Below are 113,532 nucleotides of genomic sequence, written 5' to 3'. Positions count from 1 at the left end.
GGCCTCACCTCACTTGGTTCACCAAGGACGCGCCTTGGACCACCACCCGCTCGCCGGCTTTGATGCCGTCGGTCACCGACACGCTCGCGCCGTCCAAGGGAGAAGCCCGCACGGGCCGAGGCTGGAAGACCTCGGCGCCCGCGTGGACCCACACCATGTCCTGGTTGCTCGCGCTCTTGACCAGGGCCGCCGCGGGCACCGCGACTCCCTTGACCATGGTCCTCGTGTGCACGAGCACCTTCACCTGCTGGTTGACCGCCAAGGGGACCGCCGCGGCTCCCGCCGTCCTGAACTGCAACGGGATGGCGCCCTCGCGCTGCGCGCGCCCCGCGCCCATCAGGCGCAGCGGCACGCTGACTCCCGGCGCGGGGCTCGCGCTGGCCGCGCCGACGTTGGACAGCAGCCCCATGTCGAACACCATCGCCTCGACGACGAGCTTGGAGGGATCGACAATCTCGAAGAGCACCTCGCGCGCGTCGACCACCTGGCCGGCCACGGCGTTCGACGCCGAGATCACGCCCGAGATCGGAGCGACCAAGGTTTCCGACGCCGAGACGGACCCGCCCACAGCGGCAAGCCGCTGCTGCAGGCTCGACACGTCGGAGCGCGCGGCCTCGATGTCCTTCGCGGGCACCGTGCCTTCGAGCTCCGAGAGACGCGCCACGCGCCTGCGGGCCAGGTCAAGCTGCGCGCGCAGCTCCGCGGCCTGCGCCTGCTGGTTGGCCTTCTCGATGGCCGAGGCCGACGAGCGCACCACCGCGAGCGCCTCGCCCTTGCGGACGAACTGGCCCAGGGACGGCAGTCCGCGCGGGCCCGCCTCCACGCGTCCCGCTTGCGTGGGCTGCACGCGCCCGCCCGCGTTCGGGTCCATCGTCACGCGCCCCGTGAGCTCGATGGTTTGCGGCGCCGAGCGCTCCTCGGAGAGGACCGTCCGCACGGCGAGCTGGCGCTGCGAGTTCTTGGGCAGGAAAACGCTGCCGTCGGGAAGGCGCTTTGGCGCGTTGCTCGCGGCGGCGGCGGTGGGCTCCGCGTGGTTGTGGTCAGGGCTCGCCTGCGCGGTAGCGCCAACAGCGAACGCGATGAGAAAGGCCGCGAGGAGAAAGTTGTTGTTCACGTTGGTGTCCTCAGGCCGGCGCGGCGGCCGAACTTGCGACGGGCGAAGAGCAGGGCCGCCGCGGCGGCCAGAGCCGCGGCGGCGAAGCCCGCCCAGCGCAGCCAGGGTCGCGGCGCGTCCTGGTGGGCCTGGGCGGCGTCGATGTGGAGCTCGCCGGCGAGCAGGTCGGTGTCGGAGCCCGCGGTGACGGTGAAGGAGAAGGGGAACTCTCCTGGCTTGTCCACGCCCGCGAACTTGATGGCGTAGGTGCCGTCGGGCTGCGGCGTGGCCACGCCCTTGTTGGCTCCGGACTCGAACTCGATCTTTGCTCCCACGATCGGCTCGTTGGTCGCGTAGCGATCGAGGTAGACCGTGATCTGCCCCTTCTCCAACACCCCGACCAGCTCGAACAGATCGGAGTGGGCGTCGAAGCGCGGGCTGGCGGCGGCGTCTGTCGCCGCCGGGCCGTGGTCGTGCCCGTGCTCGTCGGCGGCCAGAGCGGGCGCGCAAGCACTGGCGATGGCGAAGGCCGCGAACGCGGCGCGAAGTCTCTTGTTCATGGCATGGCCCCGTTGGCCTGGTTCAACTTGGACAGGGCGCGACGCGCCTCGATGGACGCGCGGGCTCGCGCGAGCTCGGCTTCGAACCTCTCAGCGTCGGCCCGCAGCCTGGTGGGGAGGTCCGTCTCGCCCAGCCGGTGGGACTTGGCGATCAGCTCCTGGGCCTCGCGGGCGAATCGCTCGCGGTCGGCGGCCAGTCGTTCGGAGCGCCGCGCCGCGTCGAGCTCCGCCACTGCCGCCTCGCGCTCCGCGCCGGCCAAGCGCCGAGCCGCGTCGAGCTCGGCCTCGGCGGTGTCCAGCTCCGCGCGCGCCGCGGCGATCCTGGCGCCGTTGCGGATGTCGCCTCCAAGCGGCACGCGTAACGACAGCCTGACGGCGTTCTCCGTTGCGGCTCCTCCGCCCGGCCTCTCCCGGACAACTCCCAAGCCGATCTCCATCGGGTCGCGCCGGTCGGCCTCGGTGACTTCCAGCTTCGAGCGCGCCGCGCGCGCCTGCGCCTCGGCGGCCTGCACGATGGGATGGGCGCCTTCCGGACCTGGAGCTTCGTCCAAAGACGCGAGCTGAGGCATGCCGGTGAGCGCGCGCCAGTTGGCAAGAGCCCGGGCCAGCGCCCCTTCGGCGGCCGCGCGCGCGGACTGCGCCTCGCTCAGAGCCGACTGGGCGCGCAGGCTGTCGACGCGCGCGCTCTCTCCGGCTTTGACGCGCCGCTCGGTGTCGGCGGCGACAGCGTTCGCTTCGGAGACCTTGCGCGAGGCGAGCTCGAGCTGAGCTTCGGCCACAGCGGCCGCGGTGGCCAGCTCCCGCGCCTCTGCGGCGAGCTTCAACTTGGCGGCGGCGATCTGCGCGCTGAGAGCCGCCCGGTCGGCTTCCACCTGGCTGGCCGTGGCCGAGCGAAGCCTGGGCTGCCAGAGCGGAGCCGAGATCTCGGCTTCGGTCTCCTGGGCGCCGCTGGCATTGCCTCTGCCCGCCTTGTGGGCGAGCGACACGGTGGGCGCGGCGGCCAGGAAGGAGCCGACCGCGCGCGCTCTGGCGTCGAGCTCAGCCTGACGGCTGACCAGCGCGCGGGCCTGGGGGCTGAGGCTCCAAGCGGCGTCGACCGCTTCCCGCAAGGTCGGCCGTGCGGATTGAGCGTGCGCCGCGCAGGCCAGCGCCAAGCTCGCGAAGAGCGCGGCCAACCGCGGCCGCGGGAATGGGAAAGGCATCGAGTTCTCCGAAGGTCGAAACGAACGACTGCTTCGGCGAACCGCGAGAGGTGGAAAGGGGTGAGTTGTCGCGGCCCGCCGTCAGGCGGCGAGCCAGTTGGGGCGTTCGATCCGCGAGTGGATCCCGCCCAGCGGCGGCGCGGCGCCGGACGGCGCGGGCATCTGGGCGGCGACGCTTGGCAGGAAAGCCAGGTCGGCTTGCCCCATGAGGTGATGCAAGCCGTGGCAACCGTGGGCAGCTCCGCAGCACGCGTCCGCGATCTTCTCCGCCTTGGCGTCTGACTGTTCGTCGGCCTGGGCGCCGTGGTCGTGCCCCGCGTGCTCAGCTGCGGCGACGGCGTGCGCCACCAGCTTCTCGTCGTCGCAGAAGTGCGCGGCGGCCCAGCTCATTTGCAGGGGCAGCACGAACGCGAGCAACAGAAGCAGGAAGCGTCTCATCGGATCAGCAGATTCTATCGGCCTTGACATTCTCACAACGAAAGGGTGGGATGCAAGGGCTCAGCGGCTCGGCGCCTCCCACGCGGCATCGGCCTTGCGAACCGCGGCCTCGCGGCCGCTCCATCCGCGGATCCTGGCGACGTTCCGGTTCATCCAATGCCGGACCACGCCCTGGAACAGCCACTTCTTGACGCCGCTGAGGTTCGCGCCGTGCTTGGCGTAGAAGGAGTCCGGATCGTCGAAGACGCCGAAGTCCCGGTTGATGCCGTCCTTCTGGATGTAGGTGTTCGCGCCCGTCCACTCCACGCCCGGGTTTTGCAAGTCCGGGGTCGCTGCCCCATAGCCGCAGAACGCCCCCTCTCGGTCGGCGAAGCGCTCTTGGAGCTTCGAGAGGTAGTCCTTGTCCAGGATGAAGCCCTCGAGCTCGACCCAGCGACCTTCGAACCACACCTCCACCCAGCTGTGGATGATGTCGCGCGGAGCCAGCGCGTAGGCCACGCCGGTGATCGCGCCCTTCTGCAAGGCCTTGTCGATAGTGAAGCCATGGAAGCGGCAGGGGATGCCGGCAGCGCGCAGCAGGGCCATGAACAGCGTGCCCTTGGTGTTGCACTGGCCGATCCCGTCGGCGAGCACCTGGGAGGCTGGCAGATCGTCGGCCAGGTTGTAGCCGAAGGCTATCTCGTCGCGCACGAAGTTGTAGATCGCCCCGATGCGCTCCCTAGCAGACATCTGCGCCCAGCGGCGCGCGCGAATCAGGCCTTGGATGCTGGGATGCTCGAAGTCGAGCAGGGTCGTCTCTCGAAGTAGGTTGTGGTGGTTCATGTTGGGCTTCTTCTGGCTGGCCGCACGACGCAGCGCCGTGGATGATTGGAAACCTTGTAGCCAATAGAAGGTCAAGTCCCTCGTGAGCTGTCGGCTCTTAGCGCGGTGCAGCCGGGGCGGAGTTCGCACTACCACGGGGCCCCGTCTACAGAAGGCTGGGAATCCTACGGCGTTGCACGGGCCTGATGTACTTGGCCAACGTTACATCTGAGCGATGGCCTGTCACATCGCGGATTTGATACGGTTGGAGGCCGGCTTCTGCCGCACTCGTTACGAACCCAGCGCGAAGGGAGTGGGCGGAAAAGTCATCTGCTGCTCTCTGTCCTTTGGCACGGCGAACGGCTTCCTTGAGGAGCAGTGCCACGGACTGCGGTGATAGCGACGCGCGAACAACCTTGTCATGGCGGTTGATGGACGGAAAAAGCGGTCCTGCCTCCGCGCCGTACAGCTCAAGCCATTGAAGCAGTGCCTTCACTGGACACCGCTCACCCCTCGCCTTCGGCACGAATACGGTCCGACTAGCCCCTTCCTGATCGGTTTTCGACCGTCGCAGCAGAAGCTCCATTCCATTCTCGAAGTACGTCACCTCTTCGATGCGGAGCGATACAAGTTCTGAGCGGCGGAAGGCACCAGCGAACCCAACCAGCAACAATGCGCGGTCGCGAGCGGCCTTCATCGGATTTTGCTTGTCCACGAGCGCCAGGACTTCAAGCAGGTCGTCCTTCACAAGCGCCTTGACCCGGCGTTGTGCGACGCCATAGGTGCGACGTATCCCCTGCATCGTACGCTTGACAAGCGGGTCCATGGCAGGCGATTTAAGTCCAGCGTCGAGGTGCGCTCGATGGACTGCAATGAGGCGATGCTGGAGTGTGGAGACAGCCAACCGTCCGGCGTGATCTGCCAGGTACGTCGCGACTTCCTTCGCTGAAGCCGGGATGTCATGGCCTGCCTTCCTGAAGTGCTCGACCGCCTGCCCGTAGCTCCGATGTGTGGCCGCCGAACGAGCGGCGTGCTGAAGGGCCTTGAGCTTCTCAGAGTTCGCCTTTTCAGCGGTGCGCGACTTGCCTGATTTCATGGTTGCTCGCCTCCGGGAATACTGCGGGCCTGCCGGCATTCCGCGGCCAAAACGGTGCATGCAGCTGCCACTTCGCCGAGCTCCGAGAGCAACCATCCAACAGCCTCCACCGTGCCCATGGGGACGGTCCCATCCTCGATTTCCGGTGCCGCGTAGGGTATGAGCGTCCCAACGGCCGCGATTCCTAGGCTCAGAGCCTGAGCGCACGCCTCCGCTTGCTCAGCGATCTGCAGAACGACGGTCTGGGACGAGCCGAGCATGTTCAACCCGCCGCTGGCTGAGGTCTGCAGATAAGGCAGATTGACCAGCAAGTCGCGCAGAGGCTTCTCGTGCTCACGGCGCGAGTAGTGGACGGGAGCAAAGCGTGTCCGAGGAGAACGGGTGCTGCGCACTTAGTACTCCTCCGCGAACAGAAGTACGGTCGAGGTGCGCGCCCCGTTGTCGTTCGCGGCATCGGTAATCACCCAGATCCGCCGACCTTCGACAAGGTACGCCGACAGAATGCGCGAGCCATCCTGGATGGAACGATCATTGGCGGCCGCCTCGGCGGGCGGCACGTGCCCCCAGTCGCCGCCAGCGTGGTACCCAATAAGCTCCGAGGGCCTTCGCCCATGCTGCTTAAGGTGCTGGAGCACGGCTGGCGTAGCGTACACGCTGCCCAGTCCAAAGAGCGGCGCTGAGGGTCGGTGTGGATCGATGGGGACGCCGTTTCGGGTGCCATGCCTGTCTTTCATGAGTTTCTCCTTCAGAAACGAAACGAGCCGGGTGACATCGCCACCCGGCTCGGGAAACAGATCTGTCGGTGCGTCCTGGCGAACGCCACCGCTCAGGGCTCAGCTTCAGAACTGACTGCTATGGAATCTTCGCCCATTCGCCATAGAGCTTTGCCACTTCGTCCATGTAGTTCTCGACATTCGAGAACACGATCAGAATGCGACCGTTGCTTGGGTTCCAAGCGATCCGCTGCCCGCCGTACCCAACCGCCCAAAAGGAGTTGGGTGTGGGGAGAGTCCCGATCCAGGTGAGGTAGCCGTAACCGAGGAACCCGATGCGGCCGGTCTTCGCTCGGTCGGTTACCTGCACCTTCGACAGTTCGCGGACATAGTCGCCGAAGCAACCTGGAGCAGTGTGGCTCTCCTTCACCCAGACTGCGAACCGCACCCAGTCGTCAAACGTCATTCGGACGGTCCCGTCGGCCTGGCCGTACTCCTTCCTGTCTTGGCCAACGATCGCCGGGGACGATGTTCCCATCGCATGCAGCACCTCGTCTTCGACCCAACGCGCGTAGGTCGCCCCAGTCGCCGCCTGCAGCATCAAGCCCAGCGTAAGGGGGGCAGTGCTGTGATAGTGGAAGTCAGAGCCGGGTTTGCGCTTTCCGAACACCGCCTTCTCCGCAGTGCCCGCCTTCGAGGTGGCGAGGAACTGAAGCCAGTTCGACCGGCCGGAGTCCACCGCCTCACGCTCCTCCCTGCTCCAAACAGTGCTGTCGCGATTGCCCTCCCACGTGCCCGAGGTCATTCGCAGCAGATCACGCACGCTGGCTGCGCCCAGATCTGTTGCGTTCAGCTCGGGCAAGAGATCGCCCGCAAGCGAGTCCAGTTTCAGCTTTCCTGCGCAGATGGCCTTGCCCACGGCAAGTGCGGTCACGGTCTTGCCCATGCTGAAGCCCATGAACAATCGGGAACGCGATGCCGGTGGCTTGAACCCGGCCCAGACCACCTCGTTGCCCGAAATGAGCGCCATCGCTTTTCCGGAGCTGCCGGCGAGCAAGGCTTCTGCCTTGCGCACTACCTCCGCCTCCTCTGACGTCGGCTTTCGAAAGCCGACCTCCCGCGGGACAGGTGACGGGCTCGCCCGGTAGTACCAGCTTGGGCCGGTTCCGAACAGCCATTCGTCAGGAGCGCTGGGCGTTGTTCCCTGGGAAGGCAGTATTTGCCCGAAAGCAGCGACTGTGCTGATGCCGCTGACGAGCGCCGTGAAGCATGCCCGCAACGCAGGATATCCGCGGGTCAAGGTGCAACCTGAGTCGCGCGCGGCGGAAAAGCTGAAGAACATCTTGCCTCCTCGGTAATTTCTGGGACTACGAAACTCGTAGTATCCAAATCATACGAAAACTACGAATCTCGTAGCCATGAGTGGCCGCGAGATCGCGTATAGCTGGGGACGACGCTTAAAGCAGGCGCGCTTGGCTGCTGGCCTCTCGCAGCGGCAGCTTGGAATCCAAGCCGGGATCGATGAAGCTGTAGCTAGCACGCGGATCAACCGGTACGAGCTGGACATCCATCAGCCGGATGTCAGGATTGCCCATGCCCTGGCCCGCGTTTTGGGAGTGTCGGCCGCGTTCTTTTACGCGGCCGAAGAGGAGCTTGCCGAGTACATCTTTCGCCTCGCGCAACTCCGTGCTGCTGAGCGGCGTGATACATACCGGAGTCTGGCCCATATTCCAGGGCCACCGGCCGCCTGATCGAAGCTACTTGCCTTTCCCGTTTCCGCGTGGCTTGACCTCTATGTACCAGGCGGGGTCCACCTTCATGTGAGACCAGTTCGTGGAGACCTGCGCGGTTTCCGGCACCCAGTTCGCGACGTCGATGAAGTACGAGAAGGACGAGTGCTTGTCGTTTCCGCGAACGTGGTGCCACACGACGTGGCGCCCCAGGTCATCCTCTTCGCGGTAGTCCACCATGACGATTGCCACGTCAGGCAGCGCGTCCAGCGAAGGAAGCTCCTGATACTCGCCGCCGGTGAGGCCGAGGTTGTAGAGGATCTTGGTGAGCAGCGTGTTGTCGACGAAAGCGGGGCCGTGCTTCGGGTAACCAAGCTGGATTGCAAGCCTGGTCACTTCCTCCAACGTGCGACCGGAGAGAGTCGCGACGCACGCCAGAGCGTCGTCGTTACGCTCCGTCATCTGGACTCGCTTAAAGGGTGACACGAACCCTTCCGGGAAGGTACCGCCGTTGGATTTCTTGCTTGTTGCCATCGTTTGCTCCTGTTTGAGGGTTTGGATTGCAAACGCGCATGCAGCGGCCTAACTCGATGCCCTGGGGACACCTAGTCGGGATAGCTGGAGATCGGATCGCCGCGGGTTAGACCCCGCTTTGCGTCAGAGCTGCACTGCTGTGCGTCTGATCGAATGCGCTGCTCGGCGCGCGAGCACCGCGATTCGACACCGTATTGTCAACCCCTTCCCAGGGCGGATCAATCGCGGCGTGACTTTGCCAGGCGCGAAATTTGGCCGCTGTTATTCAGCAAGCGCCTGCCGAATCTGAGTCAGCTTCTCATGATTCGACTTGTGGTTCTTGTAGAGGTGCATAACCAGCTCTTGCAATTCCTCGGCTAGTTCTTCTCGCTCCGCCTTTTTCGCACTTGCCAGTGCTGCGAGCCGAGTGGTGATCATCCGTTTGACACCCATGGCACTTCGGCCGCCTGAGCCGTAGACAGTGACATATACGTCGAAGTAGGACAGCTTGGGAAAGTAGTCCTTCCGGATGACGGATATTCGCTTGCCCTCTTTTGCAAGAGCCTTCATCTTCGACGCGTCGACCTTCGTGATCCCCTCTGCCATGCTCACCTCCATTTGGCTTGGATAGTAGCGCGAGCCATGCGTTGAATCCGCACGTGGCGCTCAGCAGCCCCTTCTGCAGGCAAAAGAAAACGGCGCCATGATTGCTCATGGCGCCGTTGATAGTTGCTTTGATAGCTGTCGTGGGCTAAACTAAAAAGCTTTTACCAATCAACAACTTATCAGCATACTTGGCGGAGTGGACGGGACTCGAACCCGCGACCCCCGGCGTGACAGGCCGGTATTCTAACCAACTGAACTACCACTCCTGGTAGCCGCGTTCGCCCTCACGGGCCAAGTGCAAGCCGACTTGTGCCTAGCCTCATCTCGCGATGAATCTTGGCGACCCTACGGGGATTCGAACCCCGGTACTCACCGTGAAAGGGTGATGTCCTAGGCCTCTAGACGATAGGGTCGTAACCTTGGACTGTTCCATTCGACACTGATGGTGGAGGTAAGCGGGATCGAACCGCTGACCTCTTGCATGCCATGCAAGCGCTCTCCCAGCTGAGCTATACCCCCCTCTGGTGTCGAGCCTCGAATTATAGCCAGAAAATCAGGCGGCCTTCAGCCGCTCCAGGACGGTCTCGCGATGGCACAGGGCCAGCACCGCGTCCAGCGAGGGCGTCTGGGCTGTTCCCATCACCAGCACGCGCACCGGCATGGCCAGTTGCGGCATCTTCAGGCCGGTGGCGCGCAGCGTCTCCTTGATGGCCTCGGTGATGGCCTCCCGCGTCCATGGGCAGCCTTCCAGCATCTTGGCCAGCATGCTGATCGCCGGGCGCACGCCGTCGGTGATGTGCTTCGCCGCTTCGTCGGCATTGCGTTCGACCGGCGCGTAGAAGCGCTGCACCCAGTCGGCCAGCTGCACGGTGGTGTCGCAGCGGTCCTTGAGCAATCCGCACAGGGCGGCGAGCCGCTCGTCCGTGGTGACGCCACGCTTTTGCAACTGCGCGTCCACGAGCGGCGCCAGCGCGGCGTCGGGCGTCATCTTCATGTGGTGCGCGTTCACCGAGCGCAGCTTGGCCTCGTCGAACTGCGCGGCGCTCTTGCCCAGGTGGTCCAGGTTGAACCACTGCAGGAACTGCTCGCGGCTGAAGATCTCGTCGTCCCCGTGGCTCCAGCCCAGGCGCGCCAGGTAGTTCACCACGCCGTCGGCCAGGAAGCCTTCGTCGCGGAACTGCGTCACCGGCTTGGCGCCGTTGCGCTTGCTCATCTTCTCGCCCTGCTCGTTCAGCACGGTGGGCAAATGGGCGTACACCGGGGGCTCGACGCCGAGCGCGCGGAAGATGTTGATCTGGCGCGGCGTGTTGTTCACGTGGTCGTCGCCGCGGATCACATGGGTGATCTGCATGTCGATGTCGTCCACCACCACGCAGAAATTGTACGTGGGCGTGCCGTCCGGCCTGGCGATCACCAGGTCATCGAGTTCGTCGTTGCTGATCTCGATGCGGCCTTTGACCTTGTCGTCCCAAGCCACCACGCCACCGATCGGGTTCTTGAAGCGCAGCACCGGTTGCACGCCTTCGGGAACCGGAGGCAGCGTCTTGCCGGGCTCGGGGCGCCAGGTGCCGTCGTAGCGCGGCTTCTCCTTGTTGGTCATCTGCCGCTCGCGCAATGCGTCGAGTTCGGCGACGCTCATGTAGCAGGGGTAGACCAGCCCCTTCTCCTTCATCTGCGCCACGACCTCGCGGTAACGGTCCATGCGCTGCATCTGGTAGAACGGGCCTTCGTCGTGGTCCAGGCCCAGCCAGGCCATGCCTTCCAGGATGACATCCACCGCCGCCTGCGAGGAACGCTCGACGTCGGTGTCCTCGATGCGCAGGATGAAGGTGCCGCCCTGCGAGCGGGCGAAGGCCCACGGGTACAGCGCCGAGCGGATGTTGCCGAGGTGGATGAAACCGGTGGGCGACGGGGCGAAACGGGTACGGACTTTCACTGGCGATTACGCTTCCTGGGGGTTCGGGATGGCGAGACGGGACGTGTTCTCTTCCAGCGGATCTTCCTGCCCGATGCGCGCCTCGTTGATGCGGGCGATGTCCTCGGCGTTGATATCGCCGGTGACATACACGCCGTCGAAGCACGAGGCATCGAAGCCTTCGATCTTCGGGTTCAGCGAGCCGATGGCGCGCTTCATGCCGTCGACGTCCTGGTAGATCAGCGCATCGCAGCCGATGATTTCGCGGATTTCCTCGATGCTGCGGCCATGCGCGACCAGCTCCTCCGGCGTCGGCATGTCGATGCCGTAGACGTTGGGGAAGCGCACCGGCGGCGCCGCGCTGGCGAGATAGACCTTGCGGGCACCAGCATCGCGCGCCATCTGCACGATCTCGCGGCTGGTGGTGCCGCGCACGATGGAGTCGTCCACCAGCAGCACGTTGCGGCCCTTGAACTCGCTGACGATCGTGTTGAGCTTCTGGCGCACGCTCTTCTTGCGCACGGCCTGGCCGGGCATGATGAAGGTGCGGCCGACGTAGCGGTTCTTGACGAAACCTTCGCGGTAAGGGATGCCCAGCAGCTGCGCGAGCTGCATGGCACTGGGACGGCTCGATTCGGGGATCGGGATGACGACGTCGATCTCGTTGGGCGGCACCGTGGAGATCACGCGCTTGGCCAGCGTTTCCCCCAGGTTCAGGCGCGCCTGGTAGACCGAGATCCCGTCGAGCTCCGAATCCGGCCGGGCCAGGTAGACGAACTCGAAGATGCAGGGGTGCAACTGCGGGTTCTCCGCGCACTGGCGGGCATGCACTTTGCCTTGCATGTCGATGAAGATGGCCTCGCCGGGTTGCACGTTGCGCTCGAACTTGTGGCCGGTCCCCTCCAGCGTCACCGATTCGCTGGCGATCATCACGGTGCCATCGGCGCTGCGGCCGATGCACAGCGGCCGGATGCCGTACGGGTCGCGGAAGGCCAGCATGCCGTGGCCGGCGATCAGCGTCACGACCGCATAGGAGCCGCGCACGCGCTTGTGCACGTTGGTCACGGCGCCGAACACGTCCTCGGGCTTCAGCGTGAGACCGCGGGTGGTCTTCTCGAGCTCGTGCGCGAACACGTTCACCAGCACCTCGGTGTCGCTCTCGGTGTTGATGTGGCGGTGGTCGGTGGAGAACAGCTCTGCCTTCAGAGCCTGCGCGTTGGTCAGGTTGCCGTTGTGCGAGAGCGTGATGCCGAAGGGCGCGTTCACGTAGAAGGGCTGCGCCTCTTCCTCGCTGTAGGCGTTGCCGGCCGTCGGGTAACGGACCTGGCCGAGACCCACGGTGCCGGGCAACGCGCGCATGTTGCGGGTGCGGAAGATGTCCCGCACCATGCCCTTGGCCTTGTGCATGTAGACCTTGCTGCCCTGCTGCGTGACGATGCCCGCCGCGTCCTGGCCGCGGTGCTGCAGCAGCAGCAGCGCGTCGTAGATCAGCTGGTTGACCGGGCCCGGGCTGACGACCCCAACGATTCCGCACATGATTCGATCCTTATTCCGGCAGGTGCTTGCCGAAGGCTTCGGGCAAGACCGGCTTCCATCCACGCAAGGCCGCCGTCGCGACGCCGGCCGAAAACGATTCTCTCCACCATGGAGCGTCCCTGAAGCCCGTGAGGTGCACCAGGACGCCCAGCACCAGCACCAGCAAACCCGCCCGCACCGCCCCGAACAGCATGCCGAGCACGCGGTCCAGCGGCCTCAGGCCCACCGCCTCCAGCAGCTTCTTGCTGAGCCAGATCAGCAAGGCGCCGGCCATCAGCACGGCGATGAACACCGCCAGGAACCCGGCCGCGTAGCGCAAAGGCTGCGCGTAGCCGTCCATCGGCAGCAACTCGCCCACCTGCGCCGCGAACCATTGCGCCAGCACGAAGGCGGCCACCCAGCTCAGCACCGACAGCACCTCGGCCACCAGGCCGCGCCAGAGGCCGATGGCCATGGACGCCAGGAACAGCCCCGCCACGACCCAATCGAGCGTGGACACCTACAAACTGAGGATGGCGGCCGGCAAATCCAGCCCCTTGATCTTCTCGGCGGCCTTGTCCGCCTCGGCCCGCGACGCGAATGGGCCCGCCCGCACGCGGATGCGCTTGCCCTCCTTGGTCTCGGCCACGTTGGTGTAAGTCTTCAGGCCGGCGCGTTCCACCTTCTGGCGCGCCTCGCGCGCCTTGTCCGGGTCGGAAAAGGCACCCACCTGCACCACGAACCGGCCGGCGGCGGCATCGGCACCGTCGACGGTCTTGCCTTCGAGCAAAGCGCGGGCCTTTTCGCCGTCGTTCGCGGCCGCCGCCGATGCGCGGGGCTGCGGTCTGGCGGGCTCGGCTTTCGCGACCTTGGGTTCGGGCTTGGGTTCCGGCCTGGTCTCAGGCTTTTCGATCCTCTCGGCCACCTTCGGCGCGGAAGCAGGGGAACCCGCCGGTGCGGCCACAACCGGCGCAGGCTTTTCCTCCGCCTTGGTCACCGGCGCCGACGCGGCCGGCGCGACCTTCCCGACGGCGGCCGATGGCGCGGGAGGCGGCGTCAGCGGCTTCACCTTGTTGCGGTCCGGAATGTCGATGGGGATGTCCACCGCCACCGGACGCGGCTGCGTGTCGAACAGCAGCGGGAAGCCGACGACGCCCGCCAGGACCAGGACGACGGCGCCGATCAGGCGATGGCGGGCCCGGCGCCGGATCGCTTCGACGCTTTCCGTGGGTACGGGCGGAGCCACCGGCTCGTCGCCACCTCTGCGGGATTTGAACAATGCCATGGGTGACGTTAGGGGCGGTCAGGCGAGGTGTTTGGCCTGCAGGCGGGGCACGCCCTGCTGCAAGACGCCGCCCACCGTGAAGAAGGATCCGAAGACGAGAATTCTATCAGCGGGGTCGGCCGCGGCCACCGCGGCGCGCAGGGCCTCCTCGGGGCCCGCGTGGGTGCTGGTGGGCACGGCACGTTGGGCCGGCAGGCTTTGCCAGCGCTGGAGCAGGTCCTGCGCGGTCGCGGCGCGGGGGGTGGGCAGGTCGGTGAAATACCAGTGGTCGACCAGCGGGCCCAGCTTCGCGAGCATTTGCCCAACATCCTTGTCCGCCATCGCCCCGCACACCGCGTGCGTGCGCGGGAAGAAGCCCATCGCATCCAGGTTCGCCGCCAGCGTGGCGACGGCATGGGGGTTGTGCGCCACATCCAGCACCAGCGTGGGCTGGCCCGGGACGATCTGGAAGCGGCCGGGCAGTTCGACCATCGCCAGGCCATTGCGGATCGCCTGTGCAGGCACCGGCAGCCGCTGGCGCAGCGCGTCGAGCGCCGCCAGCACACCCGCGGCATTGAGTAACTGGTTGGCACCGCGCAACGCCGGGTAGGCCAGGCCGGCGTAGCGGCGGCCCCGGCCGGCCCAGCTCCATTGCTGCTTGTCGCCGGAGAAGTTGAAATCGCGGCCGAGCAGCCACAAGTCCGCGCCGATGGCTTCGGCGTGCGCGACCAGGGACGCCGGCGGCACCGGGTCGCTGACGATCGCTGGCTTGCCGGCGCGCACGATCCCAGCCTTCTCGCGGCCGATGCTCTCGCGGTCCGGCCCCAGGTAGTCCATGTGGTCCAGGTCGATGCTGGTGATGACCGCACAGTCGGTGTCGATGGCGTTCACGGCATCGAGGCGCCCGCCCAGGCCGACCTCCAGGATCGCCACGTCCAGGGACGAAGCCGCCATCAGGCTCAGGATCGCCAGGGTCGTGAACTCGAAGTAGGTGAGCGTCGCGCCTTGCCGCGCCTCTTCCACGCGTGCGAAGTGCGGCAGCAGGTCGGCGGCCGCCACGATGTCGCCGCCGATGCGGCAACGCTCCTCGAAATGCACCAGGTGCGGCGAGGTATAGACGCCCGTGCGGTAGCCCGCCTGCAGGGCGATCGCCTCCAGCATGGCGCAGGTGGAACCCTTGCCGTTGGTGCCGGCCACGGTGATCACCGGGCAGGTGAAGGCCAGCCCGAGGCGGTCGCGCACCTCCAGCACGCGGACCAGGCCCATGTCGATGGTCTTCGGGTGCAGCCGTTCGCAGTGCGCCAGCCAGTCTTGCAGGGAATCCATGGGCCGCATTGTCACAGGCCTATCATTTCGGCCATGGCGATCACTCTCTACGGCATCCCCAACTGCGACACGGTGAAGAAAGCGCGGACCTGGCTCGCGGCGCAGGGCGTGGACTACACCTTCCACGATTTCAAGAAGCAGGGCGTGCCGCCCGACCACCTGGACCGCTGGGCGGCGTCGCCGGAGGGCCGCAAGCTGCTCAACCGGCAGGGCACGACGTGGCGCAAGCTCGATGCGGCCGTCCAGGAAGGCGCCGCGGATGCAGCGGGCGCGCGCGCCCTGATGCTGGCCCAACCCAGCGTCATCAAGCGCCCGGTGGTCGAATGGGGCCCCGGATTCGTGACGGTTGGCTTCGATCCCGAGGTTTTTACCGGAGCTTTACGGGATTTCCCTGGCTAGCCACGCCGTGCTGGCTAGACTTTGGCTCATCACTCAGTCAACGAGACGCCAAGCCATGAAAAAGTCCGCTCTCTCCCTCGCGTTGGGGCTGGTCGCCCTGGGCGCCGGTGCGCAGGAAGTCGGCACCGTCCTTTCCAGCACCCCCGTCGTGCAACAGGTGCAGGTCCCGCGCCAGGTGTGCAGCCAGCCGGTGGTCATTGAACAGCAGACCTCCGGTGGCGGCGGCCTGCTGGGCGCACTCATCGGCGGTGGCATCGGCAGCCAGATCGGCGGCGGCAGCGGCCGGACGGCCGGCGCGATCATCGGCACGGTGGGGGGCGCGATCCTGGGCAACCAGATCGAGGCCAACAACAACCGCCAGGCCTACGCGCAGCCGCAGTGCACCACCCAGGTGACGTACGAGAACCGCACCGTCGGCTACAACGTCACCTACGAATACGGCGGCCGCCAGCACACCGTGCAGATGCCCTATGACCCGGGCCCGACGATCCGCCTGCGGGTGTCGCCCATGGTGCAGAACGACGAGCCGCAGGAACTGATGCCGCAGGCCGGCGCTCCCCACGGCCCGGTGGTCGTGGCGCCCGGTATCCAGCATGGCGTCCAGGTGGTTCCGCAGGTCCAGGCCGCTCCGGTGATCGTGCAGCAGCCGCAGGTCGTCGTTCCGGCGGGTTACCCGGTCTATCCGGCGGCCTATCCGGTGCCCGTGTACCGCCCGTACTACCCGCCGGTCGGCATCTCGCTGAATCTCGGCTATTCGCGCGGGTGGGGCGGGCACCGCCACCACCGGCACTGAGCCTCGCTCCTGGCGGCTACAGGGGCGTCTGCAACACGGCGCCCTTGAAGATCACCGGGCCGGTGGGCCCGCCCTCGCCGGGCACCCCACCCTTGGGCTCCAGGCTCACCGCCAGCAGCGGCGACTGCCCCACGACCTGTTCCGCCGCCGCGAGCTTGGCCACGGCGTCCGCGCCCATGACCCCGAGCGAGCGCGGCGCGCCGGCGGCCGGAATGGCCCACAGCTGCAGCGACTTGTCGCCGGCTTCCTGGTAGCTGCCCACCCGCTTGAGGGTCAGGGTGTTGTGCTTCGGGTCATAGGTGACCAGCATCGTCGGGGTCGCCTTGTCGTCATGCAGCACCGACACGTAGCGGATGTCGGGCTGCGCGGCGAGCTGCGCCGTCAGCGTGGCGTTCTGCTGCGCGAGCATGCGGCCCTGCTGCTGCAGCTGGGCCAGTTCCGTCTGGGTCCCCTGCAGGTCGCCGCGCAGGTTGAGCGCGACGGCGACGGCTGCGACCGTGGCGACGGCGCCCACCACCGCGCCCAGGCGCCACAGGCCGAGGGCCCGCAGCAGGGTTTCGGCCGGCGACGCGGGAGCGGCGGCCGGGGCCGCGGCGGGCCGGCCCTCGGCGGCGATCACGTTCTCGATGCGCTTCCACACGTTGGCATCCGGCGCCTGGGCATGCTGCAATTCGGTGATCGACATGAAGCGCTCCTGCCACACCTGGACCTGCACGCGGACGGCAGGACTGCGGCGGGCCAGTTCCTCGAAGCGGCGCCGGGCGCCGCCGCGCAGGGTGCCAAGGGCATAGGCCGCGGCAAGGCGGTCGATCAGGTCGGGGCGGCTGAGGAGATTCATCGCCGGGCCCTCACGCGTAATGCCCGAGGCAGCCGCGCAGCTGCTCCAGGCCCCGGCGGATCCAGGTTTTCACGGTGCCCAGCGGCAGCTTGAGCTGCTCCGCCAGCTCGCTGTGGCTCAGGTCGCGCAGGTAGGCCAGGCTCACCACTTCGCGCTGGCGGGCCTCCAGCTTGCGCAGGCATTCGTGCAGCGCCCAGGCCTGTTCGCTCGCCTGGGCGGTGTCCATCGGGTTGGGCGAATCGCCCGCCACCGTCTCCGTGATGGCGTCGTCGAGCTCCAGCCCGGCGTCCGCGCGCTCGCTGGTGCGTCGCCGCAGGAAATCGAGCCCGCGGCTGCGCACGACCATGCCCATCCAGGCCATGGGCGGGCTGAGGGGGGCGCGGTAGTCGGCGGCGGAGCGCCAGAGCGTCAGGAAGGCCTCTTGCAGCACGTCCTCGGCCCATTCGCGGTTGCCGACCACCCGCACCGCCAGGCCGTACAGCTTGGTGGAGGTGAGGTCGTACAGCTCGCGCAGCGCCGCTTCGCTTTCGCGCTGGCGGGCCGGGTCGTGGATGCGCGCGCCGATGCGATCCAGCAGGGCGATGAGGCGAAGGTCGTTGGAATCGGAGGACATGTGTGCTTGGGACTCTACTCTTCCTGATACGCGCGAAGCGCCCTGGCGGATTCACCCCCCGGAGGCCCGGTGAGGCAGTCCCCTAAAATCGGCGGTTTCCCCCGCAGATCGACCGCTTCCCCCATGACCACCGAAAAGATCGACGGCGTCGCCGTCACCACGCAGGCCAATGTGTACTTCGACGGCAAGTGCGTCAGCCACAGCATCACGCTCGCCGACGGCACGAAGAAGTCGGTGGGCGTGATCCTGCCCGCCACGCTCACCTTCAACACCGGGGCGGCCGAGATCATGGAATGCGTGGCCGGCGCCTGCGAGTACAAGCTGGCCGGCAGCAGCGAATGGGTGAAGTCTGGCGCGGGGCAGAAATTCAACGTGCCCGCCAACTCCAGCTTCGAGATCCGCGTGGCTGAGGCCTACCACTACGTCTGCCACTTCGGCTGATCGGCACTTTCATGAGCACCATCCTCGAGAACCTGCCCCTGGGGCAGAAGGTCGGCATCGCCTTTTCGGGCGGGCTGGACACCAGCGCCGCCCTGCACTGGATGCGCAAGAAGGGTGCAACGCCCTACGCGTACACCGCCAACCTGGGCCAGCCGGACGAACCCGACTACGAAGCCATCCCGAAGAAGGCGATGGAGTACGGCGCCGAGAAGGCCCGCCTCATCGACTGCCGCAAGCAGCTGGCGCACGAGGGCATCGCCGCCATGCAGTGCGGCGCCTTCCACATCGCCACCGGCGGGCTGATGTACTTCAACACCACACCACTCGGCCGCGCCGTGACCGGCACCATGCTGGTGGCGGCGATGAAGGAAGACGACGTCCACATCTGGGGCGACGGCAGCACCTTCAAGGGCAATGACATCGAGCGCTTCTACCGCTACGGCCTGCTCACGAACCCGGCGTTGAAAATCTACAAGCCCTGGCTCGACCAGGCCTTCATCGACGAACTGGGCGGACGCGCCGAGATGTCGGCCTTCATGACCGCCGCCGGCTTCGGCTACAAGATGTCGGCCGAGAAGGCGTATTCCACCGACAGCAACATGCTGGGCGCGACGCACGAAGCCAAGGACCTCGAGTTCCTGAACTCCGGCATCAGGATCGTCAACCCGATCATGGGCGTGGCCTTCTGGAAGGACGACGTGGTGGTGAAGGCCGAGGAAGTGCGCGTGCGCTTCGAGGAAGGCCGGCCCGTCGCCCTGAACGGCAAGACCTTCGACGACCCGGTGGAGCTGATCCTGGAAGCCAACCGCATCGGGGGCCGCCACGGCCTGGGCATGAGCGACCAGATCGAGAACCGCATCATCGAAGCCAAGAGCCGCGGCATCTACGAGGCCCCCGGCCTGGCCCTGCTGTTCATCGCCTACGAGCGGCTGGTGACCGGCATCCACAACGAGGACACCATCGAGCAGTACCGCGACAACGGCCGGCGCCTGGGGCGCCTGCTGTACCAGGGCCGCTGGTTCGACCCGCAGGCCATCATGCTGCGTGAGACCGCGCAGCGCTGGGTGGCACGCGCGGTCACGGGCGAGGTGACGCTGGAACTGCGCCGCGGCAACGACTATTCGCTGCTGAACACCGAGTCGCCCAACCTGACCTACGCGCCCGAGCGCCTCTCGATGGAGAAGGTCGAGAACGCGCCGTTCTCGCCGAAGGACCGCATCGGGCAGCTGACCATGCGCAACCTGGACATCATCGACACGCGCGCGAAGCTCGGGATCTACAGCGCGGCCGGGCTGCTGACCAAGAACGGCGACGACGCCTTGCCGAGCCTCGAATAGCGGTCAGGCTCGAGCGCGGAGCCGGCCCCCACCTGCCCCGGCAGCACGATCCGCCAAGCCTGCTCCCCCAATCTGGGGACGACAAAGCTCGTGCCTCCGGTAGATTGGCCTTTTCCGGGGCCGGGGGAGAACCGCTTGGATCCATCCTACGACGCATTCATCAGCTACAGCCACACGGACTCGGGGACGGTGGCCCGGATCCAGCATCATCTGGAGGAGTTCAAGTTTCCCGCCGATGGGCCCCACAGCGGCCGGCGCCTGAAGGTCTTCCGGGACCACACCGACATCCGGGCGAGCGCTTTGACGCAGGCATTGCGGGACGCGCTGGCCCGCTCCCGGTACTTGATCGTTTGCTGCTCCCCGGCAGCGGCGGCTTCCACCTGGGTTCGTGAAGAGATCCAGGCTTTCGGCGAGCGGCCCGGCGGACGCGTCATCCTGCTGCTGGTGGATGGCTCGCCTGCGGACGCCATCACACCCTTGCACGGTCAGACCCACCGGTATGCGGACCTGCGGCATGGCTGGCGGCTCGGGCTGCTGCGGGCGGATGCGCGGCTGGAACTCGCGCGGGTCGTCGCGCAGCTGGTGGAGGAAGACCTGCGGGCCTTCGTCCCGTTCGAAAAGGAAAGGCTGCGCAGGCGCCGCTATGCCGCTTCGGCGTTGGGCGCAGCGGTGGTCGCGGCCTTTGCCCTGCTTGCCCTGGGCTTGCAAGCCGAACGGACCGAGCGCCGGCTGGCCGACGCGCAGGCCGGTCTGGAAGCGCAGAACCGCAAGCGCGCCGAGGAAACGCGCCGAGCCATCTCGTTGCAGGCGCAAGGGCAAGCCGCCGTCACCATGCTCCGGTCGGGCGACCGCGCCAGTGCGCTGGCGGCCCTGGACCGGGTGGTTCGCGAATCGCGGCCGGACGAACACCAGGGCTACCGCGCCTTGCATGCGGAACTGCTGCGCGAGTTCATGCCTCTCGGCGAGGTCCTGGACAAGGTCACCGACCAGCAAATCCTCCGCTGGCGCGGCCGGAACTACCTGAAGCTGCCCGGGGCCCAGGTCAGGCCGCTGGACTCCCCTGTCGTCTCGCTCCACGGCCGCACGTCGGATGGAGGCACCCTGCTGGTCATGGACGTGCGGCGAAAAGTGACGCTGTACCGGTTGCCGGCACTGGAGCAGTTCTACTCGTTCACGCTGGAGAATGCCGCGCCGCTGGGGCTGCATCAGGGGCCGAAAGGCTCACTGCTGCTTTCGTACGCCGAACTGGGCCTGCACAGCGACGAGGACAGCGATGACGCCCAGGAGGTCGGTGACACCCGGGTCGTCCGGATCCGCCCAGGCGCGAAGCCCGGGCACGAAGTCCTGCCGGAAAAGGCAGCAGTGGCATCCCTTCCTCCCCGCGTGGACGGCGCCGGGCCGGTGACACTGCAATTTCCGGCCGCCCGGACGGAGGCCGAGCTCTGGAAGAGCGCCAAGCCGATCGTCCAGGTCAACCGGCGCGACGCCGAGTTCATGAACCCGGAAGCGGTGGCACGCGCCGGGAAACTTGTCTACGCGGGATCCGCGGGCAAGGGACGGGACGCGTTCGACAAGCTTTCATCGAGCGACTTCCCGCCCGTGTTCTTCGAATCCGAGGGCCAGCGCTTCGTCCGGACATTGACCATCGAAGGCAACCAGCACGGGGCGCAGAACATCTGCCGGCTGCAGGGGGACCAGGCGGTGGCTTGCGAAGTGATCTACCTGACCGCGAGAACCTCATCCAAGTGGTCACCAGGGAACAGGTATTTCGCGCTCATGGGCCACGAAGTCCAGCAGGGGGCGTTCCGGCTCATCGACCTCTCGGGGGGCCTCCAACCCTGCACCGGCTACCCGGACCCGGCCGAGCAGGTGGCGGACGCGGCGTTCTCGGCCGATTCCCGCCGCCTGGCGGTCTTGACGCAGGAGGACGAACTCTGGCTCTACGAACTGAACGGCCCCTGTGGGATCAAGCTCGCGCGGCGCATCAGCCATCCGCTGTTCTCCGCCTGGCGAAAGGCGGATCAGGCGGCCAGGACGCGGTCCTCGGGCGTCAGCGTGGCTTTCGCCGGCGACCGCGCCGTCGTGGCGGCACACCGGGACGGCCGCGCCATTGCTTTCAGCCTGGAAGACGGCGGGGTGAAGTGGACATTTGGCAGTACCGGAGCCGGCGCCTCAAGATTCGTCCGCATCCGATCGAGTGCGGACGGCTCCCTCGTGGCGCTGCACAACGACGGCGAACTGAGGGCCATCGACGGCGAGTACGGGACGCTGGTCACCACATTCAAGCGCAAGCTGCCGGACCAGAAGGCGGGCGACGGTATCGAAGACGTCGAGTTGCCGGCCGGCAGGGACATCGTGCTGCATTGGCGCGCGGGCCCCACAGTGCAGCGGTTCGTCTTCGGCGGCCCCGACCGCTCAACGTCAGCCGCGGACACGGCCATCGAACTGCGCACGGGCATCGACGCCAGGGCCGGCGGCCAACCCATCGAAGACCTCGAAGCGTTGGCCCGACGGCGCTAGAGCGCCTACTGGATCGCCCCCACCATCATCTGGTTGGTGCTCACCATGCCCTGCAGGGCATGCTTCGCGAGCGCGGCGCCATCGACTTCCAGCGCCATGTCGACCTTCTTGCTGTTGTTGCCGGCCAGGCCCATCGTCAAACGGCCCAGCATCTGGATGCCCTGGACCACGGCGTCCTTCTGCGTGTCGTAGCCGCCCACCTCCCGCAGGTCGGCGAACTGGCCGGGCACGGCCAGCGGCGCCGTCAGCTGCACGGCCTGCGAGGTCGCGTGCGTCTGCAGCACCCCGAACTGCTTCGGCGGCACACCCACTTCCATGGCGGCCGAGGCATTGGCGCTGGAGCCGCGCTTGAACATCGAACTGCCGCCCCCGGACGACTCCTGGGCGGCCAGGTTCACCACCATGCCGACCGAGACGCCTTCCATGTTGCCTTTGCTGAAATCGATGCGCTTGCCGATGTTGCCCGCGCCGAGGCCGATGAAGCCGCGCTCCACCGTGCGCGTGCCCGTCGGAGCGAACACCATGTACTTGCGCTTGCCGTAGCCGAGATCGACTTCCTCGTACACCTCTGCGCCCGGCTTGGTCGGCTCGACCTTGGTCTCGTAGACCGCGCCGTTCGCCTGCACGAAGGCGTCGATGGGCTCCGGCTTCAAGCCGGCCGCATCCATGCGCGCCAGGAAGTCCGCGTAGGCCTTGTCGGTGATGGCCTGCATCAGCTGCAAATCCGGCTGCTTCCATTCGTAGTTGACCGAGACGCGCGTCGCGCCGTAGTCACGGCCGCCGAAGTAGGCGGCACGGGTGTTCGCCGTGACCCGGCCGCTCACCTCGAACAGCACGCGGTATTCGGCGATGTAGAAGCGCTTGCCCTTCAGGACGGCGTTGCCCTTGGCGATGCCGGCGGCGTCCAGCAGCACCGGCGTGGCCTTCAAGGCCTGTTCGATGGCCGCGGGATCGGCCGGGGCGGCCGGCGCGGTCGCAGCGGGAGCGGCCGTTGCAGGTGCCGCCGCCGGGGCGGCAGGCGTCGCGGGATCGGTTTGCGCCAGCACCGCAGGTGCGACACAGGCTGCCGCGGCGGCCAGGGCGAGACGGGAAAGCACGGTGGAACGGGCAAGCATGGGGACCTCCAAGATGTAACCGATGGTATTCGTCTCGCCCCAAGTCACACCACCCCTGGAACGTGGGGGTCCGTGACAAAAAACAGCTCTAGGCCGTATGCTGGCGCGGCCGCACAACAACGAAGGAGACAACATGCCCATCCCCCTGCCGGCCCCGGTCGCCCGCCTGGCGCGCGCCTGCTCCACCCTGCTCCTGGCCGCGGCCGCCGGGATGCTCCTGCCGGCCTGCGCGCAGACGCCGCTCAAACCCAAGATGACCGATGCCGGTATCGACAGCCCGGCCTCGGCCATCTACATCGGCAACAGCTTCTTCTATTACAACAACAGCCTGCATGGCCACGTCGGCCAGCTCATCGCGCAGGGCATGCCGGGCTTCCGGCATCGGGCGACCTCGGTCACCATCAGCGGCTCGGGCTTCGACTGGCACGACGTCGACAGCTACTTCCGGCCCAACGCCATCGGCGGCTACAGCTTCGGCGCCAACAACGTCGTCACGTTCAACAAGCTCGACAAGCTGTTCGACGTGGCGATCATGATGGACTGCAGCCAGTGCCCGCTGCATCCGCAACTGGCGCCGGTGTTCAAGGATTTCGCGAAGAAGAACGCCGACACCGTGCGCAAGCATGGGGCCCGGCCGGTCTACTTCATGTCCTGGGCCTACCAGGACGCGCCGGAGATGACGGCCCAGCTGGCCGAGGCCTACACCCGCGAGGCGAACGCGAACGATGCCTTCGTGATCCCGGCGGGCCTGGCCTTCGCGCGGTCGATCGCCCAGAAGCCCGACCTCAACCTGTACGTGGCCGACAAGCGCCACCCCAGCCTGGCCGGCACTTACCTGGCGGCGTGCACGACCTATGCGGCGCTGTTCAAGAAGTCGCCGGTGGGGCTGGCTTACAACGCGGGGCTCGATGCCGCCACGGCTCGCCACCTGCAGCAGGTGGCATGGGACACAGTGCAGGAGTACTACAAGCGCTGACCGCCAGCTTCCGCGGTCTAGACCACCACCGGTTCCGGCTCCAGCCGGATGCCGAATCGCTCATAGACGCTGGTCTGGATGGCGCGCGCCAGCGTGACCACCTCGCCTCCGGTGGCGCCCCCACGGTTCACCAGCACCAGCGCCTGTTTCTCGTAAACGCCCGCCTTGCCCACCGATTTGCCTTTCCATCCGCAGGCATCGATGAGCCACCCGGCCGCCAGCTTCACGCTGCCGTCGGGCATGGGGTAATGCACGATGCCGGGCTCGCGGCCGATGATGTCCTGGCACTGCTCAGGCGTCACGGTCGGGTTCTTGAAGAAGCTCCCGGCGTTGCCGATGACGCGCGGGTCGGGCAGCTTGGCGCCCCGAATGGCGCAAACCCAGTCGAAAATCTGCCGCGCGGTGGGCTCCGCCACCCCGGTTTCGGCCATCTTGCGCTGCAAGTCGAGATAGCCGAGCACCGGCCGCCAGGGTTTGGGCAGCAGCATGCGCACCCGCAGGATCAGCGCCCGCCCGGCCAGGCCCAGATCGCTGTCGCGCGCCGGGGAGTGCTTGAAGACGGAATCCCGGTAGCCGAAGGCGCATTGCGCGGCATCCAGCGTGAAAAGGCGTCCGGTGACGAGATCGATGGCGTCCAGCGACTCGAAGCGGTCCTGCAGCTCGATGCCATAAGCGCCGATGTTCTGGACCGGGGACGCCCCGACCGTCCCAGGGATCAGGGCCAGGTTTTCCAGGCCCGGCAGGCCTTGATCCATCGTCCAGGCGACAAAGTCGTGCCAGTTCTCACCGGCGCCCGCCTCGACCACGATGGCATTGGGACGTTCTTCGACTACCCGCCGGCCCGCCACCTCGACCTTGAGCACGGTCGCCTTGACGTCACCCGTCAGGACGATGTTACTGCCGCCACCCAGGATGAACTTCGGCGCCGGCCCGAGTTCGGGGTGCGCCAGCAGGGCCTGCACATCGGCTTCGCCGTGCACCCGCACCAGCGTCCGCGCCCTGGCGACGATGCCGAAGGTGTTGTGCGGCTGCAAGGACGCGTTTTGCTCGACGATCATGGGAGAATTGTCGCCCAAGCCGAACGCGACAGGGAGTCAGCGAGGATGCCTTCATTCGATACCGTCTGTGATCCGAACATGGTGGACGTGAAGAACGCCGTCGAAAACGCGGCCAAGGAGATCGGCACGCGCTTTGATTTCAAGGGCACTTCGGCGGCCCTGGAACTGCGCGAGAAGGAGATCACCCTGACCGGCGACGCCGACTTCCAGCTGCAGCAGGTGCTGGACATCCTGATGGCCAAACTGGTCAAGCGCAACGTCGACGTCCGCTTCCTGGACAAGGGGGATGTGCAGAAGGCCGGCGGCGACAAGGTGCGCCAGATCATCAAGGTGCGCAGCGGCATCGAGAGCGAGCATGCCAAGAAGCTGCAGAAGCTCATCAAGGACAGCAAGCTCAAGGTGCAGGCCGCCATCCAGGGTGACGCCGTGCGCGTCACAGGCGCCAAGCGCGACGACCTGCAGGCCGCGATGGCACTGGTGCGCAAGGAGATGGCCGACCTCCCGCTCTCCTTCAACAACTTCCGGGACTGACGATGCGACTCCTTTGCGCCGCCCTCCTTGCCCTGACCACCAGCGTCGCCGGCGCGCAGACGGTGGCCCTGCAAGGCACTTTGGGCAGCAAGGCGCTGCTGATCGTCGATGGCTCCGCGCCAAAATCGCTGGGGGCGGGCGAAACCCACCAGGGGGTGAAGGTGCTTTCGGTGACCGGCGACCAGGCGGTTGTCGAGATCGCCGGCAAGCGCGTGGCATTGCGCGTGGGGGACGCTCCGGCCAGCGTCGGTGGCGCCCCTGTCCAGGGTGGCAAGCGGATCGTGCTGGCGGCCGGCACCGGCGGACATTTCGTCACCGCGGGCCAGATCAACGGCAAGTCCGTGCAGTTCATGGTCGACACCGGGGCCACCGCCGTGGCGATGACCGTCTCGGAGGCCCAGCGCCTGGGCATCGACTACCGCAAGGGCACGATCGGTCAAGCCGGCACGGCCAATGGGGTCGTGCAGATCTGGACGGTGAAACTCGCCTCCGTGCGCATCGGCGACGTCGAAATCTACGACGTCGACGCGGCCGTCGTCCCGGCCAGCATGCCGTACGTCCTGCTCGGCAACAGCTTCCTCGGCCGTTTCCAGATGCGGCGCGACAACGACACCATGGTGCTGGAGCGGCGTTACTGATGCGTGGCCGGGTGAACAGGTCCTAGCTTGCCGGACATCTCCCCCGAAGCCGGAGCACGGCCGGCCCCCGTCCGCGAATCGGCATTCGGGCCCCTGAAGGCCCCGGTCTTCCGCATGCTGTGGTTCACGTGGCTGGCGGCCAATACCACGATGTGGATGAACGACGTGGCCGCGGCCTGGCTGATGACGTCGATCGCGCCGTCGCCGCTTTGGGTGGCGCTGGTGCAGTCGGCCTCGACGCTGCCGGTCTTCCTGCTGGGCCTGCCCAGCGGTGCGCTGGCCGACACGGTCGACCGCCGGCTCTATTTCATGGCCACGCAATTCTGGGTGGCCATCATCGCCACCGTGTTGTGCGTGGTGATCCTGCTCGGCGGCATGACGGCCCCGCTGCTGCTCGCCCTCACCTTCGCCAACGGCATCGGCCTGGCGATGCGCTGGCCGGTGTTCGCCGCCATCATCCCCGAGGTGGTTCCGCCGCCGCAACTGCCGCAGGCGCTGGCGCTGAACGGCATCGCGATGAACGCTTCGCGCATCATCGGCCCGCTGGTCGCCGGCGCTCTGATCGCCAGCGTGGGCAGCGAATGGGTGTTCGTGCTCAATGCCGTGCTGTCCGTCCTGGCCGGCTTTGTCATCATGCGCTGGCGCCGCGTGCACAAGGAAAGCCCGCTGGGCCGCGAGCCGCTGGCGAGCGCCATGCGCGTCGGCCTGCAGTACGTGCGGCAGTCTTCGCGGCTGCGGCCCATCCTGCTGCGCATCTCGCTCTTCTTCCTGCATTCCACCGCCCTGCTCGCCTTGTTGCCCCTGCTGGCGCGCGCGCTGCCCGGCGGGCAGGCCGGCACCTTCACGCTGCTGCTGGCCTCCATGGGTGTCGGCGCCATCATCGCGGCCCTGCTGATGCCGCGCATCCGCGCCTGGCTGCCCTTGCAGCGGCGGGTGCTGGTGGGCACGGTCGTGCAGGCCGTGGGGGCGATCGGCGTGGGCTTCGCCACCACCGTGTGGGTCGCCGTGCCGGCGATGGTCTTTGCCGGCGCCGCCTGGATCACCGTGGCCAATTCGCTGACGGTGGCGGCGCAGATGGCGCTGCCCGACTGGGTGCGGGCGCGCGGCATGTCGATCTACCAGATGGCGTTGATGGGCGCGACGGCCGCCGGCGCCGCGCTGTGGGGCCAGGTGGCGACCTGGAGCAGCATCCACGACGCCATCGCGATTTCGTCCGTGACCAGCGTGCTGCTCATGGCGCTCGCGCAGCGGCGCACCATCGACCGCGGCACCGAGGAGGACATCACGCCGTCGCGCGGCGTGATCAAGGTGCCGCAGATGGAAGCGCCGCAGCGCCCCGGGCGCATCCAGGTGTGCATCGAGTACACCATCGACCCGGCACGCGCGGAGGATTTCCTGGCCCTGATGCAGGAAAGCCGGCGCAGCCGCCTGCGCCAGGGCGCGCTCGACTGGCAGTTGCTGCACGACCTGAACGAGCCGGGCCGCTACGTCGAGCAGATCACCGACTCTTCATGGACGGAACACCTGCGGCGCTTCGACCGGGTGAGCGCGGCCGACGTGCAATTGCGCGACCGGCGGCTGGCGTTCCACGTGGCGGAGGAGCCGCCGAAGGTCTCGCGGTACCTGCTGCAGGAATAGCGGCGCTCCGGCCTACCCCTTCTTCGCGCCCAGCTTCGACTCGTTGCCCCGCATCAGCCGCTGGATGTTCTCGCGATGCCGCCAGGCCAGCAGCCCCGCCATCGCGAACAGCGCGGCCACGACCGGCTTCTCGGCATACCACTGGATGCGGTCGCCCATCAGGAAGTACACCGGCGCGAACAAGGCCGCGACCAGCGAGGCCAGCGACGAATAGCGGAAGAAGAACGCGATGATCAGCCAGGTGAGGCCGGTCGCGATGCCCAGCAGCCAGTGGATGCCGAACACCGCGCCGATGAACGTGGCCACGCCCTTGCCGCCCTGGAAGCGGAAGAACACCGGGTACAGGTGGCCGAGGAAGGCCGCCAGCGCCACCATCGCCACCGTGCCGTCTTCCAGCCCGTAGTCCTTGCCGTACTGGCGCACCAGCAGCACCGGCACGAACCCCTTCATGGCGTCGAGCAGCAGCGTGATCACCGCCGCCGGCTTGCTGCCCGAACGCAGCACGTTGGTGGCGCCGGGGTTCTTGCTGCCGAAGGTGCGCGGGTCGTTCAGGCCCATCACGCGGCTGACGATGACGGCGAAGGCGAGCGAGCCCACGAGGTAGGCGGCGAGCGTGGCGAGGAAAGGGGCGAGGGAGAGCACGGCCGCTATTCTGTCACTCCGCCAGCGCGCACTGCACCGGCTTGGCCCCCAGCAGCCGCACGCAGACCTCCGGATCGATTCCCACCAGGTAGCCGCGCCGCCCCCCATTGATGCAGATGCGCGGCAGCGCCAGGATGGTCTCCTCGATGTACACCGGCATCGCCTTGCGCGTCCCGAAGGGGGAGGTGCCGCCCACCAGGTAGCCACTGTGGCGGTTCGCCACCTCCGGCTTGCACGGCGCCACCGACTTCACGCCGAGCTGGCGCGCCAGGTTCTTGGTGGAGACCGTGCGGTTGCCGTGCATCAGCACCAGCAACGGCCGCGCCTTCTCATCCTCCATCACCAGCGTCTTGACCACGGTGAAAGGGTCGAAGCCCAGCACCTCGGCGCTGTGCTGCGCCCCGCCGTGTTCCAGGTATTCGTACGGGTGCTCGGTGAAAGCGACGCCGGCCGCCTTGAGCATCGCCGTGGCGGGGGTCTCGCTGACGTGGTCCTTCTTCGCCACGCGATCCACCCTCAGGCGGCAGGGTCGCGCAGCTCCCAGCGGACCTTGTCGATCTCCGCCAGCAGTTCCGCCGGCAGCGTCGTGCCCCAGGCGTCCACATCCTCATCGAGCTGCGCGACCGAGGTCACGCCGATGATGGTGCTGGCGACCTGCCAGCGTGTGTAGCACCACGCCAGGGCCATCTTCGTCGGCGTCAGGCCGTACTTCTTCGCCAGGGCGTTGTAGCGGCGCGCCGCCACCAGCGCCTCGGGCCGCCCCCAGCGCTGCTTGCGGACGGACTCGAACTTCGCGATGCGGGCGTCCTGCGGCGCGCCCGGGTCGCCGGGTGCGTGCTCGTCGTACTTGCCGGTCAAGAGGCCGAAGCCCAGCGGCGAATAAGGGATCAGCGACACACCCAGCCGGTGCATCGTTTCGTCGAGCCCGTTCTCCAGCCCGCGGCTGATCAGGCAGAAGACGTTCTGCACGGTCGCGATGCGCGGCAGGCCATGCTGCTCGGCGAGCCGGACGAATTCATGCACGCCGTACGGCGTCTCGTTCGACAGCCCGATGTGGCGCACCAAGCCCCGCCGCACCAGCGCCTGCATCGCCTGCAGCTGCTCGTGGATGGTGGTCTTGCTGCGCTCGTTCGCCGGGTTGTAGTAGATCTGGCCGAACGCCGGGACCGAGCGCTCGGGCCAGTGGATCTGGTAGAGGTCGATGACGTCCGTCTTCAGGCGCTTCAGCGATTTCTCGCACGAAGCGATGATGTCCTCGGCCCGCATGCCGGGGTCTTCGCGCACCCAGTCCATGCCGCGCGACGGACCCGCCACCTTGGTGGCCAGCACGACCTTCTGCCGCATGCCGGGGCGGGCCGCGAACCAGTTGCCCATGATGGTTTCGGTCGCGCCGTAGGTCTCCGCACGGGCCGGCACCGAATACATCTCGGCCGTGTCCATGAAGTTGACACCGCGCTCGACGGCACGGTCCATGATGGCGAAGGCGTCCGCTTCGCTGACCTGTTCACCGAATGTCATGGTGCCCAGGCAGATGGGGGTGACGCGCAGGTCGCTCTGGCCGAGGGAAACGAGTTGCATGGTCCTACAGCGGTGGGAAGGGAATGGAGTGCAGCATCTTACCCATGCCCGAGGGACCCTCCATCGTCATCCTCAAGGAACAGGCGAGCGGCTTCGCCGGCCGCACGATCGCGCGCGTCGACGGCAACACCACCATCGAGAAGGAGCGCCTGGCCGGCCAGCGCATCGAGGCGCTGCGCAGCTGGGGCAAGCACTTCCTCGTCGAACTGCCGGACTTCACCTTGCGGGTGCACTTCATGCTGTTCGGCAGCTACCGCATCAACGAGAACAAGTCCTGGGCGGTGCCACGGCTGGCGCTGCATTTCGAACCCGGCGAGCTGAACTTCTACGCCTGCTCGGTGCGCTTCATCGAGGAGCCGCTGGACCTGGTGTACGACTGGTGGGCCGACGTGATGTCCCCGCACTGGGACCCGGCGCTGGCGCGCAAGCGGCTGCGCTCGGTCCCGGACATGCTGGCCTGCGACGCCCTGCTGGACCAGGACATCTTCGCGGGCGTCGGCAACATCATCAAGAACGAGGTGCTGTTCCGCATCCGGGTGCATCCGCTTTCCACCGTCGGCGCGTTGCCGGCGCCGAAGCTGCGCGAACTGGTGGCCGAGGCACGCCATTACAGCTTCGACTTCTACGAGTGGAAGAAGGCCTTCGTGCTGAAGAAGCACTGGCTCGCGCACACGAAGCGGACCTGCCCCCGCTGCAACATCCCATTCGTCAAGGCGCACCTCGGGCGCACCAACCGGCGCAGCTTCTTCTGCGAGAACTGCCAGGTGCGCTACTGACGCCTGCCGCGCACGACGCGCCACAGGTACCACACCACGATCCCGCTCAGGATGCCCTTGCTGATCCAGTCGATGAGGCCGGCCGCGGCTTCGTACCGGTTGCCGAGCTGGAAACCCACGTAGGTCAGCGCCCCGCTCCACACGAGTGAACCGGCGGCGGACCACAGCAGGAAGCGGCCCATGCTCATGCCGCCGATGCCGGCGGGCACGGAGATCAGCGTCCGCACCGCCGGCAGCAGGCGGCCGAAGAACACGGCGGCATGGCCGTGCGCGTCGAACCACTTCTGCGCCTTCGTCACGTCGGCGACCGAGAGCGTGAGCCAGCGGCCATGGCGTTCGACGAAGCCCGTGAAGCGCTCCTGGCCCACCCAGCGGCCGATCGCGTACCAGAACAGTGCGCCAGCCACTGAACCCGCGGTGCCCGCGATGGCGACCAGCCAGGGATTCAGCTCACCGCCCGAGGCGGCAAAACCCGCGAACGGCATGATGAGCTCGGAAGGAACGGGCGGGAACACGTTCTCCGCCAGCATCAGCAGGGCGACGGCCGCGTATCCGTATTCTTCAATGAAGCCGACGATCCATTCAGTCATGCGGCGAGTCTAGGGGACTCGCCGCGGCGGCGTCAGGTCCCCAGCCAGGGCTGCACGAACGCGAACCAGCCGCCGACCAGGTAGAGCGCGACGCTGCCGAGGTAGACCCGGCGCGAGGCCGTCCGCGTTCGAAGGCAGGCACTGCGCAATGCAGGATCGACAGGACACGGCGCATTGCGGGCGCGCCATTGCAGCCAGCCGGCCACCGCCATCATCAAGCCCGCAACAAGGAAGAGCTCTTCCTTGTGTTCGCTCAGCCAGACGACCTGCGGAAATACCGAGACCAGGGACGACAGCGCGGCCCCCGCCCCCAGCGCGACCAATAGCGCCGGAATGGCGCAGCAGACCAGCGTGCCCGAGCTGGCGAACAGGCTGGCCACCGCGCTCCACAGGCTGCCGCGCGATTCGGCGAGGCCATCACCACTCATTTCTTCGCCTTCAGCTGTGCCTTGATCTCGGCGACTGACTGCGTCGTCGGCTCCATCTTCACGACGTCATAGCCCGCGTCCGCGATTTCCGCGGCGATCGCCTTCTGGTCGAGCGCCTTGCCCTCCTTGGCTTCGATGGCGACGGTCTTGTTCTTCAGGTCGACGAAGACCGCCTTGGTCGCGTCCATTTTGGCAATGCGCTTCTCGATGCCCTGGGCGCAGAAGGCGCAGACCATGCCGTTCACGGTGGCGCGCAGCGTCGTGGCGGAGAAGGCGGGCAGCGTGGCGAGGCCGAAAGCCAGGGCGATGAGGGTCTTGTTCATGGTCGTGTTCCTTAAAAGATGTACATGAAATTGGCGCGGACCTGGGACATGTTGTTGACCCCGAGTTCCACGAAATAGCGGTTCTGGATCAGGCGCAGCATGGGCGTGATCTCGGTACGTTCCGAAAGTCCCTTCATGCGGCGCGCCTCGACGATCAGCCAGGGCTGCACCTCGTCGTAGTCGGCCTCGTAGAACGAGAAGCCGGCCCGGACGGAGCCGTAGTCATGCTTCAGCCCTTCCGCGCGGTAGAGCCTGGCGGCCGCCGAAACGTAGATGCGCGTGGTCTCGTAGTCGACCTGCAGGCCCGGCGTGGCGATGGTGCGCGTCCCCGCGAAATCATTGCCGCGCACCGCGCCCAGTCCACCCAGGAACCAGACGTTCGCCTGGGCCTCCGGCAGGTTCCAGCGCTTCAGGAGGCGCGTGTACGACAGCTCCGCGATCTCGCGCGTGCGCAGCTTGTCGTCGCTGCGCATGTAAGTCGCCGACGGCCCGACCGCATCGCGCGCGGTGATTGCGTAGTTGGCGAAGAACTCGCGCCAGTTCGGGCCGAAGTCCCCCATCGCCATCCAGCTGTCCTTGAAGCCCATCGGGCCGGCGGCGGCGGGCAGCGAACACAGGGCCGCGGCGCAGGCGATGGCGGCCGACGTCCAGAGCCGCCTCATTTCGCCGGCTCCAGGACGTCGACCATCAGGTGATCGTCTCGCTGGACGAAGGTGAAACGCACCTTGTCGCCCGGCTTGAAGCGCGCCAGTTCGACGCCCTTCGCCACCTTGAACGGCATCGTCATCGCTTCCATGCCGATGCTCTTGATCCGTTCGTGCTTGAGCACGACGCGCGCACGCTCCGGCTCCGCCTTCACGACTTCGGCGCGCACCCATTCCGGCGCTTTCGCCCCCGCGGCGGTCGCGCAGCAAAGCGCGGCGGCCCACAACCATTTCTTCATGGGAATCTCCATTTGCGAGCCCGAGGGCTCGGCCAATCCAATGCCGCGCGCACGCGCGGCGTCAAGCGAGGGAAAGGCTCAGGAGATCGGAGGTTTGTGGTCGAGCAGCGGATGCGCGCTGACAAAGTGTCGCGCCGGCGCCGGCGCGGGCCGCAAGTGTTCGCACGCAGCATCCAGCGCGAAGGCGGGCGCCGTGGCCATGGCGGCGCACAGCTGGCACGAGAGGCAGGTGACGATGACGTCGCCGGCCTTGTCGCCCGGCTGGGGCGCCTGGTGGCCTGCCGCTGCGAGCATCGGGCAGTCGGCCGGCATGGACGCGGCCTGGGCCTCCGGCGAGGCCAGCCCGGCCAGCGCCATGCCGTTCAGCATGCCCTCGGCCGCCCACATGCGCAGGGGCAACAGGGCGAGCATGAGGACGATGACGAGGCGGCGCACCCAGGGATGATACCGGGGGCGCCCGGAAGTTCAACGCGCGGCGCTCCGCGCCCTTTCCTCTTCCTGCAGCCGCAGCACCCGCCGCTGCACCTTGCCCGTGGTCGTCATCGGCAAGGCCTCGATGAACTCGATCTCTTTCGGGTATTCGTAGGGCGCCAGCTTGCCCTTCACGTGCAGCTGCAATTCGGCGATGAGTTCCGCGTCGTACTGCGCGCCGCCCGGGGCGGCACCGGCCCGGGCCTCGGCCGCCTGCGGCGCCAGCACCACGTACGCCTTCACCAGGGCGCCCCGCTCCGCGTCGGGCTTGGGGACCACGGCGGCGTTGATCACGGCCGGATGCTTCACCAGGCAGTTCTCGATCTCGCTGGGGCCGATGCGGTAGCCGGCAGCCTTGAAGACGTCGTCGGCGCGGCCCTGGTACCAGAGGTAGCCGTCGGCATCGCGCGTCGCCAGGTCGCCGGTGCGGCACCAGTCGCCGGTGAACTTGCGCTCGGTCGCTCCTGGGTTCTTCCAATAGCCCAGGAAGAAGATCGGGTCGGGGTTGCCATGGACGTCGTAGCGGTTCACGGCGACGTCGCCCGGCACGCCGTCGGCGCATTCCTTGCCCTCGTCGTCGATCACCGCGACCCGGTGCCCGGGGTACGGCCGGCCCATGCTGCCCGGCCGCGCCGGCCAGTGGCGCGCGCAGTTCCCCACCACGTAGTTGATTTCCGTCTGGCCGAACATCTCGTTGACGGTCACGCCGAGCTGGCGCCGGCAATAGGCGAACACGGCGTCGCCGACGGCCTCGCCCGCGCTCATCATTCCCTGCAGCTTCAGCGAGAACTGGCGGCGCGGCTCTGGGTAGGCCTTCATCATGGCCTTCAGCGCGGTGGGGAACAGGAAGGTGTGCGTCACCCCCTGGTCCTGCATCAGGTTGAAGGCCAGCTCGGGGCTGAAGCGCCCGTTGTACGCCACGATGGGCCGGCCGAAATACAGCGACGGCAGCAAGGCGTCCATCAGGCCGCCCGTCCAGGCCCAGTCGGCCGGCGACCAGAACACGGCATCCGACTTGTCGTTCCTGCGGCCGTCGAAACCGAACCAGTTCTGGCTGCAGACGAAGCCCGGCAGGTTGCCGATCATCGCGCGATGCGGGATCAGCGCGCCCTTGGGCGGGCCGGTCGTGCCGCTGGTGTAGATGAGGATCGCGCCCTCGTCCGCCCGCGTGGCCACCGCGGCGAATTCGGTCGCCAGGCTGGCGCGCTCGGCTTCCCAGCCGACGTCCGCCGAGGCCGCGGCGCCGGCCACACCCACCACCGTGCGCAGCAGCGGGCATTGCGCGCGCGCCTGCAGCAGGTTGGCGATGGAGCTCTCGTCGCTGATCGCCACCACCGCTTCGCTGTCCTGCAGGCGGTACTCCAGCGCCTCCGGCCCGAACAGCATCGACAGCGGCATGGCCACCGCGCCCATCTGCAGCACCGCCATGTACGCGATGGCCGTCTCGAAGCGCTGCGGCATGACGATGGCGACGCGGTCGCCCCGCTGCACGCCCAGCCGCAGGAGCAGATGGCTCATGACGTTGGCTTCGCGCTGCAGCTGGGCGAACGTCAGCGTGGCCTCCGCGCCGGTGGCCCCGTGCGCGCGGATGGCGACGCGGGTCTTGGCGTCCGCCTGGCGCGCCCACCGGGCGCTGCACACCTCGGCGATGTTGAATTGGGCCGGCACCTGCCAGCGGAAGCCGGCGTGCAAGGACGCATAGGCGTCGGTTCTGGGGTGCTTTTCCATCCGGCTTTTCTTGTGGGGACTCAGCCCCCAGTTTACGGGTGCGCCGTTAGGGCGCATCCACATGCACCACTTTGCCCGGATTGAGGATGTTGCGCGGGTCCAGCGCCAGCTTGATCCGGCGCATCACTTCCACGGCGCCGGCCCCCAGTTCTTCCTCGAGGTAGCCCATCTTGTGCAGGCCCACGCCGTGCTCGCCGGAGCAGGTGCCGTCGTGCCCGGCGGCGCGCCGCGCCAGCCGCTGGCTGACCCCTTCGGCGGCGGCCGCTTCCTCGCGGCTGGCCGGGTCCAGCAGCAGCAGGCAGTGAAAGTGGCCGTCACCCACGTGGCCGAAGACGGGGGCCATCAGTCCCGAGGCGCGGATGTCGGCCAGCGTCTCGTCCAGGCACTGTGCCAGCCGCGAGATCGGCACGCAGGCGTCCGTGGTGAGCGAGCGGCTGCCCGGGCGCAGTTGCAATGCGGCGAAGTAGGCGTGATGGCGCGGCGTCCACAGGCGCGTGCGCTCCTCGGGCCGCGTCGCCCACTGGAAATCACCGCCGCCATGTTCCAAGGCGATGTCCTGCAGCACCTGGCCCTGCTCCATCACCTGGTTCCGCGAGCCGCAGAATTCGAGGAACAGCGTTGGCGCTTCCGGCAGCGTGGTGTGGCTGTGGGCGTTGAGCGCGCGGATGGTCAGCGCGTCCAGCAATTCGGCGCGCGCCAATGGCACGCCCATTTGCCGCGCGGCGATCACCACCTGCACGGCGCTCGCCACGTCCGGGAAGTGGGCGACGGCCGCCGCCACGGCCTCGGGCTGCGGATGCAGCCGCACCGTGACTTCCGTGATGATGCCCAGCGTGCCCTCGGAGCCCGCGAACAGCTGCGTCAGGCAGTAGCCCGCCGAGGTCTTGCGGGCGCGCCGCGCGGTGCGGATCACTTCGCCGCCGGCCGTGACCACCGTGAGCGCCACGAGGTTGTCGCGCATCGTGCCGTACCGCACGGTGTTGGTGCCGGAGGCGGCCGTGGCCGCCATGCCGCCCAACGTGGCATCGGCCCCCGGATCCACCGAAAAGAAGAAGCCGCTGTGGGCGAGCGCCGCGTTCAATCCGTTGCGCGTCACGCCCGCCTGCACGGTGGCTGTGAGGTCGTCGGCGTCGATGGCAAGCACCTGATTCATGCGCGACAGGTCGAGGCAGACGCCGCCCTGCACGGCCAGCAGATGGCCTTCGATCGATGAGCCCGCGCCGAAGGCGATGACCGGCGTGTCGAACGAGGCGCAGCAGGCCACGATGCGCGCGACTTCCTCGGTGCTCGATGCGAAGGCGACAGCGTCCGGTGGCTGCGGCACCAGCGACGATTCGTCGGTGCCGTGCTGCAGGCAGACGGCCGCGTTGGTGGTCAAGCGGTCGCCCAGGAATTCGCCCAGGGCGGCCAGCAATCCCGGCGGCGGCGCCCGCCGCTTCGCCTTCGTGTTCGCGTCCATGCAGTCTGCCTCCTCGTTGAAACGGAACGCAGTCTAGGCAGCGGTGGCGGCGGGGGGAAATACGGATTTCGTCTGGCGCCATCGCCAGGCGCTATGGCAAGGTCGAGCCTGGCCACGCACCGGCAGCAATCCGTTCACGCACAACGTCGCCGAGCACCTGGGCGACCGCCTCCATGGCCGCGGAGCCCTCCGCATCGCGCGCGACGGCCAGCCAGGCGCGCCGCTTCAGGCGCGGCGACAGGGGCTGCGCCACCAGGGTGCCCGCCTGCAGGTCGTCCGCGACCGCGCCCCAGGGCATGACGCTGTGCGCGATGCCGTCGCGCATCGCCTGCCGCATGATGCTCATCGAGTTCGCGACCACTCGCGGACGCGGCAGCTCCTGGCCCTGCGCCCGCACCACCTGCTCCACCAGGCCGCGCACCCCTTGGCCGGCGCCCGGCAGCGTGAGCGGCAGGCGCGCGAGCGCCGCGACGCGCACCGAGCGTCCGCGCGGCGCGGCGCCCGCGCGGGAGATCAGGTAGAGCTCTTCCTCCAGCAACGGCACCGCCTGCGCCAGCGCGGCATCCTCGTCCCCCACCAGCACCGCCAAGTCGAGGCGGCCGCTGTCCAGGCCGGCCAGCAGGTTGCCGCTGATCTCGTCGAACAGTTCGAGCCGGATGCGCGGATGGCGCCCGGCCAGCGCGGCCAGCAGCGGCATGGCGTACTGCGCAGCCGTGCTCTGGGGCAAGCCGATGGCGACGTCGCCCGCCGGCTCGCCGGCACTGGCGTCCAGGGCGGCAGGCACCTGGGCCAACTGCTTCAGGATCCGTTGCGCGTGGCGGTAGAACTCGCGCCCATGGTCCGTCAGCACGACGCCGCTGGACCGCCGCAGAAGCAGTGCGTGCCCCAGTTCGGCCTCCAGCTGCGCCAGCTGCTGGCTCAGCGCGGGTTGCGCGATGTGGAGGGCCCGCGAAGCACGCGACACGCTGCCGAGGTCGGCGATGCTGACGAAGTAGCGCAGTTGCCGGAATTCCATTGCCGCTCGCAGTCTTCCGCTCATCCGTATGATTCGGACGAATGTACCAAGAGCGTCGAGCCTCCCGCAGCGAATTCGTCCCCATTCGCACCCTCCGCTATCACGTGCGCGTCTGGGGCGATCCCGCACCCGGCAAGGTGCCGCTGGTGATGGTGCACGGCTGGATGGACGTCGCGGCCTCCTACCAGTTCGTGGTGGATGCGTTCGAGAAGGACCACTACGTGATCGCGCCGGACTGGCGCGGCTACGGGCTCACCGAGGAACCGGCGACGGACAACTACTGGTTCCCGGACTACCTGGCCGACCTCGACTTCGTGCTCGACCACTATTCGCCGACTGCACCGGTCGACCTGGTGGGCCACAGCATGGGCGGCAACATCGCGATGCTCTACGCGGGCGCGCGGCCGGCACGCATCCGCCGGCTGGTGAACCTGGAAGGCTTCGGCATGGCCGCGACCCGTCCGGAACAGGCGCCGCGCCGCTACGCCAAATGGATGGACGAACTCAAGTCCTACCACCGGGGCGAGCTGGACCTGAAAGGCTATGCCGATGCTGCAGGCGTCGCTCAACGCCTCATGAAGACCAACCGCCGGCTCAGCCAGGACAAGGCGGACTGGCTGGCCCGCCATTGGGCGAAGCCCGATGCCGGCGGCACCTGGCGCATCCTCGGCCACGCCGCGCACAAGATCATCAACGCCAACCTGTACCAGGTGCCGGAAACGCTGGAACTCTACAAGTCGATCACCGCTCCCACGCTGGCCGTGGAGGCCAGCGACGACAGCCTGTCGCAGTGGTGGCAAGGGAAATACACCCTGGCCGAGTACCACGAACGTTTGAAGGCCGTGTCCGACGTCCGTGTAGGACGGATTGAAGACGCCGGGCACATGCTGCATCACGACCAACCTCAGCAGTTGGCCGGGCTCATTGAAGCCTTCCTCAATGAGAGCGCGGCAACCGGGCGTTAGAACTGTTTCTGAAGCCCCGAAATCCGTGAATTTTTCTTGCTGACCCGGCGTCCCTGCCTTGTAGGACGTAACAGCACTTGCCGTAGGAGGCGTCCTACCGCAAGATGCGTCCCATCTGACGAGGGGCGTACTCATGTGGAAGTCGGGTTTGTTGGCGGTGTTGGCGGCGTTTTCGTTCAGCCCGGCGATGGCTGGACCGGCCGGCCCGGACGAGTTCGAGCAGGGCGTGGGCACCATGTGGGAAGTGCTCTGGCACCAGAGCGGCACGCCGACGCGCCTGGTCCGCTGGGAGCAGGAAATCCGCGTCCGCATCCACGGCGTCCACCTCCAGCAGCACAAGGCGCACACGCTGCAGGCCGTGCTGGACGTGGCTGCTGAAGCCGGCGTCAAGGTGACGGACGTGAGCGACCGGCCCGACGCGGCCCAGACCGCCAACCTCAGCATCGAGATCACGCCCGACAACATGCTGGAAGCCAACCAGCCCTGCGTGACCTTCCTGAACTTCATGACGGAGACCCGGATCGAGTCGGCCGCCGTGCAGATGCGCAGCAAGGACGCCTGGCGCTGCGCCTATCACGAAGCCATGCACGTGATGGGCGTGCGCGGCCACCCGGCCGGGAAGACCGTGCTGAGCTACTTCCCCTCCAGGGTCGATGGCCTGATGCCGCTCGACAAGGTGATGCTCCGCGGCTGGTACTCGCCCCGCATGCGCGGCGGCATGACGCCTTTCGAAGTGCTCCCGATCCTGGCCGACGAACTGGTGGCTTCGCTGCCGGACAAGGTGCAGGCCGCGCAATCCAAGGACCGCTTCTTCGCCCGCACCATCGGCGAGATGCAGGCCTTCGCCGACGGCAAGGGCGACGTGCCCTTCATCCTCAAGCGTTCCGGCAAGACCACCGAAGACGGCATCCGTTTCGGCCGGATGGAGATGAGCTACTTCCTGGGCGTGGCCTACATGGAAGGCACGACCGTCGCACAGGATCCGTCCCAGGCTGTGCGCTGGCTGCAGCGTGCCGCCACCATGGGCAGCCGCACGGCCGCCCAGCGTCTCTCCGGCGCTTCGCGCTGACCGTCTTTGCGACGGCAGGCCGCCCGCGCGGCGGCATGACAAAATGGCGGATTTCCCGCGAAGGGCGAAGGAATCTCCATGGAAGCAGAACGCATCAACCTGATCGGCAGCCAGCTCTCGGACCTGCAGGCCCGCACCGCAGATCTCCGGGGGTATCTTTGACTTCGATGCCAAAGCGGAACGCCTGAGGACGGTCAACGCCTCGCTGGAAGACCCGAAGGTCTGGAACGACCCGAAGAAGGCCCAGGAACTGGGCAAGGAACAGAAGCAGCTCGGTGCCGTAGTGACGCTGCTCGAGACGTTGACGCGCGACCTCGCCGACAACCTCGAGCTGTATGCGATGAGCAAGGAGGAAGGCGACGAAGCCGGCCTGCTCACCATCGAAGCCGAAAGCGCGAAGCTGGCGAAGCACGTGGAGGAACTGGAGTTCCGCCGCATGTTCGACAACCCGGCCGATCCGCTGAACGCCTTCCTGGACATCCAGGCCGGCGCCGGCGGCACGGAAGCGTGTGACTGGGCCAGCATGCTGCTGCGCCAGTACCTCAAGTACGCGGAGCGCAAGGGCTTCAAGACCACGGTGGAAGACGAGACGCCCGGCGACACGGCGGGCATCAAGAGCGCCACCATCAAGCTGGAAGGTGAGTACGCCTACGGGCTGCTGCGCACCGAAACGGGCGTGCACCGGCTGGTGCGCAAGTCGCCGTTCGACTCCTCGGGCGGGCGCCACACCAGCTTCGCCAGCGTGTTCGTCTATCCCGAGATCGACGACTCGATCGAGATCGACATCAACCCGGCCGACGTGCGGGTGGACACCTACCGCGCTTCCGGCGCCGGCGGCCAGCACATCAACAAGACCGATTCGGCCGTGCGCCTCACGCACATCCCGACCAACATCGTGGTGCAGTGCCAGGACAGCCGCAGCCAGCACAGCAACCGCGACGTGGCGTGGAAGCGCCTGCGCTCGCGCCTGTACGACCACGAGATGCGCAAGCGCATGGAAGAACAGCAGAAGCTGGAAGACACCAAGACGGACGTCGGCTGGGGCCACCAGATCCGCAGCTATGTGCTGGACAACAGCCGCATCAAGGACCTGCGCACCGGCGTGGAGATCTCGGCCACGCAGAAGGTGCTGGACGGCGACCTCGATGCGTTCATCGAGGCTTCGCTGAAGCAGGGCGTATGAGGACCCCACTTGTCATTGCGGGCTTGACCCGCAATCCATCGGTGCGCTGCACCATGCCGGCATGGATCCCGGGTCAAGCCCGGGATGACAGCCTGTGACCACCACCCTCATCTTCGACATGGACGGCACCATGGTGGACTCCATGCCGTACCACGCGCGCAGCTGGGCGGAATTCACCCGGCGGCACGGCATCGCCATGGAAGTCGACGAGATCCTGCGTCGCACCACCGGCCGCAACGGTGTGGAATGCATCCGCGAGCTGTTCGGCGCACAGACCGAAGAGGCTCGAGCTTTGGAACTCATCGCGGAGAAGGAAGCCGTTTACCGCGAACTCTTCGAGCCGGCGTTCCGCGAGGTCGCCGGCTTCGGCGAATTCGAGGGCCAGGCGCGCAGCCGCGGCCTCAAGATCGCCGTGGCCACCGCCGGCGACCAGCACAACATCGCCTTCGTGCTGCGCCATCTGCGCCTGGCGGTGACGCCGCAGGCCATCGTGGGCGGCGACGAAGGCCTGCCGGGCAAGCCCGAGCCCGACCTCTTCCTGGAAGCCGCGCGCCGCGTCGGCGCCGCTCCGGCCGACTGCATCGTGTTCGAGGATGCGCCTTTCGGCATCGAGGCGGCACGCCGCGCCGGCATGCGCGCGGTGGCGATCTGCAGCAGCCACCCGGCGGAAGAGCTCGCCGGCCCGCACGTGCTGGCCCAGGTGCGCGATTTCCGTGAACTGACCACATCGAATTTTCTGGAGAACCTGGATGCGTGAAGGACAGTCCAAAGTGATTCTGCGCGCCGATTACCAGCCGCCCGCGTACTGGATCGACACGGTCGAACTCGCGTTCGACCTCGACCCGGGCAAGACGCGCGTGCTCAACCGCATGAAGGTGCGGCGCAATCCTGACGTGACGGCGCAGCCGCTGCGGCTGGACGGCGAAGAGCTGAACCTGGCCCGCGTGCTGGTCAACGGCCAGGGCACGTCGTTCAAGCTGGAGGACAGCCAGCTGGTGCTGGAGAACCTGCCGGAGGGCCACGAGCCCTTCGACCTGGAAATCTTCACCACCTGCGCCCCGGCCAAGAACACCAAGCTGATGGGCCTGTACGTGAGCAACGATTCGTTCTTCACGCAGTGCGAAGCCGAAGGTTTCCGGCGCATCACCTACTTCCTGGACCGGCCCGACGTGATGGCCAGCTACACCGTGACCCTGCGCGCCGACAAGGCACGCTATCCGGTGCTGCTGTCCAACGGCAACCTGGTCGAACAGGGCGCGCTGGAAGACGGCCGCCATTTCGCGAAATGGGTGGATCCCTTCCGCAAGCCCAGCTACCTGTTCGCGCTGGTCGCCGGGCAACTGGTCTGCCGCGAGCAGCGCATCGCCGCGCGCAACGGCAAGGAGCACCTGCTGCAGGTCTACGTGCGCCCCGGCGACCTCGACAAGACCGAGCACGCGATGAACTCGCTGATGGCGTCCGTGGCCTGGGACGAGGCGCGCTTCAAGCTGCCGCTGGACCTGGAACGCTTCATGATCGTCGCCACCAGCGACTTCAACATGGGCGCCATGGAGAACAAGGGCCTGAACATCTTCAACACGAAGTACGTCCTGGCGAATCAGGCGACCGCGACCGACACCGACTACTCCAACATCGAGAGCGTCGTCGGCCACGAATACTTCCACAACTGGACGGGCAACCGCGTCACCTGCCGCGACTGGTTCCAGCTCTCGCTGAAGGAAGGCCTCACGGTCTTCCGCGACCAGGAGTTCAGCCAGGACCTGGCCGGCGCCGACTCGGCGCGCGCCGTCAAGCGCATCGAGGACGTGCGCGTGCTGCGCACCGCGCAGTTCCCCGAGGACGCGGGCCCGATGGCCCACCCGGTGCGGCCCGACCAGTACCTGGAGATCAACAACTTCTACACCGTCACGGTGTACGAGAAGGGCGCCGAAGTCGTCCGCATGATGCAGACCCTCGTCGGACGCGAGGGTTTCGCCAAGGGCATGTCGCTGTATTTCGAGCGGCACGACGGCCACGCCGTCACCTGCGACGACTTCGTCCAGGCCATCGCGGATGCCAACCCCGAGTCGCCGCTCGCCCAGAAGCTCGACCAGTTCAAGCGCTGGTACAGCCAGGCCGGCACGCCGCGGCTGAAGGCGGCCGGGCACTTCGACCCGGTGAGCGGCATCTACAGCCTGGCGCTGTCGCAAAGCTGCGCGCCCACGCCCGGCCAGGCGGAGAAGCTGCCCTTCGTCATCCCCATCGCGCTGGGCCTGCTCGACGCGAATGGCAACGAACTGACCACCGGCATGCACGTGCTGACGGACGCCACCGAAACGCTGACGTTCCCGGGCCTCACGGCCGCGCCCGTGCCCTCGCTGCTGCGCGGCTTCAGCGCGCCCGTGGTGCTGGACTACCTGTACACCGACACCGAGCTGCTGACGCTGCTGGCGCACGACGCCGACCCGTTCAACCGCTGGGAGGCCGGGCAGCGCCTGGCGACGCAGCGCGCGCTGGGCCACATCCGCAACGAATCGGTGGCCCCTGCCGACATCCGGCTGGACCACGCCTTCATCGAAGCCATGCGCGTCATCCTGCGCAGCGACAAGCTGGATGCCGCCTTCAAGGAGCTGGTGCTCACGCTGCCCGCCGAAACCTACATCGCCGAGCAGCTCGACGTGGTCGACCCGCAGCGCATCCACGCCGTGCGCGAAGCGATGCGCGAACAGCTGGCGCAGGCCCTGTTCAGCGACTGGGCATGGGCCTTCGAGGCGCACAGCGAGAACGGCGCGTACAGCCCGGACGCGGTGTCCAGCGGCCGGCGCGCGCTGGCTGGCCTGGCGCTCACGCACCTGTGCCTGGCGGCTCGCAGCTCCGGCGACAGCGTGTGGCCGGGCAAGGCGCTGCAACGCTTCAAGGACGCGTCGAACATGACGGACCGCTTCAACGCCCTGGCCGCGCTGGTCACCAGCGGCCACGCGCTGGCGGCGCAGGCCCTGCAGCGCTTCCACGCCATGTTCAAGGACGAGGCGCTGGTGCTCGACAAATGGTTCGCGCTGCAGGCCGGCGCGCCGGACCGTGGCGGCAACATCCTGCCGGTGGTCAAGCAGCTGATGAACCACGCGGACTTCACGCTGCGCAACCCGAACCGCGCGCGCAGCGTCATCTTCAGCTACTGCAGCGGCAACCCGGGCGCGTTCCACCGCGCCGACGCCGCGGGCTACGTGTACTGGAGCGACCGCGTGATCGAACTCGACACGGTGAACCCGCAAGTGGCGGCGCGGCTCGCCCGGGCCCTGGACCGCTGGAAGAAGCTGGCCGAGCCACTGCGTGGCGCTGCGCGCGAAGCCATCGCCCGCGTGGCCGCCAAGCCGGACCTGAGCAACGACGTGCGCGAGGTCGTGAGCCGCGCGCTGGCCGACTGAGCACGCCATGGCCGCCGCGTCCAGGACGAAAAGGAACGCCTTCTACGCGCAGTCGGGCGGCGTCACCGCCGTCATCAATGCCAGCGCCTGCGGTGTCATCGAAACGGCCCGCGCCAACAAGGACCGCATCGGCAAGGTCTACGCCGGGCGCAACGGCATCATCGGCGCGCTGACCGAAGACCTCATCGACACGGGCAAGGAAAGCGCCGCGGCCATCGCGCTGCTGCGCTCCACGCCGTCGGGTGCCTTCGGCTCCTGCCGCTACAAGCTCAAGTCGGTGGAGGCCAACCGGCGCGAGTACGAGCGGCTGATCGCGGTGTTCCAGGCGCACAACATCGGTTTCTTCTTCTACAACGGCGGCGGCGACTCGGCCGACACCTGCTACAAGGTCAGCCAGCTGTCGGAGAGCATGGGTGATCCGATCCAGGCCATTCACGTGCCGAAGACGGTCGACAACGACCTGCCCATCACCGACTGCTGCCCCGGCTTCGGCTCGGTGGCCAAGTACGTCGCGGTGTCGGCGCTCGAAGCGTCGTTCGACGTGCGTTCGATGGCCAAGACCTCGACCAAGGTGTTCGTGCTCGAAGTGATGGGCCGGCATGCCGGGTGGATCGCCGCGGCCGGTGGGCTGATCGAGGACGAGGGCATCCCGGTCGTGGTGCTGTTCCCCGAGATCCCGTTCGACGAGAAGAAGTTTGTTGCTCGGGTCGACACGCTGGTGAAGAAGCACGGTTATTGCACCGTCATCGTCTCCGAAGGCTGCCATCACCCGGACGGCACCTTCCTTGCGGAGCAAGGCACCAAGGACGCCTTCGGCCACGCCCAGTTGGGCGGGGCCGCACCCGTTGTCGCCGGCATCGTCAAGCGGGCGCTCGGCCACAAGTTCCACTGGGCCGTCGCGGACTACCTGCAGCGCGCGGCGCGGCACATCGCATCGAAGACCGACGTCGAGCAGGCCTACAAGGTGGGCGCCGCCGCGGTGAAGCTCGCGCTGCAGGGCCACAACGCGGTGATGCCGACCATCGAGCGCACCAGCGACACCCCCTACAAGTACCGCATCGGCATGGCGCCGCTGGCGAGCGTGGCGAACGTCGAGAAGTTCATGCCGCGCAACTTCATCACGCCCGACGGCTTCGGCATCACCCCGGCTTGCAAGCGTTACCTGCGTCCGCTGATCCAGGGCGAGGACGCGCCGAAATTCAGGAACGGCATGCCGGTCTACGCGACGTTGAAGAACGTCGCGGTGGACAAGAAGCTGCCGGCCTTCGAACTGCGCTGAGCGCACACCAACCACCCATGACCGCCAAGATCTCCCTCACCCGCTACCTCGTCGAAAAGCAGCGCGTCGACAACCTCATCCCTTCCGACCTGCGCCTGCTGCTCGAAGTGGTGGCACGCGCCTGCAAGAGCATCAGCCACGCCGTGAACAAGGGCGCGCTCGGCGGCGTGCTGGGCACGGCGCACAGCGAGAACGTGCAGGGCGAGGTGCAGAAGAAGCTGGACATCATCGCCAACGAGGTGCTGATCGAGGCCAACGAATGGGGCGGCCACCTGGCGGCCATGGCCAGCGAGGAGATGGAGGGCATCTACGTGGTGCCCAACCGCTACCCGCAAGGCGAGTACCTGCTGCTGTTCGATCCGCTGGACGGCTCGTCGAACATCGAGGTCAACGTGAGCATCGGCACCATCTTCAGCGTGCTGAAGAAGCCTGAGGCCGGCAGCCCCGGCGTGAGCGAGCAGGACTTCCTGCAGTGCGGCAGCAAGCAGGTGGCGGCCGGCTACTGCATCTACGGCGCCCAGACCACGCTGGTGCTGACCGTGGGCGACGGCGTGGCCATGTTCACGCTCGACCGCGAGCAAGGCTCCTTCATCCTGACGGAGGAGGATGTGCGCATCCCCGACGACACGAAGGAATTCGCCATCAACATGAGCAACATGCGGCACTGGGCGCCGCCCGTGAAGCGCTACATCGACGAATGCCTGGCCGGCAAGGAAGGCCCGCGCGGCAAGGACTTCAACATGCGCTGGGTGGCCAGCATGGTGGCCGACGTGCATCGCATCCTCACGCGCGGCGGCATCTTCCTGTACCCCTGGGACCAGCGGGAGCCCGACAAGCCGGGCAAGCTGCGCCTGATGTACGAGGCCAACCCCATGGGCTGGCTCATCGAACAGGCCGGCGGCGTGGCCACCAACGGCCGGGAACGCATCCTCGACATCCAGCCGGCGCGGCTGCACGAGCGGGTGAGCGTGATCCTGGGGTCGAAGAACGAGGTGGAGCGGGTGACGGGGTATCACGCCACCTGAGCGTCGCCTCCTTCAACCTTGACTCCGGCTCGACCTCAGAACAAGAAGCGGAAAAGAAGGTACAGCAGCACGGAGAGGATCACGGAGACGGCAATGGATCCGGCCCAGCCGAGCTTGTTGGAAAAGAAGATGAGCATGCAGCCATGCTGGGTCCCGTGGCAACGAGACGCTGTCGGCGGGCACGCGTGGTTTGCGGTCGGACACCGCCTTGCTTGCACGCCTGCGCGCACGGAGGCGGGTTGCCTCCCCCTCCTGCGCCTGCGCTATAATCCGAGGCTTAGCCGGTGTAGCTCAGTCGGTAGAGCAGCTCATTCGTAATGAGAAGGTCGGGTGTTCGATTCATCTCTCCGGCACCAGTCAGCAAAGGAAAGCCCGCTATCTAAACGATAGCGGGCTTTTTGTTTTCTGGGTCATGTAGCCACCATGTAGCCAGATTTCGGTTGCCGGGCACGTCCGCTGGGCTTAGCAGGCCAATCGCTGCTCAATCGTTGAGCATCATTTGCTGGCGTAGGGCCAACGCGGGTCCGGCGCGCCTTCCCCTGGCTTTTCCCCGGAGTTGTCCACTTCCGTTGTGGACAAGATTGCGGCCCGGATCGCGTGCCTCACACGAGGCGGCAGTGGCTCGGCGCCGCCCCCAGGCGATCAATTGCGGACCCTGGGGTGCCTGTCCACTGCAATCCTTCTTGCCCGGGTTCGACCAGCCGGCAGCAGCTGGTCTCCGGTAAGGGTCAAGCCTGCAACCGTCAGCTCTTGGCCGAGAACAGCCATCCGGGCGAATAGCGAGGTGCGGCGCGCGCTCGCGAATCGCCGGCGTCGTTGCATCAAACACGCGCCGCCGCGCGAGGGCGAGCGTCCTGCCGCAGAGTTTCCAACGGCTGGGCTAGGTCGCGCCGACCATGCCGTGCGGGTCTAGGACAAACTTTTTCGGTGCTCCCGCGTCAAACTCAGCATACCCTCGCGCAGCATCGTCAAGCGTGATCACCTCGACGCCTACTGCATCAGCGATCTTGATGCGGTCCCAAAGGATGGCCTGCATCAACGCTCGGTTGTACTTCATGACCGGGGTCTGCCCCGTGAAGAAGCTGTGCGACTTGGCCCACCCAAGCCCGAGTCGGATGCTCAGTGAGCCCTCCTTCGCTGCGGCGTCAACTCCGCCGGGGTCTCCTGTGACATAGAGTCCAGGAACGCCGATTTTCCCCGCAGCCCGCGTCACTTCCATCAGCGCATTGAGCACAGTCGCGGGGGCTTCACGCCGAGCACCTTCGTGCCCGTGGCCGCGCGCCTCGAACCCGACGGCATCGACTGCGCAATCGACCTCCGGCGTTCCGAGGATCTGGGCGATCTGCTCGCCCAGCGACGCATCCAGCGAAAGATCGACGGTCTGGTAGCCCAGCCGCTTCGGATGGATCAGTCGTTGCGGGTTGACGTCGCCGACGATGACGACTGCGGCACCGAGCAATTGTGCCGATGCAGCTGCGGCCATCCCGACCGGGCCTGCCCCCGCGATGTAGACGGTACTGCCGGGACCGACGCCGGCGCTCACTGCACCGTGGTACCCAGTTGGCAGAATGTCGGAGAGGCATGTGAGATCCCTGATTTTCGCCATCGCCTGCTCGCGGTCCGGGAATTTCAGCAGATTGAAGTCAGCGTACGGCACCATGACGTATTCAGCCTGGCCACCGACCCATCCGCCCATGTCGACATAACCATAGGCACCGCCGGCGCGCGAAGGATTGACTGTGAGGCAGACACCCGTGTGCTGCTCCTTGCACGTCCGGCAACGGCCGCAGGCGACATTGAATGGTACCGAGACAATGTCTCCGCGCTGGAGCGTTTCGACGTCACGGCCCAACTCGATCACTTCGCCGGTGATCTCGTGGCCAAGAATCAAGCCCTCAGGAGCGGTTGTGCGGCCACGCACCATATGCTGGTCCGAACCGCAGATGTTGGTTGACACCACTTTGAGGATGACGCCATGGTCGATCCGGCGCCCTCTCGGATCTTCAAGTTTCGGAAATGCGATGGGCTGCACCTCCACCTTGCCTTGGCTCACATAGGCCACACCACGATTGCTACTGGTCATCGGCGTCTCCTTGACGTTGGTAGAAAAGCTGAAGTTGTCCGTTCAATTTGCTTGGCCGCCCGATATCGAGCCTGTTGCCAGCAAGGCTTGCCTTCGGGTACGCAAGGCGAAACTCGCTGGCGTTGCAGGCAATGCGACAACTGCCTTCATGCCGGCGTCCAAGACCTCCAAGGATTGATGCGCGACGGCACAGACTTGCCGCCCGACCTGGGTGGTCTCAAAGGTCGGCCCGACAAAAAGGCGATCACCAAAGTACGCCCGAAGCTCCGCGAGGCCCCCGCGTGCCGAATGGGAGGAAATTTCCAGGCGGCGCGCAGCGGCATCAACGGACCCGGTGGCTTGGAGCGTAACCAGTAGCCGCAGCAAATTCAGATCGAGCAAGCCCTTGATGCGGCTCACGGCTCTAGCGCGCATCCCGCATCGACCAGCCGGCCCTGGGACGGCATTCAAAACTCTCCGCGCGCTTCACGTCCCCCGCGCCCTTGTAGTGCGGATAGGTCGGATAGCGGCAGGCCGGACGTGAGGCCCGGAAGGCGCCATCCGTCAGGGACAGGTCATAGGCGACCGGAGCATCCGATGGAACCTGGTTGCGCAGCACCCAGTCCTCCAGCATGGTCAGCGCGCTCAATTGGCTGGTGCCGCCCACGTTGTGGCTGCCGCCCACCGGCACGTAGAAGCGGAGGAATCGATCCGTCGCCTGTTGGCCCATGGTCTGCACGACACGGTCCACGTATTCCGCCGATGCGGAAAGCGGCGTCGCGTTGTCGGCGGAAGGATGGATGATGATCAGCTTCCCGCCGCGCGCGGCAAAGCGGGAGAGATCAGGGTCGGTCGCATCGAACCAGGTCGAGAGTTCCCGGATGCGCCCTTCGTACTTCTTGGGATCGAACCCCACCGGGTTCACGGCTGGGTCGCGCGCGATGCCATGGCGCACCCACCAGCTCGCGAAATTCAGGATGCCGCCTCGGCGCTGCTCCCAGCCCAGCCCCGGCGTGAGGTCGCGCGAGGGCGGCTCCTCGCCGGTCACGTAGAAGCGCCATTGCCACCGCGCGCCATCCTCGTCCCCAGTCACGCGATAGCCGGGAAAATGGGTTACGCCATGCGCCAAGGGAACGGGGACGGCATACGGTTCCCGATGCGCCCTGACCGCGTCGATCTGCGCCGGCGTCAGGCAAGCTGCCTGCGCGACCCCTGGGCGACAGGTCAGCCGGGCCAGGTCGTTCGGACATTCGAGGTAGCGGCCAATGACGCCATCCGCCAGGCCGTCGGCCGCATCGCAGCGGGCACGGGCATCGTCGGCAACCAGCTTGACCGCCGCGACGTCCAGGAAGCCATCGACCAGACGCGTCCGCAGGACGTTGTCGGACAGGTGGTTCGCGTTCCAGTTCAAGACCGGCGAAGTGGCAATCACCCCGTCGTAGTCTTGTGGATACACCTGGGCCGCGCGAAGCGCCTCGCGCGCGCCGGCCGACTCACCATTGAAGAACACGTAAGAAGGCTTTCGGCCGTAGGCCGCCACGATCACCGCCATCGCGACGTCCTTGGTCTTCTTCAGTTCCTCGTGCGCGAAATTTCGCATGGCTTCGTCGCTGCGGCTCCACTCGAAGCTCATGGGCGGGTGCCCGTTGTCGCTGCCGAAAGTCACGTACCCGCGCGTGATCGGATAGGGCTCGGTGACGGGATTGGGATCGAACCTGCCCGACGCCTTGTTGCGTGGAGCGGTGATCAGCTGCCCCCCAAGACCGCCACCACCGGACTGCAGCGCGCGCCCGTTCCAATTGGAGAGCGGCAAGTTGATTGCAAACCGGATGGGCGGTGCCGCCGGATCCACGGCCTCGATGCGACCGAGCACCAGGCAGCGCGCGGGGGTCTCGAGAAGGTGTTCACCTTCCGCGTCCTGGTACGGCGCGACAGCTGGCGCAACTTGGCTCGAATCGACGACGGCTCCCCGTGTCGGAAGGCCGATGCGCGTCGCGTCAATGCGCGCGCCCTGCAACGATTCACAATGCTGGATGGCCACTGGACTGGCTGGCAGGTGACCGCAACCCGCGATCACCGTCAATGAAGCAAGCACGAGCGCCCGGACCATGGATTGACGAATGTGGGCCATGATTAGTCCAGCGTGATGGCAGCTGCCTTGATCACGGTCCCCCATCGCACGGTCTCAGCCTGGACGAATGCCCCAAATTCCTCGGGAGCCATCGGTGCGATGGCGATGCCCAGCTCGGCGTACTGCCGCTCCACCTCAGGCGCTTTCACTGCCTTCACGATCTCCTGGTGCAATCGCTCGATGACAGCTCGGGGCGTACCTTGACGGACCATGACGCCCGTCCAGCCGGGTGTGTTCAGGCCGGGAGCGCCGAGTTCAGCAAGCGTCGGCACCTGGGGCAGGCCCACGAGCCGCTTGTCGCTTCCGATGACCGCGATGGCCCGCAGCTTGCCGTCCTTCACCAATGGCATGCTGTTGGCAACCACGTCGACCAGCATGTCGATCTGTCCGCCGATCAGGTCCTGCACAGCAGGCGCAGCGCCCTTGTAGGGGATGTGCGTGAACTTGCCGCCCGTCTGCCGCTTCATCATCTCGACCCAGACGTGCGGGAAACTGCCGGGACCATAGGAGCCGTAGCTCAGGCCATTGCCCGTCGCCGCGGCCGCCTTCTGCAGATCGGCCCAGGTGGCAATGCGGCTGCTCGCCGGCACCACCAGGAGCGTGGGCGTGGTCATCAGTCGGGTCACGGGCACGAAGTCCTTCAGCGGGTCGTAACCCGGCTTCTGGTACAAGGCCGCGTTCATGGCCAGCGGCCCGATGTCCCCATAGAGAACGGTGTAGCCGTCGGCCGGCTGCTGCTTGGCGTACACGGCGCCGATCTGACCCCCTGCCCCAGGCTTGTTGTCGACGACCACCGGTTGCCCCAGGCCTGTCGCAATTCGCGGTGCCAGCAGGCGCGAGAGCGCATCACCGAAACCTCCCGCCGGGTACGGAACGACCCAGGTCACCGGACGGGACGGGTATGGGTTGGTCTGGGCCACGATCGGACCCGTTGCAGCAATCAGGGATGCGCCCAGCAGGCGACGGCGTAGCAAGTTCATCTGGAATTTCTCTTGTTGGTCTGTGGGTTACATCGTCAAGCGGCCTTCGGGGCCGACCACGGCGACGGAAACGAAATCGCTGCCCTCGCGCAAGCCGCGCCCGAAGCTCACCCGCACGCCGCCGAGATCCAGGCCGGAAATTTCTTCCAGCGCCTGCACGACGGATGCGCGCGTGGCGCCCGGACCGGCGCGGCGGAGCGCCTGGACCAGCACGCTGGCCGCCAAGTAGCCTTCGACGCCGAACAACGAGTAGTCGGTCGATCCGATTGCCTTGAGGTCGGCTTGATAGCGACGCACCAGCTCGAACTTCTGCGCCGTCGGCGACGGAACGACGATCGAGAAGCCGACGCCGCGCGCCATGTCGCCCATCGCGCGTATCGAACCCGAGCTCGCGCCAATGGAGATTCCGAAGATCCGCGTCGAGGCATTGAGCCTGCGAAAGGCCAGCACGAATGCCGGGGACGAAGCCGCCAGGCCCATCACGACCAACTGTGGATTGGCCTGCGCGATCACCCGAGCTGCAGGCTCTACCTCGACGCTGGCCGTGTTCGGGGTCGCGGAGGTGGCCACCGCCTTCAGCTTGTGCTTGTCGCAAGAGGCCTGGAATGCCGCGAGCAGCGACTGCCCGAGGGCATCGTTCGGGTACACCAGCGCGGCGGAGCGCAGCTCCAGCGTGCTCGCCATTCCCAACAGGCGATCCATCTCGTCGCCGTAGCTGGCGCGAGTCCAGAAAACGTTAGGGGCCTTGCTGCGCCGCAGGCCAATGGTGCCGGTGCTGGGGCCCACCACCGCGAGCTCGGTGGTGACCTGCATCATGGCTGCGGTCTGCTGCGTGCCAAGTGGGTGCAGCAACGCGAGGATCGACGGATCCGCCACGAAAGCTTCCGTCTTCTGCTTCGTGACGGCCGGGTCGAATCCGTCATCTTCCATGGCGAGTTCGAGGGGGACTCCCTGAATGCCCCCTTCCCGATTGACCCGCGCGATCAGCGCGCGCGAGCCTGCGAACAGGTCTGCTCCATTGACGCGTCCGATCCCGGTGTTGTCGAAGGTCGTCCCGATGCGCAGCGCTTTGCCGCGACCCGCAGACTGGGCCGTCGCGACGGCGGGAAAAGCGCAGGATGCCGCCGCGAAGGCGAGCAAGGTCCTCCGCGCGAGCGGATGTCTATTCATGATGTCTCCTCTTTCTTGGTGGTCCGGCCTGTTCAGGCCGGCGTCAGCTGCCGGTCTTCTTGGGACTCGGTCAGCCTCTGCACGATCCGGCGAGCGCGATTGGCACCGACATCCACATGGATGTCGAGCCAGCTTGCGCGTTCGCCGAAATCGAGCATGTTGCGATACTGGTTCTCGATGACCTCGCGGTCTTCGTCGAAGGTGAATCGCGTCTGGTCGACAACTTCCTTGATGTTCTCCGGCATGTCCGGATGCTTGTTGGCGCACATGCTCCAGAAGTAGTGGCAGGTCTCCCCGGTTTCGGGCGTGATGCCGTGGAAGCCGCGCATGTGGAAGCCGCCGCGCTCGGGATCGTCCAGCGAATCCGTGCCAGGCTCGCAGGCCCCCGTCCAGATGCGCAGATGCGACAGATGGAAATCGATCTCCTGCCAGCGGTCGCAGGTGTCACCGAAGGGCCAGGCCGCCTTGTAGGTGGGCGGTGGCACGGAGCCAGGCATCAGCCGTTTCACTTTGACCACGTCGCCGTCCTGCGTGACCTTTGTCGGCGCCGTCATGTGCAGCCGGGCGTTGCCCCCGATGGTCTTGAGGTGGACATAGCCCAGGTGGCTCAGGTCGATGAGGTTGTCGTGGATCAGCTGCCAGGGCGCCTGGTAGTGGTACATCCCATGGCCCCACTTGTAGTTGGGGTGCTCGTGCCACGGATAGACGGGCGGCGGCGAATCGGGCTCGGCGCCATCGAGCACAGGCATCCAGATCCAGATGATCTGGTTCTGCTCGGCCACGTGATACGCCTTGACTTTGGCCTTCGCCGGAACGCGGTCCTGCCCCGGGATCTCGATGCACTGGCCGCTGGGTGCGTACAGCATGCCATGGTAGCCGCAGCGCAGTCCGCCTCCTTCGACGGTCCCGCAGGACAGGGGCAGCGAGCGATGGCAACAGCGATCCTCGAGCGCGGCCACCTGGCCTTCGGCGGTGCGGAACAGCACGACCTTCTCGTTCAGGAATGTGCGGGCGATGGGCTGCTGGGTCACGTCCGCGGCGAAGGCCGCGACGTACCATTGGTCGCGCGGAAACAGCGTGGCTGAGCGTTTGGGGGAAGTCGGTGGGGCGATGGTGGCGGTCTGCATGAGATGGCTCCTTGCAATTGGCAGTGCGGGGCTCAGAGATCGAGCACGAGCAGCGGGGTTCTGGATCGGGAACAGCAGGGCGTGAATTGGTCGCCCGCCGCGCGTTCGGCCTCGGTGAGAAAACTGTCGCGGTGGTCCGGCTCGCCGGCCAGCACGCGCGTCAAGCAGGTTCCGCAGACCCCGGACTCGCAGGAGAACGGGACGTCGATGCCTTCGCCGAGCAGCGCCTGCAACGCGGTCTGATCGGCGGTGACCCGAACCGTGCGTCTGGACCGCACAAGCTGCAGGTCGTATGCGACGTCGTCCGCGGCGTGTGAGACGGTGCCCGCGAAGTGCTCGCGATGAAGTTGTGCGTCCGGCCAACCAAGATCCCGCGCGGTCGTCAGGACGTGATCCATGAATCCCGCCGGACCACACACGTAGAGGTGCGCGCCTGGTTCGGGGGCACCGAGTGCCACCGCGGCATGGAATTTTTGTCCAGGCGGACCGTCACTCAGGTGAAAAGCCACGTTGTGTGCATAGCCGGATTGCTCGATTTCACGCCGAAAGGCCATGCGGTTCGTGCTGCGCGCGCAGTAATGCATGGCGAAATCCCGGCCTGTCGCATGCAGCGCCTGCGCCATGGCCAGAATGGGCGTGATGCCGATGCCCCCCGCGACAAGGAGGCTTCGCCTTGCGGCGACGAGCTCGAAGTGATTGCGCGGCACGCTGACCTGAACGGCCGCGCCCGGCAACATGCGCTCGTGCATGCCGGCAGAGCCGCCGCGCGACGCGGGTTCGCGCAGCACCGCGATGCGCCAGCGGTGCCGCTCGGCGGGATCGTTACACAGCGAGTATTGGCGCACGACGGATGGTGCGACCTGCACGTCGATGTGCGCGCCCGCGCTGAACGCCGGCAACGGCTCTCCCCGCGGGTCCACCAATTCGAAGCTGCAGATGCCCTCGGCCTCCTGCACGCGGTTCAGCACCTGGACCCGAAGTTCGTTCATGCGTCCTCTTCATCCTCCCGCCGGCGGCGGCCTCGGGCCGCCGCTTCGGGGAACTTGCGTTTGACGTACTCCTGCGTGGCCCCTTCCACGGCCGGCAGGTTCTCGTGCAGCCGGCGCAGCAGGGACAGCAGGGTTTCCACTTCCTTGGCCGACAGCACGGAGAGGAAGACGCGCTCGCGCTCGAGCGCCACTTCACGGATCCGGTCATGCAGCGCCCGTCCCGCCGGGGTGAGAACCGCCACGCGTGCGCGGCCATCCGCCGGGTCCAGTTCCGTCCGGATCAGGCCGCGCTCCTGCATGCCCTTGAAACAGCGGCTGACCGCGCCCTTGTCCATGCCGATCACGCGGGACACTTGTTGGGCCGTGACTGAACCGTGGATCGCCAGCAGCACGAGGCAACGCCAGGTCTCGATCCCCACGTCAAAAAGCGCCAGGTAGTGCTGAGACGCGCCACGTGACAGCTTGTTGGCGATCCAGGTCAGATAGGCCGGTGCGTAGTGTTCGAGGTCGATGACTTCCGGCGTTACAGGCTCGGCATCGGCAACGGCGGATTTGCGCGCGCGGGACTTGACGGCGACGACGGTCTTGACCGGCGCCTGGGCGGATTTCTTGGGGCGGAAGGTGCTCATGGGCACCACTTTACGCAGGGAACCGGTCATTGCACCGCCATCCCGAGCCAGCGGTCCAGTGCTTCGTTGTCGGCCCGCAACCCCGCCGCCGTGTCCTGATGCACCACGGTGCCGTGGTCCAGCACGACGGCCTGCTGTGCGTAGCCGAGCACCTCGTCGATTTGCTGCTCCACGATGACCACGGGGATGCCCGTCTGCTCGCTCATGCGGCGGAACACCGCCAGCAGCTCCTGCCGGATCAGCGGGGCCAGGCCCTCCAGGGGCTCATCGAGCAACAGCAAGTTGGGTTGTCCTAACAGCGCCCGCGCCACGGACAGCATCTGTTGCTCGCCACCGGAGAGCTGGCCACCACCGTTGCGGCGGCGTTCTGCCAGCCGCGGAAAAAGCGCGTAGGCCTCGTCCAGCGCCTGGAGCGGCCGCCGCTTGAGGCCGGCGACGAGGTTCTCCTCGACGGTCAAAGACGGAAAGATGTCGCGCGTTTGCGGCACATAGCCGAGGCCCAGTGCAGCGCGCCGGTGCGGCGCCATGCCGGCCAGGTCCTGCCCTTCGAACAGGATCCGGCCCGCACGCAGGGGGACCAGCCCCATGACCGCACGCAGGACGGTGGTCTTGCCGACGCCATTGCGCCCCAGCATCGCCAGCCGTTCGCCTGCGCGGACTTGCAGTTGCAGCCCGTCCAGGACCGTCGTCGGCCCGTAGCCGGCCACCACGCCTTCCAGTTGCAGCATTGCGCGTTCCATCGTCAATGCCCCAGGTACGCGGCACGAACTTGCGGATCGCGCCGGATGGTCTCGGGATCGCCGTCCGCCAGGACGGCACCTTCCGCGAGCACCACGATGCGCGTCGCGAAGCGGAAGACGAGGTCCATGTCATGCTCGATGATCAGCACGGCCAGATCGCGCGGCAGCGATTCGAGGGCCGTCAGCAGCCGCCCGCCGTCACCCTTTGGAACGCCCGCCATGGGCTCGTCCAGCAGCAATACGCGCGGGCGCAGCGCCAGGGCCAGGGCCATCTCGACGAGCCGCTGCTCTCCATAGGCGAGGTCCTGGGTCGGTGTCGCCGCATGCTCGCGCAGGCCGAAGCGGGACAGCAATTCGAGCGCTTCCGCCCGAACGCCTGCGTAGGCGTCCACGCAGCGCCACGCCCGCCCGGTCAGCCCCTCCCGCTCGAGCAACGCCAGTTCCACCTGCCGCTGCACCGGGAAGTGCGGAGCCAGCGTGGTGATCTGGAACGTCCTGGCCAAGCCACGACGGACGCGCTTGGCCTGCGGCAGGCGCGTTACATCTTCGCCCAGCAAGTGGATGGCTCCCGCATCCGGCTGCAGGACCCCGCTGATCTGGTTGACCAGCGTCGTCTTGCCGGCACCGTTCGGGCCGATCAGGGCCATACGGTCGCCTGCCGCCAGCGCAAAAGAAACGCTGCGCGTGACGTGCAGGCCGCCGAAACGCTTGTCCACGCCTCGCAACTCCAGCAAAGCCGTTGTCATGCGGGTGTCCCCATGCGGCCGCGCAGCCACGCCCAGACCCGCGCCGGCGAAACGAGCACCACCAGCATCAGCAGCGCACCGACGACGAAGAGCCAGTGATAAGGATTGATCGAGGCCGCGGTGTGGTGCAGCAGCGTGAAGACGGCAGCCCCCACGAGAGCGCCCGTCAAGCGGCCCGCGCCGCCGAGGATGAGCATCACAAGCGCTTCCGCCGAAAGCGCGAAAGAGAGGCTGTCGAGCCCGACCACGGCGGTCGTCTGGGCCGAGAGTGCACCGGCGGCACCCGCGACCGCACCCGCCACCGTATAGAGCGCCAGCAACCTGGCGAACACGGGCGTACCCAGGGCGGCCATGCGCGCGCGGTTCTCATGGATGCCCCGCACCGCCAAGCCGAAGGGTGAATCGACCAGCCGCCGCAGCACGTAGAACACCACCACCAGTACGGCGAGCGTGTAGAACGCGGCCACCCTGCCCTCCATGTCGAATGCGAAGCGTCCGAACAGCGGTGCGATGACGTAGCCGGACAGTCCGTCGTCCGCACCGGTCCAGCCGCGGGCCTTCTGCGCGATGCTGAGCACGATCTGGGCAACCGCCACCGTGAGCATCAGCAGCGTGAAACCCTGGTAGCGCAGCAGGAACGCCCCCGAGAGCAGCGCCAGCACGGCGCCGGCAAGAATGCCGATCGCCAAGCCGGCCAGCGGGTCGGGCATCACTTTCAGCGCGAAGATTCCGGCGGCATAGGCACCCACCCCGAACACCGCCGCGTGGCCCAGGGTCGCCAGCCCGGCGATGCCGACCACCAGGTCGAGCGACAGCACGAACAGTGCGGAGATGAAGATGCGCGTCAGCAGGCCGAGCTGCTCCGGCATCAGGGCGCATGCCGCCAGGCCCAGCACGAGGAGGACGAGGGGCGCGCGCCACGGAGGCGCGCAATGCGGCTGTGCGGCATCCAGGCCTGTGGCCTGCTGGGCGCGACGCCATGCGAGCGTGATCGCGTTCATCGCTTCAGCAATCCCTGCGGGCGCCAGGCGAGCAGCAGCGCCATGGCCACGAAGAAGAACAGGCTGCCCCAGTCGGAGGCGAGGTACTTGCTGGCCGTCTCGATGACGCCCAGCAGGACGGCCGCAGCGAGCGAACCGCCGATGCTGCCCATGCCGCCAACGGCCACAACGACCAGCACCAGCACCAGGTACTTGAGGGCGTAGTACGGCTCCAGCGGCATCAGCTCCGCGCCGAGGATGCCGCCGAGGCCCGCCAGCGCGGCGCCCGAGGCGAAGGTCACGCACTGCACCGCGCGGATCGGGATGGCGAGCGTCGATGCCGTGCCGCTGTGGTCGACGGCGGCGCGCAGCCAGACGCCGAAGCGCGTGCTGGCGACGACCCACACCGCCGCCGCGGCCACGGCAAGCCCCGCGAAGATCACCAGCAGGCGCTGCGCCGGCAGAGTACGGAAGCCCAGGTCCACGGAACCCGCCAGCAGCGGTGGCAGCGGGATCAGTTGCACCTGCGGGCCCGCGATCGCGTTGGTGCCGGCGATCAGCACGAAGCTGAGGCCGATGGTGAAGAGCACCTGGTCCAGCTCCTTGCGCTGGTAGAGATGGCGCAGGACCAGCGCTTCCAGGGCCGCGCCGAGCAACCCGGTCGCCAGGACCGCGACCGGCACCGCGACCCAGAAATTCCACTGCGCTTCGCGCACCAGCAGGGCCGCGCAGTAGCCGCCCAGCATGGCGAAGGCGCCGTGGCTCAGGTTGACGAAGCGCATCAGCCCCAGCGTGACGGAGAGCCCCACGGCAATGACGAACAGGACCATCCCGTAGGCCAGGCCGTCCACGAGGATGTTGAACAGGAGGTTCACTGCAAAGTGCCGGCGTTGGCCTTACTTGTCCAGCCCGTAGTCGGCCTGGGGGCCGAAGTTCTGGAGTTCCTTATTCACGAGCGCACCACCTTGCTTCTCCACCTTGCGCAGGTACACGTTCTGCACGATGTGGCGCGTCTTGCTGTCGATGCGCACCGGGCCGCGCGGGCTCTCCCACGCCAGCGAACGCGCCGCATGGATGGCCTTCAAGCCGTCGCGCTGGCCGCCGGTCGCCTCGATCATCTTGTGGATGACGTACATGCCGTCCCACGCACCAACCGACGCGTAGTTGGCGACAACATTCGGGTCGCGCTTCTTCAAAGCGTCGACGAACTTCTTGTTTTCGGGTGAGTCATGGGCGCCCGAGTAGTGGAATGCGGTCGTCAACCCAAGGGCCGCATCGCCGAACTTCTGCAGATCGAATTCGTCTGTTTCGGCGGTGCCGAGGAATTGCACGCCTGCCTTTGCCAGCCCGTTTTCGTTGTAGGCCTTGACGAAGCCGAGGTTCGGAGGGCCGCCGGGCAGGAAGGTGTAGACGGCCTGGGCGCCGCTCGCCTTGATCCGCTGCACGAAGGGGCCGAAGTCGGTCGTTGCGATCGGCATCCGGATGGTCTCGACCACGGTCCCGCCCTGCTTGGTGAATTCGCTCTTGAATGCAGTCTCCGCATCGATGCCAGGGCCGTAGTCGGTGACTGCGGTCACAACCTTCTTCAGGTTCTGCCTGGCCGCCCATTGGGCCATCGGCACCGTCACCTGCCACAACGTGTAGCTGGTCCGGATGAAGAATTCCGACTTGTCGGTGATGGCCGATGTGGCCGCATTGAAGATCACCGTGGGCGTCTGCGACTGCTGAATCAGTGGCGCCACTGCCATCGCATTGGGGGTGAAGACGAACCCGCCGAGGTAGTCGACCTTGTCCTTCACGATCAGTTCCTGCACCAGCGTTCTGGTCTGCCCGGGATTCGGCCCGCCGGTGTCGCGGTAGATGAATTCCACGTTTCGGCCGCCGAGCTTGCCGCCCTGGCTGGCGACATAGGCTTCCGCGCCCGCCTTGAACAGTGCGCCGTAGTGCGCGAACGGACCGGAGAACGGGCCGAGGATGCCGACCTTGATGGGGCCCGGCGCCTGCGCGTGGGCGAATCCGGCCGCGAACGTTGCGGCGAGTGCAAGGGAGCGCACGATGGCGCGGCGGGTGGCGGTCATGGCATGTCTCCTGGACGAATGCCGCCATTGTGATTGCTATCTCAACTAGTTGCAATATCAACCATATGCCCACATCTCAGGGATTACCCGCAACGCTTGCAGAGTTGCGTTCAGGCTTGCGAAGCGTCGAGCAGCCGGCGGGCGTTGCCGCCGAGGATGGCGGTCCGTCCCGCGTCGTCGAGTCCCGGTACCTGCGCCAGCAGGCCCGCGATGTCGTACGAACCCATGTCGAACGGGTAGTCGGTGCCGGTGACCAATTGCGTGATGCCCACCTCGTCGATCAGGCGGCGGATCGCCATCGGCTCATAGACGACGGTGTCGAACCAGATGCGCCGCAGGTAGTCGCGCGGCGGACGCAGCATGGACTTCGCTTCGGGGCGCACCTTCCACGCATGTTCGAAGCGCCCCAGGTAGGCCGGCAGGTAGCCGCCTCCGTGTGCCGCCAGCAACCGCAGGCCCGGATGCCGGTCGAGCAGCCCGCTGAAGATGATGTGTGAGAGCGCGACGGTCGTCTCCAGCGGCTGGCCGATGACGTTGGTGAGGTACCAGCGATTGAGCCGCTCGAAGGCCCAGGTGCCAAGCGGGTGCAGGAACACCACGCAACGCAGGCGTGCCGCTTCGGCCCAGAACGGCTCGAAAGCCTCGTCGGCCAGCTCGCGCCCTTCGACGGTGGTCGAGATCTCGACGCCCCGCAGGCCCAGCACCTCCACCGCATGCCGCAACTGCTCGACGGCGAGCTGCGGCTGCTGCAGCGCGACGGTCCCCAGCCCCTGCAAGCGGTCCGGGTGCTTCGCGCACAGCGCGGCGATGTGTTCGTTCTGCACGCGCACGACATCGCGCGCGAGCGCATCATCCGCCCAGTAGTAGTACTGGTTGGGCGACGGGCTGACGACCTGCACGTCCACACCCATCGCATCCATGTCAGCGAGCCGCGCATCCAGCCCGGTCAGCTTGGGTCCCGCTGCGGGCAGCATGACGCGCGCGTTGTGGGCGGCAGATTCCGCGCCCAGGGTGCGCACCATCATCTCCGGCTCGGCTTGGCGGCGCGGATGCGTCGCCACCAGCTTCTCCACCTCGGGGGACAGGGCGTGGCAGTGCAGGTCAATGGTGAAGAAGCGCTGTCCACGGCTGCCCGACGCGGCGCCGTCCTCCGGCACCGCGGCGCAACGCGCGCCATGCACGGCGCAGCGATGAAACAGCATCAGCGGACGATGATTTGCGCGGCCTGGGGCCGGCTCTTGATCAGGCCCATCTCGTTCATCGTGTCGACCCAGTACTTGACCTGGGGCTCGGTCACGTCGGCCATGAGGCGCGGCATGGGAATGCTGGCCAGCACTTCGGGCGGCAGCTTGATGTACTTGCCCATGTGAGCGCGCGCGGCCTGCGGATTCTTGTCCGCCATCGCCACCGCGTCCGCGATGGCGGCGCGGAAAGCCTTCACCGCTTGCGGATTCGCCGCGGCCCACTGGCGCGTGGTGCCGTAGAACACACCGCTGGTCTGGGGCGGCAGGTCGGCGGGGAAGTAGGCGAGCGCCGTCCCGCTGCCGCTCTGGATGGCCCGGCCGATGAACGGCGTGGCGCTCACCCCGGCCTGGATGGTGCCGGCCTTTAGCAGGTCAGCCGTCTGCGGAAAATTCACTTCGACGAAATTGACCTGCTTGGGATCGACGCCACGGTCAGCGACCCACTTGCGCGCCATCACGTGGAGAAAGCCGCCGATCGACGGGACGCCGACCTTCTTGCCGACGAGATCCTTCGCCGAGGTGATGCCGCTGCCGGCACCGGCCAGCAGGCCAACGTTCTGGTCCGTCTTCTCGAAGACGCCCGTGCCCGCGACGAACACCAGGTCGAGCCCGCCCTCATTGGCCAACAGCAGGTTGGTCGGGGGCAGTGTGCCCATCTGCAGGGAGCCGCCCTGCAGGCCCGGCACCAGCGCGCCGCCCGCCACTTGCTGTAACGTGACCTCCAGGCCATGCTTCTTGAACAGGCCCTCTTCCTGCGCGACGAATGCGCCGAGGTATTCGGCCACGCCCGTGTGGCCCAGGGTGATCTTGGTCTGGGCCTGCGCGGCAACGGCGACTACGCACGTGGCCAGGGCGACCGCGACGCTGCGGATGTACTTCATGTCGTCTCCTTGTGTGACTCGTCAAGCCGCCGGAATGACCGGCAGCAGCAGGAAGGAGGCATGCTTGCCTCCCGTGTAAAGCGTGGCGGTTCCATCGAAGACTTCGGGCGGGCGGTCACCGGACACGTCGTGCACATGGATCGAACAACCGGTCTGGCGGATTCCGCCGTATTGCGGTGGTGCCTTGGGGACCAGCGGGCCGGGCAACTGGTGGTCGTAGTCCTCGCCGCCCACCGTCAGCGCCAAGCGGAAGCCTGGCGGCAGGACGATGGAGGTCGGCCAGATCTCGATGTCGAGTTCATGGACCTCTCCGGGGACCAGCGGCTGCTCCTCGTCGTGCGGGTGCCAGGGACGGTACGGCAGGCTGCGCGCGGCATCGAGCTTGCGGTGCGAGGCGCGCAGCCAGCCAAACGCCAGGGGCACGTTGGGCTCCGATGCGCCCTGGAACAACAGCTCGCGTCCGTTGGGTGCATAGGCACGCAGCGACAGGAAGATGTCGGCATCGCGAGTGCTCGACGCGATGAACACCTTGGCTGCTACCGGGCCGGTGATTTCCGATGCTTTCAGCATCGGTGGTGTGTAGAAGGTGTGGCCTTGCGAGAAACCGCGGAACTCGACAGAGGCATCGGACCCCGGCTCCGCGACGAGCGCGGATGACGCGGCATCGAGGTAGTGCCGCGTCCACTGCGTTCGCGCCAGCGGCCACTCGCCTTCCTTGCGCGTCAGAAACTTCTCGTTGGGCAGCCGGACGCTGAGCTGCACCGCCGGCTCGCGGTCCCAGCCGTTGTCTTCTCCCTTGAGGAAGTGATCGAAGAAGCGCCGCATCAGCGCGCGGCCGCCCGGCGTGTAGTACTCCGTCCAGTGCGTGTCCCCATGCATCTCCAGCCATTTCTGGCGGGAACCCACGCGCAGGAAGGCTTCGGTGTTGCCGTGCAGGTGCAAGCCGATGCCACCCCAGTTGCCACGCGAGAAGACCGGAACCTCGATGTCCTCCAGCCGCGGCGTGCGCTCGGCGAAATAGGCGTCGGTGGCGAAGCGGTTGCCCAGGTGCTGCCCGGGCAGGTCCGCGATGTTCCTGGCCATCTCCTCCGGGCTGAGGGTTTCCGGCCCGGCGATCGGCTCGCCCGTGTTGTGGTTGATGCGACCGCGTGCGCCTAGCCCATGCTGGACCGATGACACCTGCGCCGGGTACCAGCGGATCCAGAAACTCGTGAGGATCCCGCCATGGCGCACGCCATCGCGGTACAGGTCGGAAGCACCTTCGAAGGGGCAGATGGCCGCGAGGTGCTTGGGCCGCAGAGCCGCAACCTGCCACTGATTCATGGCGTAGTAGGAAATGCCGGTCAGGCCCACCTTGCCATTGCTCCACGGCCGCACGCCGGCCCACTCGATGCAGTTCTTGAAGTCCAGCGTCTCACGCGGGCTGAAGCAATCGAGGTATCCGGGCGACCGGCCCGCACCGCGCGAATCGACGCGGACGCAGACATAACCCCAGTCGCGCGTCCAGATTTCGGGGTCAGGCGTCTCCCAGGACTGGTACTTGTTGCTGGAACCCTCCAGCGCCTCGGGATGCTCGCGTGCCAGCTGCATCCAGGCGAAGGCGAAGCCTTCCTGGAACGACAGGCCCTTGGCGTAGGGGCCGTGCGTCATCAGCACGGGATGCTCGCCGCCGCCCACCGGTCGGTAGATGTCGGCTCGCAGGACGAGCCCGTCGTCCATGGTGATCGGGGCGTCCCATTCGATCACCATGCCATCGCGCTCTTCGATCCGGTGCTGCTGGTCGTGCAAGCGTGTCTCCTGATACTGGTTGGAGACAGGCATGCTAGGCAGGCCCCGCGCCCGGCGCCAATCGATCTTCCCGATTCCAGGCATCGGCGTTGCCGATGGCTCTCCGCGCGTCGCTCCGTCAGTTGCCGTCGGTGATGAGAGTGCCGCCGTCGACGACCAGCGTCTGTCCCGTGACGAAGCCCCCCGCCGCGCTGGCGAGCATGGCCGCGACGCCCGCCACTTCATGCGGCTCGCCGACGCGGCCGAGCGGCGTGAGCGCGAGACGCCGCGCCATGAATGCCTCGTTCGCGATCAAGCCGGCGGCCAGCGGTGTGCGGATGAGTCCCGGTGCGATGGCATTGACTCGCACGCCTCGCGGGCCCCACTCCACCGCGAGGTTCCGGGCCATCTGGGCCAGCGCGGCCTTGGTCAGCCCGTACAGGCCGATGGACTTGTTGCCACGCAATCCGGCGATGCTGGCCATCAGGATCACACTGCTACCTGACGCCATCGCCGGGAGGAGGCGAGCACAGAGCATGTGGCTGCTGCGCAGGTTGACCTGGAACACCGCTTCCCAGTCCGTGCCGCCTACTTCGTGCAAGGGACGGGCGGGGCCCTGCATGCCCGCGTTGCAAACGAGTACGTCGACGCGGCCAAAGGCGGCGGCCGCCGCTGCGGCGAGCGCCTCCACCTCGGGCGGTTTCCCCAGGTCAGCCGCCAGCGCTTTCACCTGCACGCCGTGGGAGCGACACTCGGCCGCCACCTCGTCGCATCGCACCCTCTCCCGGTCCGCCAGCACCAGGTCAGCGCCCTGCCGGGCGAACACGGTGGCGATGCTGCGTCCGAGCCCACCCGCCGCACCAGTGACCAGCGCAACCCGCCCATGCAAGTCGAAGAGGGAGTCCGGCATGCCTCAGGCCCGTTGCGCCAGTGCTTTCGCGATCTCCGGATCGAACTCGCCATCCACCAGGATGAACAGGATGCGGCATGGCCGCTGCGACCGGTTGGCCCAGGCATGGTTGGTGCCACGCTGGACGACTACGCTGCCGGGGCGCACGACCACCTCACCCTCGTCGACCAGCAGCGTGAGCTCGCCTTCGATGACGATGCCGTAGTCCACCGACTGCGTTCGATGCATCAAGGGGTGGCGAGCACCCTTGTGCGCCGTCGATGCGCCGGCGTCGCCGATCTCCGAGAAGCCCGCGCGTGCCTGGTCGGCACTGCGTGCCAGCAGCTCCGGACTGTCCGGCGGAATGTCGACGAAGCGGATGCGCGTGCCCTCCTTGGGCGGGGGCAGCGTCAAGGGGCCGGGCGTCGGGTCCGCGCCGTTGTCGATGCGGGCCGGGGTGCCCCTGGTGGACCACACCTCATGAAAGACGACGCCGGGGATCGCCTTGAGTTCGGCGACGACGGCGAGCGGTCCGTCGCTGGAAATGATGGCGTTGCCCTGCGCGTCGTGGCCGGTCACCACACGATGGATGGAAGGAAGGGTCATCTCGATGTCTCCTTGGTTGTTCAAGGCCGCTGCCAGCGCAGCAGCCAGCCTTCGGCCGCGGCCAGGAGCGCGTTCGCGGCGAATCCGATCACGCCCAGCAGCACGATCCCGGCGAAAAGTTCGTTCGCACGGAAGGACCGCGCCGCCAGCAGGATGGCCTGGCCGAGTCCCGCCTGGGACGCGATCATCTCTCCGACGACGGCGACGATCAATGACACTGTCATCGACAGGCGCATGCCGGCCAGGATGTCGGGCATGGCGCCGGGCAAGCCGATCTTCCAGATGAAGTCGCGGCGTGGCATTTGCAGGGCAGCCGCCACTTCGCGCAGTCGCGGCTCGACATGGGCAAAGCCGTGCAGCGTGGCCAGCAGCACCGGCCACATCGCGCCGAACGCCACGACGAACAGCACCATGCGCGGCCCAAGACCGAAGATCGAGATCGCCAGCGGCATGATGGCGGAAGCAGGCAGCGGCCGGACGAACTCCAGCATCGGCTGCAGCCAGGCGCGGGCCGCGGCGGAAGTACCGATCAACGCACCGAGCACGATGCCGGCGAGGCACGCGAGAAGCCAGCCTTCGACCATGCGTCTCAGGGTTGCCATGCTCTGTTCGAGCAACTGGCCACCAGTCTGCAACCCCTCCGACAGCGCGCCCAGAGTAGCTTCCGGCGTCGGCAGGAACACCTTGCTCACCCACTGCTGGTGGCTCGCCAGCCACCACAGGGCGACGAACCCCGCCAGCACGGCGACGGAACCGGACCATTCGGCGATGCGCGCTTTCATGCGCCCGCTCCCATTGCGCGGGCCACCTTTGCCTGCAGCCACAGCGCACCTTCGTTCACCAGGTAGCCGACCAGGGCGATCCAGAACAGCCAGGCGAGCATCAGCGCGGGGTCCAGGCTTTGCTGCGCGATCATGATCGCGTAGCCCATGCCATGCGGATTGGCGGCAATCTCCACGGTCACCGCAACGACCAGCGCCACCGAGACCCCGAGCCGCAGCGCAACGAAGAGGCGCGGCACCATCGAAGGCAGCACGATCTTCGTAAGGCGCGCCCAGGGCGAGAGCCCCAGGGCGAACGCCACTTCGAGCAGGCGCGGATCCACCTGCCGCGCCGCCGCCTGGGCGAGCACCAGCATCGGCCAGAAGGTAGCGAACGCCACCACGCTGCTTTCCATGCGCAGGCCGAAGCCGAACACGAGCATCGCCAGCGGAATCAGTGCCACCGAAGGCACGGGGCGCAGCACCTCGACGGTGAGAAAACCGAAGCGTCCGGCCCGGCGCGAGAGGCCCAGCCAGATCCCGAGCAGCCCGCCGCCGGCGAAGCCGATCAGCAGGCCGACGGCGGCGCTGGCGAGGGTGAACCCGGTCGCCTGCAGCAGGCTGCCATCGCCCAGCGCGCGGAAGAATGCGCGCAGCGCAGCCGTGGGCGGCGCCAGCGCATCACTGTTCTTGCCGGGCCCGCGTGTGTAGAGCTCCAGGGCGAGCAGCAACACGAGCGGAGCCGCGGCTCCCCGCGCGATCGCAGCCAGGCGCGCACGCATGTCAGTGGTGCCCCAGGAAGTGGTACAGGTCGCGGCGCAGCCGCAGGTAGTCCGGGTGCTCCTTGGTCTCCAGTTGGCTGCGCGGATGCGGGATCGCCACGTCGACGATGGCCGCGACGCTGGGTTTGTCGGGCGTCGGGTTGGAACGCAGCGCGATCACCCGGTCACCGAGATAGATCGCCTCGTCGAGATCGTGGGTGACGAACAGCACCGTGAGGCCGCTGTCGCGCACCAGCCGCGCCACCTCGTCCTGCAAGGCCTCGCGCGTCATCGCATCGAGCGCCCCGAAGGGCTCATCCATCATCATCAGCGCGGGCTCCTGTGCGAGGCAGCGCGCGATCTGCGCCCGCTGCTGCATGCCACCGGACAGCTGGAGCGGAAATTTTTCGCCGTGCTGGGCCAGGCCCACCGTCGCCAGCACCTTCGCAATGCGGGCCGGCCGCTCGGCCGGCGGCACCGCCGCGGCTTCGAGCGCCAGGCTCACGTTGCCGGCGACTGTACGCCACGGCAGCAGCGCGCGGCCGTAGTCCTGGAACACGAAGGCGGCCTCGCGCGAGGGGCCGCGGACGACCTGGCCATTGCGAACCACCTGCCCGCCGCTGGGTTGCACGAATCCCGCGGCGGCGCGCAGCAGCGTGGTCTTGCCGCAGCCCGAGGGGCCGATGATGCAGACGAACTCGCCCCGGCCGACCTTCACCGAAGTAGGCGACAGGATTTCCCGCCCGCCAAGATGGATGCCGACCTGGTCGAAATCGAGAATCGGCGCGGACGCCTGCGAGCTCACCGTCACTTGACGATCAGCGCCGCGAGGTTCGGCCTGGCCTTGAGCAGCTTCTGCTCGAGCATCTGGTCGCTCCACCACGCCAGTTGCTTCTCTTGGACCACCGGCAGCGGCGGGCTCAGCTGGACGGTGGCCAGCACTTCCGGCGGCAGCTTGATGTACTTGCCGATGTGCTCGCGCACCTTGGCGGCGTTCTTCGGGTTGTTGATGAACACCGCCGATTCGGCGATGGCCGCCTGGAAGGCCTTGGCGGCCGCCGGATTCTTCTGCACCCAGTCGCGCCGGGCGGTGAACACCAGCGTGGGCAAACCGTCCGGCAGGAAGGTCGAGTAGTACGACGCGACATAGCCTGTGCCGCTGCTCACGATGCGGGACATGAACGGATCGGCCGTGACGACGGCATCGAGCGAGCCGCCACGCAGCAAGTCTCCGTGCTGCGGGAACGACGCTTCGATGAACGTGACTTTGGTGGAGTCCACGCCTTGCGTCTTCAGCCAGGCCCGGAAGCCCACGTGCAGGAAAGCGCCCAGGCCAGGCACGCCGATCTTCTTGCCGATGCAGTCCTGCGCCGTCTTGATGTTCGCACCGGCCTTGGCGACCAGCCCAATGCCGGTCATCGATTTCGAAGTGGCACCACCACCGGTCAGCACCACGTGATCCAGCCCGCCCTCCACCGCCTGCAGGAACACCGACGGCGTGGGGCCGCCCAGTTGCAGCGAGTCGGACTGGATGGCCGGCGGGATGGACGGGTTCAGCGGGATCAGCTTGGGCTCGATGTCCAGGCTGCGCTTCGTGAAGTAGCCCTCTTCCCTGGCGATGAACACACTGGCGAAATCGGTCACGGCGGTGTAGCCGAAGATGGCCTTCGTCACCGGTTGCGCAAAGGCCGGCAGCGCAACGGCGCCAGCAGCAGCGGCCAATGCGATCAAGGCGTCGCGGCGATTGAATGGGTTCGTCTTCATCATGGTGGAGGTCTCCGTTGCTTTGTACTTACTCGATTTCACCCAGCGCGCGGCGGACCAGCGCATCGGCCGATCCGTCGTCGCGCAGGCCCAGCGCGCGCGACGGCGCGTCGTCCAGGCGAGGATAGCGGCCGAACACCGCTTCGACGCCGGGAATGGGTTGAAACGTGACCTGCTGGCGATCCGCACCATAGAGCTTGGCACAAGTAGTGATCACTTCCGCCATGGAGAGGCGCAACACGGGCAACGGCCAGGCCCGGGCGGCTTCGCCAGCTGGCACATCCATCACTGCAGCGTGCAACAGGTTCTCGGTGCAACGGCTCGTGGACATCCACCAGGCGGTCGAAGCGGGTCCCACCGGGCACACGAACGGCTTGCCATCGCGCAACGCATACAGGATGTCGCTCATGAACGCGGACACCAGGCCGGTGCCGTTCCCCGGCCGCGCCACGATGCCGGGCAAGCGCACGGAACGGCCGTCGATGGCACCTCGGCGGGTGAAGTCGGCCAGCAGGATCTCGCAGACCTGCTTGTGGGCGCCGTACGTCAGCGGCGGGCGCAAGGGCGTCTGTGGCGTGACGAGGTCGGGCAAGTTGGCGCCGTAGACGGCGATGCTGCTGGCGTAGACCAGCACCGGCCGGCGCCCGCTCGCGGCGAGCAGTTCGAACAGCGACAACGAGGCATCGAGATTGACGCGCCGCCCCAGCGCCGGATCGGCCTCCGCGGCGCCACCCGGCACAGCCGCCAGATGAAACACGACATCCGCCTGGAAATCCGCGATCGCCCGCAGCGTCGCGGCCTCGGCCAGGTCGCCGCTGATCGCCAGGGCATCCCCCGCGTCCGCAACGCTTTGATCCACCAGGGCCAGCGCCGTCACCGCGCGGCCGCCGATCGTTCCGCGCCGGCGCAGCAGGTCCACCAGGGTGGCGCCGATGAAACCGGCGGCACCCGTCACGAGCACGCGCATGGCTCAGTCCCCGAAGATGGCGACGGCCCGCGTCCAGCCGGCGGAGGCGCCGCGGATCTTGTGCGGGAAACAGCAGATGGTGTAGCCGTGCGCCGGCAGCGCTTCGAGGTTGTGCAGCTTCTCCAGGTGGCAGTAGCCGATGTCGCGGCCGGCCTTGTGGCCTTCCCAGATGAGCGACTTGTCCCCGGTCTCGGCGATCTTCTTCGCCGTGTACGAGAAGGGCGCATCCCAGCTCCAGGCGTCGGTGCCGGTCAGCCGCACACCGCGCTCCAGCAGGTACATGGTGGCTTCGTAGCCCATGCCGCAGCCGGCCGAGACGAAGTCGCTCGAGCCGTAGCGCGAGCCCGCCCGCGTGTTGACGACAACGATGTCGAACGGCTGCAGCTCGTACCCGATGCGCCGCAGTTCGGCTTCGACATCCGCCGCCGTCGCGACGTAGCCATCCGGGAAGTGCCGGAAGTCCAGCTTTACCCCGGGCCGGAAGCACCAATCCAACGGCACCTGGTCGATGGTGATCGAGGGCTTGCTCTCCCCCAACTTCGCATCCTGCGTGGAATGGAAGTGGTACGGCGCATCGAGGTGCGTGCCGTTGTGCGTGGTGAGCGTCACCCATTCGGCAGCAGCGGCCTCACCGTCGGGATAGTCTTCCGCCGTGGTGCCGGGGATCATCTGCATGAACTCGGGCAGCGTGTCGGCGTGCTTCTGGTAGGTGATCTTCGGTGCCAGCGGCGGCGGGTCCGACAGGACGTCGTTTTCGAGATAGATGGACAGGTCGACGAATCGCGGCATGCTGTTCACTCCTGCGGCACCGGGGCCTGGACGATGCGCTGTTCGATGGCACCGAAGACCGGGGCATCTTCCATACGCGCTTCCATGCGGACCCGGTCGCCGAACTTCATGAACCCTGTCTTGGGAGCGCCCTGCCCGATGGTTTCGATCGCACGGCGTTCAGCGATGCACGCGGAGCCCTTCTTCCCTCCGGCATTCGACACCGTGCCGCTGCCGATGATGGTGCCGGGCGACAGGCGTCGCGTCTTGGCCGCATGCGCGATCAGCTGGTCGAAGCCGAAATTCATCTCGCCTCCATTCGGGTTGCCGAACCACTGGCCGTTCCAGTCGATGTGCAGGTCGAGGTGGATGCGCGCGTCCTTCCAGGCGATGCCGATCTCGTCTGGCGTGACGGCCACGGGCGCGAAGCTCGAAGAAGGCTTGGCCTGGAAGAAGCCGAACCCAGTTTTCATCTCGCGCGGCCCGAAGCCGCGCAGGCTCACGTCGTTGATCTGCACCAAGAGGCGGATGCGGCTGCGCGCCATGGCCGCCGGGCATCCCAGCGGCACGGCATCGACGATCACGCCGTACTCGCCTTCGAAGTCGATGCCATGCGCTTCGTCGGGCAGGGGTACGTCGTCGCACGGACCGAGCAGGTCGTCGGAGCCGCCCTGGTACATCAGCGGGATGGTTTCCACGTCCGGCAACGGCGGCATGTTGAAGGCGGTTTCCATCAACTTGCCGTGGTTCAGGAAGGCAGAACCGTCGCACCACTGGGGCGCGCGGGGCAATGGCGCCGCGGCCTGCCGGGGATCGAAGTCGAATGCGTCCGTGGCAGCCCCCTGGTTGATCTGGTCGTAGAGCCGCGCAAGCTGCGACTCGCACTCGGTCCACCGTTCCAGGGCGTCGAGCAGCGTCGGTGCGATCGACGCGGCGCTGACCGCGCGCTTCAAATCACGGGATACCACGGCGAGGCGGCCGTCCTTGCCACCTTTGAGCGATGCGAGTTTCATGCTTGTCTCCTTGTGTCGTTCCAATGCGCCGGCGGCAGGCCGGCCACCGGTGCGCGAAAGCTCGGCAGCGTCGTTCCGCGCAAGCTCCCGATGTAGACGGTACGCAGGTCCGCGCCGCCAAAAGTCAGGCTGGCCATCCAGGGCGCCAGAGTGCCCGCGCACGCTGCCATGATTTCGGGTGTCAGGGTGCGGGCCGCATAGTGCGCATCCAGGCGTTTCACCGCCTCGGGGTTGCTGTCATCCAGCAGCGTCAGCACGTCGCCCTCGGGCGTGATGGCGATGAGCTTGTCGGTCATCACCAGCGTCACCCAGAGGTTGCCGTAGGCATCGAACGCGATCCCGTCGGGAAAGCCTTCCAGCACGGATGGGCCGTAGACCTCGCGCCCGGTGAGCGAACCATCCTCCTGGACGCGCAGCCGCGAGATGCGGCGGGCGTTGCTCTCCACCACATACAGCCACTCTTCGTTCGCATCCATGCGAACTTCATTTGTGCCCTCAAATCCGTCTGCCACGATGCGCACGGTACCGCCGTCGATGAGCGCGACATAGCCGTCGCTGGCCCGGGCGTTGATGGAGTCCGTCCAAGGTTGCATCCGCGTGGTGACGGTGAGCCAGATTCGGCCACGCCGGTCGCGCAGCACGAAGTTGGCCTTGCCGAGTGGCCGGCCGCCGATGCTGTCGAACAGGCGGCGCACCTGGCCTTCGCGCGTCATCACTTCCACACTGTCCGTGCCCCAATTGGCAATGATGAAGTCACCGTCGGGAAGGAATGCCATGCCATTCGGCAAAGACCCATGGCTTTGCACGTAGCGCGCCTGGAAGTCTGTGGCGACTGCGGCATGGGCCGCCGGCGCGACAAGCCGCTGGTTCCCATCGGCGGCAATGCGGACAACGCCACCCCGACCATCGGCCGCCCACAGCGTGCCGTCGGGTTCGGCGAGCACGCACTCGGGCCGCTGCAGGTCATGGCCTGCGTGCCGGATGGTGGCGCGGTCGACCTGCCAGCCGCGCAGAGGATTTTGTTTTTTCATGTCGGCGAAGAGGCCGCAGTCTGGGCTACTAGCCGGACGCGCACCAACGGTTTCGGCGGATGCCTATCATTGGCGCATGCGATACCAGCGGATCGACCTCAACCTGCTCGTGGCCCTGGACGTGCTGCTGGCCGAGCGCAACGTCACGCGGGCCGCCGAGAGGATGCACATCACGCAATCGGCCATGAGCGGCGTCCTGGCCCGCCTGCGCGACCATTTCGGCGACCAGTTGCTGGTGCCCGTCGGCCGCACCATGCAGCTGACGCCGCGCGCCGAATCTCTTGTCGAGCCGGTGCGCGACATCGTCCTCAGGGTCGACTCCGCGCTGGGCACCCAGCCGGATTTCGACCCCGCCACGGCGCAGCGGCACTTCGTCGTCATCGCGTCGGACTATGTGTCGCGCGTGATGCTGGCGGAAGTGGTGCGGCGTGTCGCGGCCATGGCGCCCGGCCTGACCTTCGACATCCGGCCGACATCCGAAATCATGCTCGGCGAACTCGAACAGGGCCGGGCGGATTTCCTCATCACGCCCGCGCACCTGACCGCCGCGGACCATCCGCAGGAGGTGCTGTTCGACGACACCTACAAGGTGCTGGCCTGCCTGCAGCATCCCGATCTCGCGGGCGGTGTCACCGTGGAGCAGTACCGGTCGCTCGGCCATGTCGTCTACCAGAACGAGCGCGGCATCAACCCCTGGTTCGAGCAGTGGTATGCCAACCAGTACGGGAGCACGCGGCGGGTCGAGGTCATCACCCACAGCTTCACCCTGATTCCGCGCTTCATCGTCGGAACGCGCCGCATCACGACCATCCAGACGCGGCTGGCGAACCAGTTCGCGCAGTCGCTCGCGGTGCAGATCTTCGATCCGCCGATGGAGACGCCGCGCCTGACGGAAGTGCTGCAGTGGCACCGGCTGCGTGAGACCGACGCGGCCGTGCAGTGGGTGCGCGAGCAGATCGTCGCGGGCTCGCACGCCATGCCACCGATCTAGGCTTTGATGTCCAGGCGCTTGATGAGCGCCGGCATTTCGGCCAGGTCCGCCGCCACCGTGTCCGCCAGGACCTTGGGCGCTCCGCCCACGAGTTCCCAGCCATTGGCTTGCGCATACGCCTTCACCCGGGTCTGCCCGAGTGCGTCGTTCAAAGCCTTGTTCAACCTGGCGATCGCGTCCGCGGGGGTTCCCTTGGGCACGGCCAGGCCGATCCAGAACGAAGGGTCGTAGTTGCGGAAGCCGGCTTCCGCCAGCGTGGGGACATCCGGGACGGCCGGGAGACGGCGTGCCGCGGTTTGCACCAGGGGAACGATGTTGCCTGCCTTGGTGCCGGCCTGGGCCGAAGAGAAGTCAAGCAAGGCCAGCTGGACCTCGTTGCCCATCAACCCCGTGATCAGCGGACCGCTGCCCTTGTAGGGCGCGTGCACGAGATCGATCCCGGCCAGCGCCTTGAACTGCTCCACGGCGATGTGGTTGGTGGCGCCGATCCCTGCGCTCCCGTAGTTCAACCTGCCGGGATTCGCCTTGGCGTACGCGATGAAGTCCTTCAGGCTCTTGAGGCCCGATTGGCTGCTGGTGGCGAACATGCCGACGGCTCGCAACGCCAGTCCCACCGGCAGCAAGTCCCTCTGAGGGTCGACCTGCGTGCTCTTCTGGACCAGTGGCGCCATCACATGATTCGAGCGGGACGTCACCAGGACCGTGTAGCCGTCGGCCGCCGCGTTCGCGGCTGCGACCGTGCCGATCAGCCCGGAGGCGCCAGGACGGTTGTCGACGACGATGGCCTGGCCCAGCGTTGCGCGCATGTTTTCGGAGAGCAGCCGCCCCACGATGTCCGACGGGCCGCCCGGTGGGTTCGGCACGATGAAGCGCACCGGCCGATCCGGATACGCGGCTTGCGCATGCGCGGAAAGCACGGCGGAGCCGGCGGCGGCGGCGACGAACTGGCGGCGTGTGGTCATGTGTCTCTTACAGCTGGATCGAAGTTCGACCGCTCAGGGTTTCGGCCACCCAGTCGGCGATGTAGGCGCCGGCGTTCGCCGGATTGTCGAAGCTGGAGTGCTGGGCCCCGCCTTCGCGGTCGGTAAAGATCTTGAGTTCGCGGCGCGGGCTGTTTACGAGCTGGTCGTAGGTGCGCTGCGCCCAGGCGAGCGGAATCTGGGAGTCTTTCTGCCCGTGGGTGACGAGGAAGGGCACGCGGATGCGCTCGACGACGCCATCGAGGTGCACGTTCTCGGCGATGCGCAGGAAGTCGTCCATGTCCTTCGCGCCCCAGACCCAGCGCACGTGCTCCCAGTAGTGGGGCACGGGCAGGTTGCCCTCCCTGGCCAGCCGCTTCTTCTGCACGTCGCGCCAGTCATGGTTGGCGCCCCAGACGACGCCGCAGGCGAAGCGCGGCTCGAAGGCCACCGCGCGCGGGCAGTAGTAGCCGCCCAGGGAAACGCCTTCGCAGCCGATGCGCTTCGCATCGACGTCGTCCTGCTGTTCCAGCCAGTCGACCACGGGCGAGGCCCAGCGCTCCGAGTCATGGACGGCATGCATGCCGTGCAGCCGCAGGGCTTCTCCGGTGCCCGGCTGATCGACGACCAGCGAGGAGATGCCGCGCCGCGCCAACATCGCCGGCAGGCCGACCCGGTACTTCATCTCCTTGGTGGAGTCCAGGCCGTTCAACTGCACGAGGATGGGCGCGCGGCCGGGCACGCCTTCCGCGCGCGTATACAGGGCGGAGAGATGGCCACCCGCATAGGGAATCTCCACGCGGCGGCAGTTCTCGCCGGTGAGCTGGATGCCCTTGGCGAAGAGGGCCAGGAAACGCTCGTACAGTTCGCGCCGGCCCGGTGCGCCATGCGCCTGCAGCCGCTCGGCCGTGAGCAGATAGGTGGCGGCCCGGTTCAGCTTCTCGCCGGCCGAGATCGATCGGCCCCGGCCTTCGTCTTCCGCGGCCAGCTCGCACAGCTGGTCCGCCATCCGGCTCCAGGTCTCGCGGAAGGCCTGGGTGCCCGCGGCGTCGGGCTGCTTCGCAGCCTCCTGCAGCGGGGCGCACATCGCCTCGATCTCGCCGATCTTCGCGCCCATCTCGATGGCGAGATCGACGGAAAGGTTCCAGACGTAGTTGGTGGGGAAGTACTTGAACATGGGGAATGGTTCGATCGTAGGCAGGCGCGCCGTGGCGCGCCAATCGTTTCGGGGGATGGCAGGTATGGCGGCACCCGATGGGTGCCGCCGGGAAGTCCGGCCGGCTAGGACGGTGACGAGGTCCGGGGAACCGCGGCTCCGCTTGGGCCGGTGCGGGAGCGCAACGCCAGGACGCAGGCGAACAGCACGGCCGCCACCAGATCGACGATCAGGGCGGCGGTGCCCAACGCCGGATAGCCATACGCCTTCACCAGCGTGCCACCCAGCACCGGGCCGATCGCCGCGCCGACCATCAGCATCGCGGGTGTGGCTGCCACCGCGCGCCCGGTCGGATCCAGCCGGGCCAGCAGGCCGAATGCGAAGGTGTGGCTGAAGATCATGACTGCCACGAACACCGAGGCCGACCCCGCGTAGGGCTCGAAGCCGGAAGACCAGGTCATGACGATCGCCAGCAGGGCCTGCACCAGCGCGCCGCCCAGCACGACCTTGGCCGCGTCCAGGCGCTTTTGCAGCAGGCCCGCGATGGCGGCGGGGAACAGGTTGACCAGCCCGATGGCAATCAGCAAGGCGTTCAAGGGTTGCACCCCGAACCCGCGGGCGTTGCCCATGCGCTCCAGGAAGCTGAACACCATGGCCTGCACGAGCGCCATGCAGCCCACGCCCACGATGCCCAGCCAGACCGCGCGCGGCAGCGGATCGGCCCGCACCGCCACCGCAGCTTCACCGGCACTCGGCCTTGCCATGTCCGGAAACAGGAAGGCGGTGATGACTGCCGCCAGAACCATCAGCCCGCCGAAGACCTGGAACAGCACCGGGCCACCCGCGGACTGGACCACGCGCGGCACGAAGGCCATGAACACCACGGCGAACACACCGAGTGCGATCCCGACGAGCGCGAACAGCTTGTGCGGATTGGCGTCTCGGCCGATCGTGCCATGTGTCACGCTCAGCGCGGTCCCCGCAGCGACGCCGCCGGCCAGGTGCACCAGCGCGAGCAGCGCGAAGTCCGCCGTGGACGCGGCGGCGATGAAGCAGGCCCCCGACGCGGCAAACGCCAGCGGTGCCACCAACCGCCCACGCAGGCGGTGGAAGCGCGGCGCCAGCCACAGGCTCGCGAGCACCGCGCCCGCGAGAAACAAGGTCACCAGCCCACCAGCCTGCTGCGGATCGAACCGGTAGTGCGCCATCAGCACGCCGACCCAGACCGGCAGCGCCACCAGGTCCACCATGCCGGCGCAATGCGCCACCATCAGCGCAATCCGGCCCCGCTTGCTGTCCGTGCGGATCATGGCGGGGCTCCTCAAACCGGCTGCGCCAGGGCCATGAGGCTCTCGCGCATGATGTTGGCGTGCTCGGCCTTGTCGCCGCCGGTCATCTCGATCTCGCACAGGCGCGCGGAGTTCTCCACGACCATCCGGCAACGCTCCCAGCGCCGCGCGCCGAACGCGACGAGCGCCTCGTCAACGGTCGTGGCGCGCCCGACCTCCTGCGCCAGCACGAGCCCGTCTTCGATGCCGATGCAGGCGCCCGATGCGAGATGGGGCGTGGTGGCATGGACCGCATCGCCGATCAGCAGGATCCGTCCCCGGTGCCATGGCTGCGGCATCAGCAGGCCTTCGAGCGGGCGGTAGACGATCTGCGATCCCTCCCCGAGTTGCTCACGCACTTGCTGCATCAATGGCGCGCTGAAGGGCGCCAGCAGATCCCGCAGCAAGGCAGCGAAGCGCTCGGAAGGAATCCGTTCGTTGGCGGCACGGTCTTCGGTGACGAACAGGTACATCTGCTCCTGCGACACCGGATTGACACCCGTCTTGATCCTGGGTCCGACCCACATCTGCGCGTTGCGCACCTCCGGCGGTCGCGGCAACACCGCGCGCCAGACCGCCTGGCCCATGTAGCGCGGCTTGGGCGCGTCGGCAAAGAAGCTCTGCCGGGTCTTGGAATGGATGCCGTCCGCGCCGACGACGAGGTCGTAGCGCTGCCGCCGGCCGTCGGTGAACGTCACCTCCACACCCTCGGCATCCTGTTGCATGGCTTCGAAGGTGGTACCCAGGGAGACCTTCACCCCCGCTGCCCGCGTTGCTTCGGCCATGATGGCGGCCAAAACCGGCCGCATGATGGCGCCTCCGCCGGGCACGTCAGGTCCCGCGATGCGCGGCGTCGGCAGGGTGGTGATCGGGTGCCCCTGCGGCGTGAAGATGTCCACCCCGTCACCGGCGAAGCCGGCCGCGAGGAAGCGGTCCAGCACGCCCAGTTCACGGAAGGCGCGGAAAGTCGCGCCGCCAAGGCTGATGCCGGCGCCGTACGACTTCCAGCCGGGATCGATTTCCGCCAGTTCCACTTGATGGCGGCCCTTGGCCAATGCGATCGCCGCGGCCATGCCGGAAAAGCCGCCGCCGAGAATGAGGATGCTGCGTGTCATTGAGGAGTCTCCTGGATGTCGCCGAGGTCCACTTCGAGGTGCCCGTCGGCGGTTTGGATCAATGGCACTGGCGTGAGCGATTCGCCCACGCAGGGCCCGAGCGTGCAGAGGCCGCTCTCGAGGTCGAACAGGGCGCCATGGGCAGAGCAGCGGATCTGCCGGCCGTCGCCCGTGAGGTAGGCGTCCTTGCGCCAGGCCATCGGCGTGCCCTGCCAGTGCGGGCAGGAATTGCGCCACGCGCGCCAGGCCCCGGTGCTGCGCACGACGAACATCGTGTCGCGGCCGGACCCCGCGGGATCAAACCCCCGCGCGCCTCCCGCCGGAATGTGTTGCGCATGGCACAAGCGAACTCGCATGAGGCGCTCAGTGGTCCACCGCGACGCGCCCGGGCCCGGGAGGCGGTCCGCCCGGTGCCCACTTGTCGCGATGCTGGAACAGGAACAGCTGCGAGGCGTCGGCGCCCATGGCGGCTTCGCGCGCGGTCCATTGGCCGTCGTGCAGGTCCATGTCGGCGTCGTACTCCACGTGGCAGCCGAGGGGGCTGTTGAAGTACCAGAACCAGTTGGAACCGAACTTGTGGCGGCCCGGGCCCCAGAACGATTCGTAGCCCTTGGCGACGAAGCGGCTGCCCGCCAGCATCACCTCGGTCGGCCCGCCCATGTGGAACGTGAAGTGCTCGCAGCCTTTCATGGGCGGCGGCGTCTGGATCATGAACAGCGTGTGGTGATCGGCGGTGCCGGCCGGCCGCAGGAATGGGCCGACGCCGATGAAGCGGTCGGTGCAGATGAAGCCCAGCCGCTTCACGTAGAAGGCCTCGGCCTTCGCGGCATCGGGCACGAAGTAGACAACGTGCGACAGGGAGCGTGGCCGGGCCGGCGCGGTTTCGTCGACGGCAACGACGTTGGCCGGGCGCTGCGGCGGCGCGCCCGGCGCATTGACGGTCTCCACGGGCAGGGACAGCGGCCGGCGCGCCGTCAGCTGGAAACCGAGTGCGAAGCCCAGGTCGTCCACTGCCTCGAGCGACCCGTCCGCCAGCCGCTTCACTTCGCGGTCGGTCCGCAGCTCGCGCGCGATCGCGTCCAGCGTCGCCTGGTCGGCGACACCATAGACCGTCTTGCGCAGCAGGCTGGCGGTGCCCAGGCCCGGCGGCAGCGACGGGTCGTCGGCGTGCCGCAGTTCGACGCAAGTGCCGTCGAGCGCTTCGAAGCGGCCGCCCTTGGTCGTCACCTCCACCGGCGCGAGGCCATAGTCCGTGAGGTACTGCGTGCAGGCATCGAGATCGGTGACGCCGAAAACCAGGGCGTCGGGACCGAGGATGTTCATGAGGTGCTTTCTCTTCGTGGAAATGGGTGATGGCCCGGGCGTGGCCGGTCAGGGGGTGCGGCGCCGGGCGTCGATGCTCAGCATGCCGGGACCCAGCGCCGCCAGCAGCAGCAGGCCGCCCGCGATGCCGAGGTTCTTGAAGAAGGCTTGCTGCTGCGCCATGCGCTGCGCCGCCGCGGCAGCCCAGAAGTCGTGGAACAGCAAGCCGGCCAGCACGGTGAAAGCCGCCAGTGCCAGCGCAGCCCAGCGCGTCTTCCAGCCGGCCAGCACGGCGAGGGAAGCAAGAATTTCGAACCCGGCGGTGGCCACGGCAACCGCATCGGCGAATGGCAGGCCCTTGCTGGCGATCAGCGCCGTCACGCCCGCCAGGTTGGCCAGCTTGCCGATGCCGGCCGGCAAGAAGAGCGCCACCAGGCCGACCCGGCCGGCCAGCGCGAGTGGAGCGTCGAAGCCACGAGGTTCCATCTTGTGTTCCTTCATCGGCGGAAACGCCCGTCGGGCGTGACGATCGTCATCTCGACGAATTTCGAGCCGCGCCGGTCGTTGGCGCCGAATTGCACGCGGTAGCCGCCGGCGTCGACGGGCCGCGCTTCGAGGGCGGCCACCAGGCAGCGGCGGCTGGGTTCACGACCGCAGCGACGCAAGCCTTCGACCAGGACCCGCGCATACAGAAAGCCCTCGAGGCCCGGATAACTGGGGGCGGCTGCGCCAAGCAGGCGCCGGTAGTCCAGGGCTGCAGGCGCAGCCGCGGTGCCCGGATGCGGCACCACCTGGGACACGACGACACCTGCGAGCTCGCCCGGTGAAGCGCCTCCCGCCACCAGTTGGGCGCCGGCTTCGCTCATCACGTAGAACTGCGGCAGGCAGGCGGCCTTGCGAGCGGCGCGGATCACCGCGAGCGCGTTCTGCGCGTCGAGCGCGAGCACCAGGGCCTGCGGTCTTTGCTTGCAGACAGCTTGCGTCGCACGCGAGATGTCAGGCGCCGTGGCGCCCTGAGGAAGCTTCTCCACGGCCTGTGGCTTGAGGGCGAGACGCGTCAGCTCCACCTGGATGCCCTCGAGTCCCGCGCGGCCCAGCGCGTCGTCCTGGACGATGGCGGCGATCTCGCTGAGGCCCACCGTATCGAGTTGCAGCACCATGGCGGCCGCCTCCTCGCGCGCGCCGGCCCGCAGGTTGAAGACGCCGCGGCGCGGCGGCTCGCGCAGGACTTCCGCGCTGCTGGCGGCACCGATCAAGGGCACGCCCGACTGCTCCACCAGCAGGAGCACGGCTTCGATCGAGGCGGCACCGTGATAGCCGGTCAGGGCAATGACACCGCCCTCCAGCAAGGCTCGCGTGTTGGTGACCGCACGGTCTGGCTGGCCGGCGTCATCCCGCACCAGCAATTCCACCTCACGACCGTTCGCACCACCCGCCGCATTCGCTTGGCCCAAGCCGACGCGAAGGCCACGCTCCAGCTCCCGCCCGTAGTGCGCGAGCGGCCCTGTGAGCGGGGTCGACATGCCGACCGTGACTTTCTGCGGTGTGACGCCCGGTTCGGCAGCAAGACCCGGCAGGACGGTGGCCGCGAGCAAGGCAGCCACGCAGGCAAACGCTGGCCTCACGCAACCTCCACGAGCACGGGAGAGGACGTCGGAGCCGCAGGCCGCACCACCTGCGCCGGCTTCAGCAGGAAATGCGCCAGCGCCGGCAACAACACGAGTGCGCCCAGCATGTTCCAGAGGAACATGAACGCCAGCAGCAGGCCCATGTCGGCCTGGAACTTGATCGGGCTGGCGACCCAGGTCACGACGCCGATGGCCAGGGTCAGGCCGGTCAGCATCACCACCTTCCCCGTGAAGAGCAAAGCCCGCCCGTACGATTCGGACAGTGTCATGCCTTCGCGCATCCGGGCCAGCGTCACCGACAGGATGTAGAGCGCGTAGTCAACCCCGATGCCCACCCCGAGCGCGATCACCGGCAAGGTCGCGACTTTCACGCCCATGCCCAGCGCGACCATGAGCGCCTCCGCCAGGAACGAGGTCAGGACGAGCGGCAATACCGCGACGACCACCGCGCGCCACGACCGGAAGGTGATGAAGCACAAGAGGACGACGGCGCCGTAGACCAGGAAGAGCATCTGCCGCCAGGCATCCTTGACCACGATGTTGGTGGCGGCCTCGATGCCCGCGGAGCCCGCCGCCAGCAGGAACTGGCCATGGCGCCCGTCGTTTTCCCGGGCGAACGCCTCCACATGCGCGACCACGCGCGCCAGCGTGTCGGCCTTGTGGTCGCGCAGGTAGACGTAGACCGTCAGCAGCGAACAGGCCTCGTTGTAGAGACCCCGCGGCGCGCTGGCCGTGGCGGTGTTCAACATGTCCTGGTTCGGCACGAACTCGTACCACTTGGGGTTGCCTTCGTTCAGGCCGGAGAGCACGCGCCGGTTCAGCAAGGCCAGCGAGTTGGTGGACTCCACGCCCGGCAACTGGCGCAACTGCCATTCCAGCGCATCGACCTTGTTCAGCGTCTCGTAGCGCGAGCACTGTCCGGCAGGGGTGCGAACCATCACGGCGAGCACGTCGCTCGACGCGCCATAGGCCGCGTTGAGGAACGCCACGTCGCGGTTGTAGCGGCTGTCCGCACGCAGCTCGGGCGCGCCGGGGTCGAGGTCGCCGATCTTGAGCTGCGTGCTGACGGCGAAACCCGCGACGCCCAGCGCGCTTCCAACAATCACCGCCGTTGTCGCCCAGCGCCGCGTCGTGAAGCGATCCAGCAAAGTCCAGAGGACGTTCGGCCTGGACCCGGGCGCCTCCTCCCGCAGGCTGCGTTCCGCCGCCCGTTGGTTCACGCCCGTGTACGACAGCAGGATGGGCAGCAGGATGAGGTTGGTGAAGATCAGCACGCCGACGCCCAGCGACGCCGCGACCGCGAGTTCGCGGATGGACTGGATGTCGATCAGGAGCAGGACGGCGAAACCAACGGCGTCGGCCAGCAAGGCGGTGAGGCCCGCCAGGAACAGCCGGCGGAAGGTGAAGCGCGCAGCCACCAGCTTGTCGGCGCCGCGGCCGATGTCCTGCATGATCCCGTTCATCTTCTGCGCACCGTGGCTCATGCCGATCGCGAAGACGAGGAAGGGCACGAGGATCGAGTACGGGTCCAGCGTGAAGCCCAGTGCCGGCAGCAAGCCCAGTTGCCACACCACGGCCACCAGCGACGCGAGCACCACCAGCGCCGTGGAGCGGACGCACCGCGTATAGCCATAGACCATCGCGGTGGCGATGGCGACCGCCAGCAGGAAGAAGCCCAGGACCGCGCGGACGCCGTCGATCAGGTCGCCGACGATCTTGGCGAAGCCCGTGATGTGCAGCCGCACGCCCTCTGCTTCGTACTTGGCACGCAGGGACTCGAGCTTCCCCGAAAGGTCCCCGTAGTCGATCGGCCGGCCCTGGGCGTCCTTGGCCAGCAACGGCACGAAGATGACGGAGGAACGGGCGTCGCGGGCGACCAGCTGGCCGATCTCGCCAGACCGCGCCACGTTGGCCGCCAACTGCTGCAGGCTCGCCGCGGAGCCATCGAAGCCGTCGGGGATGACCGGGCCGCCCTCGAGGCCTTCTTCCGTCACGCCGATCCAGCGGGTGGACGGCGTCCACAGGGACTTCATCCGCACGCGATCGACACCGGGCAGCAGGAACAGCTCGTCGCTCAGGCGCCGCAGCGTGTCCAGATACTTCGGGTCGTAGATCGAACCGTCGGGCCGGGCGACGGCGATGCGTACCGCATTGCCCAGGCCGCTCAATTCGTTCTGGTGCTGCAGGAAGTTGGCGATGTACGGGTGTGCCGCCGGGATCGTCTTCTCGAAGCTGGCCCGCAGCTCCAGCCGCGAAGCCTGCCAGCCCAGGACGAGCGTGACGAATGCGCACAACGCCACCACCAACAGGCGATGGTTGAACAGGAGCCGCTCCAGCCATGAACCGGATCGCGGATCGAAGTGCGTGGGGATCGGGGTCGCGGAGGGATTCACCTGGCGCGCCCTTCCACCGGTACGACGCCAGCCAGACCGACGCCTAGCAAACCGTCACCCGCCGCGACGAGACCGGCCAGGGGCGGTAGCGGAGCCGCCGTTTTGACGGGAACAAGTGCGTCCCCTTGCAACCGCAACACGACGCCGGCCTGGTTGGCGAACAGCAACGCGCCGCCCGCAGCGAGCGTGCTGGTGATCGAGGCGGGGTGGGGGTTGGCCAGCTGCACCCAGCGCGAGCCGCCATCGCTGCTGCGCCAGGCGTTGCCGCGCAGCCCGGCGAGCACGAATTCGCCGGACCGCGGCAATTCACCGGCGAACCAGCTCCCCTTGTAGGGGCTGGCCAGCGGTTGGAACGTTGCGCCGTTGTCGGTCGAGCGCAGGATGAGCCCCTGCTCCCCTGCAACCAGCAACGTGTCTCCTGCCTTGCGCGCCAGGTAGAGATGCTGTCCCTTCTCGTTGGGCAGCCGGTCCATCCAAGGCGTCCAGGTGCGGCCGCCATCTTCGCTGGCGAAGGCGATCCCGTAGGCACCCACTGCCAGGATCTTCTGTTCGCCGAGCAGCAGCACGTCGAGGAAAGGCTTGTCCGCCCCTTCCGAAACGAGGCGCTCGGCCTCCTTGATGCGCATGGCGCTTCCCGATCGCCGGGCAGCGTCCACCGCGAGCGTCGCCGCTTGGCGGCCATCGAGCCGTCGCTGCCACGACGCCCCGCTGTCCTGCGAAGTCAGCACGATCCCGCCGTGGCCGACGGCGACCCCGCGCCCACCGTCGCCGAAACGAACTGCGGTCAGCGAGACGCTCGTCGGGACGGGTACCTGCCGCCACTGCTTGCCGCCGTCGTCGGAGAGGGCCACCACGCCGCGCTCTCCGACCGCGACCAGCCGCGTCCCGGTGGAGGCGGCGGCAAGCAGCACGGCCCGGCCGGGTTGCTGCACCATGACGGCGGGACGGTCGAGCGCGTCCCCCACAGGCGCCGCGAGAGCGCCGGTGGCCAGCCACGAAAGAGCGAGACAGAAGGCCCGGGCGATCGCCCGCGGGGAAACACCAGGCTTCATGGGATCAGCGCACGCCCTCGCCCGCCATGGCGTCAGGCGTGAAGTGGGAGTCCACCCGGCGCGGCACGACCTTGTAGTGCTGCTGGCGCTCGTTGACGACGCCACTGGCGTACCAGGCGCCGCTGATCAGGTCGTTGAAGCCCCATTGCTGCTGCGGCGTCGTCGCCGGCAGGTCGGGCATCACCACCGGATGCGACCACACGGTCTTCCAGAGCTGGCCGTTCGCGTCCCAGCGGTCCGCCAGCACGGCGACCCAGGTGTCCTCATCGATGTAGTAGCGCGAGCGCGCGGCCTGGTGGCGCTGCCCGGCCTTGAGCGCGGCCTCCAGCACCCACACGCGATGCAGTTCCCAGCGCACGTGATCCGGATTCAGGTGGTTGGCCAGCAGCAGGTCGCTGTCCTTGGCAGGCGTGTGCATGCGGTTGCTGTTGTAGGGAATCAGCATTTCGCGCTTGCCGACGATCTTCCAGTCGTGGCGGTCCGTGCGGCCCGTCAGGACGTCGACCTCGTCGAAGCTCGCGACGCCGCTGCTCGCGGGGGTGGGCGTGTCGCAGCAGGAATTGGGCAGCTTGCGCACGCGGCGCTGCCCGGTGAGGTACACCCAGGTGCTGGTCTTGTCCTGGTCCAGGTTCTGCCGGCCGACGATCGCTTCCCCGGCCCGCACCGGCGGCCCGGAGTTGACCATCCGGATCATCCAGTAGTCGCCGCCGAACTTGCCCTCCTGGCCCTGGGCGTAGTACGGCATCTGGAAGTCCCCGATCGCCTCGACTGACAGCACGCGCTGGCCGCTCGCGGTGCCGAGGTACCCGCGGAAGTCGGTCTGCCAGGCCTCGCCACGCCAGTGCAGTTCGTGGTTGGAGATGATCTCCTTGGCGGTCTTCGGGATGGGGAACGGGATACCGCCGAAGGCTCCCACCAGCTTTTCACCTTCGAGCCGCGCCGTGGTGGCGTTCTTGAACGTGTTGTCGTACACCCATTGCGGCGCGGCCGCCGTGCGATGCGTCTTGTAGACATCCACGCGGAAGCTCTGCGGATACTTCTTCAGCAGCGCCTGCGTCCCTTCCGTGAGCTTGTCCGCATGCTGCGCCATGTTGGCCGGCGTCACCGAGTACAGCGGCTTCTCGTCGGCGAACGGGTCGCCGCGCCGCCCGCCGCTCTTGAAGCCGGGCAGGGGCGTCGTGTAGCCGCCGTTCCAGGCCGGGATGGTGCCGTCCTTGTTGCCGGCGCGTTCGCCGCCCAGGGGCGTGAGTTCGGTCTTCAGCTTGGCCGCCTCTTCGGGCGTGACGGCCGCGTGTGTCGCGGCGAGGCCGGCGGCGAGCGCCGCGGCCAGCGCAATGCGGGTGCAGGATGGAATTGCCATGATGGTCTCCGTGGGAAGCTTCTAGAAGGTGGTGCGCAGGGAGAAGGTGATGAAGTTGCGGTCCTTCAGCGCCTGGCGGTATTGCGCGTTGTTGGCGTTGTCCAGCGTCGGGCCCTCGGTGCCGAGGTAGTGGACGTAGTTCAGTGCGGCCGTCCATCGGCCGAGGTACACGCCGGACAGTCCGATGTTGATGTCGCCACCCTTGTCGGCGCCGAACCCCGGGCCGACCGCGGACGATTTCCCCCACGTGTAGCCCATGCCGATGCTCGGCGTGAGATCCAGGCCGGGCACGATCTGGCGATAGGTCGGGGCATAGACCAGCCGCATCGCGGTGGCATCGCGGTCGGCGTTCGGATTGAGCATCCCGGGGTTCTTCGTGACCTTGAGGCGGCGGTTCCAGGCGATCTCGCCCAGGAAACTGGCCTCGCGTGAAATGAAGCTCGGCCCCAGGCTGGCCAGCCAGGAAAACTGCGCGTGTGCCGTTTCGCCCACGGCATAGCCTGGGTTCTTGTCGTTGTCGAAGGTGGTGCCGACACCAATGGCCGGGATCACTGACTGGCCGCTGCTCGCGAGCGGCGCATTCTTGCGGATCGAGACTTCGCCGGCCAGGCCCCATTCGTTGACGGACTTCGAGAAGCTCGCGCCGAAAGCGCGCACCCCTTCGTGATACGCCCAGCGGAAGTTGTTGCCGCTCAATGCCGGAGGCCGGCCGTTGAGGGTCGTGTAGATGTTGCTGGGCGTCGTCGCGTGGTAGCGGATGGCGTAGAAGCCGAGATCGGTGTCAATGGCATCCACGCGCCAGCGCAACTGGACGCCGCCTTGCCCGGAATCCGGGGGCTCGAGGTCGAGTCCGCGGGCGAACACGCCGGTGGGGCCGGCGTTGAGGCGCTCCGAGCCGGGTCCGAGCGTGTCGCTGCCGGACAGGTAGGCACCCACCGGCATCAGGCGGGTCTTTTCCCATTCATAGCCGACATACCCCGCGACGGAGACGTCGCTGGAGAGTTGCACCTGGGCGGACACCTTGCCGGTCGGCCGCGCGATCTCCTTGAACTGCGAGTTCGGCACGGAGAGCAGCTTCACCAGGTCGAGCGGCGCCTGGCCCCCCGCGATGCCATTCGCGCCGAAGAACAGGCTCTCGCCCCAAAGCAAGGTGTGGCGGCCGAGCCGGACCGTTGCCGGCTTCTCGCCCAGGTCGAACTTGGTGAACACGAACGCATCGAGGATCTCGGCATTTCGACCCATGAGCTCGCGTGTCTCGCCCGCGAATTCGCTTGCAGGGGTGTGGTTCGAGGTCGTCGTGGTGTTGTCCGTGGAGCGGTTGTAGACCGTGTCGTACCAGGCAGCGGCGCTGACACGCGCGCCCCACCGGGGCCCGAGGACATCGAGTTCGCTCAGCACGTCGAGCCGGTTCGACACCAGTCCTTTGCTGAAGTTGTTGTTGCCGTCGTCCTGGTTGATGTTGTTGGGGCCGACAACGCCGGTGGGGCCGAATCTCGTGCTCGAGAGCCCCGGGGCGCGATCCTTCAGGCGAAAGGCGTTGCTGTACTTGACGGTGTTGTCCCAGCGGATCCGGACATCGGGGTTGCCGGTCTCGAAGTCGAATGCGCCGGCGCCCCCGCAAGCCGCGAGGGCAGCCAGGGCGATCAGGTGGTACCGCGCTACGCGGCGAAGTTGTCGGGTGTTGCTGGACATGGTCTCCTCTCGGCTCCGGGTTGGTTCTTGGTTCAGGCAGGTTGGTGAACGAGACGCGCAAGCGCGCGCGTGATGGCAGGCAAGTCGGTGGCAGGCTCGGGCTCCGTGTCCCAGCGCGCGGCCAGCGTGGTGAGCGCGGCCACTTCGGCCACCCGATCGCGCCGGCGGCGCACGAATGCGGCTGACAATTCGTCCACACTGCCACCGCGCTCCAGCAATTCGCCCAGCACGACCGCGTCTTCGATGGCCTGCGCGGCGGACTGGCCGAAATGCGGGGGCAAGCGGTGCGCGCAGTCGCCAACGGCGAGGAGTGCCCCGCGATGCCAGTCGGCAGCCGCCACATCGGCATGGGCGTCGCGCAGGACGGCGCGCGTTTCGTTGCGCGCGCCATCGCCGAGTGCACCCAGGACACCGGCAAACCCCGCGAGCAATTCGCCCGGCCACGCCGCGGGTGCCGAGGCGTGAGGCAGCTGATGCGGCGCCGGCGCCATGCGGACGCCGACCTGGCTGGAGCTCACGGGCACGACATGCGCCTTGCGGCCATCGCGGGCGCTGGCGAGCACCGCCTCGTCCAGGCCGACCGGGCGTGACGCCAGGAAGTACGACCACGCGGGGCCCGGCCGGACCGGGGGACTCGCACCGAAGACGCGCGCACGGAGTGGCGACTCGCTGCCGCACGCCAGCACAACCAGATCCGCCCGAACGGGCGCGCTTCGGGCGAACTCGATGCTCCCGTCGGCGCCGACGTCCGTCACACGCAAGCCGCGATTCATCTGGCACCCCGCGGCGACGGCGGCCTCGCGCAAGCCCTCGTGGAAGGAACTGCGCGTGATTCCCAGCGTGGCGGGAAGCCGGGGGCCCGCCAGAGCCTCCGCTTCGATGGCGAACAGCTTGCGCCCGGCCTGGTCGAGCACGTTGGTCCGGCGAAAGGGAAAGCCTGCGCGCACGCACGCATCGCCCACACCAATGCGAACGAGGTCACGCAGCATGCTCGGCACGACCTCCACATGGGTGTCGACCTGCATGTGCTCCGGCCGCTCTTCGAAGACCTGCACACGGGCGCCGCCGCGCGCAGCCGCGAGCGCGCACGCCAGCCCGGCTACGCCGCCGCCAACGACGCCGACATGCAGACTCGCTTTCACGAACGGATCCATCGCGCCCACCGGCACGCTGACACCGCATCCGTCACCCGCAACACCTTCATCACTCGCACCCGTCTTTCAGAAGTGCCGCGAGGATAGGAATCCGTCAGCCTCTTGAAAAATGGTTTGTGTCCATCGCATGAATCGACGGCGCGAATACTTTCAGGGTTAACCCGAGGTGAACGGCGTGTGACTACGATGCGCGCACGTCGCCATGCGCTTCAACAAACTCGATCTCAACCTCCTTGTCGCCCTCGACGTGCTGCTCGCCGAAGCGAGCATCAGTCGCGCGGCGGAGCGCATGCACATGAGCCAGTCGGCCATGAGCAACGCATTGGGACGACTGCGCGAATACTTCGATGACGAACTGCTCGTGCAGGTGGGCCGGCGGATGGAGTTGACGCCGCGCGCCGAAGTGCTGAAGGACGCCGTGCACGATGTCCTGCTCCGCATCGACACCTCGGTCGCCGCACGGCCGGAGTTCATCCCTGCGACGGCCGACCGTGAATTCCGGATGTTCGTCTCCGATTTCACCTTGGCGACTTTGATGCCGCACGTGCTGACGCGCGCGCATGCCGAAGCGCCGAATGTTCGCTTCGCACTGCTGCCCCAGGTGGACGAACCCACGCGTGCCCTGGATCGCGCTGAAGTAGATTTCCTTGTGATGCCGCGTGACTACTGCGCGCCGGAGCATCCGACCGAGGAATTGTTCAAGGAGACGTTTCGCTGCGTGCTGTGGAAAGACAGCCGGCTGGCAAAGGGAGAACTCACTTTCGAGCGTTATGCGGCCGCCGGACACGTCGTGATGCAGCCGCCCGCCGGAACCCAGCCGTCGCTGGAAGCATGGTTCGTGCAGCGCTACGGACTGTCACGGCGCGTGGAAGTCACCAGCTACAGCTTTGCATCGACGCCCGCCCTGGTCGTGGGGACGGAACGGATCGCCACGGTCCATAGCCGGCTCGCCAGGCTCGCCGCACAGCATCTCCCGATTGCCGTCCGCGAGGTTCCGATCGTGATGGCGGAGATGAGCCAGGTCATTCAATGGCACCGGTACCGCACCCGGGACCCGGGCATCGTCTGGCTGCGTGGCGTGTTCCAGGCGGCCGTTCGCGACATGGACGGCGCCGGTTAGCCCGCAGAAAAAAAGCCACCCGAAGGTGGCAGGAAATTTCCAAGGAGAACGACCCCGCTGTCCACTCGTGCCGAGTGACCGTGGGCCGACGGCAATGTACCGTCCGGGGTCTCGACAGACGAATCATTCTTTTCCATGGCCGGTATTGGCCGTGTCGATTGCTGGCGCGCTTGTCAGCGGCGAGCGCGCTTGTCGCGGATCAACTGGGCGGCGGCGCAGTGGCCCTGGCCCTGCGCGGTCCTCTCGACCTCGGACTCGGCGACGAGCCCGTTCGCCACCATGTCACCGACCTGGGCGCCGCCCGTGTCGCGCAGCAGGCGCATGGTGTCGAGGTATTCCTTCACTTCCTTGCGGCAGGACAGATCGGGACCCGCCTGCGCGAGCTTGACCGCCCCGCCGGACTGCTGGGCCCACGCGGGCGCGGCGACGGTGATCGCCAGCGACAGTGCCAGGCGAGCCAGGATGAGGTTGTTGCTCTTTGCCATTGTCTTCTCCCCGTCACGCGCCACGTCGGCGCAGGCGGAATATGCAGCGCGCGGCCGGAATCCTCCGTGAGGGAATTTGCGAAATCGGCGACCTGCTCGCAACGGCGTGTAACGCCGAACGCGGTCACAAGAAATGTCCGTGGAGCAGTTCACGACCGGCGGCGCGAGTCGACCCCTCGCCCCGGCAACGGCGTTACTGCGTTCTGGACTTCCAGAACTCCCCAGTGGCATACAACCCCACCGGCGTCCAGTGTTGGGCCGGCGACATGGCGTCGACGAGGAGTTGCTCCCGGGGCCCGGCCTCCGCGCGCGCCAGCTGCGCCTTGAACAGATCCAGGTCGGGATCCAGCAACGAACCGAGGTCCGGCGCGGCCACGGCGTGCGCATTGCGCTGCAACGCGCGAAAGGTCGCGCGTCGCCGCCCGGCCGAGGGCGGCTCTTCGGTGAAAGGCGCGCCGTCAGCACTGGCCTCGCCCCGAATCCAGTCGTGGATCACCTGCAGTTCGTAGGCGGAGAAAACGCCGAACATCTCGGCCCGCTCGCCCTGCAGCAACTTCCAGAACCGGCTGCAACTCGCCGGCTCGTTGCGGCGGATCCAGCCTTGCGCTTCCAGCTCGCGCAGGAAGCCTGCCACGTTCTCCGGTGACGACAACCAGTCATTGACGCTGCGGCCCGCGACGCGGCAATAGTCGGAGTGGGCACCGGCGCCCGCGGACGACTTGGCCGCCAGGATGCGCAGCACTTCCTGCTCAGGCTCGAACGAATCGATGATGTCGACAGTGCCCAGTCCCGCATCGGCCAGCCGCGCACCCACTCGCACACGCTGCCAGAAGACGCCGCCATCGTCCAGGCGCGGCAGGGCCTCCAGCACGGCGTCGCAGGCGCGCCGGGCGTGGCCGGTGCTGCCGTTGTCCACGGTCACGTGCAGCTGGAAGTAATAAGGGTCGATGCCCAGCTCGTTCAACTCGTAGGCCGTGATGAGCAGGTGCAGCGGCAGCTGCTCGTAGCCCAGGTTGAAGCCGATGACCTCGGGCAGGAATTCCTCGGCGTTCCAGCCCAGTGCCAGCTGGATCAGGCCCTGGCGATAGTGCGTGTCGGGCAGGCCGTCGACCGGGTCCAGGCCGTACCGGGCCAGCAGGCCGCGATAGAGCACCACATGGTTCTTGTCGATCGCGCCTTCGCCGAGCTCCTCGACGTAGGTCTGCACCAGCGGTGCGAACCTCGGGTTGTTCGCGTGCCGGATCAGGCCGTAGAGCCAGGCGCCATCCACCACCTTGGTCGGCGAGATCGCGCGCAACACATGCAGCGCATGCGCGCGATTGCGGAAGAAGTGCCGGGGCCCGCCAGCGCGGCGGCCTTCGAGATAAAGCGCGTACTTGGCGTGGACGGTCTGCGCATTCGCTTCCATCCACCCCACGAGGTTCTCCGGCGATTCGGGCAGTGTGCACGGCGCGGTCCCAGCCAGCGCGATCTCCCGACGCAGGAATTGCGCGGCCTCGGCACGCGTCGCGGCATCGGGCGTGCCGGCGGCCAGGCGCCGGTAGAGCGGTTCGCACAGCGCACCGGGCGGGGGATTGAGATGGCCGGCGCGCGGAGGGCTCGCGGGGCGCTGCCATTCGTGGGATGCGATGTACATCGGCTGCTACTGCTTCTCGGAGTGATGAAGACAGTGTGAAGCCGCTCGGCTTCGGGCCGTATCAGGCAGCCGCGTCCGATGCCGTGGGTTGCTTCCTACGCATGGTCGAGCCAGCCCAGATCCTCCAGCATGCGCAGGTCATTGCTGCTCACCCGTTCGCCGATGTCGCGCCGGTAGCGCAGGTTCGGCACGACCACGCCCGCCGCGACGCGCAAGGCCTCCGCATTCGCCTGCGCCACCTCGGCGCCGAGACCCGTGGCCACGCCGACGTAGCCGCAGGAGCCGCTGGTCACCAGCTGGCCGTTCACGCTGGCGATCTCGGCGAAGTGCAGGGCCTCGCGATCGCCCGCATCGAGTTCGGGTCGCAGGCAGATCGGCATGCCCTTGGACAGTTCCTCGTAGCCATGGCGATACGGAAAAGGCGGCACCGTGAGAACGACGCCCGCCGCCCAGCCGGCGCGTGTGCGCAGCGCCAGGCTGTCACGGCGCAGCATGCGGCGCAGGATGTCTTCCCAGGGTTCGAGGTGCAGCGCCTCGCAGATGGCGAAGCCGGGGTAGCCGAAGCGGCTGGTGAACTCCAGCGGCCACAAGCCATCTTCGTTGGCGATCAGGTTGACGTTGAGGTAGCCCACATGCCCGCTCTCACGCAGCAGCGGAGCCACCGGCGCGAGCGCGGCCTGGAAGAGGCGCTCCGACCCGCGATAGCCGACGATGGTCCCCATTTCTCCCGTCAACTCCCCGAGTTCGCCCGGGAAGAAGCGCTTGTGCTCGAAGTCGATGCACTTCGCATCCAGGAAGGCCTCGCCGTTGAAGTACGCCCCCACGCCGACTTCCACTCCCTCCAGATGTTCCATCAGGATGAAGTCGGTCGGCTCGCCAGCGGGAGCCTGCGAGCGATACAGTGAAAGCAGCGCCAGCATGTCGCAGCCATCGTCCATCGTGCCGATGAAGTTTCGCGTGCGCGGATGGTCTGCACCGTTGAACTTCAGCACGTAGCGCCTCGGCCGGTCGCGCAGGAAAGCCTGGGCGGCCTCGTACCCGGTGAAACGATGCGTGCGCGCGGTCTTCAGGCCGCCCTCGCGCAGCACCTGCTGGCCGAAGTCGCGATCCGCCTCCAGGCGGTCGCCGAAGGCACTGCCGCCGATCACCTGGAAGCCGTCGCGGCGCAGCGCGTCCTGCACCTCGCCCTTGATCGCGGACTCGAACAGGACGACGCCGTCGGCGCCGGCCGCCCGCACCCAGCCCAGGTCCGCCTCCCAGTCCGCGGTGAAGTCCAGCAGGCCGGCATGCACGTCCGCGCAGGCGGGGTCCTCCACGAACACGCGGACCTCGTGGCCGCGCTTCGCGAGGCCGTGGTACATCGACGCGAGGTCGTTGGTCTCGCCGATGCCCAGGAACCTCATCGCGCCGGCCTCTGCACCACCAGCGCCACGGCGGCGATGCGTTCCGCGCCGGCGTAGGCGGGCTCTTCGAGTTCTTCGCCGAACACGTCCGGGTCGAGTTCACGCCACGACCACGGCCAGCCGCGGTCCTCCAGTGCCGGCTTCAGGGCGTCACGCAGCGGGTCTTCCCCCGCGACGATGGCGGCGCCGGTGTAGAGCACCAGCCTTCCGCCCGGCCGCAGCCGGGGCAGGCCCTCGTGCACAATCCGCTCGGACAAGGCGCCGCCCCAGGCGCCGCCACCATGGCGGTAGGTGCGCGCCGCGCCGTCGTTGAGGTAGGGCGGATTGGCGAGGATCAGGTCGAACTCGCCGGCCACGCAAGCGTAGAGATCGCCCTGCGCGAACGACACGCCTTCGACCGCGGCGAGGGTCGCGTTGGCCTTGGCGAATTCCAGCGCGGAGGCGTTGATGTCGGTGAGCATGACTTGCGGGCCCGTGGCGCGCGAGGACCAGGCGACCAGGAGGCCGCCCGCGCCCGATCCGCAGCCGACGTCGAGGATGCGGGCGCCTTGCACCAGGGCCAGCCGCTGGAGTTCAGACTCGACCAATGCCGCGAAGCGGTACGTGTCGGGCCCGAAGAAGACGGCGTCCGGCTGCGTGGTCGGGTACGCCGAATGGGCCAGCAGCAGGTCACCCAGCGTCGAGAAGCGCGCGCGGCTCGCCAGCAAGCCGTCGGGCAGCGGCACCACCAGCTGCGCGCTGCGCAAGGCCTCGAGCAGGCGGCTCGGCACCAGTCCCGGACGGAAGGGACGGCTCCAGCCGAAGGCATCCCGCAGATTCCTCGCTGCCGCCGTGGGGTCGCGGCGCAACACGCGCGCATGGGTCGCGGGCGTCGGTGTGACGAAGCGGTAGCCCTGCTGCCGCAGCCACCGGCCCGTGTCGACCAGGCTCGCGACCAGCGCGCTGCTCATTTCGTCGGGTGGGGGGCTGCGCGGGCAACCGGTTTGCCATCCCTGGGTGCGGCAGTACGCACGGCTTGCGCCTTGGTGGAAGGCGGAACCGCGGGACGCTTGACGCAGGAACGGGGCACGGACAAAAGAAAGCAACCGAGGCTCATGCCGGCAGGATCACCCCATGCACGTACCGGCCGTGTCAGCCTGCGCCCCGTTCCGGGGAAAGACGGAAGAAGCGCTCAGTTGCCGCGCTGCGGTCCGGGCTTCGGGGAGACGGACCCGCTGTTGCGCGCCGGCGCCTTGATCGACACGTACCTGCGCTCCAGCCCCGACGAACAGGTCTCTTCCGCTGGCGATTGGCTGGGCTGCCGCGGCGGGTGGTTGATCGCACCCGCGCGCGTGCGGCGATTGCCGGTGCCGCCCTCCCACTCGAAGTGATCGATTCGGCCGATGGATTCTGGAGAGCTGTTCACGGGAGACATGCCAGAAATATCGGGTGCGTTTCGCCGTCGCGGTGTAGGACGGGAGCTACAGAGTTGCTCCACGGCCGGCCAGCCAGCCCGACGTAGGAATCCACGGACGCCGGGTGACGGCGGATGCGCCACCCTTTCCCGCTGAGGCTCCTCAAAATTCCGGGCTTACGGACGAGGGCCATGAAAAACATACTTCCGCCGGAAGCGCAACGACCGTCGCCCGCCGCGGAGCATCGGGCCGCCGCGCCCGCCGTGCACCAAACCAGCCACCACCATCGCCAGTTCGAAGTGATGGGCGCGCACGCCTCGCCGCAGGGCACCACCTTCACCGTGTGGGCACCCAACGCGCGCTTTGTCGGCGTCATCGGCGCATTCAACCAATGGCACTGCGAACCCATGCACCGGCTCGACGACGGCAGCGGTCGCTGGAGCACGTTCATCGCGGGCGCGCGGCCCGGCCAGTGCTACAAGTACCGCATCCAGACGGCGCAAGGCCAGTGGATCGACAAGGCCGACCCGTATGCCTTCCGTTGCGAGCATCCACCCGGCACCGCCTCGCAAATCTGGGACCTCGGCCACGAGTGGGGCGACCAGGCCTGGATGGCCACGCGGCAGCAGCGCCAGGGGCACGACCGCCCGATCAGCATCTACGAGGTGCACCTCGGGTCGTGGCAGCGCGAGGAGGATGGCCGCTTCCTGAACTACCGGGATCTCGCCCTGCGCCTGGCCGCGCACTGCGAGAACATGGGCTTCACGCACGTCGAGTTGCTGCCGGTCGCCGAGCATCCGTTCTACGGATCGTGGGGTTACCAGGTCACCGGCTATTTCGCGCCGACGGCCCGCTACGGCACGCCGCAGGACCTGATGGTGCTGGTCGACACGCTGCACCAGCGCGGCATCGGCGTCATCCTCGACTGGGTCGCTTCGCACTTCCCCGCCGACCCGCACGCGCTCGCTCGCTTCGACGGCACGGCGCTCTACGAGCATGAGGATCCACGCCTGGGTTTCCACCCGCAGTGGAACAGCCTGATCTTCAACTACGGCCGCTACGAAGTCCGCGACTTCCTGATCAGCAACGCCCTCTTCTGGCTGGAGAAGTACCACTTCGACGGCCTGCGCGTGGACGCGGTCGCCTCGATGCTGTATCTCGATTTCGCGCGGGAGCCCGGCCAGTGGATCCCCAACGCGCATGGCGGCAACCAGAACCACGACGCGGTGCGCTTCCTGCAGGACCTGAACACCACGGTGTACGCGCACTTCCCGGACGTCCACGTGATCGCCGAGGAGTCCACCGCCTGGCCGGCCGTCTCGCGTCCGGTGCACCACGGGGGGCTCGGGTTCGGCATGAAGTGGAACATGGGCTGGATGAACGACACGCTGCGCTACATGGCGCGGCCGCACTTCTATCGCAAGTGGCACGCCGACGACATCCGGTTCTCCGCCGTCTACGCCTTCAACGAGAACTTCGTCCTGCCGCTCTCGCACGACGAGGTGGTCTATGGCAAGGGCAGCCTGCTGCAGCGCCAGCCCGGCGACGACTGGCAGCGCTTCGCCGGCCTGCGCAACCTGTACGGCTACATGTGGGCGCACCCCGGCAAGAAGCTGCTCTTCATGGGCGGCGAGTTCGGCCAAGCCGAGGAATGGCACCACGAGCGCACGCTCGACTGGCACCTGTGGGCCCGCGCCGGGCATGGCGGGCTGGCGCGCTGGCTCGCCGACCTGAATGGGGCGTACCGCACCATGCCGGCCCTGCATCGCCGGGACTTCCATGCGGACGGCTTCGCCTGGCTGCCGGCCGAGCCGAACGACGGCACGGTGCTGGGCATCCTGCGCCGCGGCGCAGAAGGGGACGCACCGGTTGCGGCCTTCTGCAACATGACGCCGCAGCCGCACCGCGTGCGCGTCGCGCTGCCGCACGCGGGCGACTGGCACGAGTTCCTCAACAGCGATGCCACCTTCTACGGCGGCAGCGGCACCGGCAACCTCGGCCGAATCCAGGCCACACCCCACGCCCTGGCGGGCTGGCCCGCCAGCGCCACCGTCACCGTGCCGCCCCTGGGCACGGTGATGTTCACCCCATCAGAACCCACACCAACATCCATCCAGGGAGAAGTTCATGCCCGCCAATAGAAACGTCCTCGCCTTCGTCATGGCCGGTGGAGAAGGCTCCCGCCTGCATCCGCTCACCGCTGAACGCTGCAAGCCCGCCGTGCCCTTCAACGGCAAGCACCGCATCGTCGACTTCGTGCTGTCGAACCTCGTCAACTCGGAGATCTATTCGATCTACCTGCTGGTGCAGTACAAGTCGCAGTCGCTGATCGAGCACGTGCGGCAGTCATGGACCATGGCGCGCTTCATCCCCCAGCACTTCATCACCGTCGTGCCGCCGCAGATGCGCCGCGGGCCCGAGTGGTTCCAGGGCACCGCCGACGCCGTGTTCCAGAACATCCACCTGATCGAGAGCATCCAGCCGGACATCGTGGCGGTGTTCGGCGCCGACCACATCTACCGCATGGACGTCCGGCAGATGATCGAGTTCCACGTGAAGACCGGCGCCCAGGCCAGCGTGGCGACCCTGCCCGTGCCGCTGCACGAATGCGACCAGTTCGGCATCGTGGAGATCGACGAGAACCATCGCATCACCCAGTTCCGCGAGAAGCCGAAGGACGCGAAGCCGATGCCGGGCAGCAGCACCCATGCGCTGGCCTCGATGGGCAACTACATCTTCAATGCCGACGTCCTGCTGGAGCAGCTGCACAAGATGCACGAGTCTGGCGACAGCGACTTCGGCAAGCACATCCTGCCGTCGATGGTGACGAGCCACAAGCTGGTGGCCTACGACTTCGCGACCAACGTGATCCCGGGCACCGAGCCCTACGAGGAGCCGTACTACTGGCGCGACGTTGGCACCATCGACTCGTACTTCCAGGCGCACTTCGACACGCTGGGGGCGATGCCGAAATTCCGCATGACCAATCGCCACTGGCCCATCTACGCCAGCCCGGACCAGGCCGAATCGGCGCAGATCGAGAACGGGGTGATCAACCGCTCCATCGTGGGCTCCGGCAGCATCGTCGACGGCGCCACGCTGGACCACGCCATGCTGCGCCGCTCGGTGCTGGTGGAGCCCGGCGCGAAGCTGGAGCACTGCATCATCATGGAACGCTCGCGCATCGGCCGCGGCGCCCAGGTGCGCCGCTGCATCATCGACCAGGACAACGACATCCCGCCTGGCGAGCGCATCGGTTTCGACGCGGAGCAGGACGCCAGTCGCTTCCAGGTCACGCCCTCGGGCATCGTGGTCGTGCCAGCGGGCCACTTCCCGCGGCGCGCCAGCGGCAACTCGCCGTATCTCGCGCCGCCGGAGCCGGGCACCGTCGGGCAACCGCGGATGGAGGTGCTTGCATGACGGCGCAAGCCGTCGCCAAGCCCCCTGTCCGCCGCGACACGCAACAGCTCCAGCCGGGCCGCCCCTGGCCACTGGGCGCGACCGTGCGGGACGGCGGCGTCAATTTCGCCGTCTATGCCTGCGGTGTCCAGCGGGTCGAGATCTGCCTCTACGACACGGGCGGCACACGCGAGCTGCGGCGCATCGCACTGCGCGAACGCACCGATGACGTGTGGCACGGTTTCCTGCCCGGGCTGCAGCCCGGCGCGCTGTATGGGCTGCGCGTGCATGGACCTTACGACCCGCAGCAGGGCTGGCGCTGCAACCCGCACAAGCTGCTGCTCGATCCCTACGCGCGGGCCCTGGACCGGCCGCTGCGCGGCGCGGCCTGGCAATACGCCTACAAGCTGGGGCACGACAGGCGCGACCTGCAGATCGACCCGGCCGACAACGGCACCCGTGCGGCGAAGTGCGTCGTCGTCGATTCCACGTTCGACTGGGGCGATGATCGCGCGCCGCAAACCCCGATGGCGGACAGCGTCTTCTATGAAGTGCACGTGCGCGGCTTCACCCGGCAGATGCCGGACGTGCCGGAGGCGCTGCGTGGCACCTTCGCCGGGCTGGCGAGCGAACCGGCCATCGCCCACCTGAAGAAGCTCGGCGTGACAGCCGTCGAGCTGCTGCCGGTGCATGCCTTCAACGACGAGCGGCGGCTGGTCGAGCTCGGGCTCGGCAACTACTGGGGCTACAACACGATCGGCTTCTTCGCACCGGAGCCGCGCTACCTGAGCGGCCGGGATCCCAATGAATTCAAGCGAATGGTCCGTGCGTTGCATGCAGCCGGGCTGGAGGTGATCCTCGACGTGGTCTACAACCACACCTGCGAAGGGAACCACCTGGGGCCGACGCTTTCCTTCAAGGGCATCGACAACCGCAGCTACTACCGCCTGACCGAGGACCAGCGGCACTACATGGATTTCACCGGCACCGGCAACACCGTGAACACGAGCCATCCGGCGGTGCTGCGGCTGGTCATGGACAGCCTGCGTTACTGGGTCGAGGAGATGCACGTGGACGGCTTCCGCTTCGACCTGGCGCCGGCCATCGCGCGCAGTGGCCAGGGTGCATTCGAGCATCGCAGCCCCTTCCTGTCCGCGGTGGCGCAGGACCCCGTCCTGCGCCGCGTCAAGCTGATCGCGGAGCCCTGGGACCTCGGCGACTACGGCTACCAGGTCGGCGGTTTCCCGACCGGCTGGTTCGAATGGAACGGGCAGTACCGCGACCGCGTGCGCGACTACTGGCGCGGCACAGAAGGCAGCCTGCCCGATTTCGCGGCGGCCCTGTGCGGCTCGGCCGACATCTACGAGCAGTCCGGCCGCGGGCCGCAGGCGAGCGTCAACATCATCACCGTGCATGACGGCTTCACGCTGCACGACCTGGTGAGCTACAACGAGAAGCACAACGACGCCAACGCCGAAGAGAACCGGGACGGCGAAAGCCACAACCGCAGCTGGAACTGCGGCGCCGAGGGCGAGACCGACGACGAAGCGGTGCTCGCGCTGCGGGAACGGCAGAAGCGGAACTTCCTCACCACCCTGTTCGCCTCGCGCGGCGTGCCGCTGCTGCTCGGCGGCGACGAGATGAGCCGCACGCAGGGCGGCAACAACAACGCCTATTGCCAGGACAACGCGATCAGCTGGTTCGACTGGAGTGAGGAACGCCGCGGCGACCCGCTGATCGCCTTCACGCAGTCCCTCGCCGTGCTGCGCCGCGAATTGGCCGTGTTGCGCGGAAGCGCCTGGCTGAACGGCGAGCCCGACGCCGACGGGCGGCGCGACGCCGGCTGGTACAGCGTTTGGGGCCTGCCGATGACCGAGGAGGAATGGACCAACCCCGCGGTGCGGTGCGTGGCCATCGTGCTCGATGCGCGTTTCGCGGGCGCGCCGGGCAGCAGTTCCGTCCTGCTGGTGTTCAACGCCACCAGCGAAGCAGCGACGTTCACGCTGCCCGACGTTCCCGGCCACACCGGGGACTGGAAGCTGCGCGTGCTGACCAGCGAAGGCTGCTTCGACGAAAAAGGCGCCGCCGGCTATGCGCCGCAGGCCCACCTCGAACTGCCTTCGCACTGCATGGCGCTGCTGACGCAGCAACCGGAGGCCTGACGTGCTCCACGCGCACGACATGCCCTTTGGCGCCCGCCTCCTCCCGGGCGGTGGCGCCAGGTGCCGGCTCTGGGCGCCTGCCGCCAAGTCGGCGGAAGTCGCGTGGGGCCGCGCAGCCGGTGCCGTCACGGAACTCGTTCCGGCCCAGCCCGCCGGCGGTGGCTGGTGGGAATGCGACCTGCCGCTCGCGAATGCAGGAGAGCTCTACCAGTGGCGCATCGACGGCGAACTGGCGGTCCCCGACCCGGCTTCGCGCGCGAACCCACAGGGACCGCATGCGCCCAGCCAGTTGGTGGATCCGCTGGATTTCCCGTGGGACGAGGACTGGGCCGGCCGGCCCTGGCACGAGACCGTCCTGTACGAATTGCACCTCGGGACCTTCACCCCCGAGGGCACCTTCCTGGCGGCGGCCGGTCGCTTGCAGGAGCTGGCGGACCTCGGCGTCACGGCCATCGAGCTGATGCCGGTGTCGGCCTTCCCGGGCCGCTTCGGCTGGGGCTACGACGGCGTGCTCCCGTTCGCCCCGCACCCGGCCTACGGAACGCCGGCGGAGCTGAAGTACCTGGTGCAGGCGGCGCACCGCCTGGGCCTGATGGTGTTCATGGACGTGGTCTACAACCACTTCGGGCCGGACGGCAACTACCTCCATGCCTATGCACCGGCCTTCTTCTCGAAGACGGCCAGCAGCCCCTGGGGCGCGGCCATCAACTTCGACGGCCCCGACAGCCAGCGGGTGCGCGAGTTCTTCATCCACAACGCGCTGTACTGGGTGGAGGAGTTCCGCATCGACGGCCTGCGGCTGGACGCCGTGCACGCGATCATCGACACCAGCCGGCCCGACGTGCTGGAGCAGCTGTCGGCCGCGGTCCGCGGAGCCACCGCGGGGCGCCACGTCCACCTGGTCCTCGAGAATGAGAACAACCACTACCACCGCCTGGCACCGGAGCCAATGGCGGAGCGCTACGACGGCCAGTGGAACGACGATTTCCATCACGCGCTGCACGTCGCGCTCACGGGCGAGACGCACGGCTACTACCACGACTACGGCAGCGGGGTCGAACCGCTGGAACTGCTGGGGCGCAGCCTGTCTCACGGGATGGTGTTCGAGGACTCCCGACGCAAGCCGGGCGGCGCGCGCGAAACCGTGGCCCACACGCCGCCCCAGCCGCTCACCGCGCTGGTGAATTTCGCGCACAACCACGACCAGGTGGGCAATCGGGCACGCGGTGAGCGCCTGAGCCAGCTCGTGCCGCCGGCGGCCGCCCTGCTGCCCACCTTGCTGGCGCTGCTCACACCCGCGATCCCGATGCTGTTCCAGGGCGAGGAATGCGGGGCCGAGCAGCCCTTCCTCTATTTCGCGGATTGGGACGGCGAGCTGCGCGATGCCGTGCGGGCGGGCCGCAAGCGCGAGTTCGCCCACGCGGGCGATGACCTCCCGGATCCCTGCAGCGCGGCGACCTTCGAGGCCAGCCGACCGGACTGCGCCAGCGCCACCGGAAGCCGCGGGCGCGCATGGCAAGAGCTCGTGCATTCCGCCCTCGCCGCGCGCGCGCGATGGATCACGCCACGCCAGGCCCTGCTGGACCACGGCAAGCACACGCACCAGCGCGTGGGCGCGACCGGGCTGGCCGTGCAATGGCGCTACACCGACGGACAGATGCTCGCGCTCGAGCTCAACCTCGGGCCCGAGCCGCTGGCCGTTCCCGCCCAGCACCTCGGCCCGGTCGAAGCCGAGACCGTGTTCAGCTACCGCCGGCCCGCCGAGGTCGAAGCGGGCGTCTGGCCCGCCTGGTCGGTCCGCTGGACGCTGGGCACGGAGATCACGCTGTGAGCACGCTCGCCGAGGAAGCATCCCGGCTGGGGGTGGCCGCGAGCTATCACGGCTTCTGGGGCAAGCAGGAGGAAGTGCCGGAGGCCGTGTTGCGGCGCGCGCTCGACGCGATGCGGAATGCATCGCCGGCACCGGAAGCGTTCCCGCCCGTGCTGGTGGTCCGGGTGGGCGACGAGCCGCTCTTGCGCTGGCGCGCCGATGGTGGCTCGCACCGCTGGCAGCTGCTGGCCGAAAGCGATGGCAGCGGCGCCGCGCTGGCCGCCGGCGAAGTCCATGACCATCACGGCGAGTCGCAGATCCAATTGCCAGCCGGCCTCGCACCGGGCTACTACCGGTTGCGCCTCGAGCAGGCCAGCGGGAAAGAATCCCATTGCCTGCTCGCCGTCGCGCCCCGGCAGTGCTGGGTGGCGCCTGCATTGCGCGACGGCGAGCGCTGGTGGGGCTGCACCGTGCAGCTGTACGCGCTGCGCTCCTCGCGCAACTGGGGCATCGGCGACTTCGGCGACCTGCGGCGCCTGGCGGATGCGGCCGCCCACCAGGGCGCATCCTTCCTCGGGCTGAGCCCGCTGCATGCCCTGTTCCCGCACAACCCCGCGATGGCGAGCCCGTACAGCCCGTCCAGCCGCAATGCCCTCAATCCCATCTACCTGGATGTGCAGACGCTGGTGGACCTGAGCGGCTGCGAAGCGGCGCTGCAGAAGGTCGAGTCCGAGCCATTCCAGGAGCTGCTGCGCAACCTGCGCGATGCCGAGCTGGTGGACTATCCGGCCGTCGCCGCGGCGAAGGACGAGGTGCTGCGGCTGCTCTGGGAGCACTTCGAGCGCCACGAGCTCGACCCCGGCCGCTCGCGCGGCGCCCACTTCCTCGCCTTCATGCGGCAGCGTGAACACACGCTCGGCCGGCACGCGCTGTTCGAGGCGCTGCAAGCCCACCTGCATGCCCAGGACGGGAACGTGTGGGGCTGGCCCGCCTGGCCCGAGGCTTACCGCGACCCGGAGGGAGAGGCCGTCCGGATGTTCGCGCGCGACCACGTCTCCGCCGTGCGCTACCGGTACTGGCTGCAATGGCTGGCGGAGCTGCAGCTCGAATCCTGCCAGCGCTACGCGCGCAGCCGCGGCATGGGCATCGGGCTCTACACCGACCTCGCCGTCGGCGTGAACGGCGGTGGCGCGGAAACCTGGATGGACCCCGGCCTGTTCGCCCTCGGCATGCATGCCGGCGCACCGCCCGACCCGCTGAATGCCCTGGGCCAGGACTGGGGGTTGCCCCCCTGGAATCCGCACCGGCTGCAGGCCGCCGCCTACCAGCCCTTCATCGACACCTTGCGCGCCAACATGCGCCATTGCGGCGCATTGCGGCTCGATCACGTGATGTCGCTGATGCGGCTGTTCTGGACCGGACCGGACGGCGGCACCTACGTGAACTACCCGCTCGACGATCTGCTCGCCCTGTTGGCGCTGGAGAGCCACCGCCACGAGTGCATGGTGATCGGGGAGGACCTGGGCAACGTCGCGCCACGCATGCGCGAAGCCATGCGCGAAGGCGACCTGCTGTCGTACCGGCCGCTGCTGTTCGAGCGCGGTGAGGACGGCGGCTTCCGCCCGCCAGCGCAGTGGCAGCCGAAGGCGCTGGCCGTGGTCAGCACGCACGACCTGCCGACGCTGCGCGGCTTCTGGCTGGGCGAGGACATCGAACTGTCCGCCCGGCTGGAGCTCTACCCCGACGCCCAATCGCACGAGGCGCAGGTGATGGCGCGCGCGCAGGACCGCGCGCGGCTCCTGCTGGCCCTGCAGCACGAAGACCTGCTGCCCGAGGGCATTTCGGTGCAGCCGACCTCGCTGCCGGACGCCACGCCGGCTTTCGTCGACGCGGTCTATGCCTACCTCGCGCGCACGCCCTGCTGGCTGGTCGGCGTGCAGCTGGAAGACGTGACGGGCCAGCTGCTGCAGGTCAACGTGCCCGGAACGACGGAAGACCGCTTCCCGAACTGGCGCCGCAAGCTGGCGGTGCCCCTGGAGGCGCTGGCCAGCGACGCACGCTGGTCCTCCGTCGCCGCGGCGCTCCGGGCCGAGCGCGGCGGTGTCCAGCCGGTGGCGCCGGCGGTGACCGAGGTGCCGGCACTGGACACCGCGCTCGTCCCGGGTGCGACCTACCGCGTGCAGTTCCACCAGGGCTGCACGTTCGAGGAAGTGACGCAGGCGGTGCCGTACCTCAAGGCCTTGGGCATCAGCCATCTCTACAGCTCCCCCTACCTGCGCGCGCGGCCCGGCAGCACGCACGGCTACGACATCGTGGACCACAGCCAGGTGAACCCGGAAGTGGGGGACGAGGCGGCCCACGCCAGGCTGTGCGAGGCGCTGCGCAAGCAGGGCCTGGCGCAGATCCTCGACATCGTGCCCAACCACATGGGCGTGCTGGAAGCCGACAACCAGTGGTGGCTCGACGTGCTGGAGCACGGCCGCGCTTCGCCGCACGCGGAGACTTTCGACATCGAGTGGGCGCCGGCCGCCGCGGAGATGGCGGGACGGGTCCTGCTCCCGGTGCTGGGCGACCACTACGGCAAGATCCTCGAAGCCGGCGAGATCCAGCTGCATTTCGATTCCACCACCGGCGAATTCGGCTTGCGCTACTGGAACCACCGCTTCCCGATCGACCCCGCGCACTACCCGCGGATCCTGGAGGCCCTGCCTGCACCGGCGCCGCGGGACGACGGCGAGCGCGACGGACTCGCCCTGGCGGAAGCACTGCTCGATGCGCTGCGCCGCCTGCCGGAGCGCGATGACCCCGACCTGCAGCGGCGCCGCGCGCGCGTGCGCGACAGCGCGATCCACAAGCGGCAGCTCGCGCGGCTGGCCGCGCGCCACAAATGGCTGGCCCGCTGGATCACGGCCTGCCTGGAAGCGTTGAACGGGCACGCGGGCGATGCGGCGAGCTTCGACAAGCTCGACGCATTGATCTCCACCCAGGCCTACCGGCTGGCCGACTGGCGCGTGGCGAGCGACGACGTCAACTACCGGCGCTTCTTCGACGTCAACACGCTGGCGGCTTTGCGCATGGAGCGCCCCGAGGTGTTCGAGGCCACGCACCGCAAGGTGCTGCGCTGGCTGCACGACGGCTGCCTTGCCGGCCTGCGCGTGGACCATCCGGACGGCCTCAGCGACCCGCAGGCCTACTTCGAGCAACTGCAGGCCAGGCACGCCAGCCAGGCCGCGGTCGGGAGCCATCCGCCCCGCGCGCTCTACCTGCTCGTGGAAAAGATCCAGGCCGAGCACGAGCCCTTGCCCGAAAGCTGGCCCGTGCACGGCGACACGGGCTATCGCTTCGCCAGCCTGGCGCACGGGCTTTTCGTCCATGCCGGCAACAAGTCGGCCCTGGTCGATGCGTACCAGGCCTTCAGCGGCGAGCCGGTGGATTTCGACGAGATCACGTGGCGCTGCAAGAAGCACATCATCGAGACTTCGCTGTTCAGCGAACTGAACTGGCTGGCGCACGCCGCCTACGAACTCACGCGCGCCTGCCGGCGCCGCTGCGACTTCACGCGCAACCGGCTGCTGGTGGCGCTGGCGGAGTTGGCGGGCGCCTTCCCCGTCTACCGCACGTACCTGCGCGTCGGTGAGCCGGCCTCCGCCATGGACCGGCAGCACATCGACTGGGCCGTGGCCTCGGCGAAACGGCGGCTCGGCGGCGCCGAAGCCAGCGTGCTGGACCACCTGCGCGAGATCCTGCTGGGGGAGGGCGAAGGCGAAGCCATGCCCGCCGCGCAGCGCGCGCGCTTCCTGGCGCGCTGGCAGCAGTTCACGGCCCCCGTCATGGCGAAGGCGGTCGAGGACACCGCGTTCTACCGCTACCTGCCACTCGTGTCGCTCAATGACGTCGGCGGCGACCCGCGCAGCTTCGGGATCTCGGTGGCCGCCTTCCATGCGGCCAACCAGAACCGGCAAAGGCATCGTCCGCATTGCATGCTGGCCAGTTCGACGCACGACACCAAGCGTTCGGAAGACGTGCGCGCCCGCATCGCGGTGCTGTCCGAACTGCCGGCGCAGTGGGAGGACTTCCTGCTGCGCGTCAGCGGCTGGGGCGAGCTGTACCTGACGCGCACCGACACGCGATCCCTCCCGGACGGCAATGCCATCTGGCTGCTGTTCCAGACGCTGGTCGGCGTCTGGCCGGCCATCGCACCGGAGGAGGCGGAGCTCGAGTCGCTGCGCAAGCGCGTCCAGGAGTACATGCGCAAGGCCGTGCGCGAGGCGAAGCTGCACACCAACTGGGTCTGCCCGGACGCCGAGTATGAGGGCGCACTCGAGCGCTATGTCGACGGCGTCATCAAGGCGCCCTTCACCGACGAGATCCAGAAGTTCGTGGACCGCATCGCGCCCTTCGGCTTCCGCAACAGCCTGGCGCAACTGGCGCTCAAGTGCACGGCCCCGGGCGTGCCGGACATCTACCAGGGCTGCGAGCAATGGAACTTCAGCCTGGTCGATCCCGACAACCGCAGGCCGGTCCATTTCCAGCGGCTCGCCGGGGATCTGCAGGCGGTCCGGGCGCTGTACGAGCCAGGCTGGCCCACACCTTCCGCCTGGGACGACCTCCAGCACCGCGCGGCCGACGGCCGTGTGAAGCTGCTGGCGACTTGGCGCCTGCTGCAACTGCGGCGGTCGCTGCAGGGACTGTTCCGCGACGGCCAGTACCACGCCATCGCCGCGGAAGGCGGGGCTTCGGACCATGTGATGGCCTACGCCCGGCTGCATGAAGGCCAGGCCGTGCTGGTGATCGCCGTCCGCCTGGGCTACACGCTGTGCGATGGCGACGTCGCACGCTGGACCCCGCGCCTGTGGGATGGCACCGCGCTGCGCTGGCCGGCGGACGCCGGGGGGCTGCGCCGGTTCGGCGCCTGGCGCAACTGGCTGACGGGCCACGTCGTGGCATCCGGCAGCGACGACGGATTGCCATTGCAAGACGTGTTCACGGCGGCCGGCGGCCTCCCGTTCGCCGTGCTGGTGGCCGAGGGAGAACGCGCATGAAGATCCTGTTCGCCACGCCCGAATGCGCGCCGTACGTCAAGACCGGGGGCCTCGGCGATGTCAGTGCCGCGCTGCCCGCGGCGCTGGCAGCGCAGGGGCACGACGTGCGCCTGCTGATCCCGGCCTACAGTGGCATGAAGGCCGCGGGCGAACTGGGGGACGCGGTGGAGATCCCGGCGCACGGCGCCTGGCCCGCCGCCCAACTCGTCCCGATGCGGCTGGAAAGCGGCGTGACGCTGCTGCTGCTCACCTGCCCCGTGCTGTTCCAGCGGCCGGGCGGGCCGTATGTCGACGCCGCTGGCCGCGACTACCAGGACAACGCATTGCGCTTCGGGCTGCTGAGCCGCGTAGCGGCGCTGATCGGCACCACGCGTTCACCTTGCCCCGGCTGGCAGGCCGACATCGTGCATGCGAACGACTGGCCAACGGCCCTGGCACCCCTCTACCTGGCGCAGATGCGCGCACTGGCGCCCGGGGAGTCCGTCGCGGGCTCGGTGCTCACCATCCACAACCTCGCGTACCAGGGTGTGTTCCCCATGGAGACCGCCGATCCTCTGGGCATCCCGCCATTCTGGCGCGGCATCGACGGCGTGGAGTTCTGGGGCCAGCTGTCGATGCTGAAGGGCGGCCTGCAGTTCGCCAACGCGATCACGACGGTCAGCCCCAGTTACGCGATGGAGATCCAGACGGAAGCCTTCGGTGCCGGGCTCGACGGCGTGCTGCGGGCCCACGCCAGCCGGCTGCACGGCATCCTGAACGGCATCGACCCGCAGGTCTGGGACCCGGCGAACGACCTCCTGCTGCCCCACCGGTACGGCCGCGGCAACCTGCACGGCAAGGCCATGTGCAAAGTGGCCCTGCAGCAGCGCTGTGGCCTGGCCCCGCAAAGCACGGCCATGCTGTTCGGCGTGGTGAGCCGGCTCACGGAACAAAAGGGCATCGACCTCGTGCTCGACGCCTTGCCGCGGCTGATCGCTAGCGGCGGCCAGCTCGCGGTGCTGGGCCAGGGCGAGCCGGCGCTGCAGGAGGCGCTGCGCGCGGCGGCCGCGCAACATCCCGGGCAGGTGAGCGTGAAACTCGGGTTCGACGAGGGCATCGCCCACCTCATCGAGGCGGGAGCCGACGCCTTCCTGATGCCCTCGCGCTTCGAGCCTTGCGGCCTGAACCAGATGTACAGCCAGGCGTATGGCACACCGCCCATCGTGGCGCCGGTCGGCGGCCTGCTGGACTCGGTCACCGACGCCACCAGTGATCCCGTGCATGGCACAGGCTTCGTCATGCGCTCGACGGACGCCGACGCGCTGGCCGACGCCATTGACCGCGCCGTCACGGCTTGGCGCGAACCGTTGCGCTGGAAGAAACTGCAGGCCAACGGCATGGCGCGCGATTTCTCGTGGGGCAAGAGCGTGGCGCGCTATGCCGAGATCTATGCCACGGCGGCCGTCAGGCCGGCTTCGCCCGCATGATCGCTTCCCAGGGCCGGACGTCGCATTTCAGGATCTCGCGCATGTAGGCCAACGCGGTGGCCTTCTTCACCTCGGACTCGGCCGCCGTGCAATCCGCGGGCACGGCCGTGCGGTAGCCGCGCAGCAGCGCGTCGCCGGCGGTGAGCTGCACGCAGATGTCGGTGGCCAGCCCGGCGATCACCAGCGAGCGTGCACCCATCTTGTCGAGGACGATCTCCAGCGGCGAGCCGAAGAAGGCGGAATGCATCGGCTTCAGGATCGTCAGGTCGCCCTTCTTCGGGCGCAGCAGCTTGACGATCTGCGCGGCCGTCCCACCGCGGCGCTCCAGTTGCCGGACCATGCTGGTGAAGTCCGAGCGCCAGACCCCGAAGTTGTCGTTGGCGTAGAGCACGGGCAAGCCGGCCCCGCGCGCGGCACGGGCAAGCCGCGCGGTGGCTTGCGCCGCCTCCAGGGCCGGCGCCGCGAGGTCCTCGGCACCGGGAAAATCCAGCGGGTTGATGAAATCGACGAGCAGCAGCACCCGGCGGCTCTTGGGCAGGTCGGAATCAACCACAGTCCCTCCACTGCATGGTGACGGTGGAATCGCTCAGGATCAGTGCATGGGGGGCGGACAGTTCAGACATGCAGTGGTCCATACGTCTTTGGCTGTGACGATCATGAAGCCAGCCGGGCCGCCGCGTCCCGATGCCGCCCCGACGCCCGGCGTCGGCGGATGCTTGCGCCGAGCTTCGGCGCGCAGCTCGGCGCAAGGCGGCGCGCACGGGACCATGCGCCAACCAGCACTGGGCAAAGACGTGGAACTGAAGCCACGCGAAGAAGCGGCAGCTGTCCAATCGCTGCAGCTTGAAGATCGCAACCTACAACGTCAATGGGGTGAACGGCCGGTTGCCGCGCCTGCTGGAATGGCTGGACGAGACGCGGCCGGACATCGCCTGCCTGCAGGAAACCAAGACCGACGACAGCCGTTTCCCGGCCGCCGCCATCGAAGCCGCGGGGTATGGCGCCGTGTGGCATGGGATGCCCAGGCACCACGGTGTCGCCGTCCTCGCGCGTGGCCATCCACCGGCGGAAATCCGCCGCGGCCTGCCCGGCGACGATGCCGACAGCCAGGCCCGCTATCTCGAAGCGGAAACGCAAGGCGTGCGCGTGGCGTCCGTCTACCTGCCGAACGGCAACCCGCAACCCGGCCCCAAGTTCGACGACAAGCTCGCGTGGTTCGAACGGCTGATCGCCCACGCGGCGGACCTCGTCTCCTCCAACGCGCCAGTGGTCCTGGCGGGAGACTTCAACGTGGTTCCAACCAACGCCGATATCTACAACGCGTGGTTGTGGCGCTTCGATGCGGTGCTGCAACCGGAAACGCGCGCCCGCCACCAGCGCCTCCTCGCGCAGGGCTGGGCCGACGCCACCCGGCAGCTGCATCCCGCCGAACGCATCTATTCCTTCTGGGTCAACGCCGACGCATTCCGCCGAAACGCGGGGTTCCGGATGGACTTCCTGCTCCTGAATCCGGCCGCGACGGCGATGCTCGCCGATTCCGGGGTGGACACCGCCCATCGCGGACGCGAGAAGCCCAGCGATCACGCGCCCGTCTGGGCCGAGTTGCGCACGCCATGAACCTCATCCAGATCCTCCTGCCGGTCTACGACAACGCGGGGAAGGCCCTCGATCGCGCGCTCTACGCCAAGGTCCGCGAGGAACTGATCAGCGAGTTCGGCGGCCTCACCACCTATTCGCGAGCGCCCGCGACCGGGCTGTGGGCAGAGACCCGCGATGAAGTGGTCAAGGACGACATCGTGGTCTATGAAGTCATGGTCCCGGCACTCGACCGCGGCTGGTGGGCACGCTACCGGCGGCGGCTGGAAACGCGCTTCGCGCAGGAGGAAGTGGTGATCCGCGCCATGGCGGTGGAAAAGCTCTGAGCGATTCCAGCGCCGGCTAGGAGCCTGGGCGGCAGAGAAACGGGCCTGCGCCGGCACCTGAATCAGCGCCAGGCCAGGCGCGGCCGACGCCGTGTGCTTTCGCACTCAAGGAGGCCGTAACGACGCATGGCGCTGATTCAGGCCTCGGCCCAACGCAGGCCCGTTACTCTGCCGCCCAGGCTCCTAGATGCTGCTCCCCTTCCCATTCTCCGCGGAAGGATGGGGGCCTCTTCGCGGGAGCCGGATCATGAACTCGGCGCCTTTGCCGATGCCGCTGCTACGCGCCTGTGCCATGCCGCCGTGGAGTTCCGCGATCTGGCTCACGATGGCCAGGCCGACGCCCAGGCCTCCCGGCGCCACATCCTTGGCCCGCGGCTCCTGGGTGAACAGCTCGAAGATGCGCTTCAGCGCATCGGGCGCGATGCCGATGCCGGTGTCCTGCACGCGAACGATGATGTTGTCCGCTTCCAGGATCGCCTTCACCCAGACGCAGCCGTCCTTCTGCGTGTATTTGATTGCATTGCCCAGCAGGTTGCCGACCGCCTGGCGGACGCGATCGGCATCGGCCACCAGCAGGAGCGGCTGGTCGGGCACGAGGCACTCCAGGTGCACGCCCTTGGCCCTGGCCCGCTCCAGCTGGCCGCTGGCCTCCTCCTCCACCAGCGCACGGATGTCGAATTCGGACAGCCGCAGCTCCAGCTTCCTGTGTTTCAGGCGCGAGACGTCCATCAGGTCGCCGGCAATGCGCTCCAGCAGCTGGACCTGGTTGCTGATCACGCGTGCCGCCTTCTGCACCTGCGCGTCCGCGCTCCCGTGCTGGATGATTGCCACGGAGTTCAGGATGGGAGCCAGCGGGTTGCGCAGCTCATGCCCCAGCGTTTCCAGGAAGCGCCGGGTCCGCTCCATCGCGTTCTCCACGGCCTCGAGCTGGTTCGAGCGGTTCTCCGCGTTCATCCGGAGATCCGTGCGGTCACGCATGATCTTCAGGAAGCCGCACAGCGCGCCGGACTCCTCGCGCACGGCCGTCACGGTTCCCGAGATCCAGATCCGCGTCCCGTCGGCTCGCACGTGCCACCGGTCATCCTGCGCATAGCTGTCGCGCCGGGCGACTTCCAGTTCGAAGTGGTCCAGCCCGAGCTCGATGTCTTCGGGAACGAACAACGTCGACGTGTGGCAGCCGACGATTTCGCGTTCGCGGTAGCCGAAGATCTCCTCTGCGCCTCCCAGCCAGCCGACGATGGTCTCCTTGGGGTCGATCAGCACGATGGCGTAGTCCCTCATGCTGGGAAGCGCCCGATCGAGGATCCGTTGTGCTTCGGGGGTCATGGCTGGCGTGTGATGGAAACGATGGAAACGTGGCCCCACCCTAGCTGGGGCCGGCACCACTGCTTGTCGGCGGATGGCGATTGCGATGCAGGAGAGCTCATCGGCGCGCGCTCGTCGCAGGAGCGCGGATGACGCGGCCGATGCCTGCCGCCTACATGGGATGCCAGGTGGGGCCCGCCCAATCCACTTCCATGCGCATCCATCACCTGAACTGCATCTCGAGCTGCCCGCTCGGCGGCCACCTCATGGATGGGCGCAGCGCCAGCATCCTCCAGCGGGGCAAGCTTTGCTGCCATTGCCTGGCGATCGAAACCAGCGCCGGCCTGGTGCTGGTCGACACCGGCTTCGGCCTGCGCGACATGCGGAACCGAAGCGCTTGAGCGCGTTCTTCCTGGCCATGCTCAGCCCGGACTTCCGGGAAGAGATGACGGCCATCCGGCAGATCGAGCGGCTCGGCTTCCGGGCGGCCGACGTGCGCCACATCGTGCTCACGCACCTGGACTTCGACCATGCCGGCGGCCTCGACGATTTTCCCCTCGCCCGGGTCCACATGCTGCGGCGCGAGCGGGACGAAGCGGCCGCCCAAAGGACCTGGCTGGACCGGCAGCGCTTTCGCCCGCAGCAGTGGGGCACGCACGACAACTGGACGGTCTATCCCTCGCTGCAAGGTGAGCGCTGGTTCGGCTTCGATTCGGTGCGTGGCCTCGAAGGGCTGCCGCCCGAAATCCTGCTGGTGCCGCTGCCGGGCCACACGCACGGCCATGCGGGTATCGCCGTTGAAGGCGAGCATGGCTCCTGGATCTTGCTCACCGGCGATGCCTACTTCTACCACCGCGAAATGGACGTCGAACGACCCTGGTGCACGCCGGGCCTGCGCTTCTACCAGACGCTGATGGAGAAGGACCGCGCGCTGCGGTTGCGGAACCAGGACCGGCTGCGCGCCCTGCGCCGCGAGCACAGCATGGTCGAGATCTTCTGCTCGCACGATCCGCACGAGTTCGAGCGCTTGAGCGGACGCACGCTGGACACACCCGTATCGCCCGCTCAAGCGGGCGGGTCCGGGAGTTTGCCCCGCGCCGCTTCGAGCTCCCAGGGGCTGTCCTCGACATTGGGCCCGTCGGGGTAAGCGTCGGCGCCGGCGGTCACGCCGCTTTTGGGCTCGGCGCCGGGCACACCCGCCGGCACGGGCGGCGCAGCCGGCGCCGTCACGGACTCGGGCCCGGCTGCGGGTTCCGCGTTGCCGCTGCACGGTTGCTGCTGGGGGTTCGTTTTCATGCCGCTCATTCTTGGGGTCCGTGTACGAATCCTCTGGCCGGAAAAGCGGACACGCCGCACCCGCGAAAGTCCTGCGACGAGCAAGCGGCCGGATTGCGCCACACTCCGGCATGCCCGACAACGACCACAACGACTCCAGCGCGACCATGCGCATCGGCGGCTGCGCCATCCACATCGAGGGCGCGGGTCCAGAGACCCTGCTGATGCTCCATGGCTGGCCGGACACGCACGCGCTGTGGGATGGGACCGTGGAGGTGCTGCGCGACAGCTTCCGGTGTGCGCGATTCACCTGGCCGGGCTTCGAGCCGGGCAGCCCGAGGACCCTGCCCCA

General features: G+C 67.7%; 107 protein-coding genes, 4 tRNA genes and 1 pseudogene (1 of these 112 running past the window's edge). 31 read left to right on the top strand and 81 right to left on the bottom strand.

Going from position 1 to position 113,532, the window contains the following annotated elements:
* Positions 1–4 precede the first annotated feature (4 nt).
* The 9 genes from FN976_RS01745 to FN976_RS01705 form a co-directional block, all read right to left on the bottom strand.
* On the bottom strand, positions 5–1,114 hold the full coding sequence (locus FN976_RS01745; protein ID WP_186510719.1) for an efflux RND transporter periplasmic adaptor subunit: 1,110 nt from the start codon (positions 1,112–1,114) through the stop codon (positions 5–7).
* Positions 1,111–1,653: a hypothetical protein gene (locus FN976_RS01740; protein WP_145890355.1), complete on the bottom strand. Its 543-nt coding sequence runs from the start codon at positions 1,651–1,653 to the stop codon at positions 1,111–1,113. Before FN976_RS01740 ends, FN976_RS01745 begins: the two co-directional genes overlap by 4 nt.
* A complete protein-coding gene (locus FN976_RS01735; protein ID WP_145890353.1) occupies positions 1,650–2,855 on the bottom strand; it encodes a TolC family protein in 1,206 nt (401 codons plus the stop codon). Before FN976_RS01735 ends, FN976_RS01740 begins: the two co-directional genes overlap by 4 nt.
* Positions 2,856–2,936: 81 nt before the next feature.
* Entirely contained in the window at positions 2,937–3,293 is a 357-nt protein-coding gene (locus tag FN976_RS01730) for a hypothetical protein (RefSeq protein WP_145890351.1), read from the bottom strand.
* A 60-nt stretch (positions 3,294–3,353) separates the two neighbouring features.
* Entirely contained in the window at positions 3,354–4,115 is a 762-nt protein-coding gene (locus FN976_RS01725) for a transglutaminase-like domain-containing protein (RefSeq protein WP_145890349.1), read from the bottom strand.
* Positions 4,116–4,260: 145 nt separating this feature from the next.
* Positions 4,261–5,190 (bottom strand): site-specific integrase, encoded by a 930-nt coding sequence (locus FN976_RS01720; protein ID WP_145890347.1) that lies wholly within the window; start codon positions 5,188–5,190, stop codon positions 4,261–4,263.
* Positions 5,187–5,582 carry a hypothetical protein gene (locus FN976_RS01715; RefSeq protein WP_145890345.1) on the bottom strand — a complete coding sequence of 132 codons (396 nt, stop codon included), beginning with the start codon at positions 5,580–5,582 and terminating at the stop codon, positions 5,187–5,189. The genes FN976_RS01720 and FN976_RS01715 overlap by 4 nt, the downstream gene beginning before the upstream one ends.
* Positions 5,583–5,747 (bottom strand): hypothetical protein, encoded by a 165-nt coding sequence (locus FN976_RS28740; protein ID WP_186510718.1) that lies wholly within the window; start codon positions 5,745–5,747, stop codon positions 5,583–5,585.
* 295 nt (positions 5,748–6,042) lie between these two features.
* A complete protein-coding gene (locus FN976_RS01705) occupies positions 6,043–7,245 on the bottom strand; it encodes a serine hydrolase domain-containing protein (RefSeq protein ID WP_145890341.1) in 1,203 nt (400 codons plus the stop codon).
* Positions 7,246–7,321: 76 nt separating this feature from the next.
* On the opposite strand from FN976_RS01705, the gene FN976_RS01700 reads away from it, so the two are divergent.
* Positions 7,322–7,654, top strand: coding sequence for a helix-turn-helix domain-containing protein (locus tag FN976_RS01700; protein WP_145890340.1), 333 nt, complete (start codon positions 7,322–7,324; stop codon positions 7,652–7,654).
* A gap of 6 nt (positions 7,655–7,660) precedes the next feature.
* On the opposite strand, the gene FN976_RS28735 is transcribed toward FN976_RS01700, so the two are convergent.
* The 10 genes from FN976_RS28735 to folC form a co-directional block, all read right to left on the bottom strand.
* Positions 7,661–8,167 carry a hypothetical protein gene (locus FN976_RS28735; protein WP_186510717.1) on the bottom strand — a complete coding sequence of 169 codons (507 nt, stop codon included), beginning with the start codon at positions 8,165–8,167 and terminating at the stop codon, positions 7,661–7,663.
* Between the two features lie 261 nt (positions 8,168–8,428).
* On the bottom strand, positions 8,429–8,752 hold the full coding sequence (locus FN976_RS01690) for a hypothetical protein (RefSeq protein WP_145890338.1): 324 nt from the start codon (positions 8,750–8,752) through the stop codon (positions 8,429–8,431).
* 189 nt (positions 8,753–8,941) lie between these two features.
* Positions 8,942–9,018, bottom strand: a tRNA-Asp gene (locus FN976_RS01685).
* Between the two features lie 71 nt (positions 9,019–9,089).
* A tRNA-Glu gene (locus tag FN976_RS01680) sits at positions 9,090–9,165 on the bottom strand.
* 30 nt (positions 9,166–9,195) lie between these two features.
* Positions 9,196–9,271: transfer RNA gene (locus FN976_RS01675), tRNA-Ala, on the bottom strand.
* 34 nt (positions 9,272–9,305) lie between these two features.
* Complete coding sequence (gltX, locus tag FN976_RS01670) at positions 9,306–10,688, bottom strand: glutamate--tRNA ligase (RefSeq protein ID WP_145890336.1); 1,383 nt, start codon at positions 10,686–10,688, stop codon at positions 9,306–9,308.
* Positions 10,689–10,694: 6 nt separating this feature from the next.
* Positions 10,695–12,203, bottom strand: a complete 1,509-nt coding sequence (gene purF / locus FN976_RS01665; RefSeq protein ID WP_145890334.1) for an amidophosphoribosyltransferase — start codon at positions 12,201–12,203, stop codon at positions 10,695–10,697.
* A gap of 10 nt (positions 12,204–12,213) precedes the next feature.
* Positions 12,214–12,702 (bottom strand): CvpA family protein, encoded by a 489-nt coding sequence (locus FN976_RS01660; protein WP_145890332.1) that lies wholly within the window; start codon positions 12,700–12,702, stop codon positions 12,214–12,216.
* Complete coding sequence (locus FN976_RS01655) at positions 12,703–13,467, bottom strand: SPOR domain-containing protein (RefSeq protein WP_145890330.1); 765 nt, start codon at positions 13,465–13,467, stop codon at positions 12,703–12,705.
* Between the two features lie 18 nt (positions 13,468–13,485).
* Positions 13,486–14,781 carry a bifunctional tetrahydrofolate synthase/dihydrofolate synthase gene (folC, locus tag FN976_RS01650; RefSeq protein WP_145890328.1) on the bottom strand — a complete coding sequence of 432 codons (1,296 nt, stop codon included), beginning with the start codon at positions 14,779–14,781 and terminating at the stop codon, positions 13,486–13,488.
* A gap of 24 nt (positions 14,782–14,805) precedes the next feature.
* Between folC and FN976_RS01645 the strand changes: the two genes are divergently transcribed.
* Together FN976_RS01645 and FN976_RS01640 are read left to right on the top strand one after the other, a co-directional pair.
* Complete coding sequence (locus FN976_RS01645) at positions 14,806–15,171, top strand: arsenate reductase (RefSeq protein WP_186510716.1); 366 nt, start codon at positions 14,806–14,808, stop codon at positions 15,169–15,171.
* Positions 15,172–15,226: 55 nt separating this feature from the next.
* Positions 15,227–15,964 (top strand): glycine zipper 2TM domain-containing protein, encoded by a 738-nt coding sequence (locus FN976_RS01640; RefSeq protein ID WP_145890325.1) that lies wholly within the window; start codon positions 15,227–15,229, stop codon positions 15,962–15,964.
* A gap of 16 nt (positions 15,965–15,980) precedes the next feature.
* Here the strand turns inward: FN976_RS01640 and FN976_RS01635 are convergent, their stop codons facing one another.
* Together FN976_RS01635 and FN976_RS01630 are read right to left on the bottom strand one after the other, a co-directional pair.
* Positions 15,981–16,802 (bottom strand): anti-sigma factor, encoded by an 822-nt coding sequence (locus FN976_RS01635; RefSeq protein ID WP_145890323.1) that lies wholly within the window; start codon positions 16,800–16,802, stop codon positions 15,981–15,983.
* A gap of 10 nt (positions 16,803–16,812) precedes the next feature.
* The gene (locus FN976_RS01630) at positions 16,813–17,415 is read right to left on the bottom strand and encodes an RNA polymerase sigma factor (protein WP_145890321.1); all 603 of its coding nucleotides are present in this window, start codon (positions 17,413–17,415) and stop codon (positions 16,813–16,815) included.
* A 123-nt stretch (positions 17,416–17,538) separates the two neighbouring features.
* Between FN976_RS01630 and ppnP the strand changes: the two genes are divergently transcribed.
* The 3 genes from ppnP (at position 17,539) to FN976_RS01615 (ending at position 21,713) form a co-directional block, all read left to right on the top strand.
* Entirely contained in the window at positions 17,539–17,856 is a 318-nt protein-coding gene (ppnP, locus tag FN976_RS01625) for a pyrimidine/purine nucleoside phosphorylase (RefSeq protein ID WP_145890319.1), read from the top strand.
* 11 nt (positions 17,857–17,867) lie between these two features.
* Complete coding sequence (gene argG / locus FN976_RS01620) at positions 17,868–19,193, top strand: argininosuccinate synthase (protein WP_145890317.1); 1,326 nt, start codon at positions 17,868–17,870, stop codon at positions 19,191–19,193.
* Between the two features lie 135 nt (positions 19,194–19,328).
* Complete coding sequence (locus FN976_RS01615; RefSeq protein ID WP_145890315.1) at positions 19,329–21,713, top strand: toll/interleukin-1 receptor domain-containing protein; 2,385 nt, start codon at positions 19,329–19,331, stop codon at positions 21,711–21,713.
* Between the two features lie 5 nt (positions 21,714–21,718).
* Here the strand turns inward: FN976_RS01615 and FN976_RS01610 are convergent, their stop codons facing one another.
* Positions 21,719–22,828 carry a hypothetical protein gene (locus tag FN976_RS01610; RefSeq protein ID WP_145890313.1) on the bottom strand — a complete coding sequence of 370 codons (1,110 nt, stop codon included), beginning with the start codon at positions 22,826–22,828 and terminating at the stop codon, positions 21,719–21,721.
* A gap of 133 nt (positions 22,829–22,961) precedes the next feature.
* Here FN976_RS01610 and FN976_RS01605 point away from each other — a divergent pair, with 133 nt between their 5' ends.
* Positions 22,962–23,804 carry an SGNH/GDSL hydrolase family protein gene (locus FN976_RS01605; RefSeq protein WP_222432757.1) on the top strand — a complete coding sequence of 281 codons (843 nt, stop codon included), beginning with the start codon at positions 22,962–22,964 and terminating at the stop codon, positions 23,802–23,804.
* Between the two features lie 17 nt (positions 23,805–23,821).
* On the opposite strand, the gene murB is transcribed toward FN976_RS01605, so the two are convergent.
* Positions 23,822–24,862, bottom strand: a complete 1,041-nt coding sequence (gene murB, locus FN976_RS01600; RefSeq protein ID WP_145890311.1) for a UDP-N-acetylmuramate dehydrogenase — start codon at positions 24,860–24,862, stop codon at positions 23,822–23,824.
* Positions 24,863–24,907: 45 nt separating this feature from the next.
* On the opposite strand from murB, the gene FN976_RS01595 reads away from it, so the two are divergent.
* The 3 genes from FN976_RS01595 (at position 24,908) to FN976_RS01585 (ending at position 27,669) form a co-directional block, all read left to right on the top strand.
* Positions 24,908–25,393, top strand: coding sequence for a YajQ family cyclic di-GMP-binding protein (locus tag FN976_RS01595; RefSeq protein WP_145890309.1), 486 nt, complete (start codon positions 24,908–24,910; stop codon positions 25,391–25,393).
* A gap of 2 nt (positions 25,394–25,395) precedes the next feature.
* A complete protein-coding gene (locus FN976_RS01590; RefSeq protein ID WP_145890307.1) occupies positions 25,396–26,031 on the top strand; it encodes a retropepsin-like aspartic protease family protein in 636 nt (211 codons plus the stop codon).
* Positions 26,032–26,145: 114 nt separating this feature from the next.
* Positions 26,146–27,669 carry an MFS transporter gene (locus tag FN976_RS01585; protein WP_186510737.1) on the top strand — a complete coding sequence of 508 codons (1,524 nt, stop codon included), beginning with the start codon at positions 26,146–26,148 and terminating at the stop codon, positions 27,667–27,669.
* 12 nt (positions 27,670–27,681) lie between these two features.
* Here the strand turns inward: FN976_RS01585 and plsY are convergent, their stop codons facing one another.
* Genes plsY through FN976_RS01570 form a run of 3 tightly spaced genes read right to left on the bottom strand, consistent with a single transcriptional unit; the run spans position 27,682 to position 29,889 of the window.
* Positions 27,682–28,311 (bottom strand): glycerol-3-phosphate 1-O-acyltransferase PlsY, encoded by a 630-nt coding sequence (gene plsY / locus FN976_RS01580; RefSeq protein ID WP_145890305.1) that lies wholly within the window; start codon positions 28,309–28,311, stop codon positions 27,682–27,684.
* A gap of 13 nt (positions 28,312–28,324) precedes the next feature.
* On the bottom strand, positions 28,325–28,816 hold the full coding sequence (locus FN976_RS01575; protein ID WP_145890303.1) for an aminoacyl-tRNA deacylase: 492 nt from the start codon (positions 28,814–28,816) through the stop codon (positions 28,325–28,327).
* An 11-nt stretch (positions 28,817–28,827) separates the two neighbouring features.
* Positions 28,828–29,889, bottom strand: coding sequence for an aldo/keto reductase (locus FN976_RS01570; protein WP_145890301.1), 1,062 nt, complete (start codon positions 29,887–29,889; stop codon positions 28,828–28,830).
* A 44-nt stretch (positions 29,890–29,933) separates the two neighbouring features.
* Here FN976_RS01570 and FN976_RS01565 point away from each other — a divergent pair, with 44 nt between their 5' ends.
* Positions 29,934–30,665 (top strand): DNA-formamidopyrimidine glycosylase family protein, encoded by a 732-nt coding sequence (locus FN976_RS01565; protein WP_145890300.1) that lies wholly within the window; start codon positions 29,934–29,936, stop codon positions 30,663–30,665.
* On the opposite strand, the gene FN976_RS01560 is transcribed toward FN976_RS01565, so the two are convergent.
* From FN976_RS01560 to FN976_RS01520, 9 genes are all read right to left on the bottom strand, one after another.
* Positions 30,659–31,255, bottom strand: coding sequence for a DedA family protein (locus FN976_RS01560; RefSeq protein WP_145890298.1), 597 nt, complete (start codon positions 31,253–31,255; stop codon positions 30,659–30,661). The two genes, FN976_RS01565 and FN976_RS01560, sit on opposite strands and share 7 nt — an antisense overlap.
* A 32-nt stretch (positions 31,256–31,287) precedes the next feature.
* The gene (locus tag FN976_RS01555; protein ID WP_145890296.1) at positions 31,288–31,683 is read right to left on the bottom strand and encodes a hypothetical protein; all 396 of its coding nucleotides are present in this window, start codon (positions 31,681–31,683) and stop codon (positions 31,288–31,290) included.
* The gene (locus FN976_RS01550; RefSeq protein ID WP_145890294.1) at positions 31,680–32,006 is read right to left on the bottom strand and encodes a heavy-metal-associated domain-containing protein; all 327 of its coding nucleotides are present in this window, start codon (positions 32,004–32,006) and stop codon (positions 31,680–31,682) included. Before FN976_RS01550 ends, FN976_RS01555 begins: the two co-directional genes overlap by 4 nt.
* 11 nt (positions 32,007–32,017) lie before the next feature.
* Positions 32,018–32,668, bottom strand: a complete 651-nt coding sequence (locus tag FN976_RS01545) for a hypothetical protein (protein WP_145890292.1) — start codon at positions 32,666–32,668, stop codon at positions 32,018–32,020.
* Positions 32,665–32,949: a copper-binding protein gene (locus FN976_RS01540; RefSeq protein WP_186510715.1), complete on the bottom strand. Its 285-nt coding sequence runs from the start codon at positions 32,947–32,949 to the stop codon at positions 32,665–32,667. The genes FN976_RS01545 and FN976_RS01540 overlap by 4 nt, the downstream gene beginning before the upstream one ends.
* A 78-nt stretch (positions 32,950–33,027) precedes the next feature.
* The gene (locus FN976_RS01535; protein ID WP_145890288.1) at positions 33,028–33,384 is read right to left on the bottom strand and encodes a hypothetical protein; all 357 of its coding nucleotides are present in this window, start codon (positions 33,382–33,384) and stop codon (positions 33,028–33,030) included.
* Positions 33,385–33,414: 30 nt separating this feature from the next.
* Positions 33,415–35,148: an acetate--CoA ligase gene (locus FN976_RS01530; RefSeq protein ID WP_145890286.1), complete on the bottom strand. Its 1,734-nt coding sequence runs from the start codon at positions 35,146–35,148 to the stop codon at positions 33,415–33,417.
* A 46-nt stretch (positions 35,149–35,194) separates the two neighbouring features.
* Positions 35,195–36,607 (bottom strand): FAD-binding oxidoreductase, encoded by a 1,413-nt coding sequence (locus FN976_RS01525; protein ID WP_145890283.1) that lies wholly within the window; start codon positions 36,605–36,607, stop codon positions 35,195–35,197.
* Between the two features lie 91 nt (positions 36,608–36,698).
* Positions 36,699–37,622: a LysR substrate-binding domain-containing protein gene (locus FN976_RS01520; RefSeq protein WP_186510714.1), complete on the bottom strand. Its 924-nt coding sequence runs from the start codon at positions 37,620–37,622 to the stop codon at positions 36,699–36,701.
* Positions 37,623–37,663: 41 nt separating this feature from the next.
* On the opposite strand from FN976_RS01520, the gene FN976_RS01515 reads away from it, so the two are divergent.
* The 8 genes from FN976_RS01515 to FN976_RS01480 all read left to right on the top strand — a co-directional run bounded on the left by FN976_RS01515 (position 37,664) and on the right by FN976_RS01480 (position 46,903).
* A complete protein-coding gene (locus tag FN976_RS01515; protein ID WP_145890279.1) occupies positions 37,664–38,587 on the top strand; it encodes an alpha/beta fold hydrolase in 924 nt (307 codons plus the stop codon).
* Positions 38,588–38,774: 187 nt separating this feature from the next.
* Entirely contained in the window at positions 38,775–39,656 is an 882-nt protein-coding gene (locus FN976_RS01510) for a DUF2927 domain-containing protein (RefSeq protein WP_222432756.1), read from the top strand.
* A 78-nt stretch (positions 39,657–39,734) separates the two neighbouring features.
* Positions 39,735–40,839, top strand: a protein-coding gene (gene prfB / locus FN976_RS01505; protein WP_145890275.1) for a peptide chain release factor 2 whose coding sequence is annotated in 2 segments (ribosomal slippage) — positions 39,735–39,815 and positions 39,817–40,839 — 1,104 coding nt in all. Because the reading frame shifts where the segments join, the coding sequence is not laid out codon by codon here.
* A gap of 94 nt (positions 40,840–40,933) precedes the next feature.
* Positions 40,934–41,596: an HAD family hydrolase gene (locus FN976_RS01500; protein WP_349291325.1), complete on the top strand. Its 663-nt coding sequence runs from the start codon at positions 40,934–40,936 to the stop codon at positions 41,594–41,596.
* On the top strand, positions 41,589–44,243 hold the full coding sequence (pepN, locus tag FN976_RS01495) for an aminopeptidase N (protein ID WP_145890273.1): 2,655 nt from the start codon (positions 41,589–41,591) through the stop codon (positions 44,241–44,243). The genes FN976_RS01500 and pepN overlap by 8 nt, the downstream gene beginning before the upstream one ends.
* A gap of 7 nt (positions 44,244–44,250) precedes the next feature.
* Positions 44,251–45,522, top strand: coding sequence for a 6-phosphofructokinase (locus FN976_RS01490; RefSeq protein ID WP_145890271.1), 1,272 nt, complete (start codon positions 44,251–44,253; stop codon positions 45,520–45,522).
* A gap of 17 nt (positions 45,523–45,539) precedes the next feature.
* Positions 45,540–46,547, top strand: a complete 1,008-nt coding sequence (locus FN976_RS01485; RefSeq protein WP_145890269.1) for a class 1 fructose-bisphosphatase — start codon at positions 45,540–45,542, stop codon at positions 46,545–46,547.
* Positions 46,548–46,827: 280 nt separating this feature from the next.
* Positions 46,828–46,903 (top strand) — tRNA-Thr (locus tag FN976_RS01480).
* Positions 46,904–47,427: 524 nt separating this feature from the next.
* Here FN976_RS01480 and fdhA read toward each other — a convergent pair.
* The 26 genes from fdhA to FN976_RS01350 form a co-directional block, all read right to left on the bottom strand.
* Positions 47,428–48,630 (bottom strand): formaldehyde dehydrogenase, glutathione-independent, encoded by a 1,203-nt coding sequence (gene fdhA / locus FN976_RS01475; protein WP_145890267.1) that lies wholly within the window; start codon positions 48,628–48,630, stop codon positions 47,428–47,430.
* 42 nt (positions 48,631–48,672) lie between these two features.
* On the bottom strand, positions 48,673–49,029 hold the full coding sequence (locus FN976_RS01470) for a LysR family transcriptional regulator (RefSeq protein ID WP_186510713.1): 357 nt from the start codon (positions 49,027–49,029) through the stop codon (positions 48,673–48,675).
* Between the two features lie 4 nt (positions 49,030–49,033).
* On the bottom strand, positions 49,034–50,626 hold the full coding sequence (locus FN976_RS01465) for a tannase/feruloyl esterase family alpha/beta hydrolase (RefSeq protein ID WP_186510712.1): 1,593 nt from the start codon (positions 50,624–50,626) through the stop codon (positions 49,034–49,036).
* A 116-nt stretch (positions 50,627–50,742) separates the two neighbouring features.
* Complete coding sequence (locus FN976_RS01460) at positions 50,743–51,720, bottom strand: Bug family tripartite tricarboxylate transporter substrate binding protein (protein ID WP_145890261.1); 978 nt, start codon at positions 51,718–51,720, stop codon at positions 50,743–50,745.
* A 27-nt stretch (positions 51,721–51,747) separates the two neighbouring features.
* A complete protein-coding gene (locus FN976_RS01455) occupies positions 51,748–52,890 on the bottom strand; it encodes an ABC transporter substrate-binding protein (protein ID WP_145890259.1) in 1,143 nt (380 codons plus the stop codon).
* Positions 52,891–52,922: 32 nt separating this feature from the next.
* The gene (locus FN976_RS01450) at positions 52,923–54,017 is read right to left on the bottom strand and encodes an aromatic ring-hydroxylating oxygenase subunit alpha (protein ID WP_145890256.1); all 1,095 of its coding nucleotides are present in this window, start codon (positions 54,015–54,017) and stop codon (positions 52,923–52,925) included.
* Positions 54,018–54,049: 32 nt separating this feature from the next.
* A complete protein-coding gene (locus FN976_RS01445) occupies positions 54,050–55,006 on the bottom strand; it encodes a PDR/VanB family oxidoreductase (RefSeq protein WP_145890255.1) in 957 nt (318 codons plus the stop codon).
* Positions 55,003–55,635 carry a MarR family winged helix-turn-helix transcriptional regulator gene (locus FN976_RS01440; protein WP_145890253.1) on the bottom strand — a complete coding sequence of 211 codons (633 nt, stop codon included), beginning with the start codon at positions 55,633–55,635 and terminating at the stop codon, positions 55,003–55,005. The genes FN976_RS01445 and FN976_RS01440 overlap by 4 nt, the downstream gene beginning before the upstream one ends.
* 26 nt (positions 55,636–55,661) lie before the next feature.
* Positions 55,662–56,363: an ABC transporter ATP-binding protein gene (locus tag FN976_RS01435; RefSeq protein WP_255440032.1), complete on the bottom strand. Its 702-nt coding sequence runs from the start codon at positions 56,361–56,363 to the stop codon at positions 55,662–55,664.
* 14 nt (positions 56,364–56,377) lie between these two features.
* Positions 56,378–57,121 (bottom strand): ABC transporter ATP-binding protein, encoded by a 744-nt coding sequence (locus FN976_RS01430; RefSeq protein ID WP_145890249.1) that lies wholly within the window; start codon positions 57,119–57,121, stop codon positions 56,378–56,380.
* Positions 57,118–58,122: a branched-chain amino acid ABC transporter permease gene (locus FN976_RS01425; RefSeq protein ID WP_145890247.1), complete on the bottom strand. Its 1,005-nt coding sequence runs from the start codon at positions 58,120–58,122 to the stop codon at positions 57,118–57,120. The genes FN976_RS01430 and FN976_RS01425 overlap by 4 nt, the downstream gene beginning before the upstream one ends.
* Complete coding sequence (locus FN976_RS01420; RefSeq protein ID WP_145890245.1) at positions 58,119–58,976, bottom strand: branched-chain amino acid ABC transporter permease; 858 nt, start codon at positions 58,974–58,976, stop codon at positions 58,119–58,121. The genes FN976_RS01425 and FN976_RS01420 overlap by 4 nt, the downstream gene beginning before the upstream one ends.
* A gap of 21 nt (positions 58,977–58,997) precedes the next feature.
* Complete coding sequence (locus FN976_RS01415; protein ID WP_145890242.1) at positions 58,998–60,179, bottom strand: ABC transporter substrate-binding protein; 1,182 nt, start codon at positions 60,177–60,179, stop codon at positions 58,998–59,000.
* 110 nt (positions 60,180–60,289) lie between these two features.
* Positions 60,290–61,381 (bottom strand): amidohydrolase family protein, encoded by a 1,092-nt coding sequence (locus FN976_RS01410; protein WP_145890240.1) that lies wholly within the window; start codon positions 61,379–61,381, stop codon positions 60,290–60,292.
* Entirely contained in the window at positions 61,381–62,304 is a 924-nt protein-coding gene (locus tag FN976_RS01405) for an ABC transporter substrate-binding protein (RefSeq protein ID WP_145890238.1), read from the bottom strand. The genes FN976_RS01410 and FN976_RS01405 overlap by 1 nt, the downstream gene beginning before the upstream one ends.
* 21 nt (positions 62,305–62,325) lie before the next feature.
* Complete coding sequence (locus tag FN976_RS01400; protein ID WP_349291323.1) at positions 62,326–64,092, bottom strand: CocE/NonD family hydrolase; 1,767 nt, start codon at positions 64,090–64,092, stop codon at positions 62,326–62,328.
* Positions 64,093–64,210: 118 nt separating this feature from the next.
* Complete coding sequence (locus FN976_RS01395; protein WP_145890236.1) at positions 64,211–64,981, bottom strand: SDR family NAD(P)-dependent oxidoreductase; 771 nt, start codon at positions 64,979–64,981, stop codon at positions 64,211–64,213.
* A gap of 3 nt (positions 64,982–64,984) precedes the next feature.
* Positions 64,985–65,566, bottom strand: coding sequence for a cupin domain-containing protein (locus FN976_RS01390; RefSeq protein ID WP_145890234.1), 582 nt, complete (start codon positions 65,564–65,566; stop codon positions 64,985–64,987).
* A gap of 20 nt (positions 65,567–65,586) precedes the next feature.
* Complete coding sequence (locus FN976_RS01385) at positions 65,587–66,348, bottom strand: ABC transporter permease (RefSeq protein WP_145890231.1); 762 nt, start codon at positions 66,346–66,348, stop codon at positions 65,587–65,589.
* The gene (locus FN976_RS01380; RefSeq protein ID WP_145890229.1) at positions 66,345–67,109 is read right to left on the bottom strand and encodes an ABC transporter permease; all 765 of its coding nucleotides are present in this window, start codon (positions 67,107–67,109) and stop codon (positions 66,345–66,347) included. The genes FN976_RS01385 and FN976_RS01380 overlap by 4 nt, the downstream gene beginning before the upstream one ends.
* 1 nt (position 67,110) lies before the next feature.
* Positions 67,111–67,893: an ABC transporter ATP-binding protein gene (locus tag FN976_RS01375; protein WP_255440031.1), complete on the bottom strand. Its 783-nt coding sequence runs from the start codon at positions 67,891–67,893 to the stop codon at positions 67,111–67,113.
* A gap of 2 nt (positions 67,894–67,895) precedes the next feature.
* Positions 67,896–68,855, bottom strand: a complete 960-nt coding sequence (locus FN976_RS01370; RefSeq protein ID WP_145890225.1) for an ABC transporter substrate-binding protein — start codon at positions 68,853–68,855, stop codon at positions 67,896–67,898.
* Between the two features lie 25 nt (positions 68,856–68,880).
* Positions 68,881–69,819 carry an NAD-dependent epimerase/dehydratase family protein gene (locus tag FN976_RS01365; RefSeq protein ID WP_145890223.1) on the bottom strand — a complete coding sequence of 313 codons (939 nt, stop codon included), beginning with the start codon at positions 69,817–69,819 and terminating at the stop codon, positions 68,881–68,883.
* 3 nt (positions 69,820–69,822) lie between these two features.
* Positions 69,823–70,608 (bottom strand): cyclase family protein, encoded by a 786-nt coding sequence (locus FN976_RS01360; protein ID WP_145890221.1) that lies wholly within the window; start codon positions 70,606–70,608, stop codon positions 69,823–69,825.
* Between the two features lie 5 nt (positions 70,609–70,613).
* Positions 70,614–71,600 carry a fumarylacetoacetate hydrolase family protein gene (locus FN976_RS01355; RefSeq protein WP_145890219.1) on the bottom strand — a complete coding sequence of 329 codons (987 nt, stop codon included), beginning with the start codon at positions 71,598–71,600 and terminating at the stop codon, positions 70,614–70,616.
* Positions 71,597–72,544, bottom strand: coding sequence for an SMP-30/gluconolactonase/LRE family protein (locus FN976_RS01350; RefSeq protein ID WP_255440030.1), 948 nt, complete (start codon positions 72,542–72,544; stop codon positions 71,597–71,599). Before FN976_RS01350 ends, FN976_RS01355 begins: the two co-directional genes overlap by 4 nt.
* 163 nt (positions 72,545–72,707) lie before the next feature.
* On the opposite strand from FN976_RS01350, the gene FN976_RS01345 reads away from it, so the two are divergent.
* Entirely contained in the window at positions 72,708–73,622 is a 915-nt protein-coding gene (locus tag FN976_RS01345) for a LysR family transcriptional regulator (RefSeq protein WP_186510710.1), read from the top strand.
* Here the strand turns inward: FN976_RS01345 and FN976_RS01340 are convergent.
* From FN976_RS01340 to FN976_RS01280, 13 genes are all read right to left on the bottom strand, one after another.
* Complete coding sequence (locus FN976_RS01340; protein ID WP_145890213.1) at positions 73,619–74,584, bottom strand: Bug family tripartite tricarboxylate transporter substrate binding protein; 966 nt, start codon at positions 74,582–74,584, stop codon at positions 73,619–73,621. The two genes, FN976_RS01345 and FN976_RS01340, sit on opposite strands and share 4 nt — an antisense overlap.
* Positions 74,585–74,591: 7 nt before the next feature.
* Positions 74,592–75,758: an alpha/beta hydrolase family protein gene (locus FN976_RS01335; protein WP_145890211.1), complete on the bottom strand. Its 1,167-nt coding sequence runs from the start codon at positions 75,756–75,758 to the stop codon at positions 74,592–74,594.
* A gap of 104 nt (positions 75,759–75,862) precedes the next feature.
* Positions 75,863–77,047, bottom strand: a complete 1,185-nt coding sequence (locus tag FN976_RS01330) for an MFS transporter (RefSeq protein WP_145890209.1) — start codon at positions 77,045–77,047, stop codon at positions 75,863–75,865.
* An 11-nt stretch (positions 77,048–77,058) separates the two neighbouring features.
* Positions 77,059–78,180: an FAD-dependent oxidoreductase gene (locus FN976_RS01325; RefSeq protein WP_145890207.1), complete on the bottom strand. Its 1,122-nt coding sequence runs from the start codon at positions 78,178–78,180 to the stop codon at positions 77,059–77,061.
* A complete protein-coding gene (locus FN976_RS01320) occupies positions 78,177–78,536 on the bottom strand; it encodes a Rieske (2Fe-2S) protein (RefSeq protein ID WP_145890206.1) in 360 nt (119 codons plus the stop codon). Before FN976_RS01320 ends, FN976_RS01325 begins: the two co-directional genes overlap by 4 nt.
* Positions 78,537–78,543: 7 nt before the next feature.
* A complete protein-coding gene (locus tag FN976_RS01315) occupies positions 78,544–79,503 on the bottom strand; it encodes a VOC family protein (protein WP_145890204.1) in 960 nt (319 codons plus the stop codon).
* Positions 79,504–79,551: 48 nt separating this feature from the next.
* On the bottom strand, positions 79,552–79,968 hold the full coding sequence (locus tag FN976_RS01310) for a DoxX family protein (RefSeq protein WP_145890202.1): 417 nt from the start codon (positions 79,966–79,968) through the stop codon (positions 79,552–79,554).
* Between the two features lie 11 nt (positions 79,969–79,979).
* Positions 79,980–81,107 (bottom strand): ABC transporter substrate-binding protein, encoded by a 1,128-nt coding sequence (locus FN976_RS01305; RefSeq protein ID WP_145890200.1) that lies wholly within the window; start codon positions 81,105–81,107, stop codon positions 79,980–79,982.
* Positions 81,104–83,503, bottom strand: coding sequence for an efflux RND transporter permease subunit (locus FN976_RS01300; RefSeq protein ID WP_145890197.1), 2,400 nt, complete (start codon positions 83,501–83,503; stop codon positions 81,104–81,106). Before FN976_RS01300 ends, FN976_RS01305 begins: the two co-directional genes overlap by 4 nt.
* On the bottom strand, positions 83,500–84,438 hold the full coding sequence (locus tag FN976_RS01295; RefSeq protein WP_186510709.1) for a WD40/YVTN/BNR-like repeat-containing protein: 939 nt from the start codon (positions 84,436–84,438) through the stop codon (positions 83,500–83,502). Before FN976_RS01295 ends, FN976_RS01300 begins: the two co-directional genes overlap by 4 nt.
* Positions 84,439–84,559: 121 nt before the next feature.
* Entirely contained in the window at positions 84,560–85,915 is a 1,356-nt protein-coding gene (locus FN976_RS01290) for a DUF1329 domain-containing protein (protein ID WP_145890193.1), read from the bottom strand.
* A gap of 21 nt (positions 85,916–85,936) precedes the next feature.
* Positions 85,937–87,607 (bottom strand): DUF1302 domain-containing protein, encoded by a 1,671-nt coding sequence (locus FN976_RS01285; protein WP_145890191.1) that lies wholly within the window; start codon positions 87,605–87,607, stop codon positions 85,937–85,939.
* Between the two features lie 32 nt (positions 87,608–87,639).
* Positions 87,640–88,749 carry an FAD-dependent monooxygenase gene (locus tag FN976_RS01280; RefSeq protein ID WP_186510708.1) on the bottom strand — a complete coding sequence of 370 codons (1,110 nt, stop codon included), beginning with the start codon at positions 88,747–88,749 and terminating at the stop codon, positions 87,640–87,642.
* A 214-nt stretch (positions 88,750–88,963) separates the two neighbouring features.
* Here FN976_RS01280 and FN976_RS01275 point away from each other — a divergent pair, with 214 nt between their 5' ends.
* The gene (locus FN976_RS01275) at positions 88,964–89,881 is read left to right on the top strand and encodes a LysR family transcriptional regulator (protein WP_145890188.1); all 918 of its coding nucleotides are present in this window, start codon (positions 88,964–88,966) and stop codon (positions 89,879–89,881) included.
* Between the two features lie 173 nt (positions 89,882–90,054).
* On the opposite strand, the gene FN976_RS01270 is transcribed toward FN976_RS01275, so the two are convergent.
* The 5 genes from FN976_RS01270 to FN976_RS01250 all read right to left on the bottom strand — a co-directional run bounded on the left by FN976_RS01270 (position 90,055) and on the right by FN976_RS01250 (position 94,810).
* Entirely contained in the window at positions 90,055–90,366 is a 312-nt protein-coding gene (locus FN976_RS01270) for a hypothetical protein (RefSeq protein WP_145890186.1), read from the bottom strand.
* 193 nt (positions 90,367–90,559) lie between these two features.
* The gene (locus tag FN976_RS01265; RefSeq protein WP_145890183.1) at positions 90,560–92,002 is read right to left on the bottom strand and encodes an iron-containing redox enzyme family protein; all 1,443 of its coding nucleotides are present in this window, start codon (positions 92,000–92,002) and stop codon (positions 90,560–90,562) included.
* 95 nt (positions 92,003–92,097) lie between these two features.
* Complete coding sequence (locus FN976_RS01260) at positions 92,098–93,405, bottom strand: phosphoribosylamine--glycine ligase (protein WP_145890181.1); 1,308 nt, start codon at positions 93,403–93,405, stop codon at positions 92,098–92,100.
* Positions 93,402–94,355 carry a methyltransferase gene (locus FN976_RS01255; RefSeq protein WP_145890179.1) on the bottom strand — a complete coding sequence of 318 codons (954 nt, stop codon included), beginning with the start codon at positions 94,353–94,355 and terminating at the stop codon, positions 93,402–93,404. Before FN976_RS01255 ends, FN976_RS01260 begins: the two co-directional genes overlap by 4 nt.
* 221 nt (positions 94,356–94,576) lie before the next feature.
* The gene (locus tag FN976_RS01250; RefSeq protein WP_145890177.1) at positions 94,577–94,810 is read right to left on the bottom strand and encodes a hypothetical protein; all 234 of its coding nucleotides are present in this window, start codon (positions 94,808–94,810) and stop codon (positions 94,577–94,579) included.
* Positions 94,811–94,990: 180 nt separating this feature from the next.
* On the opposite strand from FN976_RS01250, the gene glgB reads away from it, so the two are divergent.
* From glgB to glgA, 6 genes are read left to right on the top strand one after another with little or no spacing between them, the layout of a single operon-like run.
* Entirely contained in the window at positions 94,991–96,940 is a 1,950-nt protein-coding gene (gene glgB, locus FN976_RS01245) for a 1,4-alpha-glucan branching protein GlgB (protein WP_145890175.1), read from the top strand.
* Positions 96,927–98,219, top strand: a complete 1,293-nt coding sequence (gene glgC, locus FN976_RS01240; RefSeq protein ID WP_145890173.1) for a glucose-1-phosphate adenylyltransferase — start codon at positions 96,927–96,929, stop codon at positions 98,217–98,219. Before glgB ends, glgC begins: the two co-directional genes overlap by 14 nt.
* Positions 98,216–100,360 carry a glycogen debranching protein GlgX gene (gene glgX / locus FN976_RS01235; RefSeq protein ID WP_145890172.1) on the top strand — a complete coding sequence of 715 codons (2,145 nt, stop codon included), beginning with the start codon at positions 98,216–98,218 and terminating at the stop codon, positions 100,358–100,360. The genes glgC and glgX overlap by 4 nt, the downstream gene beginning before the upstream one ends.
* 1 nt (position 100,361) lies before the next feature.
* Positions 100,362–102,191 carry a malto-oligosyltrehalose trehalohydrolase gene (treZ, locus tag FN976_RS01230; RefSeq protein WP_145890170.1) on the top strand — a complete coding sequence of 610 codons (1,830 nt, stop codon included), beginning with the start codon at positions 100,362–100,364 and terminating at the stop codon, positions 102,189–102,191.
* On the top strand, positions 102,188–107,212 hold the full coding sequence (locus FN976_RS01225) for a malto-oligosyltrehalose synthase (protein ID WP_186510707.1): 5,025 nt from the start codon (positions 102,188–102,190) through the stop codon (positions 107,210–107,212). The genes treZ and FN976_RS01225 overlap by 4 nt, the downstream gene beginning before the upstream one ends.
* Entirely contained in the window at positions 107,209–108,678 is a 1,470-nt protein-coding gene (gene glgA / locus FN976_RS01220; RefSeq protein WP_145890166.1) for a glycogen synthase GlgA, read from the top strand. Before FN976_RS01225 ends, glgA begins: the two co-directional genes overlap by 4 nt.
* On the opposite strand, the gene FN976_RS01215 is transcribed toward glgA, so the two are convergent.
* Positions 108,656–109,231: a cysteine hydrolase family protein gene (locus FN976_RS01215; protein ID WP_145890164.1), complete on the bottom strand. Its 576-nt coding sequence runs from the start codon at positions 109,229–109,231 to the stop codon at positions 108,656–108,658. The genes glgA and FN976_RS01215 overlap by 23 nt on opposite strands.
* Before the next feature lie 290 nt (positions 109,232–109,521).
* Between FN976_RS01215 and xth the strand changes: the two genes are divergently transcribed.
* Complete coding sequence (xth, locus tag FN976_RS01210) at positions 109,522–110,295, top strand: exodeoxyribonuclease III (protein ID WP_145890162.1); 774 nt, start codon at positions 109,522–109,524, stop codon at positions 110,293–110,295.
* Complete coding sequence (locus FN976_RS01205; protein WP_145890160.1) at positions 110,292–110,600, top strand: hypothetical protein; 309 nt, start codon at positions 110,292–110,294, stop codon at positions 110,598–110,600. The genes xth and FN976_RS01205 overlap by 4 nt, the downstream gene beginning before the upstream one ends.
* 183 nt (positions 110,601–110,783) lie before the next feature.
* Here FN976_RS01205 and FN976_RS01200 read toward each other — a convergent pair whose 3' ends face one another.
* A complete protein-coding gene (locus FN976_RS01200) occupies positions 110,784–111,926 on the bottom strand; it encodes a PAS domain-containing sensor histidine kinase (RefSeq protein WP_145890158.1) in 1,143 nt (380 codons plus the stop codon).
* A gap of 191 nt (positions 111,927–112,117) precedes the next feature.
* Between FN976_RS01200 and FN976_RS01195 the strand changes: the two are divergent.
* Both FN976_RS01195 and FN976_RS01190 read left to right on the top strand, forming a co-directional pair.
* Positions 112,118–113,052, top strand: a pseudogene (locus FN976_RS01195) (MBL fold metallo-hydrolase).
* Positions 113,053–113,311: 259 nt separating this feature from the next.
* Positions 113,312–113,532, top strand: partial view of an alpha/beta fold hydrolase gene (locus tag FN976_RS01190; RefSeq protein ID WP_255440029.1) — the beginning only. Its footprint extends 601 nt past the window's final position; only the first 221 of its 822 coding nucleotides appear in the window; the start codon lies at positions 113,312–113,314; its stop codon lies off the right edge, out of view.

Origin of the sequence: Caenimonas sedimenti (assembly GCF_007833165.1) — a bacterium.
In the GTDB taxonomy this organism is placed as follows: Bacteria; Pseudomonadota; Gammaproteobacteria; order Burkholderiales; family Burkholderiaceae_C; genus Ramlibacter; species Ramlibacter sedimenti.
This window is presented reverse-complemented; position numbering and strand designations above follow the sequence as displayed.

Excerpts from the sequence above, each read along its gene's own strand:
- FN976_RS01740 (WP_145890355.1), bottom strand. The coding sequence starts at position 1,653 with ATGAACAAGAGACTTCGCGCCGCGTTCGCGGCCTTCGCCATCGCCAGT.
- FN976_RS01735 (WP_145890353.1), bottom strand. The coding sequence starts at position 2,855 with ATGCCTTTCCCATTCCCGCGGCCGCGGTTGGCCGCGCTCTTCGCGAGC.
- FN976_RS01730 (WP_145890351.1), bottom strand. The coding sequence starts at position 3,293 with ATGAGACGCTTCCTGCTTCTGTTGCTCGCGTTCGTGCTGCCCCTGCAA.
- FN976_RS01725 (WP_145890349.1), bottom strand. The coding sequence starts at position 4,115 with ATGAACCACCACAACCTACTTCGAGAGACGACCCTGCTCGACTTCGAG.
- FN976_RS01720 (WP_145890347.1), bottom strand. The coding sequence starts at position 5,190 with ATGAAATCAGGCAAGTCGCGCACCGCTGAAAAGGCGAACTCTGAGAAG.
- FN976_RS01705 (WP_145890341.1), bottom strand. The coding sequence starts at position 7,245 with ATGTTCTTCAGCTTTTCCGCCGCGCGCGACTCAGGTTGCACCTTGACC.
- FN976_RS01700 (WP_145890340.1), top strand. The coding sequence starts at position 7,322 with ATGAGTGGCCGCGAGATCGCGTATAGCTGGGGACGACGCTTAAAGCAG.
- FN976_RS28735 (WP_186510717.1), bottom strand. The coding sequence starts at position 8,167 with ATGGCAACAAGCAAGAAATCCAACGGCGGTACCTTCCCGGAAGGGTTC.
- FN976_RS01690 (WP_145890338.1), bottom strand. The coding sequence starts at position 8,752 with ATGGCAGAGGGGATCACGAAGGTCGACGCGTCGAAGATGAAGGCTCTT.
- purF (WP_145890334.1), bottom strand. The coding sequence starts at position 12,203 with ATGTGCGGAATCGTTGGGGTCGTCAGCCCGGGCCCGGTCAACCAGCTG.
- FN976_RS01655 (WP_145890330.1), bottom strand. The coding sequence starts at position 13,467 with ATGGCATTGTTCAAATCCCGCAGAGGTGGCGACGAGCCGGTGGCTCCG.
- folC (WP_145890328.1), bottom strand. The coding sequence starts at position 14,781 with ATGCGGCCCATGGATTCCCTGCAAGACTGGCTGGCGCACTGCGAACGG.
- FN976_RS01645 (WP_186510716.1), top strand. The coding sequence starts at position 14,806 with ATGGCGATCACTCTCTACGGCATCCCCAACTGCGACACGGTGAAGAAA.
- FN976_RS01640 (WP_145890325.1), top strand. The coding sequence starts at position 15,227 with ATGAAAAAGTCCGCTCTCTCCCTCGCGTTGGGGCTGGTCGCCCTGGGC.
- FN976_RS01635 (WP_145890323.1), bottom strand. The coding sequence starts at position 16,802 with ATGAATCTCCTCAGCCGCCCCGACCTGATCGACCGCCTTGCCGCGGCC.
- FN976_RS01630 (WP_145890321.1), bottom strand. The coding sequence starts at position 17,415 with ATGTCCTCCGATTCCAACGACCTTCGCCTCATCGCCCTGCTGGATCGC.
- ppnP (WP_145890319.1), top strand. The coding sequence starts at position 17,539 with ATGACCACCGAAAAGATCGACGGCGTCGCCGTCACCACGCAGGCCAAT.
- argG (WP_145890317.1), top strand. The coding sequence starts at position 17,868 with ATGAGCACCATCCTCGAGAACCTGCCCCTGGGGCAGAAGGTCGGCATC.
- FN976_RS01610 (WP_145890313.1), bottom strand. The coding sequence starts at position 22,828 with ATGCTTGCCCGTTCCACCGTGCTTTCCCGTCTCGCCCTGGCCGCCGCG.
- FN976_RS01605 (WP_222432757.1), top strand. The coding sequence starts at position 22,962 with ATGCCCATCCCCCTGCCGGCCCCGGTCGCCCGCCTGGCGCGCGCCTGC.
- murB (WP_145890311.1), bottom strand. The coding sequence starts at position 24,862 with ATGATCGTCGAGCAAAACGCGTCCTTGCAGCCGCACAACACCTTCGGC.
- FN976_RS01595 (WP_145890309.1), top strand. The coding sequence starts at position 24,908 with ATGCCTTCATTCGATACCGTCTGTGATCCGAACATGGTGGACGTGAAG.
- FN976_RS01590 (WP_145890307.1), top strand. The coding sequence starts at position 25,396 with ATGCGACTCCTTTGCGCCGCCCTCCTTGCCCTGACCACCAGCGTCGCC.
- FN976_RS01585 (WP_186510737.1), top strand. The coding sequence starts at position 26,146 with ATGCTGTGGTTCACGTGGCTGGCGGCCAATACCACGATGTGGATGAAC.
- FN976_RS01570 (WP_145890301.1), bottom strand. The coding sequence starts at position 29,889 with ATGCAACTCGTTTCCCTCGGCCAGAGCGACCTGCGCGTCACCCCCATC.
- FN976_RS01565 (WP_145890300.1), top strand. The coding sequence starts at position 29,934 with ATGCCCGAGGGACCCTCCATCGTCATCCTCAAGGAACAGGCGAGCGGC.
- FN976_RS01560 (WP_145890298.1), bottom strand. The coding sequence starts at position 31,255 with ATGACTGAATGGATCGTCGGCTTCATTGAAGAATACGGATACGCGGCC.
- FN976_RS01555 (WP_145890296.1), bottom strand. The coding sequence starts at position 31,683 with ATGAGTGGTGATGGCCTCGCCGAATCGCGCGGCAGCCTGTGGAGCGCG.
- FN976_RS01550 (WP_145890294.1), bottom strand. The coding sequence starts at position 32,006 with ATGAACAAGACCCTCATCGCCCTGGCTTTCGGCCTCGCCACGCTGCCC.
- FN976_RS01545 (WP_145890292.1), bottom strand. The coding sequence starts at position 32,668 with ATGAGGCGGCTCTGGACGTCGGCCGCCATCGCCTGCGCCGCGGCCCTG.
- FN976_RS01540 (WP_186510715.1), bottom strand. The coding sequence starts at position 32,949 with ATGAAGAAATGGTTGTGGGCCGCCGCGCTTTGCTGCGCGACCGCCGCG.
- FN976_RS01530 (WP_145890286.1), bottom strand. The coding sequence starts at position 35,148 with ATGGAAAAGCACCCCAGAACCGACGCCTATGCGTCCTTGCACGCCGGC.
- FN976_RS01525 (WP_145890283.1), bottom strand. The coding sequence starts at position 36,607 with ATGGACGCGAACACGAAGGCGAAGCGGCGGGCGCCGCCGCCGGGATTG.
- FN976_RS01520 (WP_186510714.1), bottom strand. The coding sequence starts at position 37,622 with ATGGAATTCCGGCAACTGCGCTACTTCGTCAGCATCGCCGACCTCGGC.
- FN976_RS01515 (WP_145890279.1), top strand. The coding sequence starts at position 37,664 with ATGTACCAAGAGCGTCGAGCCTCCCGCAGCGAATTCGTCCCCATTCGC.
- FN976_RS01510 (WP_222432756.1), top strand. The coding sequence starts at position 38,775 with ATGGCTGGACCGGCCGGCCCGGACGAGTTCGAGCAGGGCGTGGGCACC.
- pepN (WP_145890273.1), top strand. The coding sequence starts at position 41,589 with ATGCGTGAAGGACAGTCCAAAGTGATTCTGCGCGCCGATTACCAGCCG.
- FN976_RS01490 (WP_145890271.1), top strand. The coding sequence starts at position 44,251 with ATGGCCGCCGCGTCCAGGACGAAAAGGAACGCCTTCTACGCGCAGTCG.
- FN976_RS01485 (WP_145890269.1), top strand. The coding sequence starts at position 45,540 with ATGACCGCCAAGATCTCCCTCACCCGCTACCTCGTCGAAAAGCAGCGC.
- fdhA (WP_145890267.1), bottom strand. The coding sequence starts at position 48,630 with ATGACCAGTAGCAATCGTGGTGTGGCCTATGTGAGCCAAGGCAAGGTG.
- FN976_RS01460 (WP_145890261.1), bottom strand. The coding sequence starts at position 51,720 with ATGAACTTGCTACGCCGTCGCCTGCTGGGCGCATCCCTGATTGCTGCA.
- FN976_RS01455 (WP_145890259.1), bottom strand. The coding sequence starts at position 52,890 with ATGAATAGACATCCGCTCGCGCGGAGGACCTTGCTCGCCTTCGCGGCG.
- FN976_RS01450 (WP_145890256.1), bottom strand. The coding sequence starts at position 54,017 with ATGCAGACCGCCACCATCGCCCCACCGACTTCCCCCAAACGCTCAGCC.
- FN976_RS01445 (WP_145890255.1), bottom strand. The coding sequence starts at position 55,006 with ATGAACGAACTTCGGGTCCAGGTGCTGAACCGCGTGCAGGAGGCCGAG.
- FN976_RS01440 (WP_145890253.1), bottom strand. The coding sequence starts at position 55,635 with ATGAGCACCTTCCGCCCCAAGAAATCCGCCCAGGCGCCGGTCAAGACC.
- FN976_RS01435 (WP_255440032.1), bottom strand. The coding sequence starts at position 56,363 with ATGCTGCAACTGGAAGGCGTGGTGGCCGGCTACGGGCCGACGACGGTC.
- FN976_RS01430 (WP_145890249.1), bottom strand. The coding sequence starts at position 57,121 with ATGACAACGGCTTTGCTGGAGTTGCGAGGCGTGGACAAGCGTTTCGGC.
- FN976_RS01425 (WP_145890247.1), bottom strand. The coding sequence starts at position 58,122 with ATGAACGCGATCACGCTCGCATGGCGTCGCGCCCAGCAGGCCACAGGC.
- FN976_RS01415 (WP_145890242.1), bottom strand. The coding sequence starts at position 60,179 with ATGACCGCCACCCGCCGCGCCATCGTGCGCTCCCTTGCACTCGCCGCA.
- FN976_RS01410 (WP_145890240.1), bottom strand. The coding sequence starts at position 61,381 with ATGCTGTTTCATCGCTGCGCCGTGCATGGCGCGCGTTGCGCCGCGGTG.
- FN976_RS01405 (WP_145890238.1), bottom strand. The coding sequence starts at position 62,304 with ATGAAGTACATCCGCAGCGTCGCGGTCGCCCTGGCCACGTGCGTAGTC.
- FN976_RS01395 (WP_145890236.1), bottom strand. The coding sequence starts at position 64,981 with ATGCCGGACTCCCTCTTCGACTTGCATGGGCGGGTTGCGCTGGTCACT.
- FN976_RS01390 (WP_145890234.1), bottom strand. The coding sequence starts at position 65,566 with ATGACCCTTCCTTCCATCCATCGTGTGGTGACCGGCCACGACGCGCAG.
- FN976_RS01385 (WP_145890231.1), bottom strand. The coding sequence starts at position 66,348 with ATGAAAGCGCGCATCGCCGAATGGTCCGGTTCCGTCGCCGTGCTGGCG.
- FN976_RS01380 (WP_145890229.1), bottom strand. The coding sequence starts at position 67,109 with ATGCGTGCGCGCCTGGCTGCGATCGCGCGGGGAGCCGCGGCTCCGCTC.
- FN976_RS01370 (WP_145890225.1), bottom strand. The coding sequence starts at position 68,855 with ATGATGAAGACGAACCCATTCAATCGCCGCGACGCCTTGATCGCATTG.
- FN976_RS01365 (WP_145890223.1), bottom strand. The coding sequence starts at position 69,819 with ATGCGCGTGCTCGTGACGGGTGCCGCCGGTTTCATCGGCGCCACCCTG.
- FN976_RS01360 (WP_145890221.1), bottom strand. The coding sequence starts at position 70,608 with ATGCCGCGATTCGTCGACCTGTCCATCTATCTCGAAAACGACGTCCTG.
- FN976_RS01355 (WP_145890219.1), bottom strand. The coding sequence starts at position 71,600 with ATGAAACTCGCATCGCTCAAAGGTGGCAAGGACGGCCGCCTCGCCGTG.
- FN976_RS01345 (WP_186510710.1), top strand. The coding sequence starts at position 72,708 with ATGCGATACCAGCGGATCGACCTCAACCTGCTCGTGGCCCTGGACGTG.
- FN976_RS01340 (WP_145890213.1), bottom strand. The coding sequence starts at position 74,584 with ATGACCACACGCCGCCAGTTCGTCGCCGCCGCCGCCGGCTCCGCCGTG.
- FN976_RS01335 (WP_145890211.1), bottom strand. The coding sequence starts at position 75,758 with ATGTTCAAGTACTTCCCCACCAACTACGTCTGGAACCTTTCCGTCGAT.
- FN976_RS01330 (WP_145890209.1), bottom strand. The coding sequence starts at position 77,047 with ATGATCCGCACGGACAGCAAGCGGGGCCGGATTGCGCTGATGGTGGCG.
- FN976_RS01325 (WP_145890207.1), bottom strand. The coding sequence starts at position 78,180 with ATGACACGCAGCATCCTCATTCTCGGCGGCGGCTTTTCCGGCATGGCC.
- FN976_RS01320 (WP_145890206.1), bottom strand. The coding sequence starts at position 78,536 with ATGCGAGTTCGCTTGTGCCATGCGCAACACATTCCGGCGGGAGGCGCG.
- FN976_RS01315 (WP_145890204.1), bottom strand. The coding sequence starts at position 79,503 with ATGAACATCCTCGGTCCCGACGCCCTGGTTTTCGGCGTCACCGATCTC.
- FN976_RS01310 (WP_145890202.1), bottom strand. The coding sequence starts at position 79,968 with ATGGAACCTCGTGGCTTCGACGCTCCACTCGCGCTGGCCGGCCGGGTC.
- FN976_RS01295 (WP_186510709.1), bottom strand. The coding sequence starts at position 84,438 with ATGGTGCAGCAACCCGGCCGGGCCGTGCTGCTTGCCGCCGCCTCCACC.
- FN976_RS01290 (WP_145890193.1), bottom strand. The coding sequence starts at position 85,915 with ATGGCAATTCCATCCTGCACCCGCATTGCGCTGGCCGCGGCGCTCGCC.
- FN976_RS01285 (WP_145890191.1), bottom strand. The coding sequence starts at position 87,607 with ATGTCCAGCAACACCCGACAACTTCGCCGCGTAGCGCGGTACCACCTG.
- FN976_RS01275 (WP_145890188.1), top strand. The coding sequence starts at position 88,964 with ATGCGCTTCAACAAACTCGATCTCAACCTCCTTGTCGCCCTCGACGTG.
- FN976_RS01270 (WP_145890186.1), bottom strand. The coding sequence starts at position 90,366 with ATGGCAAAGAGCAACAACCTCATCCTGGCTCGCCTGGCACTGTCGCTG.
- FN976_RS01265 (WP_145890183.1), bottom strand. The coding sequence starts at position 92,002 with ATGTACATCGCATCCCACGAATGGCAGCGCCCCGCGAGCCCTCCGCGC.
- FN976_RS01260 (WP_145890181.1), bottom strand. The coding sequence starts at position 93,405 with ATGAGGTTCCTGGGCATCGGCGAGACCAACGACCTCGCGTCGATGTAC.
- FN976_RS01255 (WP_145890179.1), bottom strand. The coding sequence starts at position 94,355 with ATGAGCAGCGCGCTGGTCGCGAGCCTGGTCGACACGGGCCGGTGGCTG.
- glgB (WP_145890175.1), top strand. The coding sequence starts at position 94,991 with ATGAAAAACATACTTCCGCCGGAAGCGCAACGACCGTCGCCCGCCGCG.
- glgC (WP_145890173.1), top strand. The coding sequence starts at position 96,927 with ATGCCCGCCAATAGAAACGTCCTCGCCTTCGTCATGGCCGGTGGAGAA.
- glgX (WP_145890172.1), top strand. The coding sequence starts at position 98,216 with ATGACGGCGCAAGCCGTCGCCAAGCCCCCTGTCCGCCGCGACACGCAA.
- glgA (WP_145890166.1), top strand. The coding sequence starts at position 107,209 with ATGAAGATCCTGTTCGCCACGCCCGAATGCGCGCCGTACGTCAAGACC.
- FN976_RS01205 (WP_145890160.1), top strand. The coding sequence starts at position 110,292 with ATGAACCTCATCCAGATCCTCCTGCCGGTCTACGACAACGCGGGGAAG.
- FN976_RS01200 (WP_145890158.1), bottom strand. The coding sequence starts at position 111,926 with ATGACCCCCGAAGCACAACGGATCCTCGATCGGGCGCTTCCCAGCATG.